The sequence below is a fragment of the Desulfolithobacter sp. genome, from assembly GCF_054025815.1.
Window position 1 is genome coordinate 1 of sequence record NZ_JBPMMS010000004.1, and the last position, 115343, is coordinate 115343.

102 protein-coding genes, 1 other RNA gene and 1 pseudogene (1 of these 104 running past the window's edge) are annotated in these 115343 nt (G+C 55.8%); 69 read left to right on the top strand and 35 right to left on the bottom strand.

Translation table 11 applies throughout. The features are described from left to right. Nucleotides 1–363, top strand: a 363-nt coding sequence (locus ACXJJY_RS00805) for an IS3 family transposase (protein WP_456384714.1), incomplete at its 5' end; no start/stop codon positions are given. A 9-nt stretch (nucleotides 364–372) separates the two neighbouring features. Here the strand turns inward: ACXJJY_RS00805 and mutT are convergent. Both mutT and ACXJJY_RS00815 read right to left on the bottom strand, forming a co-directional pair. Beyond that, nucleotides 373–810 (bottom strand): 8-oxo-dGTP diphosphatase MutT, encoded by a 438-nt coding sequence (gene mutT, locus ACXJJY_RS00810; RefSeq protein WP_456384716.1) that lies wholly within the window; start codon nucleotides 808–810, stop codon nucleotides 373–375. A 2-nt stretch (nucleotides 811–812) separates the two neighbouring features. After that, nucleotides 813–3809, bottom strand: a complete 2997-nt coding sequence (locus ACXJJY_RS00815) for a DEAD/DEAH box helicase (protein WP_456384718.1) — start codon at nucleotides 3807–3809, stop codon at nucleotides 813–815. A gap of 775 nt (nucleotides 3810–4584) precedes the next feature. Between ACXJJY_RS00815 and urtA the strand changes: the two genes are divergently transcribed. The 14 genes from urtA (at nucleotide 4585) to ACXJJY_RS00885 (ending at nucleotide 18626) form a co-directional block, all read left to right on the top strand. Then, nucleotides 4585–5832 carry an urea ABC transporter substrate-binding protein gene (gene urtA / locus ACXJJY_RS00820; RefSeq protein WP_456384914.1) on the top strand — a complete coding sequence of 416 codons (1248 nt, stop codon included), beginning with the start codon at nucleotides 4585–4587 and terminating at the stop codon, nucleotides 5830–5832. A 52-nt stretch (nucleotides 5833–5884) separates the two neighbouring features. Continuing rightward, nucleotides 5885–7519 (top strand): urea ABC transporter permease subunit UrtB, encoded by a 1635-nt coding sequence (gene urtB, locus ACXJJY_RS00825; protein WP_456384720.1) that lies wholly within the window; start codon nucleotides 5885–5887, stop codon nucleotides 7517–7519. An 18-nt stretch (nucleotides 7520–7537) separates the two neighbouring features. Then, nucleotides 7538–8602, top strand: coding sequence for an urea ABC transporter permease subunit UrtC (urtC, locus tag ACXJJY_RS00830; protein ID WP_456384722.1), 1065 nt, complete (start codon nucleotides 7538–7540; stop codon nucleotides 8600–8602). A 4-nt stretch (nucleotides 8603–8606) separates the two neighbouring features. Then, nucleotides 8607–9437 carry an urea ABC transporter ATP-binding protein UrtD gene (gene urtD, locus ACXJJY_RS00835; RefSeq protein ID WP_456384724.1) on the top strand — a complete coding sequence of 277 codons (831 nt, stop codon included), beginning with the start codon at nucleotides 8607–8609 and terminating at the stop codon, nucleotides 9435–9437. A gap of 2 nt (nucleotides 9438–9439) precedes the next feature. Next, the gene (urtE, locus tag ACXJJY_RS00840; protein WP_456384726.1) at nucleotides 9440–10135 is read left to right on the top strand and encodes an urea ABC transporter ATP-binding subunit UrtE; all 696 of its coding nucleotides are present in this window, start codon (nucleotides 9440–9442) and stop codon (nucleotides 10133–10135) included. Nucleotides 10136–10148: 13 nt separating this feature from the next. Further along, complete coding sequence (locus tag ACXJJY_RS00845) at nucleotides 10149–10982, top strand: urease accessory protein UreD (protein WP_456384728.1); 834 nt, start codon at nucleotides 10149–10151, stop codon at nucleotides 10980–10982. Between the two features lie 62 nt (nucleotides 10983–11044). After that, entirely contained in the window at nucleotides 11045–11347 is a 303-nt protein-coding gene (ureA, locus tag ACXJJY_RS00850; protein ID WP_456384730.1) for an urease subunit gamma, read from the top strand. A gap of 17 nt (nucleotides 11348–11364) precedes the next feature. Continuing rightward, entirely contained in the window at nucleotides 11365–11682 is a 318-nt protein-coding gene (locus ACXJJY_RS00855; protein ID WP_456384915.1) for an urease subunit beta, read from the top strand. Beyond that, a complete protein-coding gene (gene ureC / locus ACXJJY_RS00860) occupies nucleotides 11679–13382 on the top strand; it encodes an urease subunit alpha (protein WP_456384732.1) in 1704 nt (567 codons plus the stop codon). Before ACXJJY_RS00855 ends, ureC begins: the two co-directional genes overlap by 4 nt. 2 nt (nucleotides 13383–13384) lie before the next feature. Then, nucleotides 13385–13837: an urease accessory protein UreE gene (gene ureE, locus ACXJJY_RS00865; protein ID WP_456384734.1), complete on the top strand. Its 453-nt coding sequence runs from the start codon at nucleotides 13385–13387 to the stop codon at nucleotides 13835–13837. Continuing rightward, the gene (locus ACXJJY_RS00870; protein WP_456384736.1) at nucleotides 13803–14501 is read left to right on the top strand and encodes an urease accessory protein UreF; all 699 of its coding nucleotides are present in this window, start codon (nucleotides 13803–13805) and stop codon (nucleotides 14499–14501) included. The genes ureE and ACXJJY_RS00870 overlap by 35 nt, the downstream gene beginning before the upstream one ends. 12 nt (nucleotides 14502–14513) lie before the next feature. Then, the gene (ureG, locus tag ACXJJY_RS00875; RefSeq protein WP_456384916.1) at nucleotides 14514–15128 is read left to right on the top strand and encodes an urease accessory protein UreG; all 615 of its coding nucleotides are present in this window, start codon (nucleotides 14514–14516) and stop codon (nucleotides 15126–15128) included. A gap of 291 nt (nucleotides 15129–15419) precedes the next feature. Further along, nucleotides 15420–17411, top strand: coding sequence for an ASKHA domain-containing protein (locus tag ACXJJY_RS00880; protein ID WP_456384738.1), 1992 nt, complete (start codon nucleotides 15420–15422; stop codon nucleotides 17409–17411). A gap of 24 nt (nucleotides 17412–17435) precedes the next feature. Further along, nucleotides 17436–18626 (top strand): aldo/keto reductase, encoded by a 1191-nt coding sequence (locus ACXJJY_RS00885; RefSeq protein WP_456384740.1) that lies wholly within the window; start codon nucleotides 17436–17438, stop codon nucleotides 18624–18626. Here the strand turns inward: ACXJJY_RS00885 and ACXJJY_RS00890 are convergent. From ACXJJY_RS00890 to ACXJJY_RS00915, 6 genes are all read right to left on the bottom strand, one after another. After that, nucleotides 18559–19164, bottom strand: a complete 606-nt coding sequence (locus ACXJJY_RS00890) for a tetratricopeptide repeat protein (protein ID WP_456384742.1) — start codon at nucleotides 19162–19164, stop codon at nucleotides 18559–18561. The two genes, ACXJJY_RS00885 and ACXJJY_RS00890, sit on opposite strands and share 68 nt — an antisense overlap. Before the next feature lie 34 nt (nucleotides 19165–19198). Next, nucleotides 19199–20932, bottom strand: a complete 1734-nt coding sequence (locus ACXJJY_RS00895) for a ParB/RepB/Spo0J family partition protein (RefSeq protein WP_456384744.1) — start codon at nucleotides 20930–20932, stop codon at nucleotides 19199–19201. A gap of 99 nt (nucleotides 20933–21031) precedes the next feature. Continuing rightward, nucleotides 21032–23197: a response regulator gene (locus ACXJJY_RS00900; protein WP_456384746.1), complete on the bottom strand. Its 2166-nt coding sequence runs from the start codon at nucleotides 23195–23197 to the stop codon at nucleotides 21032–21034. 10 nt (nucleotides 23198–23207) lie between these two features. Then, nucleotides 23208–24053 carry an HDOD domain-containing protein gene (locus ACXJJY_RS00905; RefSeq protein WP_456384748.1) on the bottom strand — a complete coding sequence of 282 codons (846 nt, stop codon included), beginning with the start codon at nucleotides 24051–24053 and terminating at the stop codon, nucleotides 23208–23210. A gap of 109 nt (nucleotides 24054–24162) precedes the next feature. Next, nucleotides 24163–24525: a molybdenum cofactor biosynthesis protein MoaE gene (locus ACXJJY_RS00910; RefSeq protein WP_456384750.1), complete on the bottom strand. Its 363-nt coding sequence runs from the start codon at nucleotides 24523–24525 to the stop codon at nucleotides 24163–24165. A gap of 155 nt (nucleotides 24526–24680) precedes the next feature. Further along, the gene (locus ACXJJY_RS00915) at nucleotides 24681–26057 is read right to left on the bottom strand and encodes a lytic transglycosylase domain-containing protein (protein ID WP_456384752.1); all 1377 of its coding nucleotides are present in this window, start codon (nucleotides 26055–26057) and stop codon (nucleotides 24681–24683) included. A 187-nt stretch (nucleotides 26058–26244) separates the two neighbouring features. Between ACXJJY_RS00915 and ACXJJY_RS00920 the strand changes: the two genes are divergently transcribed. The 6 genes from ACXJJY_RS00920 (at nucleotide 26245) to tyrS (ending at nucleotide 31072) form a co-directional block, all read left to right on the top strand. After that, nucleotides 26245–26730 carry an NUDIX hydrolase gene (locus tag ACXJJY_RS00920; RefSeq protein ID WP_456384754.1) on the top strand — a complete coding sequence of 162 codons (486 nt, stop codon included), beginning with the start codon at nucleotides 26245–26247 and terminating at the stop codon, nucleotides 26728–26730. A 190-nt stretch (nucleotides 26731–26920) separates the two neighbouring features. Next, the gene (locus ACXJJY_RS00925; RefSeq protein ID WP_456384756.1) at nucleotides 26921–27253 is read left to right on the top strand and encodes a cell division protein ZapB; all 333 of its coding nucleotides are present in this window, start codon (nucleotides 26921–26923) and stop codon (nucleotides 27251–27253) included. A gap of 15 nt (nucleotides 27254–27268) precedes the next feature. Continuing rightward, the gene (locus ACXJJY_RS00930) at nucleotides 27269–27553 is read left to right on the top strand and encodes a cell division protein ZapA (RefSeq protein ID WP_456384758.1); all 285 of its coding nucleotides are present in this window, start codon (nucleotides 27269–27271) and stop codon (nucleotides 27551–27553) included. Between the two features lie 78 nt (nucleotides 27554–27631). Further along, a non-coding RNA gene (gene ssrS, locus ACXJJY_RS00935) (6S RNA) lies at nucleotides 27632–27804 on the top strand. A 431-nt stretch (nucleotides 27805–28235) separates the two neighbouring features. Then, entirely contained in the window at nucleotides 28236–29801 is a 1566-nt protein-coding gene (gene rny, locus ACXJJY_RS00940; RefSeq protein ID WP_456384760.1) for a ribonuclease Y, read from the top strand. Between the two features lie 56 nt (nucleotides 29802–29857). After that, complete coding sequence (tyrS, locus tag ACXJJY_RS00945; protein ID WP_456384762.1) at nucleotides 29858–31072, top strand: tyrosine--tRNA ligase; 1215 nt, start codon at nucleotides 29858–29860, stop codon at nucleotides 31070–31072. A gap of 124 nt (nucleotides 31073–31196) precedes the next feature. Here the strand turns inward: tyrS and ACXJJY_RS00950 are convergent, their stop codons facing one another. Then, entirely contained in the window at nucleotides 31197–32474 is a 1278-nt protein-coding gene (locus ACXJJY_RS00950) for a multiheme c-type cytochrome (protein WP_456384917.1), read from the bottom strand. 261 nt (nucleotides 32475–32735) lie between these two features. Continuing rightward, nucleotides 32736–33143: a Fur family transcriptional regulator gene (locus ACXJJY_RS00955; RefSeq protein WP_456384764.1), complete on the bottom strand. Its 408-nt coding sequence runs from the start codon at nucleotides 33141–33143 to the stop codon at nucleotides 32736–32738. Nucleotides 33144–33301: 158 nt separating this feature from the next. Here ACXJJY_RS00955 and ACXJJY_RS00960 point away from each other — a divergent pair, with 158 nt between their 5' ends. Next, a complete protein-coding gene (locus tag ACXJJY_RS00960; protein ID WP_456384766.1) occupies nucleotides 33302–34333 on the top strand; it encodes a tRNA dihydrouridine synthase in 1032 nt (343 codons plus the stop codon). Here ACXJJY_RS00960 and ACXJJY_RS00965 read toward each other — a convergent pair. The 3 genes from ACXJJY_RS00965 to glgP all read right to left on the bottom strand — a co-directional run bounded on the left by ACXJJY_RS00965 (nucleotide 34314) and on the right by glgP (nucleotide 38346). After that, nucleotides 34314–35603: a radical SAM family protein gene (locus ACXJJY_RS00965; protein WP_456384768.1), complete on the bottom strand. Its 1290-nt coding sequence runs from the start codon at nucleotides 35601–35603 to the stop codon at nucleotides 34314–34316. The two genes, ACXJJY_RS00960 and ACXJJY_RS00965, sit on opposite strands and share 20 nt — an antisense overlap. A 51-nt stretch (nucleotides 35604–35654) precedes the next feature. Next, entirely contained in the window at nucleotides 35655–36080 is a 426-nt protein-coding gene (locus ACXJJY_RS00970) for a hypothetical protein (protein ID WP_456384770.1), read from the bottom strand. 70 nt (nucleotides 36081–36150) lie between these two features. After that, entirely contained in the window at nucleotides 36151–38346 is a 2196-nt protein-coding gene (gene glgP / locus ACXJJY_RS00975) for an alpha-glucan family phosphorylase (protein WP_456384771.1), read from the bottom strand. 344 nt (nucleotides 38347–38690) lie between these two features. Here glgP and pal point away from each other — a divergent pair, with 344 nt between their 5' ends. From pal to rlmB, 7 genes are all read left to right on the top strand, one after another. Beyond that, a complete protein-coding gene (gene pal, locus ACXJJY_RS00980) occupies nucleotides 38691–39218 on the top strand; it encodes a peptidoglycan-associated lipoprotein Pal (protein WP_456384773.1) in 528 nt (175 codons plus the stop codon). Nucleotides 39219–39411: 193 nt separating this feature from the next. Next, nucleotides 39412–39951, top strand: a complete 540-nt coding sequence (locus ACXJJY_RS00985) for an OmpH/Skp family outer membrane protein (protein ID WP_456384775.1) — start codon at nucleotides 39412–39414, stop codon at nucleotides 39949–39951. Between the two features lie 13 nt (nucleotides 39952–39964). Next, on the top strand, nucleotides 39965–40813 hold the full coding sequence (locus ACXJJY_RS00990; protein WP_456384777.1) for a DUF3786 domain-containing protein: 849 nt from the start codon (nucleotides 39965–39967) through the stop codon (nucleotides 40811–40813). A gap of 307 nt (nucleotides 40814–41120) precedes the next feature. Beyond that, nucleotides 41121–42011 carry a YicC/YloC family endoribonuclease gene (locus ACXJJY_RS00995; RefSeq protein WP_456384779.1) on the top strand — a complete coding sequence of 297 codons (891 nt, stop codon included), beginning with the start codon at nucleotides 41121–41123 and terminating at the stop codon, nucleotides 42009–42011. A gap of 121 nt (nucleotides 42012–42132) precedes the next feature. Next, nucleotides 42133–42435, top strand: coding sequence for a DUF370 domain-containing protein (locus ACXJJY_RS01000; protein ID WP_267926594.1), 303 nt, complete (start codon nucleotides 42133–42135; stop codon nucleotides 42433–42435). Next, entirely contained in the window at nucleotides 42428–43036 is a 609-nt protein-coding gene (gmk, locus tag ACXJJY_RS01005) for a guanylate kinase (protein WP_456384781.1), read from the top strand. The genes ACXJJY_RS01000 and gmk overlap by 8 nt, the downstream gene beginning before the upstream one ends. 26 nt (nucleotides 43037–43062) lie before the next feature. Further along, the gene (rlmB, locus tag ACXJJY_RS01010; protein ID WP_456384783.1) at nucleotides 43063–43848 is read left to right on the top strand and encodes a 23S rRNA (guanosine(2251)-2'-O)-methyltransferase RlmB; all 786 of its coding nucleotides are present in this window, start codon (nucleotides 43063–43065) and stop codon (nucleotides 43846–43848) included. A 12-nt stretch (nucleotides 43849–43860) separates the two neighbouring features. Here the strand turns inward: rlmB and rpsA are convergent, their stop codons facing one another. From rpsA to ACXJJY_RS01040, 6 genes are all read right to left on the bottom strand, one after another. Further along, a complete protein-coding gene (rpsA, locus tag ACXJJY_RS01015; RefSeq protein WP_456384785.1) occupies nucleotides 43861–45030 on the bottom strand; it encodes a 30S ribosomal protein S1 in 1170 nt (389 codons plus the stop codon). 134 nt (nucleotides 45031–45164) lie between these two features. Beyond that, a complete protein-coding gene (locus tag ACXJJY_RS01020; RefSeq protein ID WP_456384787.1) occupies nucleotides 45165–45689 on the bottom strand; it encodes a YfcE family phosphodiesterase in 525 nt (174 codons plus the stop codon). After that, the gene (locus ACXJJY_RS01025) at nucleotides 45683–47515 is read right to left on the bottom strand and encodes a RiPP maturation radical SAM C-methyltransferase (RefSeq protein WP_456384789.1); all 1833 of its coding nucleotides are present in this window, start codon (nucleotides 47513–47515) and stop codon (nucleotides 45683–45685) included. The genes ACXJJY_RS01020 and ACXJJY_RS01025 overlap by 7 nt, the downstream gene beginning before the upstream one ends. A gap of 4 nt (nucleotides 47516–47519) precedes the next feature. After that, nucleotides 47520–48212, bottom strand: coding sequence for a LolA family protein (locus tag ACXJJY_RS01030; protein WP_456384791.1), 693 nt, complete (start codon nucleotides 48210–48212; stop codon nucleotides 47520–47522). Next, on the bottom strand, nucleotides 48205–48993 hold the full coding sequence (murI, locus tag ACXJJY_RS01035; protein WP_456384793.1) for a glutamate racemase: 789 nt from the start codon (nucleotides 48991–48993) through the stop codon (nucleotides 48205–48207). The genes ACXJJY_RS01030 and murI overlap by 8 nt, the downstream gene beginning before the upstream one ends. A gap of 144 nt (nucleotides 48994–49137) precedes the next feature. Beyond that, nucleotides 49138–49572 (bottom strand): Ros/MucR family transcriptional regulator, encoded by a 435-nt coding sequence (locus tag ACXJJY_RS01040; protein ID WP_456384795.1) that lies wholly within the window; start codon nucleotides 49570–49572, stop codon nucleotides 49138–49140. A 364-nt stretch (nucleotides 49573–49936) separates the two neighbouring features. Between ACXJJY_RS01040 and ACXJJY_RS01045 the strand changes: the two genes are divergently transcribed. Beyond that, on the top strand, nucleotides 49937–50236 hold the full coding sequence (locus tag ACXJJY_RS01045; RefSeq protein WP_456384797.1) for an FmdB family zinc ribbon protein: 300 nt from the start codon (nucleotides 49937–49939) through the stop codon (nucleotides 50234–50236). A gap of 256 nt (nucleotides 50237–50492) precedes the next feature. Here ACXJJY_RS01045 and queA read toward each other — a convergent pair whose 3' ends face one another. Beyond that, nucleotides 50493–51620: a tRNA preQ1(34) S-adenosylmethionine ribosyltransferase-isomerase QueA gene (gene queA, locus ACXJJY_RS01050; protein WP_456384799.1), complete on the bottom strand. Its 1128-nt coding sequence runs from the start codon at nucleotides 51618–51620 to the stop codon at nucleotides 50493–50495. A 161-nt stretch (nucleotides 51621–51781) separates the two neighbouring features. On the opposite strand from queA, the gene mqnB reads away from it, so the two are divergent. The 3 genes from mqnB (at nucleotide 51782) to mobB (ending at nucleotide 54516) form a co-directional block, all read left to right on the top strand. Continuing rightward, the gene (mqnB, locus tag ACXJJY_RS01055) at nucleotides 51782–52459 is read left to right on the top strand and encodes a futalosine hydrolase (protein WP_456384801.1); all 678 of its coding nucleotides are present in this window, start codon (nucleotides 51782–51784) and stop codon (nucleotides 52457–52459) included. A gap of 114 nt (nucleotides 52460–52573) precedes the next feature. After that, nucleotides 52574–53419 carry a 1,4-dihydroxy-6-naphtoate synthase gene (locus ACXJJY_RS01060; RefSeq protein ID WP_456384803.1) on the top strand — a complete coding sequence of 282 codons (846 nt, stop codon included), beginning with the start codon at nucleotides 52574–52576 and terminating at the stop codon, nucleotides 53417–53419. A gap of 26 nt (nucleotides 53420–53445) precedes the next feature. Next, nucleotides 53446–54516, top strand: a complete 1071-nt coding sequence (mobB, locus tag ACXJJY_RS01065; RefSeq protein WP_456384805.1) for a molybdopterin-guanine dinucleotide biosynthesis protein B — start codon at nucleotides 53446–53448, stop codon at nucleotides 54514–54516. A 52-nt stretch (nucleotides 54517–54568) separates the two neighbouring features. Here mobB and extKL read toward each other — a convergent pair whose 3' ends face one another. After that, a complete protein-coding gene (gene extKL / locus ACXJJY_RS01070) occupies nucleotides 54569–55759 on the bottom strand; it encodes a multiheme c-type cytochrome (seleno)protein ExtKL (RefSeq protein ID WP_456384918.1) in 1191 nt (396 codons plus the stop codon). Nucleotides 55760–56140: 381 nt separating this feature from the next. Here extKL and ACXJJY_RS01075 point away from each other — a divergent pair, with 381 nt between their 5' ends. The 3 genes from ACXJJY_RS01075 (at nucleotide 56141) to ACXJJY_RS01085 (ending at nucleotide 61347) form a co-directional block, all read left to right on the top strand. Then, nucleotides 56141–59140: a PEP/pyruvate-binding domain-containing protein gene (locus ACXJJY_RS01075; RefSeq protein ID WP_456384807.1), complete on the top strand. Its 3000-nt coding sequence runs from the start codon at nucleotides 56141–56143 to the stop codon at nucleotides 59138–59140. Continuing rightward, the gene (gene gdhA, locus ACXJJY_RS01080) at nucleotides 59133–60482 is read left to right on the top strand and encodes an NADP-specific glutamate dehydrogenase (protein WP_456384809.1); all 1350 of its coding nucleotides are present in this window, start codon (nucleotides 59133–59135) and stop codon (nucleotides 60480–60482) included. Before ACXJJY_RS01075 ends, gdhA begins: the two co-directional genes overlap by 8 nt. 118 nt (nucleotides 60483–60600) lie before the next feature. Further along, nucleotides 60601–61347 carry an arginyltransferase gene (locus tag ACXJJY_RS01085; RefSeq protein ID WP_456384811.1) on the top strand — a complete coding sequence of 249 codons (747 nt, stop codon included), beginning with the start codon at nucleotides 60601–60603 and terminating at the stop codon, nucleotides 61345–61347. A gap of 53 nt (nucleotides 61348–61400) precedes the next feature. On the opposite strand, the gene ACXJJY_RS01090 is transcribed toward ACXJJY_RS01085, so the two are convergent. Next, complete coding sequence (locus tag ACXJJY_RS01090; RefSeq protein WP_456384813.1) at nucleotides 61401–62177, bottom strand: ATP-binding protein; 777 nt, start codon at nucleotides 62175–62177, stop codon at nucleotides 61401–61403. A gap of 124 nt (nucleotides 62178–62301) precedes the next feature. On the opposite strand from ACXJJY_RS01090, the gene ACXJJY_RS01095 reads away from it, so the two are divergent. Next, complete coding sequence (locus ACXJJY_RS01095; protein ID WP_456384814.1) at nucleotides 62302–63021, top strand: Bax inhibitor-1/YccA family protein; 720 nt, start codon at nucleotides 62302–62304, stop codon at nucleotides 63019–63021. 179 nt (nucleotides 63022–63200) lie between these two features. Here ACXJJY_RS01095 and ACXJJY_RS01100 read toward each other — a convergent pair whose 3' ends face one another. Further along, complete coding sequence (locus ACXJJY_RS01100) at nucleotides 63201–64184, bottom strand: hypothetical protein (protein ID WP_456384815.1); 984 nt, start codon at nucleotides 64182–64184, stop codon at nucleotides 63201–63203. Nucleotides 64185–64620: 436 nt separating this feature from the next. On the opposite strand from ACXJJY_RS01100, the gene ACXJJY_RS01105 reads away from it, so the two are divergent. Next, a complete protein-coding gene (locus ACXJJY_RS01105; RefSeq protein WP_456384816.1) occupies nucleotides 64621–65544 on the top strand; it encodes a manganese-dependent inorganic pyrophosphatase in 924 nt (307 codons plus the stop codon). 67 nt (nucleotides 65545–65611) lie between these two features. Here ACXJJY_RS01105 and ACXJJY_RS01110 read toward each other — a convergent pair whose 3' ends face one another. The 3 genes from ACXJJY_RS01110 to ACXJJY_RS01120 are packed head-to-tail and all read right to left on the bottom strand — an operon-like array spanning nucleotide 65612 to nucleotide 68576. After that, entirely contained in the window at nucleotides 65612–67069 is a 1458-nt protein-coding gene (locus ACXJJY_RS01110; protein ID WP_456384919.1) for a UshA-like (seleno)protein, read from the bottom strand. Between the two features lie 12 nt (nucleotides 67070–67081). After that, on the bottom strand, nucleotides 67082–67240 hold the full coding sequence (locus tag ACXJJY_RS01115) for a hypothetical protein (RefSeq protein WP_456384817.1): 159 nt from the start codon (nucleotides 67238–67240) through the stop codon (nucleotides 67082–67084). Then, the gene (locus ACXJJY_RS01120) at nucleotides 67224–68576 is read right to left on the bottom strand and encodes a replication-associated recombination protein A (protein ID WP_456384920.1); all 1353 of its coding nucleotides are present in this window, start codon (nucleotides 68574–68576) and stop codon (nucleotides 67224–67226) included. The genes ACXJJY_RS01115 and ACXJJY_RS01120 overlap by 17 nt, the downstream gene beginning before the upstream one ends. Nucleotides 68577–68699: 123 nt before the next feature. On the opposite strand from ACXJJY_RS01120, the gene ACXJJY_RS01125 reads away from it, so the two are divergent. Beyond that, the gene (locus ACXJJY_RS01125) at nucleotides 68700–70253 is read left to right on the top strand and encodes an adenylate/guanylate cyclase domain-containing protein (protein WP_456384818.1); all 1554 of its coding nucleotides are present in this window, start codon (nucleotides 68700–68702) and stop codon (nucleotides 70251–70253) included. A gap of 14 nt (nucleotides 70254–70267) precedes the next feature. Here the strand turns inward: ACXJJY_RS01125 and ACXJJY_RS01130 are convergent, their stop codons facing one another. Continuing rightward, nucleotides 70268–70681: a PilZ domain-containing protein gene (locus ACXJJY_RS01130; RefSeq protein ID WP_456384819.1), complete on the bottom strand. Its 414-nt coding sequence runs from the start codon at nucleotides 70679–70681 to the stop codon at nucleotides 70268–70270. Between the two features lie 194 nt (nucleotides 70682–70875). Here ACXJJY_RS01130 and ACXJJY_RS01135 point away from each other — a divergent pair, with 194 nt between their 5' ends. Next, nucleotides 70876–72330, top strand: coding sequence for an NAD-dependent succinate-semialdehyde dehydrogenase (locus ACXJJY_RS01135; protein ID WP_456384820.1), 1455 nt, complete (start codon nucleotides 70876–70878; stop codon nucleotides 72328–72330). A 30-nt stretch (nucleotides 72331–72360) separates the two neighbouring features. Here the strand turns inward: ACXJJY_RS01135 and folE2 are convergent, their stop codons facing one another. Beyond that, entirely contained in the window at nucleotides 72361–73104 is a 744-nt protein-coding gene (folE2, locus tag ACXJJY_RS01140) for a GTP cyclohydrolase FolE2 (RefSeq protein ID WP_456384821.1), read from the bottom strand. Between the two features lie 184 nt (nucleotides 73105–73288). On the opposite strand from folE2, the gene ACXJJY_RS01145 reads away from it, so the two are divergent. The 12 genes and pseudogenes from ACXJJY_RS01145 (at nucleotide 73289) to ACXJJY_RS01200 (ending at nucleotide 86336) form a co-directional block, all read left to right on the top strand. Continuing rightward, nucleotides 73289–73687 carry an RNA-binding S4 domain-containing protein gene (locus ACXJJY_RS01145; RefSeq protein ID WP_456384822.1) on the top strand — a complete coding sequence of 133 codons (399 nt, stop codon included), beginning with the start codon at nucleotides 73289–73291 and terminating at the stop codon, nucleotides 73685–73687. 21 nt (nucleotides 73688–73708) lie between these two features. Next, a pseudogene (locus tag ACXJJY_RS01150) lies at nucleotides 73709–74284 on the top strand (IMP cyclohydrolase); the annotation flags it as partial. Between the two features lie 76 nt (nucleotides 74285–74360). Further along, nucleotides 74361–74942: a formyltransferase family protein gene (locus tag ACXJJY_RS01155; protein WP_456384823.1), complete on the top strand. Its 582-nt coding sequence runs from the start codon at nucleotides 74361–74363 to the stop codon at nucleotides 74940–74942. Further along, nucleotides 74939–75475 carry a bifunctional pyr operon transcriptional regulator/uracil phosphoribosyltransferase PyrR gene (pyrR, locus tag ACXJJY_RS01160; RefSeq protein ID WP_456384824.1) on the top strand — a complete coding sequence of 179 codons (537 nt, stop codon included), beginning with the start codon at nucleotides 74939–74941 and terminating at the stop codon, nucleotides 75473–75475. Before ACXJJY_RS01155 ends, pyrR begins: the two co-directional genes overlap by 4 nt. Nucleotides 75476–75484: 9 nt before the next feature. Beyond that, nucleotides 75485–76969 (top strand): sensor histidine kinase, encoded by a 1485-nt coding sequence (locus tag ACXJJY_RS01165; RefSeq protein WP_456384825.1) that lies wholly within the window; start codon nucleotides 75485–75487, stop codon nucleotides 76967–76969. A gap of 32 nt (nucleotides 76970–77001) precedes the next feature. Further along, nucleotides 77002–79224, top strand: coding sequence for a peptidase U32 family protein (locus ACXJJY_RS01170; protein ID WP_456384826.1), 2223 nt, complete (start codon nucleotides 77002–77004; stop codon nucleotides 79222–79224). Between the two features lie 66 nt (nucleotides 79225–79290). Then, entirely contained in the window at nucleotides 79291–81018 is a 1728-nt protein-coding gene (gene msbA, locus ACXJJY_RS01175) for a lipid A export permease/ATP-binding protein MsbA (protein ID WP_456384827.1), read from the top strand. Between the two features lie 62 nt (nucleotides 81019–81080). Further along, nucleotides 81081–81857, top strand: coding sequence for a glycosyltransferase family protein (locus tag ACXJJY_RS01180; protein ID WP_456384828.1), 777 nt, complete (start codon nucleotides 81081–81083; stop codon nucleotides 81855–81857). Nucleotides 81858–81922: 65 nt separating this feature from the next. Further along, nucleotides 81923–83164: an O-antigen ligase family protein gene (locus tag ACXJJY_RS01185; protein WP_456384830.1), complete on the top strand. Its 1242-nt coding sequence runs from the start codon at nucleotides 81923–81925 to the stop codon at nucleotides 83162–83164. Next, nucleotides 83161–84213 carry a glycosyltransferase gene (locus tag ACXJJY_RS01190; protein ID WP_456384831.1) on the top strand — a complete coding sequence of 351 codons (1053 nt, stop codon included), beginning with the start codon at nucleotides 83161–83163 and terminating at the stop codon, nucleotides 84211–84213. Before ACXJJY_RS01185 ends, ACXJJY_RS01190 begins: the two co-directional genes overlap by 4 nt. 27 nt (nucleotides 84214–84240) lie before the next feature. Continuing rightward, complete coding sequence (locus tag ACXJJY_RS01195; protein WP_456384833.1) at nucleotides 84241–85215, top strand: mitochondrial fission ELM1 family protein; 975 nt, start codon at nucleotides 84241–84243, stop codon at nucleotides 85213–85215. Beyond that, a complete protein-coding gene (locus ACXJJY_RS01200; RefSeq protein WP_456384835.1) occupies nucleotides 85191–86336 on the top strand; it encodes a glycosyltransferase family 4 protein in 1146 nt (381 codons plus the stop codon). Before ACXJJY_RS01195 ends, ACXJJY_RS01200 begins: the two co-directional genes overlap by 25 nt. A 104-nt stretch (nucleotides 86337–86440) precedes the next feature. Here ACXJJY_RS01200 and pilB read toward each other — a convergent pair whose 3' ends face one another. The 6 genes from pilB to ACXJJY_RS01230 form a co-directional block, all read right to left on the bottom strand. After that, nucleotides 86441–88681, bottom strand: a complete 2241-nt coding sequence (gene pilB / locus ACXJJY_RS01205; RefSeq protein WP_456384837.1) for a type IV-A pilus assembly ATPase PilB — start codon at nucleotides 88679–88681, stop codon at nucleotides 86441–86443. Between the two features lie 168 nt (nucleotides 88682–88849). Next, nucleotides 88850–90613 (bottom strand): formate--tetrahydrofolate ligase, encoded by a 1764-nt coding sequence (locus ACXJJY_RS01210; protein WP_456384839.1) that lies wholly within the window; start codon nucleotides 90611–90613, stop codon nucleotides 88850–88852. 217 nt (nucleotides 90614–90830) lie between these two features. Next, entirely contained in the window at nucleotides 90831–91772 is a 942-nt protein-coding gene (locus ACXJJY_RS01215; protein WP_456384841.1) for an FAD-dependent thymidylate synthase, read from the bottom strand. 87 nt (nucleotides 91773–91859) lie between these two features. Further along, on the bottom strand, nucleotides 91860–93065 hold the full coding sequence (gene nifS / locus ACXJJY_RS01220; RefSeq protein ID WP_456384843.1) for a cysteine desulfurase NifS: 1206 nt from the start codon (nucleotides 93063–93065) through the stop codon (nucleotides 91860–91862). After that, the gene (nifU, locus tag ACXJJY_RS01225; protein ID WP_456384845.1) at nucleotides 93065–93898 is read right to left on the bottom strand and encodes a Fe-S cluster assembly protein NifU; all 834 of its coding nucleotides are present in this window, start codon (nucleotides 93896–93898) and stop codon (nucleotides 93065–93067) included. Before nifU ends, nifS begins: the two co-directional genes overlap by 1 nt. Before the next feature lie 155 nt (nucleotides 93899–94053). Continuing rightward, entirely contained in the window at nucleotides 94054–95826 is a 1773-nt protein-coding gene (locus ACXJJY_RS01230) for a phosphohexomutase domain-containing protein (RefSeq protein WP_456384847.1), read from the bottom strand. A gap of 314 nt (nucleotides 95827–96140) precedes the next feature. On the opposite strand from ACXJJY_RS01230, the gene ppsA reads away from it, so the two are divergent. Beyond that, the gene (ppsA, locus tag ACXJJY_RS01235; RefSeq protein WP_456384849.1) at nucleotides 96141–98591 is read left to right on the top strand and encodes a phosphoenolpyruvate synthase; all 2451 of its coding nucleotides are present in this window, start codon (nucleotides 96141–96143) and stop codon (nucleotides 98589–98591) included. A gap of 120 nt (nucleotides 98592–98711) precedes the next feature. Here ppsA and ACXJJY_RS01240 read toward each other — a convergent pair whose 3' ends face one another. Continuing rightward, nucleotides 98712–98906, bottom strand: a complete 195-nt coding sequence (locus tag ACXJJY_RS01240) for a Trm112 family protein (RefSeq protein WP_456384851.1) — start codon at nucleotides 98904–98906, stop codon at nucleotides 98712–98714. 236 nt (nucleotides 98907–99142) lie between these two features. Here ACXJJY_RS01240 and ACXJJY_RS01245 point away from each other — a divergent pair, with 236 nt between their 5' ends. The 16 genes from ACXJJY_RS01245 to ACXJJY_RS01320 form a co-directional block, all read left to right on the top strand. Further along, on the top strand, nucleotides 99143–100174 hold the full coding sequence (locus ACXJJY_RS01245) for a molybdopterin-binding protein (RefSeq protein WP_456384852.1): 1032 nt from the start codon (nucleotides 99143–99145) through the stop codon (nucleotides 100172–100174). Nucleotides 100175–100194: 20 nt separating this feature from the next. Next, entirely contained in the window at nucleotides 100195–102000 is a 1806-nt protein-coding gene (locus ACXJJY_RS01250; RefSeq protein WP_456384854.1) for a delta-60 repeat domain-containing protein, read from the top strand. A gap of 200 nt (nucleotides 102001–102200) precedes the next feature. Continuing rightward, nucleotides 102201–102662: a type II secretion system major pseudopilin GspG gene (gene gspG, locus ACXJJY_RS01255; RefSeq protein ID WP_456384856.1), complete on the top strand. Its 462-nt coding sequence runs from the start codon at nucleotides 102201–102203 to the stop codon at nucleotides 102660–102662. 64 nt (nucleotides 102663–102726) lie between these two features. Next, the gene (locus tag ACXJJY_RS01260) at nucleotides 102727–103269 is read left to right on the top strand and encodes a pilus assembly FimT family protein (RefSeq protein ID WP_456384858.1); all 543 of its coding nucleotides are present in this window, start codon (nucleotides 102727–102729) and stop codon (nucleotides 103267–103269) included. Further along, nucleotides 103253–103687: a type IV pilus modification PilV family protein gene (locus ACXJJY_RS01265; protein WP_456384860.1), complete on the top strand. Its 435-nt coding sequence runs from the start codon at nucleotides 103253–103255 to the stop codon at nucleotides 103685–103687. Before ACXJJY_RS01260 ends, ACXJJY_RS01265 begins: the two co-directional genes overlap by 17 nt. Continuing rightward, complete coding sequence (locus ACXJJY_RS01270; protein WP_456384862.1) at nucleotides 103684–104403, top strand: PulJ/GspJ family protein; 720 nt, start codon at nucleotides 103684–103686, stop codon at nucleotides 104401–104403. Before ACXJJY_RS01265 ends, ACXJJY_RS01270 begins: the two co-directional genes overlap by 4 nt. Then, entirely contained in the window at nucleotides 104400–105362 is a 963-nt protein-coding gene (gene gspK / locus ACXJJY_RS01275; protein WP_456384864.1) for a type II secretion system minor pseudopilin GspK, read from the top strand. The genes ACXJJY_RS01270 and gspK overlap by 4 nt, the downstream gene beginning before the upstream one ends. Before the next feature lie 37 nt (nucleotides 105363–105399). Next, entirely contained in the window at nucleotides 105400–106959 is a 1560-nt protein-coding gene (gene gspL / locus ACXJJY_RS01280) for a type II secretion system protein GspL (RefSeq protein WP_456384866.1), read from the top strand. Then, nucleotides 106959–107495: a hypothetical protein gene (locus ACXJJY_RS01285; protein WP_456384868.1), complete on the top strand. Its 537-nt coding sequence runs from the start codon at nucleotides 106959–106961 to the stop codon at nucleotides 107493–107495. The genes gspL and ACXJJY_RS01285 overlap by 1 nt, the downstream gene beginning before the upstream one ends. A 5-nt stretch (nucleotides 107496–107500) precedes the next feature. Continuing rightward, a complete protein-coding gene (gene gspN / locus ACXJJY_RS01290; RefSeq protein ID WP_456384870.1) occupies nucleotides 107501–108430 on the top strand; it encodes a type II secretion system protein GspN in 930 nt (309 codons plus the stop codon). Between the two features lie 2 nt (nucleotides 108431–108432). Beyond that, nucleotides 108433–109179, top strand: a complete 747-nt coding sequence (locus ACXJJY_RS01295) for a type II secretion system protein N (protein ID WP_456384872.1) — start codon at nucleotides 108433–108435, stop codon at nucleotides 109177–109179. 217 nt (nucleotides 109180–109396) lie between these two features. Further along, nucleotides 109397–111523 (top strand): type II secretion system secretin GspD, encoded by a 2127-nt coding sequence (gspD, locus tag ACXJJY_RS01300; protein ID WP_456384874.1) that lies wholly within the window; start codon nucleotides 109397–109399, stop codon nucleotides 111521–111523. A 124-nt stretch (nucleotides 111524–111647) separates the two neighbouring features. Beyond that, a complete protein-coding gene (gene gspE / locus ACXJJY_RS01305) occupies nucleotides 111648–113336 on the top strand; it encodes a type II secretion system ATPase GspE (protein WP_456384876.1) in 1689 nt (562 codons plus the stop codon). A gap of 224 nt (nucleotides 113337–113560) precedes the next feature. Further along, nucleotides 113561–114235: a hypothetical protein gene (locus tag ACXJJY_RS01310; RefSeq protein WP_456384878.1), complete on the top strand. Its 675-nt coding sequence runs from the start codon at nucleotides 113561–113563 to the stop codon at nucleotides 114233–114235. 159 nt (nucleotides 114236–114394) lie between these two features. Beyond that, nucleotides 114395–114715: a hypothetical protein gene (locus tag ACXJJY_RS01315; RefSeq protein ID WP_456384880.1), complete on the top strand. Its 321-nt coding sequence runs from the start codon at nucleotides 114395–114397 to the stop codon at nucleotides 114713–114715. 487 nt (nucleotides 114716–115202) lie between these two features. Further along, nucleotides 115203–115343, top strand: partial view of an ABC transporter permease gene (locus ACXJJY_RS01320; RefSeq protein ID WP_456384882.1) — the 5' portion only. It continues 624 nt past the right edge of the window; only the first 141 of its 765 coding nucleotides appear in the window; it begins with the start codon at nucleotides 115203–115205; its stop codon lies beyond the right edge, outside the window.

Genomic DNA, 115343 nt, shown 5'->3' on the forward strand with positions numbered 1-115343 from the left:
GCAGTTCAGACTAAAAGACCATCGGCCGGGTTGATTCATCATTCGGACCGCGGCAGTCAATACTGTTCTCATGAGTATCAAAACCTGCTGAAACAATTTGATATGCGCCCTTCCATGAGTGCCAAGGGGAACTGTTACGACAACGCCCCCATGGAGAGTTTCTGGGGCACTTTGAAAACAGAGCTCGTATTTCATCGACAGTACTCAACCCGGCAGGAAGCTATACGAGATATAACCGAATACATAGAGATCTTTTACAACCGACAAAGGCGACAGAAAAAACTTGATTATCTTTCACCTGCTGCCTTTGAGCAAAGGTTTTACAGACAACAGCTTGTACAGGAAATTGGTGTCCAGTATTGACGACCGACCTCAGTAGAAATCAGGAGTGCTCTGCTGGTGCTTTGATATTTGTTCTTCCAGACGAGCTGCAATGGGAATGTCCGCCTCAGCCAGATTCATTTGCACAAGATTTTCAATTTCCACCCACTTGATCACGTCGTGGACCTTGAGGGTAAAATTTCGCGAAATCAAGGTGACGTAATAGGCCAGGAGTCGGATATTTTTGTCTGGATACTGGTGGATACTCTCGGTCACATATTCTCCAACCGCAACCGTCACATCGAACTCTTCTTTGAATTCGCGACACAGGCATTCTTCCGGTGTCTCCCCATGCTCTATCTTGCCACCGGGAAATTCCCATTTTCCCGCAAGGTGCTGTCCCCTGGCGCGGCGGGCAAGCAGCACCTGGTTGTTTTTTACAAGGATGCCGGCTGCAACATCTATTATCTCGGGTTTTGATGGTGTCATTATCAGGCCGCCGCCAGTCGTGCGGTTGTTCTGACAAGTTTACCCGGCATTGGATAATGCAGCTTCCAGATGATTGACATGGGTTTGCTGCCAATGTGGCTGTCATAGGTAGCCGGCCCTAAAAAGTAATAGGGGCAGGCCAGATTGTTTATCTTTTTGTGTTCCCTGACAAAAAGAAGAATATGGTTTCCCTGTTTCCGGTGGTTGATATACCGCTGGCCTGTAGGCGAGGTATCACTGGTCGTGCTTTGGGACTGCCAGTGAAAGGTGGTCTCATCCAGGGCAAAATCTTTATACATGGTAGTTGGGGAATAATCCTTTTCTGTCTTGTTGAGGGTGATGAAAAACACATCGGTTTTGATTTCAGGAAGATATTTTACTCCTTCCCGGACATTGACCCTGCGTTCAAAGGTAATGTGTCCAAGACCGGATAAAATTTCGTCCCTTGTATAACAGGCATGGACAGAAAGAGGGCAGGGGAACGGCAGGGAAGTTTCATGCACCAGGGTGTCTGCTTTCTTGAACAGGAATCGGATTAACTGGATGACTTCCGCAAAGAGCACCGGGTTTTTCTTCAAGGCAGTGGTGTTTTCTTCCAGGATCTTTCTCGGTGGTTTGTTGTTCCAGATTGAAAAGCAGAACATTGTCAGTAAGAGTCGGGTTTCATTGGGCAGGCTGGTCCATGTGGATTCGGTCTGGTCAGCCTGCAAAAGTGACAAGAGTTTGTTGAGTTGAGGTGCGCTGTTGTTGTGGCAGAAGCGGCGCAGGCCCTTGCTCAGGATTTTTTCATCCGGGTCGTGAAAATTCTTTCTTTTGCCGGCCAGGGCGCAAAGTCTTGCCCAGGAAGCTTTTTTGTAAATGTCATCAAGTTCCAGTCCGTGATATTCGAGAAAATTTTCAAGGGTGAGGAAAAGGCCTGTGTCCCTGGTAAAGGAGGCAATGCGGCTGACAAGCTGATTCTTGTTGGCATGGGTGAGTGCCTTTTTGATATTTTCCAGAATATAGCGTTGTGCCTCCTTTTCCATCTCAATAACACATCCGGACGGGAGTGATGGAAAGGCCGATTCCACCTCGTCTTCAATCCTCCGGGCAGTCTGGCCAAGCAGGGCCCGGAATCTGATTTCAAAGTTAAATTTTTGATGGGCCTGGCCAATGAAATCAAGGACCGTCAAACAGTCTTTTCCCTCGCAGAGTCGCAAGCCACGGCCTAACTGCTGCAGAAACACGGTAAGGCTTTCAGTGGGGCGCAGGAACATGACCGTGTCTATTTCCGGGATATCCACCCCTTCATTAAACAGATCAACAACACAGAGGAAGTTGACTTCCCTGTTTTTCAGTTGCCGGACTGCATGTTTTCGTTCGTGGTCCGGGGTGTCTGCGGTGAGCGCCAGGGCGGGAATGCGGTGCTTGTTAAATTGCCCGGCCATGTACTCTGCATGTTCTTTTGAGACGCAAAAGCAAAGTCCGCGCGCCTGGGACACGTCAAGGAGCAGTTCCCTGGCCTTGTTTATGATCAGTCTGGCCCGCATGTCATCTCCGGTGACAAGCAATTGCTCCAGCTCTTTTTTATCATAGCCACCCCGGCGCCAGGTTATCTGCGAATAATCAACCCGGTCGGTTATGCAGAAATATTGGAAAGGAGAGAGCAGTTTGCGGTTGATCGCATCGGGCAGTCTGATTTCGGCACTGATATGGCCGTCAAAATATTTGAGAATGTCCTTTCCGTCGGCCCGTTCAGGGGTCGCGGTCAGGCCAAGTAAAATTTTCGGTGAAAAGTAATCAGTCAGTTTTTCGTAGCTGGCGGCTTTGGTATGGTGGGATTCATCGATAATAATAAAATCGTAAAAATCAGGATCAAGCTGGTTCCAGGGTTCCTGGCGGTGAAAGGTCTGCACAGATACAAAAAGCTGCTCTTTGTGGCGCGGCGTATGGTTGCCCACCCACAACTCTCCAAAGTTTTCATCGCGTAAAATATTTCGGAATACAGCCCGTGCCTGGGTAAGGATTTCTTCCCGGTGGGCAACAAAAAGCAGGCGGGGAGAGTGGGTATTGGCGGAAAATCGTTTGAAATCAAACGCCGCGATCACGGTCTTGCCTGTCCCTGTTGCTGCCACAACAAGGTTCCTGGTTCGATTGTGCAGCTCTCTTTCTGCTTCTAGTTTATCAAGAATCTCTTGTTGAAAGGGGTAGGGGGTAATGTCAAAAAATGCCAGATGTTCTTCCGGGGCAGAGCACCCCTTTTTTTCACGGCTCAAGGCATCATCAAGCCGCGGCAGGTCTGCAAGGGAAATCAGGTCAAAATCTTTGGATAGCCGGTAGGTTTCAAAAGTCGCGTTGATTTTTTCCCAGAGATGTTCAGCCTCATACTGGCATATTTTCACATTCCATTCCAGGCCGTCTGTCATTGCTGGGTTGGAAATATTTGATGACCCGATATAGCTGGTGCCAAAGCCGCTCGCGCGGTGAAAAATATAGGCCTTGGCGTGGAGTCTGGTGCGTTTGGTGTCAAAGGATACCCTGACTTCAGTATTAGGAAGCTGGAGCAGATACCTGATGGCCTTCAGGTCTGTGGCGCCAAGGTATGATGTTGTGATGATGCGCAGTCTTCCCCGCTTGGTTAACTCTTCTAGCTCGTCCTTGATAATCCGGATTCCACTCCATTTTATAAAAGATACCAGTATGTCCACCTGGTCGGCGTGGAGGATCTCCTGCTTGAGCTGTGAAACCAGGGTCGGGTCGCCTGATGTAGCTGTGAGTAACGAGGAGACAGACAGGGGCGTTTCCGGTTTCGGGTGTCTGGCAAAAGCCGGGTCATGTATCTGCAGAAGACGTTTTCCACTTTGCCTGATCTGCGGCCAGCCGTCAGAAATATTTTCCAGTTCCCTGGCAGCCAGCCTGATGAGCTTATTGCATATTTCTATTTGCTCATTGATCCTGTTCGGCCCTTTTGCCTGGGAGAGAAGGCTTTCCAGGAATTTCTCCATGTATTGTGCTAACACAATGTGGCTTTCTCCTGCGTCAATCCGGGATTGTATAATCTCGTACCGGAAATGGAGCTGGTCTAATTCCTCCTGCACTGATTCGGTTATCAGTTGTTCGTATAATCCAGGTTTCAACATGACAGGGAAAAAATTATTGAGTGACATTATGCAGTGTACCGGATTTGCATCCGCTTGTTTTTTCATGATTATACCATAGAATAACAACTGAAAGTATAATTTTCCTTTGTCGTATTAATATTTGAAGGGACAGCTTGAAATACAGCAGTCTGCATGGTTGATTCCGGGTGAATTACCCTGAAATTGATATCATATCATTTGATATTATCTGATTTGATACGGTATGATTCTTTGCCCCGTTTAATCTCCCGTTCCTGCTGGTTCTCACGCTCAATTTTCCTGTTTTTCCTGGTCGTCCTGCTGCGCTTTTCCGGGGCCGTCTTTCTGCTTCCCGCCAGATAATCAGTCTCTGGAGATTCTCACAAAATTGTTATGTGATAAACGTTTTTGTCTGTGTTTTTCACGGAAATGTTCATCTGTGTGCGTGGATGTTCATTTTTGTTCAGGGAAAACAGGGATGATATTCTCTTCGTACAAACAGGCAAAAAGCGCCGCGCAATTTAAAGAATTACCTCCTGGCACATCTTTTGGAACCATTGGGGCAGAAGCACAATACCTGAAACCGGTTATCCGGAGCAGGGATGTCAACAAACCAGAGAAAGGAGGTACAAGAGTTATGAAGAACAAACTGCTTACCATTGCCGCCGGCTGTGCCATGCTGGCGGGAAGCCTTCTGGGCCCTGCTGCCCAGGCGGCTGAAACCATCAAGGTCGGGGTGCTCCATTCGCTGTCCGGTACCATGGCCATCAGTGAAACCACCCTCAAGGACACCATGCTCATGCTCATTGAGGAGCAGAATAAAAAAGGCGGGCTGCTGGGCAGGAAGCTGGAGGCTGTTGTGGTTGATCCAGCCTCCAACTGGCCGCTTTTTGCCGAAAAGGCGCGGGAGCTTCTGGAAAAAGAGAAGGTGGCTGCTGTTTTTGGCTGCTGGACTTCGGTATCGCGCAAGTCGGTGCTGCCGGTTTTTGAGGAACTCAATGGTCTGCTTTTCTATCCGGTCCAGTACGAGGGTGAGGAATCCTCGAAAAACGTCTTTTATACCGGCGCGGCGCCGAACCAGCAGGCTATTCCGGCGGTGGATTACCTGATGAACGAGCTGGGGGTTGAACGGTGGGTACTGGCCGGTACCGATTATGTCTATCCCCGGACCACCAACAAGATTCTTGAGGCATATCTCAAATCAAAAGGGGTGGCTGCAGAAGATATCATGATCAACTACACCCCGTTTGGTCATTCCGACTGGCAGTCCATTGTGGCCGAGATCAAGAAGTTTGGCTCCCAGGGCAAAAAAACAGCCGTTGTCTCCACCATCAACGGCGATGCCAATGTTCCTTTTTACAAGGAGCTGGGGAACCAGGGTGTAACAGCAGACAATATTCCGGTTGTGGCTTTCTCGGTCGGTGAAGAGGAGCTTTCCGGTATTGATACCAGGCCCCTGGTCGGACACCTGGCTGCCTGGAACTACTTCATGAGCGTGGACACCGAGATCAACGATGAATTTATCGAGAACTGGCAGAAGTTCATCAAGAGTGACAAACGGGTGACCAATGATCCCATGGAGGCCCATTATATCGGCTTCAACATGTGGGTCGAGGCGGTGAAAAAGGCAGGAACCACCGATCCTGAGGCTGTGCAGGAGGCCATCATCGGGGTAACGGTTCCCAACCTCTCCGGCGGATATGCGGCCATGATGCCCAACCATCACATCACCAAGCCGGTCCTGATCGGTGAGATCCAGAGTGACGGGCAGTTCGAGGTAGTCTGGCAGACTCCCGGCACCGTGGCGGGTGATGCCTGGTCAGATTACCTGGAAGGCTCCAGGGATATTATCTCTGACTGGCGCAAGCCCCTTGCCTGCGGCAACTACAACGTGAAAACCGGCAAATGTTCGGGGCAGAAATAATGGTATCCGGGGGCGGTCCTGTACCGTCCCCGTCGGTTACCCAGGGGACGAGATGAACTATTACCAGTTTCCATACAGCGGATACGCCTGCAGGCTGCTTGTTGCCGTGTTGCTGCTTGCAGCTTTTGCGGTTCCGCCATGTCTTGCCGCTTCCGGGGAAGCAGGCCTCGATGAAGCTGTTGCTCTGCTCAGGCAGCAGAGCTTCCAGGCGAAGGCCAAGGGCATTGAAAAGTTAGGGAAAAGCGGTCGTGACAAGGCGGAAAAGATCCTCAAGGTCCTGCTTGAGGGAAACCTCTTTTTCACCAAAAAAGATGGCGTTCTTGTCCAGGGGGAAAAGGATGGACGCAAATATCACATCACCGATGTGATCAGTGGCCGGCCCCTGGGCACGGTGAAGAAACGGGCGCTCAGGAAAGTTACCATTAACAACAGCCTGCGCAAACAGATCAAGTCGGTGCTGGCCAGTATGGATCTCACCCATCCGGATACGGACAGGCGTCTGGCCGCGGTAACCAGGATGCTGGCCAATCCGCAGCCGGCTCTGGCTGGAGTTTTGCGGGAGCGGCTGGCCAGGGAGTCGGACTCCAGGGTTCGCGAAGCCCTGACCGTGGTGGTGGCCCTGGTGGATCTGCAGGCAAAAGATCCGGCTGTCCAGCTCCGGGCCCTGGAACGACTGGGTTCCACGCTGCATCCTGCCGCCGCCAACGGGATCCGGCGGGTGATACAGTCAACAGATAATGAAGAACTCAGAAAAAAGGCTCAGGCGGTCCTGGATCGGATTGAGGCCAGGGTTTCATTTTTCCGGCTGCTTGAGACCATGTTCTTCGGGCTCAGTCTCGGGTCGGTCCTGGTGCTGGCCGCCATTGGCCTGGCCATCACCTTTGGGGTTATCGGGGTTATCAACATGGCGCATGGGGAACTGATCATGCTTGGTGCCTATACCACCTGGGTGATGCAGCAGATCATACCCCATTCCATTGGTCTGGCTGTCCTGCTTGCCATTCCGGCAGCCTTTGTTGTTTCGGGCCTGGTCGGCATTGTGATTGAAAAGAGCGTGATCCGTTTTCTGTATGGCCGGCCACTGGAAACCCTGCTCGCGACCTTTGGTATCAGTCTGATTCTGCAGCAGACCGTGCGCACCATTTTTTCACCCCTGAACCGTTCGGTGGAGACTCCGGCCTGGATGTCCGGCTCCCTGCAGATCAACAGCGTGCTGTCGCTGACCATGAACCGGGTGACCATTCTTGTCTTTTCCATGCTGGTCTTTGGTGTGCTCTTTCTCATCCTGAAAAAGACCTCGCTGGGGCTGCAGGTCAGGGCGGTGGCCCAGAACCGGGCCATGGCCAGGGCCATGGGAGTCCGGGCAGCCAGGGTGGACGCGCTCACCTTCGGACTGGGTTCCGGCATTGCCGGCATTGCCGGTGTGGCATTGAGCCAGCTCACCAATGTCGGTCCCAACCTGGGGCAGGCCTATATTATTGACTCGTTCATGGTGGTGGTCTTTGGCGGGGTGGGCAATCTCTGGGGGACCCTGCTGGGCGGACTCTCCCTCGGCGTGGCCAACAAGTTTCTGGAACCATGGGCCGGCGCTGTCCTGGCAAAGATTCTGATCCTGGTCTTCATTATTCTTTTCATCCAGAAGCGGCCCCAGGGATTGTTCCCGCAAAAGGGCCGTGCTGCGGGGTAAGTCATGCGGATACGCAGTATGTTACAAAAGGACCGGCCTGGAATGATTTTTTTCGGCCTTCTCCTGTCCACAGCCGTGCTGGTACCATTGCTTAATCTGGCTGTTGACAGTTCCAGTGGCCTGCATGTGTCCACCTATACCATGACGCTGCTTGGCAAGTATCTCTGCTACGGACTGCTGGCCATTGCCGTGGATCTGGTCTGGGGCTATCTTGGTATTCTCAGCCTGGGACACGGTGCCTTTTTTGCCCTGGGCGGGTATGCCATGGGCATGTACCTGATGCGTCAGATCGGTGATCGCGGCGTGTACGGTAATCCATTGCTGCCTGATTTCATGGTCTTTCTCAACTGGCAGGAGCTGCCCTGGTTCTGGCACGGTTTCAACTTGTTTCCCTTTGCCATGTTCATGGTGGTGCTGGTGCCGGGGCTGCTCGCGCTGGTTTTCGGCTACCTGGCGTTCCGCTCCAGGGTCACCGGGGTCTACCTGTCCATCATGACCCAGGCCCTCACCTATGCCCTGATGCTTGCCTTTTTCCGAAACGAGATGGGATTTGGCGGCAACAACGGCCTGACCGATTTCAAGGATATCCTGGGATTTCCCCTGCAGACCGACACCACCAGGGCGGCGCTTTTTGTTGCTTCGGCCATTGCCCTTGGTGCAGGCTACTTCAGCTGCCGCTGGATCGTTTCTTCCAGGCTGGGGCGGTTATGTACAGCCATTCGTGATGCAGAAGACCGGGCCCGATTCATCGGCTACCGGGTTGAGCATTTCAAGCTGGCGATTTTTGTCTTTTCCGCGGTGCTGGCCGGCATTGCCGGGGCCCTTTATGTCCCCCAGGTGGGCATTATCAATCCCGGTGAGTTTGCCCCGCTCTTTTCCATCGAGATAGTTATCTGGGTGGCAGTGGGCGGCCGGGCAACGCTGTATGGCGCCGTGGCTGGAGCCCTGCTGGTCAATTACGCCAAGACCTGGCTGACCGCTGCCATGCCCGATGCCTGGCTCTTTGCCCTGGGGGCGCTCTTTGTCCTGGTCACCCTGTTTCTGCCCCGGGGAATAACCGGCCTGGTCCGCAAAAAGAGGTGAACAGATGACTGTACTGGACGCGATGCGAAACTACATGCGCCGGGACCAGGTTTTTGAGTTCCTGCTCCCGGACATTCCGCCTGCCCTGGATCTGAGCCACGGTATTATCCTTTACCTGGAAAATATCTCGGTCAGTTTTGATGGGTTCAAGGCCATCAATGACCTGAATCTCTATATCGAGGCCGGGGAGCTGCGTTGCATCATCGGTCCCAACGGAGCCGGCAAAACCACCATGATGGACATCATTACCGGCAAGACCCGGCCGGATACGGGTTCAGCCTGGTTCGGCCAGCAGCTCAACCTGCTCAAGATGAGCGAGCCGGAGATAGCCAGCGCCGGCATAGGCCGCAAGTTTCAGAAACCAACAGTGTTTGAACAGCACACGGTCTATGAAAACCTTGAGCTGGCTGCAGCCGGGGAACGGACCATCTGGCCACTGCTTTGTACCGGACTCAGCGGAGAGCAGCGGGATCGTCTTGACGAGGTGCTTACCATTATCGGTCTCAGGGAGCAGGTCCGGCGCCGGGCCGGTTCCCTGTCCCATGGGCAGAAACAGTGGCTGGAGATCGGTATGCTGCTCATGCAGAATCCTCTTCTGCTGCTGGTGGACGAACCTGTGGCTGGCATGACCCAGCAGGAAATGGAGCGAACCGGTGAGCTGCTCACTTCCCTGGCCGGTACCCGGAGCGTGGTGGTGGTTGAGCATGATATGGATTTTATCCGCTCCATTGCCAGGAAAGTGACCGTGCTGCACCAGGGCAGCGTGCTTGCCGAAGGCACCATGGACGAGGTGCAGAACAATGAACGGGTTATTGAAGTCTATCTCGGAGAATAATCATGCTGGCTATTGAACAGCTCAACCAGTATTACGGGGAAAGCCATACCCTGTGGGATGTGGATCTGGACGTGGTTGCAGGCAAATGCACCTGTCTCATGGGCAGAAACGGTGTGGGAAAGACCACTACTCTTGGCTGTATCATGGGGCTTTTGCCGGTGCGCTCGGGCCGAATCATTTTTAAGGGGCATGATATCACCAGAATGGCGGCGGAACAGCGGGCCGGGCTGGGGATCGGTTATGTTCCTCAGGGGCGGCAGATCTTTCCCCTGCTCACGGTGGAGGAAAACCTGCGGATCGGTTTGAGCACTGGACGAAAAAAGAAGAAAAAAATTCCAGACCTGGTGTTTGAGCTTTTCCCGGTACTGGCGGAAATGCCGGGACGACGCGGCGGGGATCTTTCCGGAGGTCAGCAGCAGCAGCTGGCCATTGGCAGGGCCCTGGTTCTGGAACCGAGCCTGCTCATCCTTGATGAACCCACCGAGGGGATTCAGCCAAATATTGTCCATGAAATCGGTGAGATTATTATTCGGTTGCAACGCGAGGCCGGCATGACCGTGCTGCTTGTAGAACAGAAGCTCCATTTTGTGCGCCAGGCAGGGGATTGTTTTTTCATCATGGACCGGGGCCGGATCGTGGCTCGCGGTGATATGGAAGAACTCAGTGACGACCTGGTCCGCGACTACCTGACGGTGTGAGGTGAGCGTTCCTGTGCTGGCAGAAAAGAGAGTTGAAACGGGTTGGCAGGCCCGGCTTGAGCTGACCTGCGGGCCTGGCCTCGACCGTACCGTGCTGCTCCGAACCCACCGTCTCGGTCCCTTGACCGTGCAGAGGCCTTTTTATCCGGAAGATGGGGTCTGTCATACATATATTCTTCATCCGCCCGGCGGGGTGGTCGGGGGTGACGTTCTGGATCTTCGGGTCAAGGTGGAAAGTGGCGGTGCGGCCCTGCTCACCACGCCCGGGGCAACCAAGCTGTACCGGTCGGTCTTGAACACCGCCAGGGTCAGGCAGCGGTTCCAGGTGTCTGAGGGCGGTTGTCTGGAATGGATGCCCCAGGAAAATATTGTTTTTCCCGGAGCCAGGGCAGAGCTTCTGACACGGATAGATCTGCAGGGATCAGCGCAGTTTCTGGGCTGGGAGATTCTCTGCCTGGGGCGTCCGGTTATCGATGAGCAGTTTCACTCAGGAACCCTTTTGGCCGGACTTGAGCTGTATCGTGACGGAAAGCCACTTGTCCTGGAGAAACTCCGGGTTGCAGGAAAGGAAGATCTGCAGCGCAGGCCAGGGCTTCGTTCCCTGCCGGTCACGGCAACCATGCTGGCGGTCGGCGTGGGAGAGGAGTTGCTGGAATCCCTGCGGCAAAAGCAGGAAACAGTGGAAGGGGCCTTCACTGGCATGACCCTGCTCGACGGGGTGCTGGTTGCCAGGTATCTGGGGTCTTCCCCTGAAGAGGCGCGACGGTTTTTTATTGGAATATGGGAGGGGCTCCGGCCATCGCTTCTGGACCGGAATATCTGTCTGCCAAGGATCTGGGCAACGTAGTATCCCGGGGAGAGGGGCCGGGAGTGAGGGTTGAAAAAAACAAAAAATCAGGAATCACGATCATGGAACTGACACCGAGAGAGAAAGACAAGCTGTTGCTGTTTACCGCAGCGCTTCTGGCCGAGAGGCGCAAGGAGCGGGGACTCAAGCTGAACTACCCCGAGGCGGTCGCCTATATCAGCGGCGCCATCCTGGAGGGAGCCAGGGAGGGGCGTTCTGTGGCGGAGCTCATGGATTACGGCCGGACCCTGCTTGGCCGGGATGATGTCATGGAAGGGGTGGCCGAGATGATCGCCGAAGTGCAGGTGGAGGCCACCTTTGCCGATGGTACCAAGCTGGTTACTGTACATAATCCTATTATATGAAAGGAGACTGTTTCATGATGATCCCGGGAGAGTTAGTTACTCCGGACGGAGAAATAGAGATCAATGCAGGCAGGGAGACCATGCGGCTGTCTGTGGCCAATACCGGTGACCGACCCATCCAGGTGGGTTCCCATTATCATTTTTACGAGACCAATTACGCCCTTGTCTTTGAACGGGAGCAGACCCGAGGTTTCCGTCTCAATATTCCGGCCGGAACGGCGGTGCGGTTTGAGCCTGGGCAGAGCAGGGAGGTGGAACTTGTGGCCTATGGTGGTGACCGGTGTATATACGGTTTTCACGGACTTGTCATGGGACCTTTGGAGGAAGAGAAATGACTACTGTTTCACGCCGGGCCTATGCTGAGATGTTCGGACCGACCACTGGCGACCGGGTTCGCCTGGCTGATACCGATTTGTGGATCGAGGTGGAAGAGGATCTGACGCTGTATGGAGATGAGGTCAAGTTCGGCGGCGGCAAGGTGATCCGTGACGGCATGGGCCAGAGTCAGCGGGCCAGCAGCGAGGCCGTGGATGTGGTGATTACCAATGCGCTGATCCTTGATCACTGGGGTATTGTCAAGGCCGATATCGGGATAAAGAACGGCCGGATCAAAGGGATCGGCAAGGCGGGAAATCCGGATGTGCAGGACGGGGTGGATATCATCATCGGCCCGGGTACCGAGGCCATTGCGGCTGAGGGGTCTATCGTTACTGCCGGCGGCGTCGACGCCCACATTCACTTTATCTGTCCGCAGCAGGTGGAAGAGGCCCTTGTGTCAGGCATCACCACCATGCTGGGTGGTGGCACCGGGCCGGCAACCGGGACTAATGCCACCACCTGTACTCCCGGACCCTGGAATATCCACCGCATGCTGCAGGCCGCCGATGAGCTGCCCGTCAACCTGGGGTTTCTTGGCAAGGGCAATGCCAGCCAGGCCGCGCCCCTCGAGGAACAGGTGCGGGCCGGGGCCATGGGCCTGAAACTGCACGAGGACTGGGGCACCACTCCGGCAGCCATTGACACCTGTCTGGCTGTGGCCGAGGCCATGGACGTCCAGGTGGCCATCCATACCGATACCCTCAATGAATCGGGATTTGTGGAACAGACCATGGCCGCCTTCAAGGGCAGAACCATCCACACCTATCATACCGAGGGCGCCGGCGGGGGCCATGCGCCGGATATCATCCGGGCCTGCTCTCTGGCAAATGTTCTGCCCTCGTCCACCAACCCCACCCGGCCCTATACCGTGAATACCGTGGATGAACACCTGGACATGCTCATGGTCTGCCATCACCTGGATCCGGGTATTCCAGAGGACGTGGCCTTTGCCGAGTCCCGGATCCGGCGGGAGACCATTGCCGCGGAAGATATTCTCCACGATCTGGGCGCCTTTTCCATGATCGCCTCGGATTCCCAGGCCATGGGCCGGGTGGGCGAGGTGATTATCCGCACCTGGCAGACAGCCCACAAGATGAAAGTCCAGTTCGGCAGTCTGGATGGCGATCCAGCCCGGAATGACAACCAGCGGGCCAGGCGGTATGTGGCCAAGTACACGATCAATCCTGCCATTGCCCACGGAATGGCTCATGAGATCGGTTCGCTGGAGGTTGGCAAACTGGCCGATATTGTCCTCTGGCGTCCGGCCATGTTCGGGGTCAAGCCAAGCCTGGTTCTCAAGGGCGGCATGATTGCGGCCGCGCCCATGGGCGATCCCAACGCCTCCATTCCTTCACCCCAGCCGGTGCATTACCGGCCCATGTTCGGGACTCTGGGCGGGGCACGGGCAGCCACTTCGCTGACCTTTTTGTCCCAGGACGCTTTTAAGGATGGCATTCATGAGGAGTTGGGGCTGGCCAGCCGGATTGCGGTGGTTAAAAACTGCCGGCAGGTTTCCAAGGTTGACATGATTCACAATCAGTATCAGCCGGTCATCGAAGTGGATCCACAGACCTACGAGGTGCGTGCCGACGGCCGGCTGCTTACCTGTGAACCGGCTGCGGTCCTGCCCATGGCCCAGCGTTATTTTCTTTTCTGATCATGATTTGCCTGACTCGAAAAACAGACAGCGACCCGGGCGGGAAAGCCCTTACCCTGACTCTGCCCTGGGAAAAACGGATCAAGAGCAGGTTGCGGGTGCAGCTTGACAATGGTCTGGAGGCGGGACTTTTTCTGCCCCGGGGCACGGTGTTGCGTGGTGGTGATCTGCTCGTGGATGACAGCGCAGCCTGCGTGGTTCGTATCCTGGCCGCGGACGAGGAAGTATCCCGGGTTTTGTGTCACGATGGGCTGCAACTGGCCAGAGCCTGCTACCACCTGGGGAATCGCCATGTTGCCCTGCAGATAGATCGTCAATGGGTGCAATATCTTCACGATCATGTCCTGGATGCAATGGTGCGCGGCCTGGGACTTGCGGTCACCCGCGAGCTGGCGCCCTTTGAACCGGAACACGGAGCCTATGCTTCAGGCGGCCATGGACATCACCATGCATGATACCGCGTTGCTGCGTCTGTTTCAGCTGATCAGTCCTTCCCTTCCCACGGGCGGTTTTTCCTATTCCCAGGGGATCGAGTGGGCCGTGGAGGCGGGCTGGATCCAGAGCCGTGCGGACCTTCAGCACTGGCTTGAAGACCTGCTCGAACATGCCATGTCCCAGGTGGATATTCCCATTTTACGCCGTATGTACGCTGCCTGTGAACAGGGAGAGAAACAGGCGCTGGTTCACTGGAGTGAGCAGCTGCTTGCCTGGCGGGAAACCAGCGAGCTGCGGCTTGAAGAACAGAATCGCGGCCGGGCCCTGGCCATCCTGTTGCGTCAGATGGAGGTGGGCCGGGCAGCAGAGTGGTACCAGAGCATTGCCCTGTGTCAGCTGGCCGGATATGCCCTTGCGGCTGTTACCTGGAACATCCCGGTACGTCAGGCCGCAGCCGGATATGTATGGAGCTGGCTGGAAAACCAGGTCCTGGCGGGGATAAAGATCATTCCCCTGGGTCAGACCGCAGGCCAGCAGATTCTTTTTGACCTGGCCGGGCGTATTCCCGCTGTTGTGGGCCGGGGGCTGGAGCTTGAGGAGCAGGACATCGGCTCGGCCATGCCTGCCCTGGCCCTGTCCTGCTGTGGCCATGAGATGCAGTACACCAGACTTTACCGTTCCTGAAAGGAGAACATGATGAACAAGACACCTCTGCGGGTTGGTATCGGCGGTCCGGTTGGTTCCGGTAAGACCGCCCTGATTCAGGCCCTGTGCCTCAGAATGAGGGAGCGCTATGAAATTGCGGTAATCACCAATGATATCTATACCAGGGAGGATGCGCAGTTTCTGATTCGCAACCAGGCCCTGGAGTCCGAGCGGATCGTTGGCGTGGAAACCGGGGGCTGTCCCCATACAGCCATCCGTGAAGATGCCTCCATGAACCTGGCTGCCCTGGAAGACCTGAGCCTGCGTTTTCCCGACCTGGATGTGATCCTGGTGGAGTCGGGAGGTGACAACCTGAGTGCCACCTTCAGTCCGGAACTGGCCGATCTCACCATCTATGTGATAGATGTGGCTGCCGGAGACAAAATCCCGCGCAAGGGAGGTCCCGGGATCACCCGGTCTGATCTGCTGGTGATCAACAAGATCGACCTGGCTCCCATGGTCGGCGCGTCGCTTGCCGTAATGGAGGAGGATGCCGCCAGAATGAGGGGTGAGCGTCCTTTTTTCTTTTCCAATCTGAAAAACGGTGAGGGCGTGGACACCGTTCTGGCCTTTATCGAACGTGAAGGCATGCTTGCCGGTGCTTGATGTCGTTCCCTCTTGTCTTTCCTCCCGCGGTCCCTGTTTGCAAGTCTTTCCGTCCGGACTCCTTCTCTGGTCAATTCCTTTCCAGGTAACAGGTAAAATCCCGGCCCTGATGTGAAAACATGACTCAGGGCCAGAAATGTCTCCTGGCTGGTAGCGGAATGCAACCCGGTTTCAGTCTGCCGCGGCTGAAAAAAGATGATCGGAGTTGTCTCCGTTTAATTGCCACCAGAGTGCTAATGATGGTAGGATTATTTACGGAAATTCATCAGGAAGCAGGGAAGGAGAGGATGTATGGCAAGCAGGCCGATGCACACAGTGGAGTTTCTGCCCGCCGGGATGCAGGTGCAGGTTGAGGAGGGCACAACCCTTCTTGAAGCTGCTCAGAAGACAGGTCTTCATATCAATGCCTCCTGCGGTGGCAGCGGTGTCTGCGGTAAGTGCAGGGTGCTTGTCGAGTATGGTGAGATTCAGGGCGGGGTGTCGGAGAAGCTTTCTCCTGAGGAGCTTCAGTCCGGGATACGGCAGGCCTGCACCGCCATGGTTCGTGGAGATGTCCGGGTTCGGGTTGTGGTCACTTCCGGCCTTGGCCAGGGAGGGTTGACCACCACCGTGCCAAGGCGGCACCGGGCCACGGCGCGTTTTTTTGATATCGAGGAGCTGCGGGAAGCCGGAATTTTCAAGCCACCGGTGGAAAAATTTTTCCTCGAGCTGCCCAGGCCAAGTCCGGTGGACAACATGGCTGATGCCGGCCGGGTGGTCACCGGCATGAACCACCAGTACAATGAACGTCATCTGATGGTGACCCTGCCGGTTCTGCGCAAGCTGCGCCGGGTCCTGCGAGAAGACGACTTCCGGGTCACCGTGACCTTGGCCCGGCCGGTGTCCCCCGGGGGGCGAACCTTTATCGTTGATGTCCAGCCGGGCAACTGGGTCAAGCGGAATTTCGCCCTGGCTGTGGATATCGGCACCACCACGGTGTACGGTCAGCTGGTGGATCTCCACCAGGGCCGGGTCCTGGCCGAGACAGGTGATTACAACGGTCAGATCAGCTATGGCGAGGATGTGATTTCGCGCATCATATGCAGTGAAAAGGATGACGGCCTGGAAACCATGCGCCGGGCCGTGACCAAAACCATCAACGGTATCATTGACCGGATTCTGTCCCGGGCCGCGGTCAAGGCCGAAGAGATCACCTCCATCACCCTGGCCGGCAACACAGTAATGACCCATCTTTTCCTCGGCCTGGAGCCAAACAATATCAGGCGCTCTCCTTATATTCCTGTCTCTACGTTTTTTCCTCCGATCCGTTCCACGGATCTCGAACTCCATCTTCCAACTCACAGTGTAGCCCTGGTCTATCCGGCCATTTCCAGCTGGGTGGGCGGTGATATTGTTGCCGGGGTCATGGGTTCGGGCATGTACCGGACCGAAAAACTGACGCTTTATATCGATATCGGCACCAATGCCGAGATTGTTATCGGTAGCCGCGAGTGGCTGGTCTGTACCGCCTGCTCTGCCGGACCAGCCTTTGAAGGTGGAGGGATCAGCTGCGGCATGCGCGCCGCTGCCGGAGCCATAACCGACTGCAGTATCCATCCCGAGACCTGGGAGCCTATGAACACCACCCTGGAGCGCAGGCCGCCAATAGGAATATGCGGTTCCGGGCTGCTCAACATTATCGCGGTTTTTTTTGAGCGCGGGATCATCGATCAGCGGGGCAAGTATCGGCGAGATAGTGATTGTGAGCGTATCCGCAAGGGCAGAAGCGGGTATGAGTTCGTCCTGGCCTGGCAGGAAGAATCAGGGGCCGAACATGATATTGTCCTCACGGAAGTAGATATTGAGAACTTTATGCGGGCCAAGGGTGCCATTTTTGCAGGAGTCAAGACCTTACTCCAGGAGGTTGGTCTCGGGGTCGCTGACCTGGAGCAGGTGATACTGGCCGGAGCCTTTGGCAGTTTTATTGATATCGACTCGGCCATGACTGTTGGCCTGCTGCCTGAGATTGATATGGACAAAGTGGTTTACGTGGGCAATGGTTCCCTCATGGGCTGCAGGATGAGTGCACTTTCCAATCATATTCGCCGCGACGTGGTTGAAGTGGTGCGCAAGATGACCAGTTTCGAGCTCTCCGAGGTGCCCGGCTTCAAGGATGAATATGTGGCTGCCCTTTTTCTGCCCCATACCGATCTCTCGCTCTTTCCCTCATCCGGTTTCGCCAGGAAGAGGACTGGAAAGAGCATGGAAAATGGAGGAGAATCGTATGGTCGGGAAGATGGTTGATAACATGAGCGGAAGACTTGTCCCATGATCTATCGCTGTTTTGGCAGAACCGGATTACAGATGCCGGTGCTCTCCTGCGGCCTCATGCGCTCCATGCATTCCTGGAAGGATATGGATCCGGAGCGGATTCCTCTGGAAAGCCAGCACAGTCTTGAAGCCATTGTCCACCAGGCTTTGGAATCGGGAATAACACACCTGGAGACCGCCCGCGGCTATGGAACCGCGGAGCGTCAGCTTGGCAGGGTGCTGGCCGGGATAGATCGTGACAGCTATATACTTCAGACCAAGGTCCGACCCGAAGATGATCCGGAACTGTTCACCGCCAATGTGCTGGATTCCCTGGATCGACTCCAGGTGGAGCGGGTGGATCTGCTGGCCATCCATGGTCTCAATGACTACCACTCCCTGTGGCAGACCTGCAGGCCCGGGGGATGTCTGGCGGCGGCGAGGGAACTGCAGTCCCGGGGACGGGTTGGTTGGGTCGGGTTTTCCGGCCACGGCTCCACTGGGGTCCAGCTTGCTGCCGTGCGTCATGAAAAAGAAGGTGGCTTTGATTTCATCAATCTCCACTGGTACATGATCTTCCAGGTTCATTCCCCTGTGCTGCGCGCAGCTAGAAATCGGAATATGGGGGTCTTTATCATCAGCCCTTCGGATAAAGGCGGCATGCTTTACCGTCCACCGTCGTTGCTTGTCCGTCTGTCAGCCCCCCTTCATCCCATGCAGTTCAATGATGTTTTCTGCCTGAGCCGGCCGGAAATCCACACCATCAGTGTCGGGGCGGCCAGGCCGACGGATTTTGATCTCCACCTGGACGGTCTTGCCCGGCTGGACCAGACATCCATGATAAAACGCATCGCCGGGTGCTGGCACAGGGCCATGGAACATGCCACCGGCCAGCCGAAACCTGATGCCCTGTGGAATCAGTTTTCCTCCTGGGAGGAGACTCCCGGATATATCAATGTTTCCTTTATACTCTGGCTTTGGAACCTGGCCCGGGGCTGGGGGCTGGTGGATTTTGCCCGGACCAGGTACCGGAAGCTGGGCCGGGACATGCCCTGGGTGCCAGGAAACAACGCAGCCGGATGCAGGAGTTATGACTGGCGGGATATTGCCGCAGGGGCAGGTTGGGAGGTGGATGATCTTGTCAGGGCGCTGGAAGAGGCCCATCACCTGCTTGGTGGTTCCGGGGAAGTGGACCTTTTCTGTTCATAAGTCTGAGTATCCCTTCCAGTCGTCTGGAAACAACGTCCTGTTCCAGGGGATGGGTCTGGCGCAGTTCATTAAGTTGGGCCAGGGCTCCGGGATATCCTTTCTCGGCGGCAATCTGCAGCCAGACGGCTGCTTCTATGGGGCGGTTCTCTTCGAGGTACAGGCCGGCAAGGAGTGATTGGGCCATGGGCCAGCCGTGGAGGGCGGCCTTTTGCAGATACTGTTTGGCTTGGGATCGATCCTGTTTCACTCCATTGCCTGCAAGGTATTTCATTCCCAGGTAGAGCCAGGACCCGGTGATATTTTTCTTCCCGGCCAGGGAAAACCAGTACCAGGCCTCGCGGGGATCCCGCTTCACGCCATTTCCAAACTCATACCTGAGCCCGAGGGCAAAGGCGGCTTCACCGTCGCCTTTGGCGGCCATCTCCCTGAGGTTCTCCGTCAAGAGGTTGATGTTTTCTTCTCCCCATGAGAAACCTTCGCTGAACAGAAGGATGAAGATCAGGATGAGCGGTGCTGTTTTTCGCATGCGAAAATTCATGGCTTCAGGTCCTTTTGCTCAAAGAAGAGAGGGTCTATTTCCTGGTCATGTTGACCAGTTCTGTCAGCTTGTCCCGGTCCTCGAGCAGTTGGCGGAGCAGGGTCAGGGTTTCGTCGAGATGACCTTCCTTGAGGCGGATGTGGAGGGTGCATTCCCCTTTGTCCATTCTGGAGGGGACGGTGATGTTGAAATCCCTCTTGCCGGCCTTTTTGCCAAAGAGCTGTTTCCTGAGCCGGGCCACCTTCTGTTCAAACTGTTTTTTCTTCTTCTCCTCGCCCGACTGGTCCCTGGTCTGCAGAGCACGGATAAAGGCTGCCGCCTTCTGTTCGGTATTGGTGGCTCGTTCCAGGGCTTCGCGAATCTGGGGTGAGTGGATAGCCTCGTGCAGCCGCGGATTGATATCCTGGAGCAGCTTCATGATCTGCAGCAGCTGTGGTCTGGTGGGAGCCAGTGGTTTGATGATCTCCAGGTAGAGACTGTCACGATCAGCACTGTTTTGGATCGGGGCCAGGATCTCGGCTGCGATGGAAAACTGCAATCGTTCGTTGATCACATCCGAAATTATCTCCGGTGATTCTCCGCGGACCCTGATCTGATTCACTTTGCGATATTTATGTACCGTGGACTGGGAAACCTTCTGCCCTGGGCGGCCGATACCCAGAGTCTCACCAAACTGCTCGGCCAGCAGGGCGTTGTTCAGGCCCATTTCCTGGGCTGCAGATTCAAGAAAATTGCCAATTTCAATGGGGTTGAGGTTTCGCCGCTTTGTATTCTCCGCCAGTGAGATATTGAAGAAATCTTCGGTGGTGAAGTCTTCTTCGTGGTAGACCTTGGCCTCCACCCACTGCCAGTTGAGCCTTTTAATGGCCTGAAACCGGCGGAAGCCGCAGAGAATCTTGTAACGCCCATCCTGTTTCTGCAGCAGGACCAGGGGATGGAGAAGACCATTGCGGTGGATGGAGGTGGCCAGGTCTTCAATGTAGGATTCCCGCAGCAGGTCGTCATACTGGTCTGCCGGGCTGAGCCGGAAGATAAATCGCAGGTCCTGGCTGCTCATGGTGTCTATGTTGGCCAGCTCAATTTTCCGGACGAGCGACATGTGCTGGACCAGTTCGCCAAGGGCCATGGCCATGGCCTGGCCGGTTGTTTCAGCGGTCTCCGGACTGTCAAGCAAACCGGGCCTGAGGACGATTATCAGGGAGCGCACTTCTGGATCAAAAAAGCCCTCCAGGTAATTCTTCTGGCGAAACAGCTGGTTGAGACTGTGGGGTTCCCGTCCGCAGAAGGGTGAGTCCACAGGGGCGACTTCGGTGGAAAGGCCCTTGTCTTCCAGGGCCAGTCGGATTTTGCCCAGCTGGGAGGGCGACATGGTGGGTCGATGCGGACGCTGTCGGTTGCCACGCTCCCCCTGGCCATAGCCAAACAGCAGGTCCGCTCCCTGGTTGTCCTCTCCCTGCTGCAGGATGATGACCATGGGCAGCAGGCTGTTGCCACGTATTTCGTCCTTAAAGGTTTTGAGCTGACGCAAAAAGTCATTGGTGACTTTTTTCCTCTTCTTGATCTCCTCAACATTGGTGAGATCGATAATGCTTTTTTTGTACTTGGCGTTGATGATTCCGTAACAGTTCAGCTTTGAGGCCAGTTCCCGGGCAAGATGGTCCATATGGACCCTGTCCCCCTGTCGACCCGGGTGGGCATCAGGGGCTACGAGCACGAGGTTGTTGCTGCCCAGGATTTTTATGATTTCAGCTTTTGCAGGTTTCGGCATAGGTGTCTGGTGCTGTTGCATGTTATGCAGACCGTCTGCGTCAGGTGGCAATTTCGGGGCCTGATACCGTATCCATTGGTGCCATGAAAACACCATGTTTCATGATCTTCGCCCAATAAGTTTGCTCAGGAGCCATTTTTCGATGATTTCAAAGACGATTTCCCGCTTGATAGGCTTGGAAATATAATCGTTCATGCCTGACTCCAGGCATTTTTCCCTGTCCCCTTTCATGGCGTTGGCCGTCATGGCCACAATGGGCAGTTCCGTGAGTCCGCGCCGGCGAATTTCCCGGGTGGCCTCCAGGCCATCCATTTCCGGCATCTGCACATCCATGAGGACGAGATCGAACCGGTCCGGATCCCGGGTCACCATCTCCACCGCCTCCCTGCCGTTTGCTGCCGCTTCCACCTGGTAGCCAGCCTTGCCCAGGATCAGTGTGGCCAGCTTCTGGTTGACAGGGTTGTCCTCGGCGAGCAGGATCCGTACAGACTGTTTCAACTCTTCGCGGACTGAGTACTGGGTGATGAGCTTGTCCTTTCTCTTGTTGGCCTCGGGAGTGTCTTTCCGGGCCAGCAGTTTTTCAATGGTCCGGAAAAGTATCTCCCGCCGCACCGGTTTGGTGAGAAAGGCGTCAAAACCCGCTTCCCGGCACTGGTTGGCATTGCGTTCCGTGGAGGAGGTGTAGGCGAGCAGGGGCAGGGTGGCGGTTTCGCTGTGGTTCCGGAACCAGCGGGCCAGAGTGTATCCATCCGGCGCCGGCATCTGGATGTCGAGTATGGCAAGATCAAAGGGTGTTCCGTCCTCAATGGCCTGGGCGACAATATCCTTGACCCGGGAAGATTCGCTCAGGGCTGTGACATGGAGCCCGCCGGATTCCAGTATGTGGGAGACAATGCTCAGGTTGGTGCGGTTGTCATCGACAACCAGGATATGTTTGCTCTCCAGGGTGACCTTGCGGAAAATCTTGGCCTGCCGTTGGGCCGCTTTTTTGAAGACAGCGGTAAAGTGGAAGACAGATCCCCGGCCCGGCTCACTTTCCACCCAGACATGACCACCCATGAGTTGTGCGATCTTGCGGCAGATCGACAGTCCCAGGCCGGTGCCGCCGAATTTCCGGGTAGTGGAGCCGTCGGCCTGGCGGAAGGCCTCGAAGATGCTCTCCTGTTTATCGGGCGGAATACCGATACCGGTATCACGGATGGTGGTGTGGAGGGTGATGGTTTCTTTCTCCTCTTTTTCCACCGCAATGGCCAGTTCTATCTCGCCCTTTTCTGTGAACTTGGCTGCGTTTCCCATCAGGTTGATCAGAACCTGACGGAATCGTCCAGGGTCACCGACCACATTGGCCGGTAGATTGTTGTCGATTCGGCACAGTACTTCCACCTCTTTGTTCGCCACTCTGGGCCGAATAAGGTCGCAGACATCCTGGGCCGTTATCTCCGGATCAAATTCGATCCATTCAAGGTCCAGTTTGCCAGCCTCGATTTTCGAGAAATCCAGGATATCATTTATCAGGGAAAGGAGGGCCTCGGCACTGCGTTTTATGGTTCGGGCAAACTCTTCCTGCTCCGGATCCAGGTCGGTGTCGAGCAGCATGTCCGTGAAACCGATGACCCCGTTCATCGGGGTTCGGATTTCATGGCTCATGGCTGCCAGGAATTCGCTCTTGGCCACATTGGCAGCCTCTGCTGCAACCTTGGCCTTGCGCAGCTCTGCGGTTTGCCGCTGGATCTCCGATTGCAGGGTTTTGTTGTAGCTCTGTTGCTGTTCCTGGATCTTGAGATAGTTTTGTTCGTTTTCTGCCATGATGTCCTGGAATTTGTTTTCCAGCACAGCGAATTTACGCTCAAATTGTTTCTTTTGAACCCGCAGGCGGCTCAGTGTCTCCCTGGTTTCCAGCCGGGAGAGAAAAAGCTGGACCGCCAACCGGATACAGGTGGCCATCCACCTGTATTCGGGGTCTCTTTTTTCAGGTTGGGCCGGGGTCGCCAGCAGGGAGATATTCAGGTCAGGGATGGCAAGAAAGAAAAAAGGCCTCTCTCCGTGGGTAAAGGAAGACTCGGACGAGTACCTGGCCTGCTGTTTGATAAGGGATGCTGCAACGTCCGGCTCCAGAGGGAAGTCCCTGGTTGCGACATTGCTGTTGTCCAGGGCCTGGCAGAAAAAAAGGACTGTTTCTATCTCCTGTTCCAGGTGACGGCACAGTTCCGTGAGTTCGGTCGCAGGGCCGACGATGTCGTTAAACAGGGACTGGTGAGGAGGCATAGGCTTGTTCTCACAGGTTGTACATTTGCTGGATACGTTCGACTTCTTCGGGGAGGTCAGCAGCAAGGACCCGGTATTCTTCAATATTTTCCTGGATATGGGTGGTCAGGGAAGGAGGCAGGTGCATGGTTTCCCCTGGCTTGACCGTGAGATCGAGCTGGGAGAGGATGTATTGACTCATCTGCAGGATTCCCAGCAGGGACCTGGGTGGGATATCATCAGCCACACTGTGATGATTCCGCACTGCCTCGGCCAGCGGTTCAGGCAGTTGCCAGCTTCTGGTGAGCAGATAGCCGATGGTCCCGTGATCGGTGCCGAGCAATCGTTTTTCCTCCTTGACGAGACTGTCGGTTTCGGCGTCCCATGCTTCATAGGCCTTGAGAAACTCCTCGGTTGCCACCTGGCTTTCCACCAGCAGCCCTATGTCGTGAAGGATACCGCAGAGGTATGCGTCATCCCCGTTGATGGAGAAGATGCGTTCAGCGATCATTTTGCTGCAGATAGCTGTACCGACACAATGGAGCCAGAGCCGGGAAGGGGAAAAGCCGTCGACATCATCCAGGGTGAAGCTGAACATCGCATTTAAGGCATCAGTGACCGCGATATTGTGCAGGTTTTTCATTCCCAGCAGGGCCACGGCCCGGGAGATGGAGTCCACCTTACGCACCAGACCATAGTAGGAGCTGTTGACCAGGGTCAGTAATCTTGCTACCAGGGCCGGATCAGTCCGGATCACTTCTTCGAAATCATGCAGGGTGGAATCAGGATCGTTGATCAGTTCGGCAAGCCGGGTTACTATGTGTGGTAATGTTTTTATTTTTTTGAATTTGTTGATTAATTTCTCGGCGGTGTCCATGGGCGATTCCTCCCGGTTCCGGGACATGGGCCATATTGCCAGGCCGTGATTTCATTCGCCTGGCAGACCGTTGGCAAGACGCTCTATTCATGGTTTTTTCAACAGGCGGTTATGCCGGGATTTCCTTTTTGCTCACTGCTTCTGCTTTGATTCGGTCGAGCAGTTCTGACAGCACCGGCTTGATATGCTCGCGCAGGTCTCCGGCCACTATAATGTAGAGCAGGTCGTCACCAGGCTGAAACCTCCCTGATCTGGCCTGGATAATTATCTCGTATATGCCTGGACTCTTTAGGTATTGATGGCGTAACTCCTCAACCAGATCCTGGTTGACGTTGACTTCCAGGGCCTGGACCCGACGGTGGTCCTGGCGCGACCAGTTGCGCACTACACCGTTGTGGATCAGGATCATGCCGACTTTTTCGGTAAAATCAGGACGTTTTTTCAGCTCGGCAATGGTTTTTGAAATATCCATGACAAGGCTCCTGCTATGGGATATTGAGACTCTGCTGACAGAGGTTACATTTTCACATACTGATTGTACGCCGGGGACCGGGAGAAAGGCAAGCAGGATATTGCGCCATCCTGCTCAAGAGCATCGTTTTGCCGGGGATTGGTTCCCGGTTGGCATCAGGGTTTTCGCTTGGCGCGGTCTTTGAGGATGACGATTTTTTTCCGTCGTTGATGGGGATCCGGAATTTTGAGAATCTGGCCGACCCGGATTGTGGCGTTTTTGTCCAGGTTGTTGGTCCGGATGAGTTCCCGGAGGCTGATCCGGTAGCGCTTGGCGATCCCGCTGGCCGTGTCTCCTCGCCGGACCCGGTAGGTGGTATCACGAATCTGCCGGCTGTGGAACAACCTGTCCGGCATGGAGGCTGCCAGTTTACGGATTCTTTTGGTCGCCGGTAGCCGGAGCAGGTATTTTGCGGGTACGTACTTTCTGCCTTCGAGCACAGGGCGGCGAAGGGCAGGGTTGAGCCGCTTGAAGTCCTGCCTGGAGATGTTGAAATAGCGTTGCAGTTCACTTGCCAGTGCGTATCCCGGCAGCCTTTTGGTTATGGTGGCCTCGGGTCGGTCGACGATGATGCGCGGGTCTTTTTCGAGCTTCCTGGCAACCCGCATGGCGGCCAGAAACTCGGAGTAGAAGTTGCGGGAGGCGAACTTGAACCGGCCGGCTTTGTGGTTGAAAAAGATTTTTTCATAGCTGCCATAGAGTTTTTTTGCCCGGGCCATTCCGGCAGGTCCATAGTTGTAGGCTGTCAGTGCCAGGGGCCAGTCCTCCAGGTCCGCATAGATTTTTTTAAGAAACCTTGCTGCTGCCACTGTGGAGAGAACGGGGTCGTAGCGCTCGTCCAGGACGTTGTTGATGGTGAGATACCTTTTACCTGTGGCCCGGGTGAATTGCCAGAGTCCGGCGGCGCCGACTTTGCTGTGGGCCTTGGGGTTGAAGGAAGACTCCACATGTGGCAGATAGGCGATTTCCAGGGGCAGGCCGTGGGCGCGAAGGATTTTTCTGATCATCCCCATGTAGGTCCCGGAGCGGATAACCCCTTCGAGGAAACGGTCCTTCTGACCGATCTGCAGCCGGATGTTGTTGCGGGCCCGGCGGAAAGCTTTGTGAGTTGTCCTGTCCGGGAACAGGGCCCGGACCCGTTTGGCCTCCCTGGTGAGCGGTTTTTTTCCAGCTGCCAGGTCGGCAAGGATGGCCTTATAGCGCTTGCGGGCCATTTTGATCATCTGCCGGTTGATTCGAGCAGCTCCAGGCGTCTGCCAGTCGACCAGCTCGATAATATCGTATATTCGGGTCAGGTCCTCCTTATCGTGGAGGATTCCCTGGCGGGTGGAGTACTTGCTGTACACTTTTTCCCAGAATCGGACGTTGTCCCTGATTGCCGGGTAGACAGGAAAGGGTTTTGCCGCCGCGGCAGTGGATACGAGGACACTGGTCAGGGCGCAGAAGAGACAGAGAACGGCTGTGAGAAGTCGTTGCAGGAGCACGGTGCGCATTTGTCCAGTGAAAAAGAGGGCGAGTGATTCAGGGCAAGAGGGATGTTGCCTCTGAAGTAGATGCTTATGCTATTGTAGCATATTGTCCCGTCATTGTGACAACAAAGATGCGCGGTTTGGGGGTGCAGGGCCCGCGGGGGAGGGATCTGCATACGTAACCTGATAAGAAAAAACAAAAAATGAAGTTATGTATAGACCTGTAGTTGGAACCCTTGGTTATATACTCTCGCCTGATGGTAACAAAACCCTGCTGGTACATCGAAACGCCCGCAGTGATGACCACCATCTCGGCAAATACAACGGTCTGGGCGGCAAGCTGGAACCAGGGGAGGACGTCTTTTCCTGCCTGGCGCGGGAGATTCGGGAGGAGGCGGGAATTGCCGTGACAGAAGCGATTCTTCGTGGCACGGTTAACTGGCCGGGGTTTGGTCCGGACAGCCAGGACTGGCTGGGATTTATCTTTCTGGTCACCGGTTTTACCGGCCAGCCGGTGAGTTACAACGAGGAGGGTGACCTCGCCTGGCATCCAGTGGATTCACTGCTTTCACTGCCCATGTGGGAGGGGGACCGCTATTTCATTCCCCTGGTTTTCGATGGGGATCCACGGATTTTCCATGGTCATATGCCTTATGAGAACGGGCGCCCGCTCTCCTGGAGCTACAGCCGGATGTAAGGGACGTGTACCGGGTGATGTTCAAGGACATCTGTTGAAAATCCAGACCAATCGTCTGGTTGTGTCCTAAAAAACTTGCCATTGCACTCTACCCTCTGTATAGTTACATGTTTGAACATGTTTTACTATAAAATCAGCTGGTTGTCTGGTGTGTTCCGGGCGGCTGGCAGTACGCACAGGAGCATATGTCATGGAGAATAATGCGGAACTTATTCGCCTGGAACAGTTTGTTGATAAACTGCTCAATAAATACAACGACCTGAAAGAGCGTTTTTTCCGGCTCGAGGATACCCTGCGCGACCGTGACGCTGAAATCGTCGAGTTGAAGGGCACCATTGAGGAGCTGCAGGCCGAGAGGTCCGAGGTCGGTCAACGGGTCAGCGGCCTCATCGACCGGATTGCCCGTTGGGAGTCCGAGCAGGACGAGGAACCGGTCGGCGATGACGTGGAGGCTGGGAACGAATCCGGCTCCGAGGATCAGGCCGGGGTGCAGGGCTCTCTTTTTCGAGCCGAGGAACAGTAGGCATAGATCTGCTCCATGGAACGACTTGTCAGTTTCACGCTCTTTGGCCAGGAATTCACTTTCTACAGTGACGCCTCGCCCGAAGAAGTGGACAGGGTCGTGGAGATGGTCCGGGAAGAGTTGGAATCCGTCGACGGGGCTTCCCGCAGCACGGTGCCGTCAAGTAAAATGCTGGTACTTGGCTGCCTGCAGATAGCGGCACGCTACGTGCAACTGGAAAAAGAATTCGAAACCTTTCGGCGCTGTCAGGAAGATTCCATCGATAAACTCATAAACAAGGTCTCTTCCGGAATTGAATGACAACGACAACCTGTAAATAACTCTTTGCTTTTGCCCGAATTCTGCTTATAATACAGGCAAACAGCAAGCTAGGTTAAAGTTTCCCTGCGCTGTTGGTGATCAGCAAAGTATTGAGCCAAACACTCATTGATAGGGCAGCCTCACTGCCTTGTAATGGGAGCCTTCATTGATTCCCAGCGCAAGGTATGGCATTGCCCACCTAATTGCCATTAGGTTTAATCATTTTGTTGACACGGCAGGGCGGGGATTTTTACATACGGTCAGCAGCGGGGCTGCTGTAACTATATACGACCATCGCTGGTATTTTATGAAACAGGGTGGTTGCGAGTGACTCAGGCGGACGCAGGTCCGGTAACTGTACGATAATTCTGATACGATCAGGTTTTCCATATATGCGTAACCCGTCCAGTGGGCTTATTCGTCCGTGGGTATATTCCGGGTGCAGGCCCAGATAAAGTTTTTGCCCGTCTCCTGAACAGGTTTGTATGATGAGCAGTATGGTACGGCTTTTGACCTGCCTCCGGGGCACCGTCTGAGACGGCCCCTTCCTGTCCGGTTCTTATTCGCGCCGGTTCTCACTCCTTCCTCTCTATCCTTTTTCTTTTATTGTCCGCAGCCGATCGAGCAGGCCAGGTTCTGGGTGGGTTCGGTCCATCCGCTGCATAACATAATGGTGTAACACATGGGACTGAGTGGCTCAATACTGCTTTTTCTTGGGGGTGGCCTGGCTGCAGGTGCGGTTATCGGTTTTCTGCTGCGCAAGAAACTGATCGAGGGAAATCAGGCCAATGTCGAGGCGCAGGGTCGGCAGATCATCGAAAATGCCATTGGTGAAGCTGAGCGAATCAAGAAGGAGGCCGTCCTCCAGGCCAAAGAAGAGGCTCTGCATATCAAGCAGGAGGTCGAGCGTGAGATCAAAGTCAGCCGGGGGGAGATCAAGGATGAACAGCGGCGGCTCAATCGCAAGCTCGACGAGGTCCAGGAGGAGCTGCGCTCCCTGGAACGAAGGGAATCCAAGCTGCAGGATCAGGAAAATAAATGCCGGCAGCGGGAAAAAGAGCTGGTTGACCGGCAGAAAGAGCTGGACGAATTGATCGATACCCAGCGCTACAAGCTGGAAAAAATCGCTGGAATTGACCGGGAAGAGGCCAAAAAACTGCTGATGGAGTCCATTGAAAGCGAGGCCCGGATGGATGCGGCCAAGCGGCTGGTGCGTATTGAAAACGAAATGAAGATGGAAGCCGACCGGCGGGCCAAGAATATCCTCGCCCTGGCCATATCCCGCTACGCCGGTGACTATGTTGCTGATAAGACCGTTTCCATGGTCCCGCTGCCAAACGATGAGATGAAGGGACGCATTATCGGCCGGGAGGGCAGAAACATCCGCGCCATTGAAGCGGCCACGGGAATTGATATTATCATTGACGATACACCAGAGGCTGTTATCCTGTCCGGTTTTAATCCCATCCGGAGAGAGATTGCCCGTCTGGCCCTGGAGCAGCTGATATCCGATGGTCGGATTCATCCGGCCCGTATCGAAGAGGTGGTGGCCAAGGTCACCAAGGAGCTGGAAGTCTCCATCCGGGAAGCAGGTGAACAGGCAACCTTTGATGTCGGGGCGCACGGGATGCATGTGGACCTGATCAACCTGATCGGGCGCCTCAAGTATCGGACCAGCTACGGGCAGAATATCCTGCAGCATTCTCTTGAGGTAGCCTTTCTCTGCGGAGTTATGGCCGCCGAGCTTGGCCTTGATGTGAAGAAGGCCAAACGGGCTGGACTGCTGCACGATATCGGCAAGGCCGTGGACCATGAGGTGGAGGGCTCGCACGCGATCATCGGTCGCGACCTGGCCAGAAAATATGGCGAGGCGGATGATGTTGTCTATGCCATCGGTGCTCACCATGAGGACCTGCCGCCGAAAAGTGTGCTCGATGTGCTGGTTCAGTCGGCGGATGCCCTTTCCGGCGCCCGGCCCGGGGCTCGAAAGGAGATGCTGCAGTCCTACGTCAAACGGCTCGAAGACCTGGAGGCCATAGCCAACGCTTTTGACGGAGTGGAGAAATCCTACGCCATTCAGGCTGGTCGTGACCTGCGCATAATTGTCGACAGCAACAAGATTCGCGACGAGGAGGCAACGCTCATGAGTCGTGATATCGCCAAATCGATTGAGGAACAGTTGACTTATCCCGGTCAGATCAGGGTGACGGTCATTCGGGAAACCCGGGCTGTTGAATACGCAAAATAAACACCGGGCTCCGCACGGGCTCGGAGTGGTGGAGAATCCACGCTGGATTGAATGTTATGAAATCCGTTGAAGAACAGATAGCGCTCATCGAGCGGGGTGTGGTGGACCTGATATCGAGGGAGGATCTGGTCAAGAAACTGACCAGGTCTGTGGAGACAGGTCAGCCGCTCAAGATCAAAGCCGGTTTTGATCCTACGGCCCCTGATCTGCATCTTGGGCATACTGTGCTTTTACATAAGCTGCGCCATTTTCAGCAGCTTGGCCACCAGGTTTATTTTCTGATCGGTGATTTCACCGGCCTGATCGGCGATCCCACCGGCAAGTCCGACACCAGGCCGCCGCTGACCAGGGAAGATGTAGAGCGAAATGCCGAAACGTACAAGGAACAGGTGTTCAAGATTCTTGATCCGACCCGGACCAAGGTAGTCTTCAATTCCACCTGGCTTGGCGAGCTCTCTTCCTATGACATGATCCGCCTGGCCTCCCATCTTACCGTGGCCAGGATGCTGGAGCGGGATGATTTCAAGAAACGGTTTGAAAACGGCCGGCCCATTTCCATTCATGAATTTCTCTATCCCCTTATTCAGGGTTATGACTCCGTGGCCCTTGAAGCGGACGTGGAACTGGGTGGTACGGATCAGCTCTTCAATCTGCTCATGGGCAGGGATTTGCAGCGGAGCCGAGGTCAGGAACCCCAGGTGGTGCTGACCATGCCGCTGCTTGAAGGGCTCGACGGTGTCAACAAGATGAGCAAGTCGCTTGGCAACTACATCGGCATCACCGATAACCCGGATGATATCTTTGGCAAGATCATGTCCATCAGTGACGAGCTGATGTTTCGCTACTACGAGTTGCTTTCCGATCTGACCAGCGAAGAGATCCAGGTCCTGAAAGAGGATATGGAGGCTGGCCGCATCCATCCCAAGGCCGTCAAAATGCGGCTGGCCCGTGAATTGACTGCCCGTTTTCATGATTCCGAAGCAGCGGCTGCAGCGGAAAAGAATTTTGAACAGGTCTTCAAGAAGCATGAGCTTCCAGACGAGATTCCTGAATGCAGGTTGCAGGTGGATGGAGAGGAGATCTGGTTGCCCAGGCTGCTGCTTGAGGCAGGACTTGTCAAATCATCTTCAGACGGGCGGCGGATGATCAAGCAGAATGCTGTTTCTGTGGATGGTATCAAGGTTACATCCGTTGATACCAATATTCCTGTTCAGGGAACGGTCTTGCTTAAAGTTGGAAAACGGAAGTTCTGCCAGGTGGTTTTCAACTGATCAGCCATGCGGTCGTCGGCTAGTGGAAATTCAAAATTTCACAACATGAACAAACAAAAAAGGCGGCAGCTCCGGGGCTGCCGCCTTTAACGTTTCAACGTTCTGGTCAGGAGATCACAACCCGTTATTTTCCATGGGTTGCCCGCATGGTTCTGGCCAGTTCCTTGATCTCGCCCAGGTCCTTGGTCAGCTCGTTCCAGCCGTACCAGTAGGCGTAGTCAGGATTGACATGAAAAAATCCCTGGTAGGCCCGCATGCGATGCTTCATGTACATCTGGCACAGTACCTGGTCAATGTAGGACAGCTTGTCCAGGTCCTTATCCCAGGCAGCGCCGTTGGTATGCATGAAGGTCAGCAGGAACGGGTAGTTATGGGGATAGCCGGCCGGCTTCTTGATGATGCCGTCCCTGTACAGGGCTGCCACGGTCTCGATGGCCTCGGCCATGAGCCGGTCGGACTTGGTCATGATGGAGTCACCCATCTCCAGCTGCTCGCGGGCGTAGCTCTCGGAATGACACTGGGCACAGATCTTAAGCATCTTGTCCCGCTCTTTCTGCCAGGCTTCCTGAGAGAGCCGGGCCATATCCAGGGCCTTGACCGCATCAAGGATCGGAGTCGGCTTGCCGGTTTCCGGATCCAGGACACCAAGGGCCTTGAGGATTGTCACCCGGTCTGCGGCAGCCTGCGGATCATCGGGCAGTGGCAGGCGGACGCCGAGAAAGCCCCAGGCTGTGCGGTTTTCATGGTTACCGTCAGGCATGTGGCAGGTCTGGCAGGTTGGGGCGGCGGCCCCTTCTGGCAGGTATCCGGACTCTTTGGCAAAATAGCGCGCACCATGCTTTGAGCTGGACCACATCTCCCACTGGGGATGGTCATAACCCATGTGGCACTGCTGGCAGGCACGGGGATTCTGGGCCTCTTTCTTGGAGAAGGTATGACGGGTGTGGCACTCGTCGCAGGAGTTGTTCTGGTAACGGTATCCTTTTTTGCGCTGTTCTTCCTTCTGGGCCTCGGTCTTGATGCCCATGTTGTGGCAGCCGCCGCAGCCGCGTCCACCCTCGATCAGCTCATCGGGCGCCATGTGAGTCGCCGGAATGGCATTGAGAGAGGACCAGCCATGGTTGTGCTTGCCCCTGGCAAACTGGTCGTACTGCTCCTGATGGCACTCGGCGCAGACTTTTTCGTCCGGCAGTTTGGCCAGTTTGTAGTCGGCAGCCGATTTGTGATCCTCACCGTGACAGGTGGAACAGGTGACATCGTTGTCAGCATGCATGCTGACCTTCCAGTCCTGAACCATCCCGGGGGATACTTTGGTGTGACAGTCGATACAGCTGTCACCGGCCAGTGCTGACCCGGACAGCAGCAGCGCTCCTGCTGCCGCACCAAGGATCGCATAGGTCATTTTGTTCATGGTACACCTCCTTTTTTCTGTGGATGGAAATGATTCGTAAAACTCCATCGTTTCCAGGGAAAAACGGGGATTATGTATCCAAAAAAAGGCTATCCCTTCCTTGACCTGAGTCAAGAAAAGGATAGCCTTTCTGGTTTATCATGAAAAAAACAGATACACATGTCCAGTTCCACGTCTCCACCATGATAGTGCTGGAAAAGACAGAGATTGGGAAAAGGTACCTGTTTTCAGCGGATATTTTCTCTATCTTTTTCAGTCGTTACCGGTCTTCTGGCAGGTTGGACAGATCCCGGTGAACTCCACGTGGTGACCGAGGATCCGGTAGGAAGACGAGGCGCAGGCCGCATCCACCAGATCCCTGATAACAGGCACATCGATGTCATCCACCTTGCCACAGGAGGAGCACCGTATATGGTAATGCGGCTCTGTAGTGGCGTCAAACCGTTTCTGGGTGCCACCGACCTCAAGCTTGAGGATCATGCCGTTTTCAGCCATCAATTCCAGGTTACGGTAGACCGTACCCAGGCCAATTCTCGGCAGCCGTTTGCGAACCATATCGTAGAGTTCGCTTGCCGTTGGATGGCTTGTGACTTTGGAGAGTTCTTCAAGAATTATCTGTCGCTGGGTGGTAAGGCGAATCATGCCTGCTGGTGCATTCATTGGCTCTCAGGTGTATGATATATTGAGGGTTTACTGATAGATGACTCTAAAAAGGATAATTTAAATAATTATTCTCAATCGTGTATTATACGATGGACTGAGAGAATGTCAATGAATATGAATTCTGATTCAGATTTTTTCCTTCCAGGACAACACTTATGTTCGAAATACGTGACCTGAAATTTGAGCCGCCGCTTCTTCTTGCTCCCATGGCCGGGTTGACACACAGTGCTCTTCGTACCCTGTTGTGTGAGTGTGGCGGGGTTGGACTGCTGTATACGGAAATGCTCTCTGCAAGGCGGCTGCCGGTGGAAAATCCCACGGTTTCTCCCTGGCTTGTTCGCACCGGGCAGGAAAAACCGCTCTGCTACCAGTTGTTCATCACAAGGCCGGAGGATGCAGGCCCTGCCCTGGAATCCCTCCACCGTTTCGGGGCCGACGCGGTGGACATCAACCTCGGTTGTCCGGCGCCTCGGGTCAGGCAGGCAGGAGGCGGCAGTTCGCTCATGGCCTCACCAGACAGGGTGCGGGCTTTGATTCGTGAGGTTCGGCGCCATACCGAGCTGGTCTTGTCGGCCAAGATCCGTCTTGGCGAGACCCTGGATGAACAAAAGCTGCGGGATTTCTGTCTGATGCTTGCCGGGGAAGGGATAGATTACCTGACCGTCCATGGGAGGCTCCGGGGTGAGCAGTTCTGTCGCAAACCACGTTGGGACTGGATCGGTCGGGTCAAGGAGTGGCTGGACATCCCGGTGATAGCCAACGGTGGTATTTTTTCGGTGGAGGACGCCCGGGCCTGCCTGGAGCAGAGCGGGGCCGACGGGTTGATGATCGGCCGGGCTGCGCCGCAGAAGCCGTGGCTGTTTGCCGATCTGGCCCGGGAGATATATGGTATGGATCTCCCACGACCGGCCATGACCCTGCCGGCCATGTACAGCCATTTCGTGATTGCACTCCTGGAGCGGTTTCGACCGGAGCGGCGCCTGGGTCGGCTCAAGGAGTTTACCCATTATTTCGCGCTCAACTACAGTTTCGGCCATCTGCTGGCCACCTCGGTGCAGGCCAGTGCGTCCTTTGCCGAGGCGATTTCCCAGGCCGGGCAGTTTTTGCGGCAGAACGATCCCCGGGGTATGGCGGAGATCGGGGAGCGGCTGATCAGTCCGGAACTGCTCAGCGAAGCGGCGGGTTGAAGTAGCCCAGGTGCAGCCAGGGAAAACGGCTCCTCAACTCGTCGCGCCAGTGCCGGATGCCCAGTGGTGGTCCCGAAGGGGTGAAGCCGATGCTTTTCAGGTAATACTCAGGATCCATGTTGAGATTGCGCAGTTGAATAAGATCAGGCCGCCTCTTTTCGATCAATTCGCACAGGGCTTTGAACTCGTCGGGATCGTCGGTGAAACCGGGGAGGATGAAATAGTTGAGAGACACGTACCGGCCACGTGATTTCATTTCCGTGATGGAGTTGCAGACGTCGCGGAAATCGAATCCTCTGGGGCGATAATAGCGGCTATGGTATTCCCCCCGGGCCGAGTTCATGGACACGCGGATAGAATCGAGTCCGGCCTCGGCCAGCCTGGCCACGGCGTCCGGCAGGCTGGCATTGGTGTTTAGGTTGATGGTCCCCCGGTCGGTACGGGCACGGATCTTTCGAATGGCCTTTTCCATGGTGACGTCCTGGAGCAGCGGTTCTCCTTCGCAGCCCTGGCCGAAGCTGACCACGGGTCTGGATGCCTTGTTCAGGTGTGCAGTCGCGATTTCAGCAAGCTCGGCCGGCGAGGGAGTGAACTTGATTCGATCCTGGGTTGCCGGGCAACAGCCCGAGGGTTGCAGAGAAATGCAGCCCAGGCAGGCGGCATTGCATGCCGGAGAACAGGGCAGGGGCGCCTCCCAGCGGCCGAGAAAATAGTTGCGTGCCGCCGGACAGCCATAGGTCAGGCAGCATTTGCCAAGATGCTGAACCAGGCGGTTGTCCGGATGGGCACTGAGCAGCTTTCTGGTTTTGCGATCAATGGTTTTCTGGTCAAACTGATCCGCGTCCTGCCGCCGGTCCCGGTCGCTGCGAAAAGCCGCAACCCAGAACTGTCCGTTCCACCAGCCCACGGCTGTGTAGGCAAAGAGCGGTAAAAGCGGAGCCTTGTCCGTGCTCTGGTAGGCCGCGGTGTAGATGGCTGTGTGGGCCGGGGCCATGAAAGCGGCCACGGCCTGGACGGTCTCTCCCGGCTCATAGGGGTTGGTGTCGAGCAGGGCTGGTTCGCCGGTATCCGGTTCGATGCCAACTGGTTTTCGGCCCGGCAGGACAAAGAGCTCGCTTCCTTCGGGCAGCGGGATCAGATCTTCCGGTTCCGGGGTGTAAAAGCTGGTTGCGGCGGCCCCGGCCATCCGCAGGCCGTCATAATCGAGGATTTCACCCCGGCTGTTGGCAAAGACAACAGAGGGATATGTGTTCCGGGAGGTACTGGGCATGAGGAGTTGAAAACAACGGGACAGGTTAAGGTCTCCGGTCCGCCGACCGGATCAGCGGGGGCGGATTCTCGACAGGATGGAGTCCACGGCCCGGTAGACATCGAGATCATCGCCGAAGATATCCTGGATATGGGGATGATCGATCAGGTCCTCAATGATGTACTGGGTGATGCAGAGGGTGACGAAATTAGGATCCCGGGTCAGGGTCCGGATGGGCGCTACCTTGAACTGCAGGTCAAATTCGTCCATGTCCATCAGCGACTGGAGCTGTTTCTCCATGGATTCCCGGATGGCCCGGTCCGAGTTGGTCTCGATGATGTGCTCTTCTATGAGCCGCTGGACCAGGGCCGTCGCCAGCTCCTGGGCGTTGTCCCGGGCTTTGCGCAACATGTACCGCTTTTCCTTTTCCCGTTTCCGGTCAATGGCGTCAATGGTTTTGTTGGCCGCGTTACTGGGGCTTATATGGGCTTTTGCCATGATGTGTTCTCCTTCTGGGTAACAGTTGCCGGCTTGTCTGGCCACAGTGTACTGTGGTCTGGTTGGCTGCTCAACCGTTTTCCGGATCACTGTGGTACAGCTTGGCGAAGTGATCAATGCGATCCGCGGTCTCGTCGGTGAGTCTGAGGTTATATTTTTTCACGTATTCAGCGGCCATCCTGTGGGTATTGAAGATGGGCACATTTCTTTTCAGGTTCTGGATGGCCCGGTCCAGGTACTCGTCTGGACGGTTGTAGAACATGTCGAGTATTTCCGGCAGGAGCCGGTAGAAGGCCAGGGAGTCCTCTCGGTAGAGCAGGGCATCGGGGCTCTCGCTCAGGCTTTGCTCGTCGATGGGTCCTTCATGGCCGAATTTCCAGCCCGTGGCGCCTCCGTGGTATCCCTCTACCCACCAGCCGTCCATGACCGAGATGTTGGGTACACCGTTCATGGCCGCCTTCATACCGCTGGTGCCACTGGCTTCCAGGGGCCGTTTGGGATTGTTGAGCCAGGCATGGACCCCTGAAACCATCATCTTGGCGACGTGCATGTCGTAGCCGGGAATGAAAACCAGCCGGGCCAGGCCCTGGCTGCGGATAAAGAGATCTTTCTGGTTGTCGAGGATCACCTTGAGTACGGTCTTGCCCGGCTCATCCTGCGGATGGGCTTTGCCGGCAAAGACGAAGTTGATCCGGAACCGGCCTTTGACGAGAATATCCACCAGGGTGGACAGGTCATCAAAGATCAGGTTGGCCCGCTTGTAGGTGGAAAACCGTCGCGCAAAGCCAATGGTGAACACCCCAGGCTCCAGGACACCTTCTTCATGCAGGTATGAGAGATAGTTGGGTGGATCGATCCAGGTGGTGGTCATCTGGATCCGGTGTTCGGCCAGCATGTTGTTGATATGGCCCACCAGGGTCTGGTTATCTCTTTCCCAGGCCCGGGCAAGGTTGTTTCGGAACCCGGAATCATCTTCCAGTGCGGCCCTGGCAAAACAGCCAGGATCATCGCGCCACTCCTCCAGGCCTTTCTGGGCATCGAAGACCCGGGCCCGTTCCCCGGAAATCCAGGTCAGGTGGTGGACACCGTTGGTGATGGCTGTGATCTTGTCGGCAAAGTCTGGAAACTGTCGACGGGTCACATCACGGTGCAGCCGGCTGACGCTGTTGACCGCCCGGTTTACCCGCATGGCCATGGCCGTGAAGTTGTACTCGTCTGGTGACTGCTCATCCCGGGCCAGCAGGTCAAGGATCCGCTGGCAGGTGGAATGGCTGATTCCGGCGTAGAGTTCGCGGGAGAACCGGTCGTGGCCGGCCTTTACCGGGGTGTGAATGGTGTAGACCAGCCGCCTGGCTACCTGGTCGGCGGCGGCCAGGATGTTGTCGTCGGTCATTTTTTTCTGGTAGTCAGGGCCCAACCGTTTTTCCAACTCCCTGAGGATAAGGTGGAGGGTCACTGCCACACCGTGCTGTTCGTTCAGGTGCAGGGTCCGGGCGGTGAAGCCTAACCGTTCCATGAGCGGCAGGATGCCGGAGCCCAGGAGTCGGCGCTGGTTGGCTTTCATGATGGTGGATTTGGCGTTGTAGAGCCGTTTTGCCGCCTCCTGAACCCAGGGGGGCGAAGAGGGTATCGCGTAATCGAGTAGGAATTCCGGTACGAAATAGTCGAGCTCCTCTCCGGCCTCCAGTTTCATCCACACCTGGGCCCGAGCCATGGTCGGATGGTCATACTCGTTGTAGAAGGGGACTTCGATCTCCAGGTGTTTTTGCGGATCGTCCGGGTCCCGCAGGAGAAACAGGGTTGGTGTTTCTTCGGGTGACCAGTGGGTCGCCTGGTCGATCTGGCCGACATTAAAGTCGACGATTTGGGAAAAGTATCCTTCCCGGTAGAGCAGGCTTACAGCTAAGACCGGTACCTTGAGATCGGCAAAGCTCTTCAGGGTATCGCCGGCCAGGACACCGAGTCCGCCGCTGTAGTTGGGAATCTTGCGCGGGCCGTGGAGATATCTGTTGATAAAATGCCGGGTCTGGTCGTCGCCGCTGGTGGTGAAGTCGTTTTCCAGAAGAAAATCAAGCACTGGATGGAAGGTGTCTGGATCGGCTCCAATTTCCATGGAAATATAGACCACGGAGTTGCCGTCCGGCCCGCAGAGATTGTTCCATACCCGGTCAAACACTTCCTGGGGAACCCCGAAGAAGGTGCCGAACCGATTTTTGCAGACCAGTTCTTCGACCGAATGAATTGTGATGGCTTTTTCTGGAGTCACTGTTTTCGCTTGGGTGAGTAGTTTTTTGAAATGTCAATGTATACGGAACAGTCAAATTTAGATGGGCTGATATGGATTTGCAAGCGATTTCATTGTCCGGAAAAAAAATGTTGAATTTATGGGGTTTTCAGGCGGTAATTATCCTTGACAAAAAAAGGTGGTGACAGTTCATTATAGGGAAGTTCAACAGGTTTGGGAGGTTGCCCTCCTGGATCGCGTCCCGGGTCCCTTCGGGGAGATTTTTTCCGGTTGGGGCAGCAGGCCTGTGCCGGACTCTGCCATGGAGCCGGACCGGCCCCCGGAAGTATTCCCGTGCAGAGAAAAGAATGGCGGAGGGCCATGTCATGCGTATCGGTAAAACGTTTTTCCTGACAATACTTTTCCTGATATCCACCGCCTTAGTCCTGAATGGATGCGGCAGTAAAAGTCAGAAAGGTCCTGAAGTGACCGCAACAATGGATGGCGAAGCCATGGGGCCGGCAGAGCCCCTGGAGACTGGGGCGACACCGGAAGATACCATTCTGGAGGCACGGACATCGGCTCCCATGCTGCCGATTTATTTCGATTTTGACTCATCTACCATTCGCAGTGACCAGGTGGAGCGGATCGAAAAGAATGCGGATTTTCTCAAGAACAATCCCGAAGTCAGGATCCGCATCGAAGGAAACTGTGACCCGCGCGGAACCAGGGAGTACAACCTGGCCCTGGGTGAAAGAAGGGCTCAGAGCGCCAAGAAATATCTGGAAAATCTCGGGGTCTCCCCGGACAGGATGACCACTGTCAGCTGGGGAGAGGAAAAACTGCTTCTCTACGGCCACGACGAACTGTCCTGGGCCCAGAACCGGCGGGACGACTTTGTTATTGTCGACTGATCGGTCGATTGTGCCAGAGTTCGTGATGTTTACCTTGATGAAATAGTTTGGAAAAATGTGAGCGTGCCTGCAGGTGTGTGGAATGGTGCAGGTGCGGGAATTCACGAGTCTGCGGGAAAGGGCCCTGCTCTTTCCCGGTTTTATTTGGGCCGCTGGTACTGAATGGCGGTCAATGTTTCTTACAGGAGTATAGATGAAGATTCAAATGAAGTTTTACGGTGTTGCGATTGCAGTGGTATGTGGCATGGCCATGGTCATGTTGGCCGGGCAACCGGTTCAGGCAGCCGCGCCAAAGATTGGAGTGGTCAACGTCCAGAAGGCGCTCCAGTCTTCCGACGCAGGTAAGGAAGCGCAGAGTGCCATGGAAAAGAAGCTCAAGGAGCTGCAGGAGCAGTTCAGGCAGGAGGAGGATGCTCTCCTTGCTCTGCAAAAGGAGATCGAAAAGAAATCTTCGGTCTGGAGCGATGATACCAGGCGGGAAAAGGTCATCGAACTGAACAAGAAGCGGCGCGACCTTCAGCTCAAACAAGACGACGCCAACATGGAACTCAAACGGCTGCGGGAGAAAAAATATGGTCCCATCCTCAAGACTCTGGAACAGGTGGTCGAGGAAGTGGCCAAGGAGAATGGTTATACGGTTGTTCTGCCCAGGAACGCCGTGCTCTACTATTCGGAAACCATCGATATGACGAAAGATACGATCCAGGCACTGGACAGGAAGATGAAAAAATAACAGCCGTTTCGGTATGACCCCGCACGAGTTTCTCAAGTATATCCCGGGCACCAACTGTGGCGAGTGCGGTCATCCTGCCTGCCTGGCCTTTGCGGTCGCTGTCACCATGGGTGGGCTGGACCCTGCTTCCTGTCCCTATCTGGATTCGTCTTTTCTGTCGGAGAAGCCCATGGCTGCTGGCGGGGACCATGAAGGGGGGCTGGAGCGGGTAGAGAAGGGACAGGAGGAACGGGACATGGCCCTCGTCGCCCATCTCAAGTCCAAGGTCCGCAATCTGGATTTTGCCACTCTGGCCGAAAGACTGGGAGCATTCCGGGATGTGGCCCGGCCCGAGGTGCTGGTTTTTGATTACCTTGGCAGGCGGGTGGAACTGTCTGTGGATCAGGTTTTGATGGACGGTGATGAACTGGTCGATCCCAGGGATCAGATTTTACTCTATAACTACGTTGCCTATGGTGGAGGCAGAAAGCCGGACAATACCTGGGTTGGCCTGGAAAGCCTGCCCAACACCATTTCCAAGGTTCGGACCCTGGCAACGTATTGCGAGGATCGCCTGGCCAGGCGATTTTCCGGCAGGCCCGTGGATCTGGTCCGGATCTGCACCCGGCTGGGTGCCCGGTCCGACCAGGGGGAACAGAGCGGTTCGGTCAGCATGGTTATTCCGGTGCTGCCTTTTGTGCCCCTGTATCTTCTGTTCTGGGACGAGGAGCCTGAAGACGGCTTTGAGGCCAGAGTCAAAGTACTTTTCGACCATCATGTGCTGGATTTCCTTGATGTGGAATCCCTGGTTTTTGCGGCTGAACGACTGGCGGACAAGATTGCCGAGCTGGACAGTGGTCCGGACCAGGCGGCATCCGGATGAGCGGAGCAGTGATTTCAGTGCCGGATGCAGCTCTCTTTCGTCCGGGTTGTTCCGGTAGCCGGTGAGGCAACCGGACAGGTTCTTCCCAACACTACCTCCGGCCTTCCGGGCCGCCCTTACGGGAGGCCCTTTTTTATACCCACGTTTATTCCGCACTATCATATCGTCCGGAGGCGCGTTCTCTATAGATGCCACAATTGGGCACGTGTTTGCCGAGGACCTGAGATTCGACCTCCGGGCAGGATCTGGAGACGGTGGGAGACAACACGTCAGACATCCCAATAATCCAAAACGTAAGGAACAGATTATGCGGCCACGAAGCATGACCGGTTTCGGACGCGGTGAGATCACTGCGGACGACCGGACCTGGATCGCCGAGGTCCGGACTGTCAACCATCGCTATCTGGACCAGCGGGTTCAACTACCCCGGCCCTTTACCGGCCTCGAAGAACGGGTCAAAAAGCTCGTGGCCCGTCACCAGGACAGGGGGCGGGTGGAGGTAAGTCTCCAGATTCGGGGAGAAGCCCTGAGCGAGACAATACTCAATGTGAACATGGACCTGGCCCGCCAGTATTATGACTGCCTCACCCGCCTCGGTGAGGCATTTGAGCTCGGTAACGGCAGGACTCCAGTTGGTCTTGGTCACATGCTGACCCTGCGGGACCTGATCACCCAGGAAGAGCAGAATCCGGATTTGGACCGGGAATGGCCGCTGGTCAGTAAGGCCCTCTCAAGGGCCCTTGCCGAGTGTGATCAGATGCGCTCCGTCGAGGGGCAGGCCCTCAGGAAGGAGCTTCTCGGACGTCTGGAGCGGTTTGCCCGTATCCTGGAGATCATTGAAGGGAAGATTCCTGAAATTTTGATCCAGCGCCAAAACGAACTTCGACAACGGATAGAAAAGCTCCTTGGAAGCATGGATGTCGATCCCATGCGTCTGGCTCAGGAAACAGCCATCCTGGCCGACAAGTGCGATGTGACCGAAGAAACAGTCCGACTGCACAGTCACATCGACCAGTTCCGCCATTTTCTTGACATCGATGAACCGGTGGGCAGGCGGCTGGATTTCCTCCTCCAGGAGTTCCTGCGCGAAGTCAATACCCTTGGTTCCAAGATAAGCAACAGCGCAATAGCCCATTTCTGCGTGGAGATGAAGAACGAAATCGAGAAACTGCGCGAACAGATCCAGAACATCGAGTAGCAGGATGTAAACGGTTGACAATTTTTTGTATCTGTTCAATTTTGCATTTAAATAGGATGTCAACAATGATTGTTGAGGAAGACGGTGTGTCAACTTTTCTCTGTCAACTTTGAACTGTGTCATGGATGGAAGACTCATAAATGTCGGTTTTGGCAATGCGGTCAAGATAAGCCGTATCCTGGCGGTGGTGAACCCGGGATCCTCGCCCATACGCAAGCTCAAGGAAGAGGCCCGGCGGGAAAAAAAACTCATTGATGTCACCGAAGGAAGGCGGACCCGGGCCATCATCATTCTCGATTCCGGCCACCTGGTGCTCTCTTCGGTGCAGCCGGAAACCATTAATCAGCGCTTTGCCGCCCTGGCCGCCGAACAACAGAACCCGGTTCGGATCCTTGGCCGGTTTCAGGAGAACAACGATGAGTAAGGGGTTCATTCTTGTTCTTTCTGCGCCCTCCGGTTGCGGTAAAACCACCATTTTGAGGAAGGTCATGGATAACCTGCCCGGACTGGTTTTTTCGGTTTCCCATACCACCAGACCGCCCCGGCCCGGGGAAGAAAGCGGACGGGACTACCATTTCGTTACCCGGGCGCAGTTTGTCGCCATCCGGGACCGGGAACCGTCGGGTTTTCTGGAATGGGCCGAGGTGCATGGTAATTTTTACGGAACCGGCAGGGATGAGGTCATGGCCAGGCTGGAGCAGGGGCTGGACGTGGTTTTGGATATCGATGTCCAGGGGGCCCGGCAGATTCGCCGGTCCGCAAAGCCGGTGACAGTGTTTATAGCGCCGCCGTCTCTGGATGAACTGGCATGCAGGCTTCGTGGTCGGGGCACGGAAACCGGGGAGACAATCAGTCTGCGGCTCAGGAATGCAGAGATAGAGATGAAGGCGGCGCCGGAGTATGATTACCTGATCATAAACGATCGGTTGGATGAGGCGGTGGAAAGCCTGCGGGCCATCATCATTGCCGAGCGGAGCCGCCGCCGGCGCCGGATAGACGGGAGCCAGGTTCCCGGTATCATCTGATGGTAAAAGGAAAAACGGCAAAGAAGATGCGCGGACTCGGTCAGACCGGTGGTAAGCAGCGATTCCAGGAGATAGACCAGGAGCGTATCTGGGGGCTCAATGCGGTCCAGGAAGCCCTGCGTTCACCTGGCAATATCGAGGAGATTTTGATTGTCAAGGGCAAGGGCGGGCCGAAGATCCAGGTCATCATCGAGACGGCCCGCAGCCAGGGGGTTCGGCTCCGTTTTGTCGAGCAGAGCCGGCTGGGGGTTGCCCCGTCCTGCCGCCACCAGGGCGTGGTGGCCCGGCAGACCCGGGCGACCCTGGTACCGCTGGAGAGATTGCTGGCATCCCTTGAGGAGCAGAGTTCGCCCCGTCTCCTGGTGCTTGACTCCATCCAGGACCCGAGAAATCTGGGTTCCATCCTCCGTTCCGCTCTGGCAGCCGGATTCGGTTCGGTTATCCTGACCCGGGACCGGTCCGCACCCCTTTCCGGCACCGTGGCCCGAACCTCGGCTGGTGCAGTTGGCCATCTGCAGATAACCCAGGTGGGCAACCTGCGCGATACCCTGGTCCTGCTCAAGGAGCGCGGGCTGTGGATTTACGGTGCAGTGGTCGGGTCTGAGGCCAGCTCCATCTATGAAATCGATTGCACGGGCCCGGTCGCCCTGGTGATCGGCAGCGAGGGCAAGGGAATCCGGCCCCTGGTCCAGAAGGAGTGTGATCACCTGATCACCATCCCCATGGCCGGCGACTTCGATTCTCTCAACGCCTCGGTAGCCGCCGGGATCATCATGTTCGAAATCAAGCGGCAGCAGGAGGGTGCCTGTTGATTGAGCGTACTGCTACTTTTTCAGCTGTGCCTTGAGCAGGTCGCCCAGCGTCCCCATGGAGCCAGGGGACTGTGGCCGGAAAGACGGTTCCCGGTCGGACTCTTTTTCTTTTTTTTCAGTGCCGGCTGAGTCGGTAAAGTCCTCCGGAACCAGGGATATCCGCTGTTTTTCCCGTTCCACCCCGTCGATTTTGACCGTGATTTCCTGACCGGTTTCCAGGACCTCCCGCGGATGGTTGATTCGCCGCCCGGCTCCCAGTTTGGAGATGTGCAGCAGACCGTCTACCCCCGGTTCCAGGGCAATAAAGGCGCCGAAATTGGCCAATCTGGAAACCCGACCACTGTGTACCGAGCCGACGGGATATTTTTCTTCCACCCTCTCCCAGGGATTTTCCAGAGTTTCCTTGAGGCTGAGCGAGATCCGGTCGCGCTCCCAGTCCAGCTTCTTGACGACCACCTGCACTTTTTGTCCCTGCTGCAGGATATCCTCGACCCGTTCCACCTGTCCCCATGCGAGTTCAGAAATCGGGATCAGGCCGTCTACTCCACCGATATCGACAAAGGCACCGAATTCGCGGATGGACGACACCGTCCCTTCAACCTGCATCCCCTCTTCCAGGATTTGCTCAAGGGCTTCACGCTGCCGGGCCCGCTCCTCTTCCATGACTGCCCGGGCCGAGAGTATGATATTGCGGCCCCGGTTGCCGAACTCAATGATCTTGAAAGAGAACGTCTTGCCCACGTATTCGTCCGGATTCTCGATCCGCCGGATATCCATCTGCGAATAGGGGCAGAAGCCACGCTGGCCCGCCACCGTAATCTGGAAGCCGCCCTTGATCTCGTCGGCGACTCTGCCTTCCACAGGGATCCCGGAATGAAAGGCATCTTCCAGCTCCTGGATCGAGGCCTGGCCGGAACCGATCCGGGTGGTAAAAACCATTTCGCCGTTCCGCACCGCAAGGAGAAAGACTGTCAGGGTGTCTCCGGGTTTGACTGTAAGCTCGCCATCCTTGTCGCGTAACTCGGTGGCACTTATCACTCCTTCACTCTTGGCACCAACATCGAGAAAGACATTTTCTCCGCTGGTACCGGCAACCACGGCCTCAATCTTGTCACCGGGAAGGATTTTCTGCCGGGTGACAGTCTTTTCCTGAAAGAGTTCCTCAAAACGTTCGTCGCTCATGATGTGTTCCAAATCAGTAATGATGGCGTTTGGCCTGGCTTTCCTGCCTTTTTTCTGAATTCTCGAAGCCCACTCTGTCTGTGCCTGGCCATTTCTTCAGCAAGCCAGTTCCCGGCGGGACCTGGAGGACCACTCTACAGCAGGTCGTCGTCAAAAACAAGCTGCTCGCCGGCCTGGATCCTCCGGGTTTCCAGTGTGACGGTGTCCAGGAGGACAAATCCGGGAACATCGTCTTTGCCGAGCAGGTCGCCAGGGTTGACCAGGAGGCAGTTGCCGACCGACTCTACCCTGTATTCATGGTCGTGTCCGCAGCAGACCACGTCGTACTTTCCGGTACAGGCCAGGCCCCTGGCTGTTTCCGGATAGTGGATAAAGCCGATCCGTAAGCCGTCGACCTCTATCTCGCCCTGGACACCGTGGTGGCGGATATTTTCGAACATGGTCTGGCACCGCGAGGAGATGAGGTGCTGATCGCCGGTGTTGTTGCCGTAAATGAGATGAACCTGTCCCTGGAATCTGCGCAGCCGGGGAAGCATGAATGGCGAAATCAGGTCGCCGCAATGGATCATGATTTCAGCTCCCTCGCGGTTGGCAAGGGAGACCGCCCGGTGCAGGTTTGGAATCATGTCGTGGGAGTCAGATACAATTGCTATCAGCATGGTCTGTTTGTGGGTTGGAATTGGCCGCTGGCCGCCCGTTCTCTCAAGGCAAGGGCCAGGACGGTGTCATCTTCCCGGAAGAGCAGCAGTTTTTTTTCAAGATCGTCCAGGAATCCTGAGAGTTGCTCTTTTGTAACCTGCTGGAAACGGTGCAGCAACTCCTTTCTCGTCACCGGTTGCTCGCAGGCCAGGTAAATCTGCCGTGAAAGGCCTCGTAACCGATGATGATAGGTCTTTTGCTTCTGTTTTTCTTCTGGATCCGGTCGTTCCTGACGGATGATCAGAAAATTGCCTCCGTCACGCCAGCTGAGCGGAGGACGGCTGGGATTCCGGTTTTCATGGAAGTCGTTCCATTGGGCTATTTTGTCTCGTACCGGCTGCCACTGTTTTCTCTGGGTCTGCCGGTCACCGCGGTAGGACTTGATCAGCATCTCCAGGCGGTTGAGGATGTTGTCAGGATAGAGGAGCCGGTTTTTCGGGTGCCTGGTGATGGCTTTGATTCCGTAATCGGCCGGTTTGCTCCACACCGGGCTGCCAAGGCCTAGAAAAAAACCGGCACCCTGCAGAGGACGGTAGGGCAGGACCGCGTCGAGTACCTGCAGGGTTTCCTGAACTTCGGCCACGGTAGAGCCGGGAAATTCCAGGATCAGGTTGCCCTCCAGCTTCATTCCGGCCGTGGCGGCATATTTCATCGCTGCCACGTTATCCATCACCGTGACTCCCTTTTTCATCCGCTTGAGAAGTCGGGAGGACAGGGCCTCAATACCCACCTGCACGCTTTCCAGTCCACCGCGACGATAGATGTGATAGGTTTCCTGTTTCTGAATGGCCCGGATCTCGGCAAAAAAACGCAGGTCGTTTTCATCGTCGGACATGGACTCGAAAAACCGGTCTGCTTCGTGCACCGGCAGGGCATTGTCGGTGAAGCTGAAGTCCAGACACTGGTACCTGGTTTTGAGGTGCTGGATTTCTGTTTTCATGCGGCCTGCCGATTTGCGACGATAGCTGCACCACTGCAGGTTCAGGTTGCAGAACGTACATTTGTTCCACCAGCATCCGCGGGAAAATTCCACCGGCAGGGTGGGGATGAAGACCATGCGGGATTGACGCAGGTCCTGGAAGTAGTCGTCAAAATCAGGGACAGGCAGCTGGTCAAGCTCCCTGACCTCCAGATTTTCAAGTTCTGAAACACCTTCTAAAGCATCGCGGCCCGGGTTCCTGCTTATAATATTGGCGCCATCCACCTCTTTTTCTCCGGCCAGCAGTCGGCAGAGATTTTCCAGGGGACGCTCTCCCTCGCCGGTGATAACATGGTCCACCTGGGGGAAGACTTCAAGCAGTGTGGTGCCGATGGCCGGGGTGCAGGTGGAGCCCCCGAAAACAATGGGGATATCGGGGTGGATTTTTTTTATACGGGTCGCCCCGTACAGGCTGGGCGGTAACTGGGCAAAGCAGACCGTGAAACCGATCAGGTCAAAGCTTTCCAGTTCCTTGGTTTCGATCCAGGTGGTGAACTGGTGCTCAAGCATCCGGATGATGGCCTGGAAATCGGCCTGGAGCGAGCCGCGCATTTCCTGCTCAAAGAGTTTTTCAGCCTGGCCGCTGTGTTCGGGAAAGAGCAGGCCGGAGTAGAGCGCTTCCCCGGCCCAGGAATTTTCAGCGATGCGGTGGTAGCTGTCGGTGCCGATAAGTCTGGCGACATCCAGGAATGGGTGGCTGGTAACGCATTTGATTCCCCGGGACTGGAGGTAACTCTTGAGGGTGCCAAGCTGGATGGATGGGCGGTTGAAAATCGCCCACGGCATGGAGACAAGCAGTACGCGCATGGGGTTACTGGGTAATTATTTCCGTGTCAGGCGGGATCGACAGGTGCGTGATCTTTTGCAGAGCATCTGAGTCGTCCGGCCGCAGTTCGTCGGTCCTGATGTTGACAAAGGTCAGTTCGGTAACCGTGTCAAAATGATCCTCGATGAGGACCCGATGGATCAGGTAATCCCTGTCGAACCATATCAGTACTTCCTTTACCTGGGGATGGGGCTGGCGGGGTACCAGGCGGATGGAGCGCAGTGCTGAGCCGGAGACACTGAACAGGTAGCGGGTATCAGGTGGCAGGGCGTTGAAGTCGTCGAGCAGGTTTCGGGTTCCGGAGAAAAAACCATAGGTGATGTCGGACTCGAGGGCACTGGCAGGAGTGACGATCATCTGTTTATCCTTTTCTGTATAGATGGAGAGGGTCTGGCCGTCACTGACAATGATCTGGCGCTCCGGCTGGAGGTAGTCCCAGCGCATGACACTCTTGTGGCCGGTCGGGCGCAGGAAGACGGCCTCACCCTGTCCAGACCTCTCCCGGCCGCCGGCCCGGGTGATCTGGGTGAAATCAAAACGCAGGCTTGTCAACCGCTGATAGCGCTCCTGCAGGGCCAGGGCGTCACGGACAACATCGTTTTCTGCGGGGAGGGCACCCAGCACGGTGGTGGAGAAGAAAAGGAGGACAGGAAGCAGAAGCAAAGAAATTCTATACATGGATTTTTTCCAGTTCTATGGTGCGGCCGAAGATCTTCCCGGCCAGCTGCCGGATTGGTTCAGTACAGTCGGAGACCAGAAACCGGCTCTGTTGCCTGCTTCGGCGCATCCTTTCAGCCAGTTTCGGATGGTCCTGGAGATAATGATGCAAATGTTGGGCAACTGCAAGGGAAGAGTCGATGAGTTGAACCCGCCGACCGATACGCGGCCCGATCAGGTGCCTCAACAGCGGGTAATGGGTACAGCCCAGAACCAGGGTATCGATTTGTCGGAGACGCAGAGGGTAGAGGTAACGGCGGAGAATCATTTTGGTCTCCCGTCTTGAAAGCCAGCCTTCTTCGACCAGCGGTACCAATAGCGGGCAGGGCTGGCTCAGGACGGTGGCCGAAGGGAGCTGGTCCTTGATGGACTGTTCGTAGATCCCGCTTCTGATCGTAGCCCGGGTGCCGATAATACCGATCCTGCCGTTTCTGCTGACCTGAACGGCCTGGTCCACCGCCGGACCAACGACGTCCAGGACCGGTACCGGGTACTGATCCCGGAGAACACCGGTGGCCACGCTGGCCGCCGAGTTGCAGGCGATGACAATGATGCTGGCCCCGTTTTCCAGGAGCAGTTCGGTGTTATGACGTGAATAGTCAATGATGGTGCTCCGGCTCTTTGAACCATAGGGGGTTCGGGCGATATCACCAAAGTAGATAAGGGGCAGGCCTGGACAGTGCTGCTCGATGGCCCGGGCCACTGTCATTCCGCCGATACCGGAGTCAAATATACCAATCATGGAGGAAAAGATGCTGGAATTCTGTCCCGATAAACAGATGCGGACCTGTTATGTGACAGAACAATGGGGGTTGATACAGTAACGTAAAAAGGTCAGAACAGGTCTGACCTTTTTACGTCAAGACGGTATTGCTGGAGAACTTCTTTATTTTTTCTTTTTAGTCCGGGCAGCTATCGACTTTTTCAAGTTCTCCGGCAGGCCGCGTTCTTTACCTGATTTGGAACGCTGCTCGGAAAGGGACTTCGAGCAGAGGGGCTGGCGGGCGGAAAATCCATATTTTTTTCTGTACTCCTTGGAGTTGAGGCCATGGGATTTGAGATGCTTGGGCGAAAGCATTTTGAATTCCTGGCCGCACTCAAGGCAGACAATCTTGTTGCGCTGGATAGATTTCCGCGGATCCATGACCGGCTTGCTCTCGTCGTCCCCTGTGTCTTGGCCAGAGATCTCCGCTTCCTGTAACCCCTTCAAAGTCTGGAAGGTTTCGTTCAGAGCCACCTTGATTTCGTCGGTGCTCATCTCCCGGGTGCTGATTTGAGACTGAATGATTTCAGCAGTCATTTCCACTAGTGTTTTGCTCATTTATCTGTCCTCTCTGGGTGAATACTTGAGGTGCTGACGCATCCTCTGTAAACTTCTGCGGGATAATATAGTAAAAAATCAGGTAATGCAAATATTTTATTAGAGATTAAAAAATATTTGCACAGTGATTGTAATACAGAGGGTGCTTTATGGGTAAGCGGCGCATGTCGCTGGATTATGAGATAAAATGTACGGCGATGAAAAGCATGTTATCGGCGGGGGATGTTGCCGGAGCTTCGGGAGAACAGGGCAGGGGGTTGACAGGGTGAGGTGGCAGGATTATTGTTCTTGCCAGTGTTTGGGGAAAACAAGGGTCCAGGGTGTATCCTGTTGAAAATAATATTGTTATCGAGAGGTGTTGCCAATGCCTATCTATGAGTATGAATGTTCTGCCTGCGACAAGGTGTTTGAGGTCAAGCAGCGTATCAGTGACGATCCGCTTTCCGAGTGCCCGGACTGTGGCGGCAGTGTGAAAAAATTGGTCTCCATGAGCGCATTCCATCTGAAAGGCGGTGGCTGGTACAAGGATGGCTATTCCGGTCCGTCCAATGGTAACGGCAAAAACGGTGGTTCATCCGAGAAAAAGGAGAGCTCTGTGCCGGCCTGCGCCAAAGAGGGTGGCGGAGGATGCAAGAACTGTCCGGCGTCAGCCGCCTCTGCCTGAGCTGGTTTTGCAACAGGTTGCAGAAAAACCGTTGAGAGCGAAGATAACACTGGGAAAAGGGACAAATTCTCATGCAGTAGCATCGATTGCACTGTTTTTCAACGATCTGTCAAGAATTCCGCTTTGTTCAAAAACCTGGCTTTGGCCAGGTTTTTTTCTTTGTGCGAAAGATGGCTTTGCAAAAGCTCCGATCTATGCCTTGTAGCGGGTACGGCCAGTGCTGGTTTGTTTCTGTCGAAAAAAAACGGTGGATCCCTCAGTGCTGGGCTCTGGTTATGATGGCCATGGCATCGCCGTAGCTGAAAAAGCGATAGTCTTTTTCCACTGCCTCGTTATAGGCTTCAAGTATCTGTTCCCTTCCGGCCAGAGCAGATACCAGGAAAAGGAGTGATGAACGGGGCAGGTGAAAATTGGTGATCAGATTGTCGACCACCTGGAAACGGAAGCCGGGATAGATATAGAGCCGGCACAATCCCTGGACTGGCTCGACCCGGCCGCTGGCTGCGGCGGCAAACTCCAGGGTCCGCACACTGGTTGTTCCCACCGCCCATATCCTTCCTCCCTTATCCCTGGTCCGGTTCACCGCCGCCGCGGCGTCCGCGGAGACCTCAACGTATTCGGCGTGGATTTCGTGTTCACGGATGTCTTCACTTCGTACCGGCGCAAAAGTACCGTATCCCACATGAAGAGTGACAGTGGCCATGGAGATTCCATTTTCCAGGATTTTTTCTAAAAGCGTGTCGCTGAAGTGCAGCCCGGCCGTGGGAGCGGCCACCGAGCCGGTGTGCCTGGCATATCTCGTCTGGTAACGGTGGATGTCTTCAGGGGTGGCTCCCCGGGGGCGGTGGATATATGGTGGCAGAGGTATCTGGCCGCAGGAGGACAGCACACCCTCCGGATTTTGTCCTGCTTCAAGATGAAAACGCAGACAGACCCTGACCTTGCCGTTGTCGTGCAGGGAGAGGACCCGTGCCTGGAGTTGGTCGCCAAAGATGAGAAGAGAGTCCGGTCGGGGACGCCGCGAGCTCTTGACCAGCGCCAATGCCTCTGCCTCGATGATGGCCGGTTGCGCTGACGTATCGCAATCCGGAAAGCACGGATAGTGAAGAAGAAGCATCTCTACCTTGCCACCGCTTTCCTTGTGACCCAGGAGTCGGGCAGGAAAAACTTTTGTGTTGTTGACGACCAGCAGGTCGCCCGGTCGCAGGTAGTTGCCGATGGCTTCGAACCGGGTGTGTTCCGTCCTGCCGTCCGGGCAGTGCAGGACAAGAAGCCGGGACTGATCCCGCCGGGCGGCCGGATGCTGGGCTATACGCTCGGGCGGCAGGAAGTAGTCATAAGAACTGAGACGAAACTGGGGCAGCATTTTTTCTCTTGGTTTCATGAACGAACAGGCTGATTTTCTTGCAAAGGCGTGTAAGCTACTTTACACTGGCCGAAATTGCATGGAGAAAATTTTATTCCAGTCTCCGGGAAAATGGCGATGTTCACTCCCGGCCTGGCCATTTGCTGAATTTTGATGGTAACCACAAAACACTTTAATCAATGTATCTGGTCTGTGCTGCCACCTCTTTTGAAATGGATGCTTTTTCCGCCGCCTGGCAGGAAAAATTTCCAGTGGCTCGCCTGGTCAGTGGCATCGGGGTGATGGAGACCGCTCTCCGTCTTACCTCCTTTTTCCACCACCAGGGAGATGTCCAGGGAGTGGTCAATTTCGGGGTGGCCGGGGCCTATAAGGGGCGGCCGAAAGGGGCACAGCCCGAACTTCTTGATCTCTGCCTGGCCAGGAAAGAGGTTGTCGGTGATTTTGGAATCTGCCTGGAGGACCGGGTCGAACGGTTCGGGGCGGCCGGGATGGTGGTGGCCGACAGCTTCCGGCTCGATCCGGACCTGCGCGCAAAGGCCGAAAATATTTTGGAGCTTGGCGGCCGGTCGTGGTATACGGGAACCTTTGTCACGGTCTGCTGTGCCAGTGGCACTGCCGCCCGCGGTTCTCTCCTGGCCCGGCAGTATGACGGTCTGTGCGAAAACATGGAAGGGGCGGCCGTGGCCCGGGTCTGTGAGGAATTCAACCTGCCCTGTCTGGAAATCCGCTGCATCAGCAACATGGTGGAGGACCGGAATCGCGATAACTGGAAGCTGGCCGAGGCCTGTCAGAGGGCCGGACGGACAACAGCTGATATCGTGGCCGCGTTGTGCGCCCCACCGTCTGGAGGCAAGTGACAAGACAGTCGTATGCGTTCCGTACAGGTCAGAGGGCAGTACAGGCTGTAGTAACGTGAACATTGTTTCCTCAACTGGCAACACCAGCTGGGGACAACCCGGTGAACCGCATCCGTGAGTTCTCATACCCTGTCCATTGGTTATTCTCCCTGTCCCAACGACACCTATATATTTTATGGCCTGATCCATGGACTTGTTCCACACGGCGGCTATCGGTTTTCACAACCCCGGCTGGAAGACGTGGAAACCCTGAATCGTTGGGCCATGGAGGCCAAACTGGATGTGACCAAGCTTTCATTCCATGCCCTGGGCCATGTGCTTGATGACTATGTTATTCTCGATTCCGGAGCCGCCCTGGGACGCGGCTGCGGACCGCTGCTGGTCACCTCCCGGCCCGGTTCCACCAGGCCGGGGAAAGAGTGGCGTATCGGTATCCCCGGCGAGTATACCACTGCGGCTCTTTTCCTTCGTTTTTTTGCTCCTGAGTGCCACCGGTTCGAGGTCTTGCGGTTTGACAGGATTATGGAGCAGGTCAGTCAGGGTCGACTGGATGCCGGGGTGATCATCCATGAAAGTCGGTTCACCTATGTTGAGCACGGTCTCTTTTGTATGCAGGATCTCGGAGCCTGGTGGGAAGAGGAAACCGGGCTCCCTGTGCCCCTTGGCTGTATCGCTGCTCGCAGGAGTCTGTCTGAAGATGTGCTTGCTGCGGTGGAGGGCGGGATCCGGGGGAGTGTTCTCTGGGCCCGGGCCCATGGGGACCAGTGCCGTGATTATATAAAGGAACATGCCCGGGAGCTCGATGGTCAGGTGATCGAGAACCATATTGGGCTTTATGTCAATGATTTTACGGTTGAGATGGGAGAAGAGGGCAGGAAAGCCGTCGAGGAGTTGCTCCGGCGGGGACGTATGGTCGGCCTGTTTCCAGATACCAGTGTTTCTCCCTGGAGGAGCCGATGAGGGTGTTGCTGTCAGGCGGAAGTTGTATGCACAACGACTTCGAGACAGCTCTGGAGCGGTTGCCGGTGCTGGGGATATGCGGCAGTTCCGGTTCAGGAAAGACCACCCTGATCGAGACCCTGATTCCACAGTTGCTGGCTCGGGGCCTGCAGTTGGTCGTGCTCAAGCACGATGCCATCAAGGTCCGGGTGGACAGGCCAGGCAAGGACAGTGACCGGTTTTTCCAGGCCGGGGCTGATGTCTGGGTTCTGGGGGATCTCAATTTCAGCCGGTTTCATTTGGCCGGTGATCTTCAAGGATTGCTCCGGAGACTGTGCCTGCGCTATGATCTTGTTCTGGTGGAGGGGCACGGGACCACCGACGTCCCGAAACTGTGGCTTTCCGGCGAGGCCGGGGTTCTTCCACCGGCCGGGAACAGAGGCCCTGTCCTGCAAATCCTTGACCGGGAACAGGCAACAGTTGACTGGGTGCTGGAGTGGATCGACGGCTGGCTGGCGAACCAGTGGCGACGACCGCAGGTCTGGGGCTGCGTTCTGATCGGCGGGCGCAGCACTCGCATGGGACGCCCCAAACATCTCATTGAAAGTGATGGCACGACCTGGGTGGAAAGGACGGTCCGTCTTTTGGAGCAGTGTGTTGACCAGGTGGTTATCTCGGGCCGGGGCGATCTGCCGGACTCCCTTGCTCATCTTCCTCGGGTTCCGGACGCCCCGGGACTGGCCGGACCCCTGGCGGGGATCCTGTCGGTGTTGCGCTGGCAGCCGGCCGTATCCTGGCTTGTGACAGCCTGCGACCAACCAGGTATCCGGGCCGGGGCCCTGCGGTGGCTGCTTGATCAGCGCTCCCCGGGTATCCGGGCCGTCCTGCCGGATCTCGAACAGGATGGGCGGGTGGAGCCGCTGTTGGCTCTCTATGATTTCCGCTGTCGACCACTTCTTGAGGAGCTCGCCCTGGTAGGATCACCGCGGATCAGCAGGCTTGCCGGAACGCCCGGGATTGTCACCCCCGCGCCGCCGCCAGACCTGCATTCCTGCTGGCGCAACGTCAACACTCCGGACGAGCTCAAGGACCTTTCTTCGCAGAATCCGTCCTGGTAAAAGAAAAGCGGGCCCGCAGGCCCGCTCCGGTTGTTGTTTCTCTTTTCTCTAATCAGTCAAAGACCAGTTTTCTGGTCTGAGAATGGACTATGTCTCCCTTGCCGCCACTAATATAGTACCAGAGGCGGGCTTCCAGGAGCACTTCCTCGGTATCAGTGTCAAAGTGGATGAGGTATCGTTCCTTCTGGGTTTCCATGGGTGGCAGGGTCAAGTCGATTATCTCCTTGATTTGCCATGCGCCGTAACGCATGTCGCGATCCAGGTCCACGCCGATTTCAAACCAGGTTTTGTCAGCCTTGAACAGTTCCTTACCCTCTGTATCCTTTGCGATCACTTCCAGGACCACTTTTCCGGACCAGAGTCAGCCATCCGGAACACGATGTCCGGTGTTGTTGGTAATCTTCGCAGTGACCACCACGCTGGGTACCCAGGCCTTGTTGTCCTTGACGCCCTTGATCTTGCCGGGCAGATGCCGGTAGGGGGTCACCTCAACATCAAAAGAGAGTCCTTCTTTGACGGTGTCGAGGTCATGGCCGCCCGGGAAGGTGTGCCCGTTTTTCATGTGGCAGTCCTGACAGCTGCGGCTGCCGCCCTGGCTGATGTAGGCGTTCTGGTAACTGCCGGAAAGGGTATTGCACTGTATGGTTTCGCCGTCCGGCGCCTTGTATCGGCCGTGACACTGCATGCAGAATGCCGATCTGGTCATGTCTACTGTCTCGATGGAATCATGTCCGTCGTCGTCCTCGGCCATAATACCCTCGGGCCCGTAAATAGCGCCTTTGATCGGCGGTCCGTGCAGACCACGGGTCACGGCGGTGGCCTTGATGTTGTGACAGGAAAGGCATCCGACCTTGAGTTTGGCCAGCTCGGTCCGGGCCTTTTTACCGGCCGGGCTGTCTTTCTTGTCAAAGGCGGTTACGATGAGCTGACCGATTTCCAGCGCCAGTTTTTCCGAGGCATAGTTCACAGCCGGGGCATGGCAGTCAAGACACTTGAGAAGCTGGGCTTTGCTGGGTTTGGTTTTCCACTCCTTGGCCAGGCCGATGACGATGAAGTTGCGCATGCCCTTGAGCGAAGAAACCACGGCCTGCGCATGCCAGGAAGACTGCCATTGGTCATAGATCTCTTCATGGCATTGAGCGCAGGTTGAATCATCGAACATGGCGACCAGCTCGTCAATGGTTTGTGCTTCTTTTGCCGGTGCATTATGGGCCCAGGTCACGAAGCAGGCACAAAAAAGCATTGGCAGGATCCGTTGCAGTGCATTTCGCATATCTCTCCTCCTGAATTTTCAATATTTGTCTTTTTTCAGGCTCCCGCGATACGACAGTTTCTCACCTCCTTTGGGTCGTCAGGGATGGTTTATGGGACATGCTGATAATGCAAAATATGTCAACGGACAGGATCCGTGGAGATTCTGAGAATAATTTATAATAATCATTCTCTAATTTGCGCCAATGATCAAGTAAAAAATCTTATTCTCACCTGGATCTGGTGTCCCAGGCTGGGAAAACCATGTACATGGAAGAAAAAAGTTCGACAGATATAAAAGGTCTGTAGTAAGACAAAGTTATGAGGGTCGTCAGGCCGGGTACTGGCTGTTTTTCCCGGAGGTGAAGGGATAGTGGTGTCAGGTGGGCAGTATATCAGCGGCTTTGATCCGCATTTCAAGATCTACCATGAACTGATGGCGTTCAAGGTACGGGAGATCATGCTGGTTTCCAGTCCCTATGATGCCTATATCATGGAAGAGGACGGCAGCCTGGCTTCGCGGATCATAAACGAATACCATGGGCTTAACCTGAGCGAGCCGCCTCGTATTACCAGGGTTCCCACAGGTGAACAGGCCCTGGAGCTGCTTGATTCCGGTCGTTTTGACCTGGTGGTGACCATGCCCCATCTCGGCGGCATGGATGGTTACAGTTTCGGTGACCGGGTTAAGCAGCACCATCCCGAGTTACCGGTTATCCTCCTGGCCCATTCGGTCCGCGATACCCTGCCCGGCGGCATGAATGGCAATGGTTCCGGCATCGACAATACGTATGTCTGGTGCTGTGATTCCGATCTGCTGCTGGCCATCATCAAGAATACCGAGGACCGGGTCAACGTGGATTATGACACCAGGAGGGCTATGGTCCGTATCATTCTCCTGGTCGAAGATTCCCCGCTGCACCGTTCCACCATTCTGCCCATTCTCTATAATGAGGTGGTCCTTCAGACCCAGTCGGTCCTGGCCGAGGGCCTCAACGAACAGCACCGGCTCCTGAAAATGAGGGCCCGGCCCAAGATCCTGTGTGCCTCCACGTTCGAAGAGGCCCTGGAGCTCTTTGTTCGTTACCATCCCTACATATTTGCCGTTATTTCCGATGTCCGTTTTCCCATGGGTGGGAAGCTGACCGACGGAGCCGGGTTTGAGCTGGTACGGATCTTCCGGAGGGAGATGAAGGATCTGGCTCTCCTCATGCTCAGTACCGAGGAGAAAAACAGTGCCCTGGCCCGGATGATTCCGGCCGGCTTTATCAGCAAGAGTTCCAGTAATCTTCGAGAGGAAATCCATAACTTTTTTCTCACCTACCTGGGGTTTGGCGATTTTGTCTTCCGTATGCCCGACGGGACCGAGCTGGGCCGGGCTTCCTCCCTGCGCCAGTTTGAACATATGCTCCGCACGGTACCTGAAGCCTCCCTGCGCTACCATGCGGCCCACAACCATTTCTCCAACTGGGTCATGGCCCGGGCCGAGATCGCTCTGGCTTCCAGGTTGCATAAACACCATTTTTCCGGGATCGAGAAAGGGGAAGATCTGCGCGAGGATCTGGTCTCCAAGGTCCATGCCTTGCGTAAACTGCGCCAGAAAGGAGTGGTGGCCCAGTTCTCCCGCAACGGTTTTGATCCCGATATCACCGATTTCGTCCGCATCGGTCACGGTTCCATGGGCGGCAAGGCCCGGGGAATCGCCTTTGTCGCCTCAGAGCTCCAGCAGGCCATTCACCAGAAATCGGCCCTGGCCGCCATGCCGGTGACCATTCCCCAGACCTGCGTGATAACCAATGACGGCTTTGACGATTTCGTTCGGATCAACCGCCTCTCACCACCCGACGAACCCGATGATTCGCTGGTGGCTGAGCAGTTTCTCCAGGCCAGGTTACCCGATTGGCTCGAGGAAGACCTGCGGGCCTGGCTTGCCCGGATTCACTATCCCCTGTCTGTCCGTTCATCAAGCATGCTTGAAGATGCGCAGTTTCGCCCCTATGCCGGGCTCTACAACACTTTCATGCTGATCAACGACAGTGAGGATTTCGAAGAGCGGCTGCGTCAGTTGGTGCGGGCGGTCAAGCTGGTCTACGCCTCCACCTGGTTTGAAGGACCGCGGGCCTTCTCCCGTTCCATCGGCCAGACCCGCAAGGATTCCATGGCCGTTATTATCCAGCAGGTGGCTGGTCGCCGTTATGGTGAGTACCACTACCCCGCCATTTCCGGCGTGGCTCAGTCCTTCAACTACTATCCGGTAGCGCCCATGCGTTCTGAGGACGGTATCGTCCACGTGGCGCTCGGGTTCGGCAAGACCGTTGTCGAAGGCGAACGGTGTCTGCGCTTTTCTCCAGCCTGGCCCGAACACCTGCCGCAGTTTTCCACGGTAGACGACATGCTGCAAAACAGTCAGGCCTGGTTCTACAGCCTGGACTGCTCCCGTAATGCTCTGTTTTCTCTGCGTAAAAACAACCTGGTTCGTCGCAGTGTCGATGAGGCTGCCGATGAGTATCCGGTCCGCATTCTTTCGTCCACATATTTTCCGGACGAACACCGTATCCGCGACGCCGACCTTCCGGGCCCCAAGGTCTTGACCTTTGCCTCCATCCTCAAGTACGGTCATTACCCGCTGCCGAAAATTCTCAGGGAACTGCTCGCTTTTGGCCGCGAGGGCATGGGTTGTGAGGTGGAAATTGAATTTGCCGTGGACCTGGACGAGGATCCGGCCAGAAGCGTGTTCTATTTCCTTCAGATCCGTCCCATAGTCACCACCGGCGAAAGCCGTCGGGTGCAGATATCCGGCCGGGAATGGAAAGAGGCCGTTCTTCGCTCCTCTCAAGCCCTGGGGCATGGTCTTTACACCGGGATTTCGGATATCGTCTACGTGATACCCGACAAATTCGATGCCGCCGCCACCAGGGAGATCGCATCTGAAGTCGGCCGTATCAACCGGGAACTGCACCGGGAGCAGCGCCCTTACCTGCTGATGGGGCCCGGGCGATGGGGCACAGCCGATCCCTGGCTGGGCATACCGGTTCTCTGGGGGGATATATCCGGGGTAGGGGCCATTGTCGAACTCCAGGGCTGCGGACTCCAGGCCGAACCGTCCCAGGGGTCTCATTTTTTTCAGAACATCACGTCCCTTGGTATTCCTTATCTGATGGTGGAGAGCAATGACTGCGCCAGGGGGAAGGGGGGAGAACGGGGAGGTATCGACTGGGGTTGGGTCCATCAACTTGAGACTGTCCGGGAAACCGGCCATGTACGCCACGTTCGTTCCGCCACGCCTTTTGAATTGAAAGTTGACGGGCGGAGCGCCAGAGCGGTGGCACTTGCTGCAAGCGATAATATGACTAAAGGAGAAAACAATGGATGAGGTGAAACCGCGGGTCTACCAGTGCGATGTCCATGAGCTTGAATTTCACCAGGCGGTACAGGAGGTGCTGGAAAGTGTTCGTCCCGTGCTGGAACGAAACCCGGAATATCGCAAACAGGCGGTGGTCGACCGGATCACCGAGCCGGAGCGGGTTATCATGTTCCGGGTCCCCTGGATGGATGATCAGGGGCAGGTCCATGTCAACCGGGGATTTAGAGTGGAGATGAACAGTGCCATCGGCCCTTACAAAGGCGGGCTCCGTTTTCATCCCTCCGTGACCTTGTCCATCATCAAGTTTCTTGCCTTTGAGCAGGTTTTTAAAAATTCGCTCACCACCCTCAACATGGGGGGCGGCAAAGGAGGGTCAGACTTTAATCCCAAGGGGCGTTCGGACGGTGAGGTCATGCGTTTTTGCCAGTCGTTCATGGCCGAGTTGTTCCGTCATATTGGCCCCAATACCGATATTCCGGCCGGTGATATCGGGGTCGGGGCCCGGGAGATTGGCTACCTTTTTGGAATGTATAAAAAACTTTCCAACGAGTTTACCGGGGTTTTGACCGGAAAGAGCCTGGCCTGGGGCGGCAGCCTGATCCGACCCGAGGCCACTGGCTACGGGGTGGTCTACTTTGCTGCGGAGATGCTCCAGGAACGGGGTCAGACCCTTGAGGGCAAGACCTGTCTGGTTTCAGGATCAGGCAATGTGGCCCAGTTTACCACGGAAAAGATCCTGGAGATGGGGGGCAGGGTGGTGACCATGTCCGATTCTTCGGGGTATATCTATGATGAAGAAGGGATCGATGCGGACAAGCTGGCCTTTGTCAAGCAGCTCAAAAACATCCGCCGGGGCCGGATTCGTGAATACGTGGAGAAATATTCCAGTGCTGTGTATACTGAACATGATCCCTCCCTTGATCATAATCCGCTCTGGAACCACAAGGCTGACTGCGCCATGCCCTGTGCAACGGAAAACGAACTGTGCGAGAAAGATGCCCGAAACCTGGTCAACAATGGGGTGACCCTGGTCAGCGAGGGGGCCAACATGCCGTCCACTCCCGGGGCCATCGACGTCTTTCTCGACAGCAACGTGATGTACGGTCCGGGCAAGGCGGCCAATGCCGGCGGTGTCGCGGTGTCCGGGCTGGAGATGGCCCAGAACTCCATGCGGCTGGGTTGGCCCAGGGAAGAGGTGGATAGCCGGCTGCGGCAGATCATGCACTCCATTCACCGGACCTGTCTCCATGCGTCCGAGGAATACGGCATGAAGGAGAACTACCTGGCCGGAGCCAATATCGCAGGCTTCACCAAGGTGGTCAATGCCATGTTGGACCAGGGATTGGTTTAGGCTGGCCCAGGCGATGGTGTTGCCCTTGAGCGGGATCATCGCCTGAAACATTTTCAACGCACATCACATTTTCTCTCCGGGCCGGTCAGGTGTTGCCCCGGGAGATGGAATACGAGGCATGACGGTTCGGGAAAACGCAGGCAGCCGCAACAGGGGAATCGGTGCTGAACTGGAGAGGTATTTTGTCGATATCTCCACACGCTGCCCGTACGGCCTTAAGTACCAGGCGGTCTATCATCAGGCCCTGTTCGGTCCCCTGGACGATGCAACCATGGGCCGTTTCCTGGAAAACGGTTTCCGGCGCAACGGTAACTGCATGTACTGCATGCGTTGTCCTGATTGCAAAAGCTGCGTGCCTATCCGTCTGGACCCTTTTCTGTTCCGGCCCAACCGGAACCAGAAGCGGGCGTGGAAAAAGAACAGGGATGTGACCGCAGGGGTGGCGCCGCTGACTATGAGCCCGGAAAACCTGGCCCTGCTGGACCGTTTTCTCCAGGTCCGTTTTCCCGATGGCAGCAGTGACGCGCAGAGTTATTATTCCGGCTTTTTCCTCACCTCGCTGACCCGTTGTTTCGAGATCCGCTACCGGATCGGAGACCGTCTCCTTGGGGTTGCTGTTGTCGACGCCTCGGATCAGTGGCTCAATGCAGTCTATTTCTATTTTGATCCCGAAGAAAGCCGGCGCAGTCCGGGCACCTTCAATATTCTCTACCTGATCGACTTCTGTCGCAGTCACCGAATCCCCATCCTCTATCTCGGCTATTGGATAGAACAGGTCCAGGCCATGCGCTACAAGGCTTCCTTCAAACCGTACCAGATTTTAAGAGACGGCATCTGGCAGGAGAACGATCCTCGTAAAGACTGATCGCGGAGCTGGAATTCCGGTTATCCGCAACAGCAGGAGGAGATCGGGATGTGTCACCTGATGCCAGGTTCTCCGTAACCCTTAAGGATGGCCTTAAGCAGCTGCTGCGGGGCCTTGTCCAGCCCGTCTTCGATATCGACTATCGGTTCCTCGGCCCGTTCCGCCCGGCGGATGGCGGCGGCATCGGGGAAAAAGGCCACCGGTTCCTCGCCAAGCCCCTGGCGCAGGAAGGTTTTATCTTCTTCGTCCCGTATCAGGTTGCCAATAAAGGAGATTCGTGGAATCTCGACGTCTTTGGCCAGCTTGCGGATTTTCAGGGCAGTGCGGATGCTGGAGCGGGAAGGGATAACGACGATGAGCAAATGGTCAGCTCCTGCCACCGTGCCCCGGCCCAGGTGCTCTATCCCGGCCTCCATGTCCAGGAGTACAGCCTGGTTGGCGGTCAGCAGCAGCTTCTTGAGCATCTTGCGCAGAACATGATTCTCCGGGCAGGCACAGCCTCCTTCGGCGGTCTGCACGGCGCCAAGCACCATGAGCTTGAATCCGTCCTGTTCGATCATGAAATCCTTGAGCAGGTCGTCCACCTGGGGATTGAGCTGGTAGAAAGGAGATCCCGGCGTCTTGCCAGCCCGTTCGGCCAGCAGTTTTGTCATGTCGGCAATGGGCCGGGCCCGCTCAATGTCCCTGATGCCGAGGGTTTCCGCCATATGCGGGCTCGGATCGGCATCGATGATCAGAACCTCCCGCCCTGTCCGGCGGAATTCCCGGGCCAGCAGGGCCATGATGGTCGTTTTTCCGACTCCTCCCTTACCGCTGATAGCTATCTTCATGCGTCACCTGAAACTGTTTGTTGCCTTTCGTGCAGGAGTGATTAAAATAGTCCCGCAAGGCGTGAATACTTCTGTAGCAAAAAACACAAAAAACACAATATGTGAATTCAAGGAGCTTGTTATCATGCAAACGAATACGCAGTACGGTACCAGCACAATAACTGTTGCGCAAGCGCGGCAGGAGGCCTCGACCATATTTTTGGCCAAGGTCTTCAACTGGATGGCCATTGGCCTTGGACTGACCGGCGTGGTGGCTTTTTTCACTGCCCAGACCGGGCTGGCCATGGCCATTATCGGCACCCCTCTGTTCATGATCCTGCTGATCGCGGAACTGGGCCTGGTCTTCTTTCTCTCCGCCCGGATCGACAAGATCCAGGCTGCGACAGCCACCGGACTCTTTCTGGGCTATTCGGTGCTCAACGGCCTGACCCTGTCCACCGTTTTCCTCGCCTACACCAAGGCCTCCATCGGCGGGACTTTTTTGATCACCGCCGGCATGTTCGGGGCCATGGCCGTTTATGGTATGGTCACCAAACGTGATCTGTCCGGCATGGGCTCGTTTCTGTTCATGGGGTTGATCGGTATCATCCTGGCGTCCATCGTCAATATTTTCCTGAACAGCTCCAGCCTCTACTGGACCATTTCAGTTATCGGGGTTCTGGTTTTTGTCGGTTTGACGGCCTGGGATGTTCAGAAGATAAAGATGATAGGCGAACAGGGCATTATGGATCAGGGCGAGTCTGCCATTCGCAAGGGGGCTATCATCGGTGCTCTGGCTTTGTATCTTGACTTCATCAATCTCTTTCTCATGCTGCTTCGGTTTTTTGGCAGCAGCAGGGACTGAGACTGGTTCCAGGCACGTATTCACCCTGACGGATCGGCGTGCTGACCTGGGGGTGGCAGTCAGCAATGGTATAAAAAAGGCCGGGAGTCCCGGCCTTTTTTATTTTCTCCTCACATCTGCGTCCGACTCACCGGCTTCTCTGGCTGCCGGTAATCTCCCCGGGTTCCTCCCATCCTCTTTTACTGGTACTGTTCCCTGAGCTCATAGAGCTTGTCTAGGTACGTCTCCTTGTACACCAGCTGGTTACTGGTTTCGATTTCCCGGATCAGCTGGGGGAGGACCTGCCGGATGTCGATGCCGTAACGGTTGGCATCTTCCCGGTTGGCCCAGTCGATGATCAGGGTGGAGTAGTAGTTCACCAGCAGTCGCAGCTGTGAGTCGCGTCGGAAGAGGTAGGAGCGTCCGCCGATGGTATTGAGGAAAAAACCGGCATATTCATAGAGTTTGTCCAGGGGCAGAACAAAGGAGAACCGGTTGTTTTTGCACTCAAGGGTTGCAAAGCGGTAGATGTCCGCTGCCACGTCTTCCACCCGGTCTCCTTCACGGTCAAAGATGGCCTTGAGAAGGAGAATGTTGTTCTTGCCGATGATTCGGAAGAAGTGGGCCATATTCTTGAGCATTGTGTAGAGGTCATCATATTCCCTGGACACCACCGGCGGGTTATCGAGCAGCTTGGCTGCCAGATCGCGGAAATAATCCTGGGAAGGTTTGCCAAGCTGGAATTCCCTGATGTACTCCTTTTTGTCCAGGCTGGTGAAAAAATCGCGCAGCCTCAGGGCAAGTTCGTTGCACTCCTGCTGCTCTCTGGTCAGAACAGGGCGTGGCGCCGGGAGCTCGTCGGCTGGAGGTGGCTGGTTCTGTATTTTTTCTTCCCTGGTCCGGGGTGGTTGTGGCTGGACCCCGGATTCAAGGTCAGGTACCGGAGGTTCCGGCGCTGTCAGAGGCTCCTGGAAAGGTGGCTCTGGTGTCTGTTGTACAGGAGGTGTTTCCAGAGGTTCTTCGAGTCGCGAAACCAGGGAGGCGGTTTTCTGATCTCTAATCAGGTACATGCCAAGAGCGACAGCAAGTCCGGCCAGGAAAAGGCAGCCAAGCCAGATTATCGGCCACCGGGTGGATTTTTTCCGGCGGGAGACCTTTTGTTTTCTTCGTTCGTTTTCGCTCATGGGGTGCCTGAAACGATGGGGGTCCTGAACGGAGGATCAGGAAAAGTGTACAAAATACCACTTTATTATGCCCTAATGTAGCAAATCCCGGCCAAGAAGGGAAAAGGAAAAAATCCCTTTGGCTGCTGCAGGTACAAACCGCTGTAAGCTGGCAAAGCTCGACAACCATATCACCTGGAGAGCGGGGAAATCGGTCCCGGGGTTTACGGAGAAATGATTTCTCTGGTTCATGATTGATTATATGTCTGTTTGACAGGGTTTATCTTAACGGGATTCTAACCTTTTTACCCTTGACGCTGCACCTGGAAAGGACTAAGATTCACCTGTTTTATGTTGTCATATAATGAATTCTCATTCAGAGAAGTGGCAGCATGTCTGGAGGTCTTTTAGACGTTTTGCGTACATACCAATTCATCGAACGAAGGAGGAATTTACCATGTCTGTCTATGTCGTAGGTCACAAAAACCCGGATACGGACTCAGTCACCGCTGCCATTGCCTATGCCGAGCTGATGAAGGCCAAGGGTGAGGATTTTATTCCCGTTGTTCAGGGCGACCTGAACCCCGAAACCGTGGTCGTGCTCGAACGTTTCGGCGTTTCCGTTCCCGAGACCATGACCGATGCCACCGGCAAGAAGATCGCTCTGGTTGATCACAGTGACCTGGCTCAGGCCCCGGACAATCTCGGCGATGGAGAGGTTGTTGCCATTGTTGATCATCATAAGATCGGTGATGTAACCACCAATAATCCGATTTTCTGCTGCGTCAAGCCCGTGGGCTGCACCGGCACTGTTCTGACCCAGCTCTACAACATCGAAGGGGTCGCCATTGATCCCAAGGTTGCCGGCCTGATGCTGGCCGCCATCCTGTCCGATACGGTGAACTTCAAGTCGCCCACCTGCACCGATGAAGACAAGCAGGCTGTGGAGGAGCTCAAAAAAATTGCCGGAGTCGAGGATACCGACGGCCTGTTCATGGATATGCTGAAAGCCAAGAGCGGTGTTGAGGGCGTTCCGGCCAAGGATCTGCTCAACCGTGATTACAAAGACTTTGACATGAATGGTAACAAGGTGGGTTGTGGTCAGCTTGAGCTTGCCACCCTGGACCAGGTAGCTGATATTCGCGATGACCTCCTCAATGCCATGAAAGAGCAGAAGGCAGCCGGCGGACATCATACCATCCTGCTGATGCTTACAGATGTCGTTAAGGAAGGGACTGATCTGATGGTTGTTTCCGACGATCCGGCCCTGATCGAAAAGGCATTCGGCACCAAGCTGGAAGGCGATTCCATGTGGATCGAAGGCATGATGAGCCGCAAGAAGCAGACCATCCCGAATCTGCAGAAGGCTTTTGGCTGCTAAGTAACAGGATAAGCAGTGGAATAAAAAGGGGGATGGCCCGGGCCATCCCCCTTTTTGTTTGTTCGGTCTACGGATTTTTTGTTGCCGGGCAGCGAATACGCATGACCTTGTCGGCAAAGATAAAAGTGTCGTCGTGGTCGCCTTGGTGACACTGCCGGCATGTGGCCTCCGTCGGCAGGTTGGGATTGAACTTGTCCGGTGCGTCGGCGTGGCCTCGTGATGGGCCGTGGCACGCTTCGCAGCCCACGGTTTTCAACTCGGTATCCATCCGGACAAGGATTTCCCTGGTCAGGTCAGGATTCAGGGCGTAAGAGGGCAGAGTAACGTGGCATTTCTGGCAGGATGGATTATGCTCCTGGTTCTTTTTTTGCAGGGTCTGCCAGGCAGTGGCATGTCCGGTCTGCTGCCAGAATGATGTCTGCAGCCGATGGCAGGTCCGACAGGTCTTCCAGCCGGAGAGGGAGCGCAGGGCCTGGGCCTGGGGTGAAAGGTTTTTTTTCTCTTTCAGGCGGCGTCGTTCGGAGCGGGCGATCTCCAGGTTCAACCGGTTGGCTTCCCGACGAGCTTGATCCACGATCTCCTGGATACCCGGATCAGGTGGAATTTCCGGCTTAAGGGCGATGAACCTGTTGGTGAAGCTGCATGGTTCCTGCCCCCCTTGAGTCATTTTTTGCTTCAGTTCCCGCAGTTTTTCCTCTGTTTTTCTGAGCTGTCCTGTCAGCTCCTGGTAGCGCCTGTTTGTCGTCAGGGTCTCGGCCGGATAGCGCTTTTTCATTCGCCCGATATACCAGGAGATCCGGTCTTGCTGGCGAGTGGTTTCGCGGATCTGCTCATTCAGGCTGCGGCCCCATTTTTTGCTGCTGTTCCAGTTGATTTCCAGCATGCCCAGATACTTGCCCCGGCTTCCGGTCCGGAGTATCAGGGTATTGTTTATTTTTTTCGGCCGCATGTTGGAGGTACCATGTCCGGCCTGGAGCAGGATATGGATGGTGTCGAAACTCCGGGCGATCTTTTCATTTTCCCCGGGCGGATAGCTGGAGAGCAATATGATCATGTCTGTCTCTTCTTCCAGGGTTTGTATCAGAGACGGCAGAATTTTGCGCCAGTCGGCAACCTTCCATGAACCTGACGGTTCGACTCTTGCCGGGGGAGGACCGCTGAGCCCTGCAACCCCGATCCGCAGTGTCCCGATTTCGGTGATCAGGAATGGGGTAAAGATCGGTTTCCCGTTCCCTGGTTCGACCAGGTTGGCCGACAGCCAGCGCAGTCCGGTTTCTTTTTCCAGGATGCGGAGAAAGTCTGTTCCGGCGGCCAGGTCATGTGGTGCTATGCCTGCAGCCCGGCATCCCATGAGTACTTCTGCCCTGGCAATGGCCCTGGCCGTGATTTTTTCCGGTTCCAGCAGCCTGCCTGGTATCAGAACCCGGTTGAAGAGCAGGGCGCCGCCTTCCAGGTACAGCGAGGGTCGGTTTTTCTGCCTGGTCAGAGCCTGCAGCTGAGAGCTTTTTCTGGACAGCCCGCCCAGTTGCTTGGACTTTCAGCCGCAGGGTTCGGTTTCGCCCCGGATGTCGTTGCTGTAAAAGAAAAGGAATTGCTCCCCGGTATCCTGCCGGGTATGGCCGGCCGCCGGGAGGAGGCTGGCCACAAGCAGGAAAAACAGCAGGAGCAGGAAAAGACGGTTATTTTTTCTTTGCATGGAGTTGTGCCCGTTGTTTGAGGATTTTGCGCCATTTCAGGAGGCGGTCCCGGATGACAGCCTCGTAGCCCCGGTTGCTGGGTTCATAGAACACCTTACCCTGCAGCCGGTCCGGCAGGTGTTGCTGATCCACCAGTCCGTCTGGCCGGTCATGGGCATACTGGTAGTCCCTGCCGTATCCGAGATCACGCATCAGTTTGGTTGGCGCGTTGCGAAGATGGATGGGAACAGGGAGGGATCCGGTTTTTCTGATCTCTTGTTTGAGCAGTTTCTCGGCTCGGTAGATGGCGTTGCTCTTGGGTGCTGTGGCCAGGTAAGCCACGGCTTGGAGCAGGGCAAGTTCCCCTTCCGGGGTGCCGAGCATGTGGTAGGCCTCCCGGCTGTTGAGTGCCACCTGTAGAGCCTGCGGGTCAGCGTTACCAATATCCTCCGAAGCAAAACGGATGAGACGCCTGGTTATGTAGAGAGGGTCCTCCCCGGATTCGAGCATCCGCGCTGTCCAATACATGGCCCCGTCAGGATCGGAGTCTCGCATGCTTTTGTGCAGAGCCGAAATCAGATTGTAGTGTTCCTCGCCCCCGGTATCATAACGCAGGGTGCGGTTCTGCAGGGCTTCCTGCACCAGTGCCAGAGAAAGGGTACCCGATTTTTGGGCGGCAGAGTTTTTTGGGTCGTCCCGGCGCACCAGGGTGGCTGCGGTCTCGAGACAGTTCAGGGCCCGGCGGCAGTCGCCGTCCGCGGCCCGGGCCAGCAGGTCCAGAGCTTTGTCCTCTATGGTGAGCTTGTGGCGTCCCAGACCCCGCGGGTCCTTGAGTGCCCGCTGAACAATAACTTTGATGTGCTGCGGTTCCAGGGGGTTGAGCACAAGGACCTGGCACCGGGAGAGAAGGGGGGCAATGACATGAAAAGAAGGGTTTTCGGTGGTTGCCCCGATGAGGACCAGGAGCCCGCTTTCCACATGGGGCAGAAAAGCATCCTGTTGGCTTTTGTTGAAGCGGTGGATTTCGTCGACAAAAAGAATGGTGCTCTGTTGTATTTCCCGGCGTTTTTTGGCCTCCTCGACAATTTTCCGGATTTCCTTGACCCCGGAGAGAACGGCGGAGAAAAAGACGAATTTTGCCGTGGCCCGCGAGGCGAGGATGGATGCCAGGGTTGTCTTGCCTGAACCGGGCGGGCCCCAGAGGAGCAGGGAGGGGACCACGCCCTGGTCGAAGAGCTGCTGGAGGAGGCGACCCGGACCAACCAGGTGTTCCTGGCCGACGAATTCCTCCAGGGTGCCGGGGCGCATGCGTTCTGCAAGCGGTATGTTTGTCAGGGTCGATTCCACCATGGCCATATTATGGGCGGGATTGGAATAGGCGTCAAGCAGGGAAATCTCCAGCCCATGTAGCTTGCCTTGCTTCCAGCGCGGTGTTAAGATGACATAATATACCATGTTTACGTGTTCACGAGTGTATTTATGCAATCAGATATTCTGCTGCTGACCGCAGGTGGCACCGATACCGGTCATTTCCTCGAATTCCTGGATGGATATGCGGTGACCCGGTGCCATGATGTCCGGAAGGCCGCGCTGCTCTGTGAGCAGAAAGAGATCTATCTGGCCCTTGTCGAGGCGGAACTTGATGCAACTTCAGGGATCGACTGGTTCGGATCGATCCGGGTCAGGCATCCGCATCTCAGCGGGTTGCTGATAGGCAACCCGGCGGACGCCGGATTGCTGCGCCGGGCTCTGGATGTCGGTTTTTCTGGGATCATTGAGACTCCGGTACACGGTGAGCAGCTGCGGGCCCAGGTCGAACGGGCCATGGCGCTGGTGCGCCTGCAGGAGGAAAACACCCGGCTGCGGACCCTGGTGCCCCTGTACAGCCTCGGGGAGCAGTTTCTTAGTTCGGCCAGTGAAGATGAGGTGCTGGATTCCCTGCTCAACGTGGTGGAGGAGCAGACCGGCGCTGTCCGAATCTCGGTGATGCTCTTTGACGAGGAAGAGTCCTGTCTGAAGATTGTCGCCTGCCGGGGCATGGACGAAGAACTGGCCCGCTCCATTCGTATCCGGTCGGGAGATCAGATCTCCGGATGGGTATATGCCCGGGACCGGCCAGTGCTGCTTAACCGGGAGGATCAGGAAGAGTCTGTTTTCGCTCCCCTCCTTAAGCGGCCGGATATCTCCACCGCTATTTCTTTTCCTCTCAAGGTGCGGGACCGGGTACTGGGCGTACTCAATATCAGTCGAACCGGGAGCGGTGCCCCTTACACCGAAGCCGATATCGAGATGCTGGCCGTTATCTGCAGTCAGGCTGCCATGGCCCTTGACAGTGTTCGGGCTTCCAGGATCATGGCCGAAAAGGTCAGGGTGCGCACCCTGTTTGAACAGTATGTGGCTCCGGAAGTGGCCGAACTTCTCATTGCCAGCGATTCCAACCTGCTTGATCTGGGCGAGATTCGTGACGTCACGGTGCTGTTCGCCGATATCAGGAATTTTACAGGCCTGGTACAGCACCTGGATCTGACCGAGTTGCGTACCTTTCTCAATGCTTTTTTCCAGATTTTCACCGATGCTATTTTTCAGTACCGGGGAACTGTTGACAAGTTCATGGGCGATGCGGTCCTGGCGATATTTGGCGCCCCGATCCTGCTGGAGAACGCATCCCTGAATGCGATACGGACCGCACTGGCCATCAAGCGTCGTTTTGGTGCGTTGCGGGCAAGATGGGCCTGCCGCTGCTCGGAGTTCGAAAATGTGGATCTGGGGATCGGCATCACCAGGGGTGAGATGTTTCTGGGCAACGTCGGCTCGTCCCGCCGCCTGGACTACACTGTTATCGGCAGTCAGGTAAACATAGCCCAGCGGCTGGCTGCCGAATCAACGGCCTGCCAGATCTATGTCACCGACAGCGTGCGTCGGGAAATCAAGCAGCAGGTGGCAGTGGAACAGGCCGGATTTATCCGGTTGCGGGGAGTGGACGAGGAGATTGGTGTTTACGCGGTTAAGGGAGACCCTGTTGCTGCCCGCTGACAGGCCGGCAGTGGCTACAGCATTTCTTTACTCCTCCGGTACTGCCGCATGAGCCGCTGGAGCCGCTTCATCTGTTCTCCATCCGGGCTTGTCAGAAATTCGACTCCCATCTTGAAGGCCCGAATCTGGTCCTGATGGTAGATGTCGAGCCATACGGGCCGGGCAGGCAGGGCCAGGTTGACGATTTCGGGCGGGATATCGATATGAAGCAGCAGGAGGGAGGAATCATTTTCCCGGGTGGTGTGGAAGATGTGGTATGAGCCACACATAACCTGGGTCATAAGCAGACAGGCACCGTGGAGAGAAATGTCTATAATCCGGCTGGAAAACGGCCCGGCCAGGCGCTCGCCGCTGATACCGTCCTGTGCAGAGACAGAGATGGGAAGGTAGACCCTGTCCCTTTTTGATCGGCGCAGGTCTGTGTTCATAAAAGGATGAATCTCCGGGTTGTTCTGTTTGCCTGGTTACGCAAACCTTGAAAAGGTATCCAGAGATGGTACCATGGGTGGTTTGTGTGTTTTTCGTTGCGGCAACCGGATCTCCTCAGGAGCCGGATTGACGGCATATTTTCTTAAAGAGTACCACATTTTCCTGCGGTGTGGGAAGAGTAATGGGTTTACCGATGAATTTACAAAAACCGGAACTTTTCAGGCAGCAATGTTATGTCGGTGGAAAGTGGATTGATGCCGAGGGTGGCAGCGTCATCGATGTGCATAATCCCGCCACAGGTGAGTGTGTCGGCCAGGTTCCGGCTCTGGGCCGGAAAGAAACATCCCTGGCCATTGACCTGGCTGAGGAGGCCTGGCAATCATGGCGTCGACAGACCGCGAAAGAACGGGCGCACATACTTCGTCGCTGGTATGACCTGATCGTTGAGAGCCAGGATGACCTGGCGATCATAATGACCACGGAACAAGGCAAGCCGCTGGCCGAAGCAAAGGGCGAGGTTTTGTACGGTGCTTCCTATGTGGAGTGGTTCGCTGAAGAGGCCAAGCGAATCTACGGTGATACGATTCCCATGGCTCAGCGGGACAAGCGGATCATTGTTCTCAAAGAGCCTGTGGGTGTCTGTGCGGCTATCACGCCGTGGAATTTTCCTTCGGCCATGATCACCCGCAAGGTAGCGCCGGCTCTGGCGTCCGGTTGCACCGTGGTGGTCAAGCCTGCCGCCGAAACTCCCTTCTCCGCCCTTGCCCTGGCAAGGCTGGCCGAAGAGGCCGGCATCCCGGCGGGAGTGTTCAATGTCCTCACTGGTCCGGCCCGGGAGATCGGGGCCGAGTTGACGGAAAATTCCAAGGTCCGCAAACTGAGTTTCACCGGCTCCACCGAGGTGGGCAAGATGCTGATGCGGGCCTGTGCCTCCACGGTCAAGAAGATATCGCTTGAGCTTGGCGGTCATGCCCCGTTTTTGGTTTTTGACGACGCCAATCTTGATGCGGCCGTGGAAGGAGCCGTGTCCTCGAAATACCGCAACTCTGGTCAGACCTGTGTATGTGCCAACCGTCTGCTTGTTCAGCGCGGCGTTTATGAATCTTTTGCCGAAAAACTGGTCACCGCGGTCCAGGAGCAGCTCCGGGTGGGCAATGGCTTTGACGAGCAGGTCAACCAGGGGCCGCTTATTGATCTGAACGCGGTGATAAAAGTCGAGGAACAGATTCGCGACGCGGTGGACAAGGGCGCCAGGATTGCCTGCGGCGGCAAACGGATCCAGGGCAATGGTTTTTTCTTTGAGCCCACCATTCTCCTTGATGTGACGCCGGAAATGCTGATCGCCCGCGAGGAGACCTTTGGGCCGGTCGCGCCGCTGTTTGCCTTTGATACTGAAGAGGAAGCCGTGGCCATGGCCAACGATACCCCCTATGGCCTGGCGTCCTATTTCTACAGTCAGGACGTGAGCCGGGTCTGGCGCGTGGCCGAGGCCCTGGAGTATGGGATGGTGGGGATCAATACCGGCATCATGTCCAGCGAGGCGGCCCCCTTTGGCGGTATCAAGGAGTCAGGTATCGGCCGGGAAGGTTCAAGGTACGGAATCGATGAGTACCTGGAAATCAAGTATCTCTGCCTGGGAGGGCTTTAGAAAGACGAACGGCCGGTCGGCGGCAGCCTGCTACTCCAGGTCATCGGAATCCACGTGGGCATAGGCGCTGTGTTTGTGGATGGATTCGAAACTCTCCACCTCGACGGAAAACCAGTCGATACCGTCCAGTTTCATGGTTTCCTGGGAGACCATCCGGACCACATCCTCGACAAACATTGGGTTTTGGTAGGCCGCTTCGGTTACATATTTTTCATCCGGTCGTTTGAGCAGGGCGTAGAGCTCGCAGGAGCCGCATCGTTCCACCAGCTCGATCAATTCTTCCAACCAGATGAATTTTTTCGGGCGCACGGTCAGGGTTACCTCGGCCCGCTGGTTGTGGGCCCCGGCTTCGCTGATTTCCTTGGAGCAGGGGCAGAGCGTGGTCACAGGCACCCGGACCGTGAGCAGCAGCTCGTCCTCTCTTTTTTCACTGGTGCGGCCGGTGAAGGCGCAGTCATACTCCATGAGAGAACTTGTCGCGGTGACCGGCGCTTGCTTGGCGATGAAAAAGGGGAAATCCATGCGCATTTCCGCGGTCTGGGCCTGGAGCTGATCGCGTACTTCGCAAAGGAGCTGCGGAAAGATACTCGCGTGCATATCCTTGCGGTACCTGGCCAGGGCCGCGGTGAACACGCTGACACAGGATTGCCTGAACCGGTGCGGCATGGCCGCCTGGAGGCTGATGGCGGCCACGGTCTGCTGCCTGGCCCCATTTTTTTCCCGGATTCGGACAGGGCAGGTGAAGTCTTTTATGCCTACATTGTGAAGTTTCATAACTGGAGCCTGACTTACCGCATTTTTTCTTTTACGACAACCTGAATCCACAACCATCCCCTCTCTGCTTCTGCCTGTCCGTATGACAGTGGGCCTGATTTAAGACTGAACCCGTCCGGTATGTTTGATACCACGGAAAAAATATGGTACCTTGCTGTTTCTGGAACCTTACAGAGGATTATGTGTGAACAGGGAAGCAGATAAAGACAAGGTACGGATCGACAAGTGGCTCTGGGCCGCCCGTTTTTTCAAGACCAGGTCGCTGGCTGCAAAGGCTGTGAGCGGCGGCCATGTCCATCTCAACGGTCAGCGGGTCAAGCCGTCCCGCCTGGTGGCCATTGGTGACCGGATGGTGATCCGCCGGGGTGAGCTTGAATTCACGGTGGACATCCTTGGTTTAAGCGATCGCCGGGGACCGGCCAGTGTCGCCCGAACCCTGTACGAGGAAACACCGGAATCTCTCAAGCGCCGGGAACAGGAGCGCGAAGAGCGCCGACTCATCCGGGCGCCCGCTGCCAGGCCTGCCAAACGTCCCGACAAACGGGAAAGGCGGCGGATTCGGCAATTTCTACGAAAGGATTAGGAGAACAGGAGTTAGACAACCATGAAGAAGGTAGAACGCGCGCTGATCAGCCTGACAGACAAGTCAGGTATCGAGGACTTTGCCAGGGAACTGACCGAGCTGGGTGTGGAGATACTTTCCACAGGTGGCACAGCCAGAAAGATGCGGGACAGTGGCATTTCGGTGACAGATGTCTCGGAATTCACCGGTTTCCCCGAGATGCTGGACGGCCGGGTCAAAACCCTTCATCCCCTGGTGCATGGCGGAATTCTTTATCAGCGGGACAATCCGGAACACCAAAGTCAGTGCGCCGAGCATGGGATCAAACCCATTGATATCGTTGCCGTGAACCTCTACGCCTTTGAAAAGACCGTGGCCGATCCCGACTGCACCCTGGCCGATGCCATTGAAAATATCGACATCGGCGGTCCGACCCTGCTGCGCGCCTCGGCCAAGAACTTCCGGGATGTGACCGTGATCGTCGATCCCGCCGACTATGCCCAGGTACTCTCCGAGATCAGAACCACCGGCAACACCACCTTGAAGACCCGCTTCAAACTGGCGGTCAAGGTGTTCCAGATGACCTCCAGTTACGACACGGCCATCGCCCGCTGGCTGGAGCAGGTTGATGTTGAGACGAATCCCTATTTTTCAGGGGAGTAGCAGGCTTTCAAGATAGGAGATATTTACGAATATGCAGAAAATGGCAGTGCTGCTCTCCGGCAGCGGCAGGACCCTGGATAATTTCCATGAGAGGATTCAGGATGGGGCTCTGCGGGCCGAAATCCAGGTTGTTGTCTCCAATGTGGCCGATGCGCTTGGGCTGGAAAAGGCCAGGAAGTATGGTTATCCAGCCTTTCATGCACCGGACAACGAGGCGATCAACAAAATCCTGGTCCGCTATGACATCGACTTGATCGTTCTGGCCGGCTACCTGAAGCTCTATACCCCTCCGGACCATCTCAGGAAAAATGTGCTCAATATCCATCCCTCGCTCATTCCTTCATTCTGTGGCGACGGATTTTACGGTCACCATGTCCACGAGGCGGTCAAAGCCCGGGGATGCAAGGTCAGTGGCTGCACCGTTCATTTCGCCAACGAGGTCTACGACGAGGGACCCATCGTGGTCCAGAAATGCGTATCGCTTGATGACGACGACAGCCCGGACGATATTGCGGCCAAAGTGTTTGCCAGGGAATGCGAAGCATTTCCCGAGGCCATCAACCTGGTCGACGAAAAAGGAGTGGATTATTTTTGGAACAGGGTGCAGCGATGAACACCACACGTTCCATCATGATGGCCCGGGATATTGACCGGAGCCTGGACCGGATTTCCATGGAAATTCTGGAACGCAATCACGGTCTGGAGCAGTTGGCAATCATTGGAATCCACACCGGTGGTGTGTTTTTGGCCCGGAGAATCCATGAAAAGATCACTGCCATGGAAGAAGGGGAACTGCCGCTGGGGAGCCTTGATATCACCCTGTATCGGGATGACTGGAGTCTGATTTCGCAAAATCCCATTGTCCGCAAGACCGATATCGATTTTCTGGTGGACAATCGACGAGTTATCCTGGTGGACGATGTTATTTTCACCGGCCGGACCATCCGTGCGGCCATGGACGCGATCATGGACTATGGCCGGCCGGATACGATTCAGCTGGCCGTGCTGGTGGATCGCGGTGGACGGGAGCTGCCCATCCAGCCCGATTACGTGGGCATGGAGGTTCGGGTGGAACCTGGCGAGCGGGTGGATGTGCTGCTCAGAGAAAAAGCGGATCGTGACGAAGTGGTTGTTCACGGAGTGTGAGATATATTTGTGGCTGCCGGAAAGAAATCATCCTCCCAGCGTGAGTTTGAGCGTATTTGTCGTCGGGTAGAGGAGAAATCCGCCAGCTACGACAGGTACAACTTCAGCAGCCGTTATAATGACTTTCTCAAGGCCTTTTTCGACCTGGCCCAGGAATTCGATTCTCTGGATGACTTCTACAGGATCTGTGTCGCGGTTCCGCTGAAGATGACCGGTTTTGCCAATCGGCTGTACCTGATAAACGAGACCAGTTCCCGGTTGGAACTGGTCTGTGATTCCCGGCACGGTGTTCTCAAGCCGCCCGAACCGGCCCGGGAGCCGATCCATCTCTCATCCATCCCGTATGAAACCAGTGATTCATATCTGATCCCAATCTATGCCAAAATGCCTGTGGGACGTTCGGAAGAGGTCGTGGATGTCAATGGCGGCAATGGTCAGCGCCAGACATCGCTCTGGGGCGATTCAGGCGGGGCCGGCGGCTGGAGCCGGATTCTTGGCATGTATGAGGTGAAGCCACTGGCACGCATGGACGAGTCAGACCGGTTCTTTTTTCAGAAATATACCAACAGGATCGGGTTCAACCTTCATAACCGGCTGATCGCCTTGCAGAATATCGATCATCTCAAGTTTATCAACACCCTGGTTATGGATATCGAGCACAATGTCATTGTGCCCAATATGTATTTCCGTCACCTGTTCAATCAGCTGCGCAAGAGGATCGATGAACTGGACGATCTCAGGGATGAGGGCCGTCGGCTGGCCTGTGATGGGACCGGCAACAAGGCGGTGGACGAGGAGGCATGTGAGCGGTGGCTTGCGCACTGTGACCGGGTGAAACGAGATTTTTTTTCCTGCCAGCAGGAACTGGTGAAGCATCATGCCAACATCAGCCTGTTCCTTGAAAGCCTGTTTCGTCGCGAGCATTTTGAACGTGGACACCTGGTGCTGCGGCCCCGGCGCTGTTTTGTGGAAAAGGAGATCATTTATCCGCAGCTGGAGCATTATGCCTCCCGGTTGAAGGCGGCCAGAGTGACGGTGGAAAAACCGCGCAACATGCTTGAGGAAGAATTTCAGGTCCTGGTGGATGTGGGGCTCCTGGCCCAGGTCTATGCCAATCTTTTTTCCAACGCGGCGAAGTATACCCGGGAGGTGGTGAACCACCAGGGACAGCCGAGGAAGGCCATGGCCTATGGCCGGGAACTGGTCGATGATTTTCCTGAACCGGGCAAGAAGGGTATTAAATTCAATGTTTTTACCACAGGGCCCCACCTGCCCGAGGACGAACAGAAGAGACTGTTCCAGGATGGCATGCGCGGCCGCGACAGCAAGGGTATTCCCGGTACCGGCCACGGACTTTCCTTTATCCGTCATGTCATTGAGCTGCATGGCGGTGCCGTGGGTTATGAACCCACTCCCGAGGGAAACAATTTTTATTTTATCCTGCCTGTCCCATCCACTGTCCCGCCAACGGACCTTGTTGACGCTGTCCGTTGATTTTCCAACCATAATCAGTGAGTCAAACACCATTGAAAAAAATAGAGCTGCTGGCTCCGGCCGGCAGTATTGCAAGTTTTGAGGCTGCCCTGGAAGAGGGCGCTGATGCTGTTTATGTTGGCGCACCAGGCTTGAACGCCCGGGCCCTGGCAAAGGATTTCTCCTTTGCAGAACTCCGCGGTATGATCCAGGCCGCCCATGACCGCGGACGCAATGTTCATATTGCTATGAACAGCCTGGTTCGAGAGGATGAATTGCTGAGAGCTGTCGAGGCCCTGTCACTTTTTTCCCAGTTGCGGCCGGATGCGCTTATTGTCCAGGATCTCGGGCTTGCCTGGCTTGCTCAGCGGTTTTTTCCTCATATTCCACTGCATGCCTCGACTCTCATGTCGGTACATAACTCCATGACCGCAGGCTACCTGCGTGATCTCGGTTTTTCCCGGGTGGTTCTGGCCCGGGAGCTTACCCTGGACGAGATCAGGCGGATCGGGGAGGAGAGCGGAGCAGAGCTTGAAATCTTTATCCACGGGGCCATGTGTTTTTCTTTTTCCGGGCTCTGTCTTTTTTCCAGCCTCCATGGCGGAAAATCCAGTTTGCGCGGCCAGTGCGTCCAGCCTTGCCGTCGGCGCTACGGCTGGCAGGAGGGGCGTAGGAAGAAAAAAGGGGGCGGTTATCTCTTTTCCATGAACGATCTCTGTGGTATCGATCTGCTGCCGCAGATGTGCCGGGCCGGCGTGGCCAGCCTGAAAATCGAGGGGCGGATGAAATCGGCCGAATACGTGCGCAAGACCGTGCGGGCCTATCGCCTGGTCATCGACAGTCTGGATCAGGCCGAGTCTGAGCGCCGGCGGGTGCTCAAAGAGGCCCATGGACTGCTCGACGAAGCCATGGGCCGGCGTCGCTCTCCCGGATTTTTTCTTGCCGCCAAACCGAAGCAGGCTGTCACCCCGGCCCTGTCAGGCAATACCGGCAAACTGGTCGCCAGGGTTCAGCGGCTGGAGGCGCTGCGCCACGGTCGTCAGGGCACCATTCTGACGGCCCGGCTCCTGGAGCCGGTTCGGGTCGGTGAACGACTGCGATTGCACCATGAACAGTCCGGGGAACGAAAGAGTTTCACGGTCCGGACTATGCGTCTGGGCCGGAAAACCGTGCGACGGGCCGGCTCGGGCCAGCTGGTTCGTTTTGTTCTCGACCAGGATCTGGGAATGCAGAGCGACAGCGGTTTTCGGGCCAGCCTCTTCCGGGTGGATGTGGAACGACGCTTGCAAACCTCCAGGTCTGCGGACAGGTACCGGGTGGCCGGAGGTGCTGGGCCCAGACCGGACAGAGCACTGGTGGAGAAAATAGTGGAAGTGCTTGAGTGGGCTGAGGAGAAAAACAAAAAACCTGCTCAGGGAAGCCGCAACCGGGTGCACTGGGAAAAGCGGCGAAAAAAGAATATGAGAAAAGGTCAGGTCTGGTGGGTCCGGGTGGCCCATCTGCGGGATGCGGGACAGAGGTTCCCGGTCCGGCCGGTGCGGATCCTGGTGCCAATGACCAGGGAAAATATTGACTTTCTGAATAAAACTACCCGGTTGCGTAAGCCACAGAGTCGGATTGTCTGGGAGTTGCCGCCCCTCATCATGGAAGATGCACTGGGGTGGTTTGGGGATAGTATCCAGCATCTGCTGCGGGAGGGGTTTACCCGTTTTCAGCTTGGTCACGTGGCCCAGTTGGGCCTGTTTCCGGAGGAGATCCGCGGGCAGCTCAAATTTTCGGGTTCCTACACGCTGAACATTCTCAACTCGGCTGCTCTCCAGGCCCTGGTCGAGCTGGGATTGCGGAATATTCTGTTTTCCCTGGAAACCGATCATGCCAACATGGCTGCAGCCCTGGTCCATTTTCGTCGGACCCTGGCAGCGAGGAAGCTTGGGCCCGGAAGCGTCCGTATAGGTATGGAGGTGTATGGCCGCCCTCCGCTTTTCACCGCCCGGCTGGATGGTGATCATTTCCGCTATGGCCAGCAATGCCTAAGTCCCATGGACGAGCGGTTCCGGGTTGAACAGCAGGACGGCCTCACCGTGACCCGTTCGGTTTGGCCCTTTTCCCTGCTGCCCTGGCTGGGCGAGCTGCGGGAAGCCGGGGTGGACTACCTCCTGGCCGACTTGTCCGGCGGCGCCATCAGCCGGGAAATAACCGGTTTTGCCACCCTCCTGCGGGGCAATGGACGAATGGAGCCGACCCTGAGCGGCAATTTTGCCGGCCATTTACTGTAGGGGCACGCACCCCTGTGCTTCCCCCTGCACGGGGTTTAACCAGAGCAGACAACACACGTTCAACAGATGACAAATAAAGAAATTCTCAGACGTCTCTACGACGTTATCAAGCCCTATAAAAACAAGCTTTTTGTCGCCATGATCGCCATGATCATGGTGGCGGTCTTCACCGGCTCCCAGGCCTACCTTGTGCGCGACCTGCTGGACAAGATTTTCATTGAGCGCAATCAGGTCTACCTGGACCTGCTCCCCTTTGCCGTGGTCGCGATTTTTTTCCTTAAAGGAGGGTTTTACTACCTCTACAATTTTCTCCTGGAGCAGGTGGGGCAGTCCATAATCCGCGATCTGCGGATTAGAATTTTTGATCACGTCCACACCCAACCCCTCTCTTTTTTCCAGTCCATGCCCACCGGTACCCTCATTTCCCGGGTCATCTCGGACGTTAATCTTATGCAGGGTGCGGTGTCCAACGCCATGGTCAGCATCCTGCGGGATTTTTTTCAGGTGATAATCCTGCTCGGGGTTATCTTTTACATGAATTGGAAACTTGCACTTTTTTCTCTGCTGATCCTGCCGCTGGCCTTTTCCTCGGTGGTCTTCTTTGGCCGTCTTTTTCGTCGGCTGTCCATCCGCTCCCAGGAAGAGACCGCCCGGATGTCCAATATCCTCCACGAGACCATCACCGGTAACCGGATTGTCAAGGCCTTCGGCATGGAAGAGTACGAGGGCAAGCGGTTTCGCGACCAGGTGTACCGTCTGTTCAATGTCATTATCCAGGACGCCAAGCTGCGCAGCCTGCAGCACCCGCTCATGGAGTTTATCGGCGGGATCGCCATTGCGCTCATCATCTGGTTTGGCGGCAGCGAGGTGATCAGCGGCAATGCCACCCCCGGTGCGTTTTTCTCCTTTCTCACCGCCCTGATTATGGCGTACGATCCGGTCAAAGGTGTGAGCAAGATCAATTCTACCATCCAGCAGGGCATGGCGGCCGCCTCCCGGGTCTTTTCTCTTCTGGATGTCAGGCCGGAAATCGCCGACAAAAAGGGAGCAATGGTGCTGCCGGAGTTCCGCAGGGCCATTACCTTTGATCACGTCTGCTTTGAATATGACCCGGAAAACAAGGTTCTCCACGACATCGACCTGGAGATAAAAAAAGGCGAGGTGCTGGCCATTGTCGGCCCAAGCGGCAGCGGCAAGACCACGCTTACCAACCTGATTCCCCGCTTCTTCGAGGTTACGGAGGGAAGAATTCTCATCGACGGGCTTGATATCCGTGATGTGACCATCCAGTCGCTTAGAAACCAGATATCCATGGTCACCCAGCAGACTATCCTGTTTAACGATACCATTCGCAACAATATTGCCTATGGGGATCTGAACCGAAGCGATGAGGAGATCCGGGAGGCCGCAAGAGCAGCTCATGCCCTGGAATTTATAGAAAATTTTCCCGATGGGTTTGATACCGTGATCGGCGAAAGCGGCATGCGGCTCTCCGGCGGCGAGCGTCAGCGCATCTCCATTGCCCGCGCCATTTTGAAGAATGCCCCCATCCTCATCCTGGACGAGGCCACATCGGCCCTGGACACGGAATCGGAGCGCGATGTTCAGCGGGCCCTGGAAAACCTGATGAAGAACCGGACCACGGTGGTCATTGCCCATCGCCTCTCGACCATTGTCAATGCCAATCGCATCGTTGTCATCAAGGACGGTCGGATCGTCGAGGAGGGGACCCATGAAGACCTGCTGGAGCTTCGGGGTGAGTATGAGCTGCTCCACCGGATGCAATACTCTTAAGCAGATTCAGGCCTGAACAGGACGGGATAGAAAAAAAGACCGTTTACGATGAGATACCGATTATGAGTGACCGGAAATCGATGAACAGCGTCAATATTATCTGCATGAAGTGGGGAACCAAGTATGGCCCTGAATACGTCAATATCCTCCATCACATGGTGCAGCGAAATATCACCCTGCCGTATCGCTTCATTTGTTTCACCGATGATTCGGGTGGGATCGAGGAGGGTATCGATGTTTTTCCCTTGCCCGACTTCAAGGAACCGGAACCAAAGTATCTGAAAACCTGCCTGGCCTGGCGCAAGATCGCCGTGTTTGACCGGGACCTATATGATATTCGGGGAAAAATCCTGTTTCTTGATCTGGATGTGGTCATTGTCGACAATATAGACTGTTTTTTCAGTTATTCGGACAAACTTGCCATCATCGAAAACTGGTCCCAGCCCGGCAGACTGATCGGGCAGGCTTCGGTTTTCTGTTTTGATCAGGGAAAATATCATCACCTGCTGGAAAAATACCGGACAGCGCAGCACGAGGTCCTGGAAAACAATGTGACCGAGCAGTTCTATATCACTAGAGAGCTGGGCAGGGGTAATTTCGATTATTTCCCCGATCCCTGGTGCCGCAGCTTCAAAATGCACTGCATGCCCGGAGGGATCCTGAACAGTTTCGTGACTCCGACGAATATACCGGAGGGCGCGAAGATAATCGTCTTCCATGGCAGTCCGAACCCACCGGATGCCATCCAGGGAGTATGGGGCCAGCAGTACGTGCCCTGGTACAAGAAATTTTATAAAACCGTAAAACCAACCAGGTGGATAGCTGAATACTGGAAATGACTTATCGGACGCATGTTCACTGGAGCACGGCGTCGGCAGGACATCTTCCAGATCTGGGACAGGACATGGAAAAACCAATAATAGATAGTAGCCGCAGTACGTCCCTTTCCGATCGTGTCGATCTCCTTTGCGTTTCTCTTGGTGCTTTTCTGCCCGTGGCCATATTCCTGGGTTCGGCTGTGTTCGAGCCGGTGGTGGCCCTGGTTGGTCTGCTCTGGCTTGGCCGGTTGCTTGCAGAACGTAAACGACCACTGTTTCCTGTTACCGGGCGATCGCTCATGGTTCCCTGGTTCGCCTGGTACGTGGTGATCGTTGCCAGTCTTTTCTGGAATGGTCCCGGCGGCAAGGGATGGGCACATGATATCGCAATGATACGTTTTCCGCTCTTTGCCCTGGCCATGCTCGATGTTTCCGGGCGAAGAGAGATTGCCCGGCCCCTGATATATGGAATTGGAGCCTGTGTCCTCGTTGCTCTGTTAAACGTGGTCATGGCTCGGTACCTCGGCCACGATCTGCTGGGCAACGGCTGGACCCGATATGCGGGCAAGCTCAAGGAAGGCTACAGGGCGGCGGCACTTCTGCAGTATATTGTCCCGTTTTTTTTCTGCTGGTCCCTGCTCGATCGGACTCTGTCCTGGAAAAACAGGCTTTTGCTCCTGCTGTTAGTGTCTGCCGGGTGCTGGATGTTGTGGGAAGTGGGAATGAGAACCGCACTTGGCGCCACTCTGGGAGCACTCTATGCCGCAATGCTTTATGCGTTTCGTCGTCGCACTCCGGTATTGACCATGCTGCTGGCCCTGGGTGGGCTGGGGTTTGTCTTCCTGCTTCAGTTTTTACTGGGAAATGACCCGCAACTGGGACAAAAGCTCAGTTCCCTCTACCACCGGTTTGATATATGGAAAGTATGTATCCAGGTATGGCACCGCTATCCTTTTCTGGGAAGCGGGATATCCGGATTCCAGGAAACATACACCGAAGTGGCAGCTGCCAGCGGGGTTCTGGCCGACCACAGGTTTCTGGGCCGTCTTGTCGCCAACGAGGCCACTCATGCACACAACCTGATACTGATGCTTCTGGCCGCCACCGGCCTGGCTGGTTTTTTAGCTTTTTGGTGGCTCTTCAGTAGTTGTGTACGTCATATTGATGATCATCGCAACGGTTGGCAGTCCGGACTCCTGACCTGGCCGGTGGTACTCCTCATTTCCGGACTGACCGGATTCAATATTTTTGGTTCTTCTTATCAGGCGGTGCTGGCCCTGTTTATTGTTCTCATCGGTATCCCTGTCAGGAGATCGGAGATGATATGAAGACCGTACTTGTCTGGGGCAGGGCAGACCAGGACTATTCCCGCAACCGGATTGTTGTCCGGCTTTTCAGCGGGCTTGGCTGGCAGGTCCGTTTTTTCCGGCCATTTTCCAGCCAGCTCGGCCTCCTGCATTCCCTGTGGACCAGGCCCCAACGTCCGGATTTGATATGGGTACCCTGTTTCCGACATGACGATATCGGTTCCGCCTCGTTCTGGTCCCGAAAATGGCAGGTTCCCCTGATTGTTGATCCCTTCATCTCCTCTTTTGCCAAGGTGGTCCTGGAGCGGCGAAAATATCCGACTGGTTCCAGAGCAGCGGAAAAATTGCGCAAACGGGAGTCAGCCCTCCTCAATCGGGCGGATCTTGTCTTTGCCGATACTCACTGTCATGCTGATTTTTTTGTCCAGCATCTGGATGTGCAGACAGAGAAGACTGCAGTGCTGCCCGTGGGTGCGGACGAGGAGTTGTTTTCTCCCCTGGGATGGCCCGAAGACCAGGAAAAAATCGATATCCTGTTTTATGGCAGTTTTCTGCGTCTTCATGGTATCGAAACCATAATTCGGGCCGCGGCCCTGTGTCGGGATCTTCCTGCCCGGTGGACCATTCTTGGCGATGGCGACCTGCGGTCCGGCTTGCTCCAGCAGGCGGCCGGGCTTTCTAATGTCGCTTTCGAACCATGGATACCTTATGCAGAGCTCCCGAAACGGATGGCCAGAGCGCATATTCTGCTGGGAATTTTCGGAGATACCCCCCAGGCCGCGCGGGTGATTCCCAACAAGGTATTTCAGGCCATGGCCAGCGCCAGGCCGGTTATCACCAGGACGTCGGCGGCTTATGAAGGGACCATTGGTGACACGGAAGAGATCGGATGGGTGGAGGCTGATGATCACCAGGGATTGGCGGCAACGGTTTGCAACTTGCTTCAGGATCCGCATCGGTTGCCAGAAATAGGACATAGAACCAGGTGCCTTTATGAAAAATATTTCAGTCAGGAACGGTTGCAATCTATCCTGGCCCGAAGCCTCGACCGGGTCCTGCTCCGGGACTGAACCTGCCTGGTGTTTAACGGCCATACCATGAGACAAGAAACAAAGAACAAACCCCTGCGAATCACTGCCTTTGTCGATGGCCGCCCGGGCCACGAAAAACAGACCCGGGGTATTGTCAACGCCCTGGCCCGGTCCACCGAGGTGGCGGTGGAATATGTACCTGTGGACCGTCGAGGGGTTGGCCGCGAAATTGGCAACTGGCTGCGGTTGCTGCACGTTCCCCTGCCTGATCCGTATCGATCTGCCGGCACGGGATGTGATCTGATCATCGGCACAGGTTCGGCCACCCATATTCCCATGGTTCTTCTCAAGCGAAGGTCCGGGGCCCGGGCCGTGACCTGTATGGCGCCGGATCTTGTGTTGCGCCGGGCCATGGATCTTTGTTTTGTTCCCCGTCATGACGGTCTGACCGGAAAAGGAAATATTTTCCTGACTACAGGTCCACCCGGCACTGCCATTGCCACTCATCGCCACGATTCCCGTCGTGGATTGATCCTTATTGGCGGAGTGGATGAGAAGAGTCATTACTGGGACAGTTTCGATATCATCCAGATGGTGGAAACCATTATCCAGAGATACCGTTCTTATTCCTGGACCATATCCTCATCTCCGCGAACCGACCCTCAGACCGTGGATTTTCTGGCCCGGATTGCCGAGAATCATGACAACGTGTTTTTTTACCGGGTCGAGGATACAGCGCCCGGCTGGGTCGAGGAGGCGTATCAGCAGCACGGGACCGTGTGGGTCACGGCCGATTCCATGTCCATGGTCCATGAGGCTCTTTCTGCCGGATGCCGGGTGGGTATCCTGCCGGTGCGCTGGAAGAAAAGGCAGTCAAAGTTCGGAAAGTCCATCGACTATCTGGTTGGCGAGCGGTTGGTGGTGACCTATGAGGATATGCTCGCGGAAAAGGAATCGGCTGTGCGGACCGTTCATCTTGACGAAGCATCGCGATGTGCAAGGGAGATTTTGCGCCGATGGTGGCCAGACCGCTTACCATAGTACAGATGCTGCCTGAACTTAAAGGAGGCGGCGTGGAAAGGGGAACTTTGGAACTTGGCCGGTTTCTGGTCCGGGCCGGACATAAATCCCTGGTCATCTCCCAGGGAGGCAGACTGGTGGGACTCCTCAAGCGCCAGGGGAGCATTCATCTGCGATATCCTTTTGTGGGCGAGAAAAGTCCCAGGGCACTGTTGTCTATCCTGCGGTTGCGCAGGGATATTCTTCGGCACCGTGTAGATATTCTTCATCTCCGTTCCCGGATTCCGGCCTGGGTCGGGTATCTGGCCTGGAAATCTTTGCCGGCAAAGAAACGGCCGGTCCTGGTGACGACTTTCCATGGTTTTTATTCGGTCAACAGGTACAGTGCGGTGATGACCCGGGGAGAAAAGGTGATCGCTGTTTCCCGTACTATCGGCGAGCATATACGGTCAGCGTACAATATAGACCGGGAAAAAATCGTCGTCATTTATCGCGGGGTGGATATCGGCGAGTTTGACCCCCGAAAGGTGGAAGAAAATCGGGTTGCCGAGTTGCGCTCTGCCTGGGATATCAGACCGGACGCTGGTCCGGTCATCCTGCTGCCGGCCCGGATGACCCGGCTCAAGGGCCACGATGTGTTTTTCAGTGCTCTGGCCATGCTCCGGGACCAGGACTGGCAGGCGGTGTGTGTGGGACAGATCGATGAAAATTCTTATTATGTCAATGAGTTGCGAAGGGGTTTGGTCGAGGCGGGGCTTGCAGAACGTGTAAGGATGGTGGATCATTGTCAGGATATGGCCGCGGCCATGACGCTGGCTGATATCGTGGTCTCTGCTTCCCGTGAGCCGGAGTCCTTTGGCAGGACTGTGGTGGAGGCCCAGGCCATGGAACGGCCGGTGATCGCCACTGCCCACGGCGGCAGCATGGAAACAGTTGAGCCGGGAGAAACAGGCCTGCTGGCCCGGCCCGGGGACGCCACTTCCCTCGCCAGGAGTCTACATGCCCTGCTTGCTGACCGCACCCTCAGACAGCTGCTGGGCCGGGCCGGACGGGAGCAGGTCCTGAAAAATTTTACAGTGGAACGGATGTGCAGCCAGACCCTTGCCCTGTACGATTCCCTGCTGGAGCAAAAGGCCTGCTGATCCTTTTCAGCTACCTGTTGATAAAGCCACTGCTTCGCGGTGTCCAACGGCTTCTCTGCTGAGCCCGGCCGCATTGTTCACTGTCCTTGTGGTGCATGTCCTGTTCAGGCTCTGCGAATGACCTTTGGGCGCTGACGGTCTCCACCTGCGAGTTTGACCACGATTCGGTCGGTTTTCTGCAGTCGACTGACAATGGTTTTGAAGAGATGGCGGGCCACCTCGGGATATTTTTCGATAAGCTCCTGCAGTTTTTCGCCGGGATAACGCTTGATGACGCAGCGGCCCGCCGCGACAATGGTGGCAAAGCGGGGTTCGCCCGAGATGGCGGACATCTCGCCAAAGTATTCTCCCGGCTCGGTGATCTCGGCAATCTTCTTGCCTCCACGCAGTACCGCCACCTTGCCCCGGACAAGCTTGAAAAAATCCTTGTCCCGGTTGCCCTCCTGGATGATCACATCCCCATCTTCGTACTCTTCCACGTCCGGATTGACCAGGTAAGCCGGCAGGCTCTCTTCGTGGACCACGGTCCGCCGCAGGACTTCGTGGAGACTGGTTACTCCCTCCCGTACCTTTTGCAGGCCGGCCTCGCGCAGAGGTACCATGCCCTCCTGGATGGCGATTTTGCGCAGCTGCTCTTCCGGCACCTCGGCATTGATGGCCTTGGCCACCTCGTCGGTCACCTCCATAAGCTCGAACAGGCCTACCCGGCCCTTGTATCCCAGGCCGTTGCATTCCGGGCAACCCTTGGGGCCGTACAGGACCAGGTCTTCCAGCTCTTCTTCCCGGAATCCGGCACTGAGCAGTTCCTGCCGGTCGTGTTCCTCCCTGACTTTACAGTTGCTGCACAGCCGTCTGGCGAGCCTCTGGGAAAGGATCATGGTTAGCGACGAGGCCAGCAGGTAGGGCGGAATGCCGATGTCCACCATCCGGCCGACCGTGGCCGGTGAATCGTTGGTATGGAGAGTAGAAAACACCAGGTGACCGGTCATGGCGGCTTTCATGGCGATTTCAGCGGTCTCTATATCCCGGATTTCACCAACCATAATAATGTCGGGATCCTGGCGCAGAAAGGCTTTGAGGGCGGCGGCAAAGGTCATGCCCACCTCGGTGTTGACGTTGACCTGGTTGATGCCCTTGAAGTTGAACTCCACCGGATCCTCGGCGGTCAGGATTTTGATATCTTCCCGGTTCAGAGAGTTGAGGGCCGAATAGAGGGTAACTGTCTTGCCGGAACCGGTCGGCCCGGTGACCAGCAGCAACCCCTGGGGCCGATTCAGACAGCGTTTGAGGGCGTCAAAGGTTTTCTGTTCGAATCCGAGCTGGGTCAGGTCCACGTTGAGAGAACTTTTGTCCAGGATACGCAGGACAATCCCTTCACCATGGAGCAGGGGCAGGGTGGAAACCCGGAAATCCACCGCCTTGTTGCGGCCCATTCGCATTCTGATCCGGCCGTCCTGCGGCACCCTCCGTTCGGTGATATTGAGATCGGCGAGAATCTTGATTCGGGCTATGAGGGCATTCTTGATGGTGAGGGGCAGGTTCATGGACTTGAACAGGGAACCGTCCTTGCGGTAGCGGACATGCATGGACTTTTCGAACGGCTCGATGTGAATGTCGCTGACCCCTTCCTTGACCGCCCGGATCAGGATACCGTTGACCAGCTTGATGATCGGAGCGTCCGAGGCGGAGAACTGGTCAAATTCAGATTCGTCTTCCGGGTCACTTTCTATTTCGAAATCTTCCGCCGCATCGGCAACCAGGGCACCGAAGTCGTCGATTTCTGTAACCTGCTCTTCCTCTTCCTGCTCCTCTTCCTGCAAGCCAACAAGTTCCTGGTACTCTTCGTCGCTGATTTTGTAATACTTGCGATAGGCTTCGATAATATCCCGTTCTGTGGAAACACAGACGTTCAGTCCCATCTGCACAGCGTCCTGGAGTGCTTCCACCGCCGATGTATCGGTGGGCTCAGCCATGGTGACCTGCAGAGTATTGCCGGCCATGCGCAGCGGAAAGGCCATGAAGCGGCGTGCTGTTTCGTAGGGTACGAGATCGATAACTTCCGGAGAGGGCGGTTCGCGGGATATGTCCACCGCCGGATAGTTGTGCAGGCGGCTGAGAAAACTGACAACCGTGTCCTCCTCGATATAGCCGTGTTCAATGAGGATACGGCTCAGGAGTTTGCCGGTTTTTTTCTGCTGGGCCTTGGCCTGTTCGAACTGGGTGGCGGTGATGTAGCCCGCCTTGCTGAGAAGCTCGCCTATTTTCAGCTTTCCGGCGCCTGACTGGTCTTTGACCGTTCGCTTAAGGGAGCTCTTTTTTGTTGGATTGGTTTTTTCCGGCGCCATGAGCGGACCTGATCGAAAGGATAAATTTTGTTTCAGGTATTTATTTCTTGTTCCGACTCCTTTCGATGGTACTACAAAAACAGGAACGGGTCAAAAGAGACACGCTCTTCTGACCCGTTTTTTTACAAACAGAAATAGAAATTTTACTTGCCGTATAAGGCGATCCGCTTAGAACAACCCTTTGACCTTGCCGGTATCCACATCCACATCGATGCGGCGATAGGCCGGGTCTGATGCTGTGCCCGGCATCAGGCTGATGGCGCCGGCCACCGGGACCACAAAGCCCGCACCCTTGTAGGTGAGGATGTCGCGGATCGGCAGGGTCCATCCTTTGGGCACACCCTTGAGGTTCGGATCGTGGGACAGGGAGAGGTGGGTCTTGACCATGCAGGTCCCCATCTCCTTCATATCCGGATCGGCCTCGATGCGTTTGAGCTTGGCAGCAGCTTCCGGCGAATAGGAAACACCGTCACCACCGTACACCTCCTTGACGATCAGCTCGATTCGCTTGGAAAGCGGGGTGTCGAGGTCATAGAGGAACTTGAAGTCATTGGGTTCCTCGCAGGCATCGACAACCGCGTCGGCAAATTCCAGTGCACCCTCGCCACCGTGCTCCCAGTGCCGCGACAGGGCGACCCGGGCTCCGGCCGCCTCGCACAGACGGCGGACAGCCTTGATCTCGTTGTCGGTGTCGGTGTAGAAGGCGTTGATGCACACAACCGGGTTGATACCGGCTTTCTTGACGGTCTCGATATGATGCAGGAGGTTCTTGCAGCCCTCTTCAACCCAGCCGACATTTTCCCTGGTGTACTCTTCGGGCATGGGTTTGCCGGGGACCGGAATCGGGGCGCCACCATGGCACTTGAGGGCCCGGATGGTGGCCACGACCACGGCACAGTTGGGCTTGAGGCCGGAATAGCGGCACTTGAGGTTCCAGAACTTCTCGAACCCGATATCCGCACCGAAACCGGATTCGGTGACATTGTAGTCAGCCAGTTTCAGTCCCACACGGTCAGCGATGACAGACGATTGACCAATGGCGATGTTGGCAAAAGGACCGGCATGGACCAGCACCGGCTGACCCTCCAGGGTCTGCATCAGGTTGGGGTTGATGGCGTCCACCATCCAGGCGGTCATGGCACCGTCCACTTCAAGATCAGCGGTGGTGATGGGCCGATCCTGCTTGTCGTAGGCGACCACGATCTTGCCGATCCGCTCCCGCATGTCCTTGAGATCGGTGGCAATGGAGAGGATGGCCATGATCTCGGAAGAAACGGCAATGGCGAATTTTGACTGCATGGTGAACCCGTCCATCTTGCCGCCAAGACCGATGGTGATGTTGCGCAGCGCCTGGGCGCAGAAGTCGATGATCCAGCCGAATTCAACTTTTTTCGGGTGGATATCAAGGCGCTTGAGGCCGCGCTTGGCCAGGATCTCGTCGGTGTAGTTGGCCTCGTGCTGCATTCTCGAGGTGAGAGCCACCATACCCAGGTTATGGGCGTTCATGATGGCGTTGATGTCACCGGTCAGGCCCAGGGAAAAGGGGGTCAGCGGAATGCACTGGGCAAGGCCGCCGCCGGCAGCGGAGCCCTTGATGTTCATGGTCGGGCCACCGGAAGGCTGGCGGATGGCACCGATGACGGATTTGCCGCGTTTGCCCAGGCCCTGGACCAGGCCCATGGCACAGGTGGATTTGCCCTCACCAAGTGGTGTCGGTGAAATGGCGGTCACATCCACATATTTTCCGTCCGGTTTGTCTTTGAGCCGGTCGAGAATCTTCCGGTAATCCAGCTTGGCGACATAATGGCCATGGGGCAGCAGTTCCTCTTTTTCCATGCCCAGTTCTTCCGCCAGCTGGTACACGGTTTTCATGCGGCTTTCCGCCTCTTCCGCGATTTCCCAGTCAGCGTGCTTGGTGGGATCCAATACCATAGGGTCCTCCTTCAATCATATTTAGGGTGGGTAGAAAAGATGGCACAGACAGCAGGAATGATGCCTGTGCAAAAACGTGATAATCACGCTAATTTAACAGGTTTGTGGATTCGTGTCAATGATAGATGGAGAGGTGATCCTGGGGGATGGGGTGTCACGCTGAAGGGGTGGTCCCGGTTGAAGTCCAGATACTGCAGCCTTCAACCGGGATTATTATTTATGAGCGTGGAGCAAAAACCGCCGGAAAACGATGCTGGAAATCCTCGGCCAGCGGAATCATGACTTCGCGCATGGATGGCTCGGCCGCCTTGCTGGTCCGCAGTGTGAAAATGTGGTGCCATTCCCGAAGGTTGGCATAGACGATGAGCTCGGTTTTGCAGGAATTGGGCAGTACTGTCCGGGCAGCCTGGGGGGTGGAGGTCTCCAGCAGCTTGAGATAGAGTTGTTCCGTCTCCAGCATGGCCTTTTCCCACAGGCCGTATTCAGGGGTTCCGGCTTCATAGAACATGGGGGCGATAAAGGTCACCTCGTTGCCGAACCTGGCGTCGCCGTAGCGGCAGTAGCGTTGGGATTCCTGGAGAAAGGAGCAGGGGCGGTGGCGAACGATTTCATGGGTCACGGCCCGGTTGACGATAAACTTGACTGCGATGTGCCGGTGGCGGGCCAGTTTCCCGGGCTCAAGCTGATCCACCCTCTGCAGTTCCACTTTGGCCACCGTGATCCCGGGTACCGGCTCGAGACCGTCTTCCGGGATAATGGTGCTGAAAAAATAGGGATGCCGTTTCGCAAGAAAAGAGGCCATGGCCCGGACTACCCTGCAATCGGGGTGGAACATGAGCATCTCCCGGAAGGCCCGGACACTGCCGGTGACCAGGAGCCGGGTATCGTCCCGGTCGATCTGCAGGTATCGTGGCTGGGTCAGAAAGAGTTCCACCACCTGTTCCTGGTCTGCGCACTGCACATCCAGGGTGACCACTCCCATTTCCAGGACTGAATTGTGGCCATGTTCGGCCATCTTCGAGACAAAGGGAATGGCCGAGTTCCGGTCGATCCTGTCTTCGCTCTTGTAGCAGATGCGGCCACAGAATTCGATGCGTACGGCCAGGCTTTCCCAGTCCAGATGATCAAGGACCTCAAAGGAAGGCGGGATAACTTTCATGGGCTGGTACCAGTTTTATTTTGTGATTACCATTAAAACTCAGAAAATGGCTCCTCCGGGAGATATCATCGTCTTTCTACAAGGACCCTATGAAGAAAAGTTTTCCTTTTCCGCACCGTTCCAGAACGGCGACATCTGCCGCAGGTTTTCTATGATTCCCGGCATTTTGTCCAGAACAAAATCCACTTCTTTCTCGGTATTATAGATGGAGAGGCTGAAACGGATGGAACCGTGGGCTGCGGTGAACGGGACGCCCATGGCCCGGAGCACATGGGAAGGCTCCAGAGAGCCGGAGGTGCAGGCCGAGCCGGACGAGGCGCAGATGTTATAGCGGTTCATGTGCAGAAGGATCGCCTCACCCTCGACAAATTCGAAGCTGATGTTGGTGGTGTTGGGCAGCCGCAGGATCGGATGGCCGTTCAGGAGTGCTTTGGGGATGGAGCTCAGCAACCCTTTCTCCAGCTTGTCGCGCAGGGATCGGACCCGGTTGTTTTCCTCGTCCATCATTTCCGCAGCCAGCTTGCAGGCCCGGCCAAGGCCGATGATGGAGGCCACATTTTCGGTGCCGCCCCGACGGCCCCGCTCCTGGTGACCGCCGTTTAAAAAAGGTATGAACGGGGTGCCCTTGCGGATATAGAGAACACCTACACCCTTGGGTGCGTGCAGTTTGTGGCCGGACAGGGACAGGAAGTCCACAGCATTGGTGGCCAGGTTGATCGGGATCTTTCCTGCGGCCTGGACCGCATCGGTATGAAAGAGTATTCCCCGTTCCCGGGCCATGGCCGCCATTTCCTCCACCGGAAAGATGACCCCGGTTTCATTGTTGGCCCACATGACAGAGACAATGGCCGTGTCGTCGCTCAAAGCCTCTTCGTAGCGCTTCAGATCCAGGGTGCCGTCCGACTCCACCGGCAGCCTGGTGATCCGGTGTTTGTGGCCGGTGAGGTTGTCCAGGTTTTCGCAGAGATTTTTCACCGCCGGATGTTCCACCCGGGTGGTCACCACGTGCCGCTTGTCGGGAAAGGTCTGCAGGGCCGAGAGGATGGCGCTGGAGTCGCTTTCCGTGCCACAGCTGGTGAAGACGATCTCCTCGGGCTCGGCTCCGATGAGGTCGGCCACCGACTGGCGTGCCTCTTCGATGTAGCGCCCGATCTGGCCGCCAAAGGTGTGCATGGACGAGGGGTTGCCGTAACAGTCGGTGAGAAACGGCATCATGGCATCCACCACTTCCGGAGCTATTCTGGTGGTGGCGTTGTTATCCATGTAGATGACTTTATCACTGCCGCAATCCATTATTTTTCCTCCTCGACAATCAGGGTATCCACGACCTGTTCACGCAGTTTTTTCTCGACATATTCTTTCAGGGTGGTACGGGAGGACTGGCAACCGGCACAGGCACCGCGCAGCGAGACCGTGACAAAGTCTCCGTCCACATCCACCAGTTCGATGTCGCCGCCATCCTTGCGCAGAGTCGGCCTGATCTCCCGTTCCAGCACCTGTTCGATCTTCTTGATTTTCTGGAGTACGGTCATTTTCTTTTTTTCTCTGGGCTTGTCTTCGCTTCGGGGCAGGTCCTTGACCGTCTCCTCAAGTATTTCCCGCAGCCGGTCCTCGCATTTTCCGCAGCCGCCGCCAGCCTTGGTGAAGTTGGTGATCTCCTCCACGCTCCGCAGGTTCGACTCCTGGATGGCCCGGCGTATTTCAATGTCCGTGACCCCGAAACATTCGCAGACGACCTCCCCTTCGGCCATCGGCAGCAGAACACCTCGGTAGTTGGCAATGGCTGCCTCCAGGGCTTCCCGGCCCATGACCGAGCAGTGCATTTTTTCCTTGGGCAGTCCGCCTAAAAACTCGGCGATATCTTCGTTGGTGATCTTTTCAGCCTCTTCAACGGTCATGCCCTTGACCATTTCAGTCAGAGCCGACGAAGAGGCGATGGCTGACGCACAGCCAAAGGTTTTGAACTTTGCGTCGACAATTCTGCCGTCTTCAACCTTGATTGTAAGTTTCAGGGCGTCGCCACAGGCCAGGGAACCGACCTCGCCGACACCGTCCGCATTTTCTATTTCCCCGACATTGCGGGGGTTCATGAAATGTTCCTGTACTTTATCCGTGTATTCCCACATGTTCCATGTCCAGTGTGTAAAATTTGAGAGTTACGTTTCTGTTTGATAATCGTTCCTGGCAGAATGCCGCCAGATGGCACTTTGCGCTACTATGTTTTTGCCGTTGCCGGTGTGACCGATTTGTAAGGGGCCTCTATACCGGCAGATTTGAGACTCTATGACAACAGACCGATTTCGGCAAGCATGGATTTTGCCGCTTCAACAAGAAGTGGCGTTTCTTCCCTGTTCCTGGCTTCCACGTAGAAGCGGACTTTGGGCTCTGTACCTGAAGGCCGGATCATGATCCAGGAATTGTCTTCAAAGATCATCTTGCGTCCGTCGATGGTGATGACTTCCCTGATTTTCTTTTCTTTCCCGCCAACCCGGATGGTCGCTCCGACGCCATATTTTTTCAACTGGTCCAGGGCCCGGGTCAATTCGTCGCCCTGCAGGCTCACTTTCACTCCGTCCCGGGCCGGAAAATAGGAGCCGAACCGTGTTTCTATTTCCCGAAGATAGGCGCCCAGGCTCTGCTTCCTGGTTTGAACCATGTCCAGGGCCAGGAGCAGGCCGATGAAGGCGTCTTTTTCCGGGGTGTGACCAATGATGGAAATGCCGTCCGATTCTTCAAAGAACACCAGGGCCTGGCCGATCACAGGCTTGAACTCCTTGAAACCAACCCGCGGCTCAAAGACATCTTCGCCAAAGGACTTTGCCAGGGCGTTGGCCAGGTTGCTGGTGGCCACGGTCTTGGCGACCATTCCCTGCTTTCCTTTGATTTCATGGAGAAAGTGATAAGCCATGGCTCCAAACTGGTTCATGGAGATCTCGACCTCTCCGTCGGTGAACCGGATCCGGTCTCCGTCCGGATCAATGACCGCTCCCACCTTGAACGGTTCTGGCCGCTGGCCAAGGGCTTTCATGGTGGGCTGCATGTTTTCCGACGACGGTTCCGGGGCGATGCCGCCAAAGGTGACGTCGGCGTTGTCGCGCAGGACTGCAAGCCGGTCGTCCTCCTCTGTAAGACTGGCGCCGGAATTGCCGAGAAGCGGGCGGATATAGCTGCGAGCTGCCCCGTGGACAGGATCGATCACCACTGCCACATCCCGGTTCCGGGCAAAGGTGCGGAGGATGGCATCGTAATCAAGACCGTGGCGGTCCCGGTTTTTTCGCACCAGGTTCTGCCAGCTGGCCAGGGCGTCTTCCCGAACGACCCCGGGTATCCGATCCAGCGGCCGTTGCAGGTCCAGGTCAGCGGGGATGAACTCGCTCTCTCCCGCCTCGATAATCCGCCGGGCCTGCTCGGTGATCCGATTGGTCAGAATCGGTGCGGCCGGCCCGGCATCGGCCCCGTTATACTTGAATCCGCCATACTCCATGGGGTTATGGCTCGGCGTCAGGTTGATGGAAAAGGCCGCCCGGCGCTCAAGGACCGAGGCGGAAAGGATGCCGGTCGTGGCCTCGCCGGCATACAGGATGCGGACGTTTTCGGCCGCCAGCACGTTTATGGCTGCCAGGGCCAGGAGCTTGCCGCCGAATCGGTTGTCAAACCCCACTACACAGCCTCGCTCCTGCATCTCGGCAAAGTCTGTCACCCCGAGAGCCTCGCGCAGCGCAACGCTGGTTTCGGCCTCCCGGTACAGCCCCAGGATGGCGGCGGTGACAAAGGCCACGGAACGGATGGTAAGGTCCTTGCCCAGGATGCCTCGCCAGCCGGAGGTGCCGAAGGTGACCGGGTTGCGAGGTCTGTCCATGCTGGTCAGGATTTCGTCGCGCAGAAACCCGTAGACGCGGTCGACGGCTGCCTGCCACCGGGCCCGTTCCTCCGCATCCTGTGCCCGGTTACGTCCGGCCACCAGTTCTCTGATGGCGGCAAAATAGTCGCTTTCGCGGTGCTCCGGTTTGACATGGGTGGCGATGATCCGGTCTATTGTCTGCTGAATATCCATTTGCTTCTCCCGGCTGTGGTGGCTGATGTCTGGTGCGGGAATCGGGTGTGAGTCAGGCATCTGCTTCATGTTCAGGCCGCTGCCCGCGCCGGGTAATATAGCCTTTTGATATTCGGATAGCAAATAAATGAGCGGAGAATCGCGATTTGAAGACAGTCTTTCAGGGCTGTGCAACCACGTGATTTATGACGTTTTGGTTGACCTGAAAGTAAAAATTTTATAATTAAGAAAGGATATAGAAAAAAGACAGGCTGTTTGGCCGTTTTTTTGAAGCAACAATCTTTGTATCTATAATCTGAGAGGGAGAGAAACACATGGGAGCACCGAATAAAAAACTTATCCTCTGGTTCGAAGAGATCGGCATCGAGGATGTGCCGATAGTTGGCGGAAAGAATGCATCGCTTGGCGAGATGTACCAGCATCTCACTTCAAAGGGTGTCAAGGTGCCCCACGGATTCGCCATCACCGCCTATGCCTACCAGTACCTGCTCAAGGAAGCCGGGGTGGAGCAGGCCATCAGGGATGCCCTCGAAGGCCTTGACACTCACGATCTGCGCAATCTGCAGGAGCGGGGTAAAAAGGTCCGGGAGATCATCCTCAATGCCGAGTTTCCGGAAGATCTCCGTCAGGTTATTGTCGATAATTATCGCAAGATGGAAGAGGAATACGGTGAGGGCGTCGATGTGGCGGTCCGTTCGTCGGCGACGGCCGAGGACCTGCCCGACGCCTCCTTTGCCGGCCAGCAGGAGACGTACCTCAACATCCGGGGTCCCGAAGCCCTGATCGACGCCTGCAAGCGCTGTTTTTCCAGCCTTTTTACCGACCGGGCCATTTCTTACCGACATGACAGGGGGTTTGGACAGTTCGATGTGTACCTCTCCATCGTGGTTCAGAAGATGGCCCGCTCCGATGCGGCCAGTTCGGGAGTTATGTTCTCCATCGATACCGAATCAGGCTTCGAGGATGCCATCTTCATCACCGGAGCCTGGGGCCTGGGTGAGAACGTGGTTCAGGGTGCGGTCAATCCGGACGAGTACTATGTGTTCAAGCCAACTCTCAAAGAGGGAAAGCGGCCCATAGTCGGCAAGCGGGTGGGGACCAAGGAAATCAAGATGATCTACGACAACGATCCCAATACCGACGAACCGGTCAAGAATGTGCCGACTACCCCGGAAGAGCGTGGCATGTACGTGATCACCGACGATGAGATCATCCAACTCGCCAAGTGGGCCTGTATCATCGAGGACCATTACGGCAAAGGCATGGACATCGAGTGGGCCAAGGATGGTGACGGTGTCAATGTGGGCACCGGTGAACTCTTTATTGTGCAGGCCCGGCCCGAGACCGTTCACTCTCAGGCCAATAAGAACATGATGGAGACTTATGTTCTCAAGGAAACCGGCAAGGTGCTCGTCCAGGGCCAGGCCGTCGGCGCCAAGATCGGCCAGGGTGTGGCCCGGGTTCTCGAGGACGTCAGCGATATTCATGATTTCAAGGCCGGGGAGGTCCTGGTCACCGACATGACCGATCCCGACTGGGAGCCGATCATGAAGATTGCCGGTGCCATCGTCACCAACCGCGGCGGCCGAACCTGCCATGCTGCCATCATCTCCCGCGAGCTTGGCATCCCCTGCGTCATCGGCACCGAGAACGGTTCCAAGGCCATCCAGACCGGCCAGGAAGTCACGGTCAGCTGTGCCGAGGGCGAGACCGGCAATGTCTACGAGGGGCTGCTCAAGTATGAGGTCGAGCGGCTTGATCTTGACAATATTCCCGAGACCCGGACCAAGATCATGATGAACGTCGGCATCCCGGAGAAGGCTTTCACCGAGGGCCAGATTCCCAACGACGGCGTCGGCCTGGCCCGCGAGGAGTTCATCATCAACTCTCATATCGGCATCCATCCTCTGGCTCTCTACAACTTCGAGGAGCTCAAGGCCAAGGCCGCTTCGGACCCGGAAATCGCCGCCATCGTCGAACAGATCGAGGCCAAGACCACGGCCTATCCGAACGACAAGAAACAGTTCTTTATCGATAAGCTGGCCGAGGGTGTGGGCCGGATCGGGGCTGGCTTTTATCCCAAGGACGTCATTGTCCGCCTGTCTGATTTCAAATCAAACGAGTACGCCAACCTGATCGGTGGTCAGCTCTATGAGCCTGAGGAGTCAAACCCGATGATTGGCTGGCGTGGTGCTTCCCGGTATTACGACGACAAGTACAAGCCTGCCTTTGAGCTTGAGTGCATGGCCCTGCTCAAGGCCAGAAACGACATGGGGCTCACCAACATCAAGCTGATGGTCCCCTTCTGCCGGACCCCGGAAGAAGGAAAGAGAGTCATCGAGGTGATGCGTGAGTTCGGTCTGGTCCAGGGAGAGAACGACCTGGAGGTTTACGTCATGTGCGAGATTCCCTCCAATGTCATCTCGGCCGACGCCTTTGCCGATGTCTTTGATGGCTTTTCCATCGGTTCCAACGACCTGACCCAGCTCACGCTCGGTCTTGATCGGGATTCCGACCTGGTGGCTCACATTTACGACGAGCGCAACGAGGCTGTGAAAACCATGATCCGCATGGTGATCGATACTGCCAAAAAACGTGGTCGGAAAATCGGTATCTGCGGCCAGGCGCCGTCGGACTTCCCGGATTTCGCCACTTTCCTGGTTGAGTGCGGTATAGACTCCATGAGCCTGATCTCCGACACCATTGTCAAGACCAGGCTGTTGGTGGCTGAAAAGGAAAAAGAGCTTGGAATTTCCCCAAGTTAAGAGATGACAGGCATAGCGGTAACAAAAAAGCGGGGCTCTGGGCCCCGCTTTTTTTGTGATAGCCTTCCCGAGCCCCACCGTGTTTATCTGCTTGGCAGGTATCGTGCCCCGTGGCTGGGGTCAGTGACTTCCCGCCGAGGCATCTTTTTTTTTCAGGGACCTGGCTTCGTCGATCAGCATGATGGGGATTTCGTCACGGATGGGATAGATCAGGCTGCATTGGCTGCAGATCAGGCCATCTTTTTTTTCTGTCAGGGAGACAGGGCCCTTACATTTGGGACAGGCGAGGATGTCGAGCAGTTCTTTTTGTATCATGACAATACCTTAGTTCCTTGTGTTGACGGCTTTCCTGAAAGATCGTATAAACCAGCATGCCTTGGCGGTGTTCGCCTCTGTGTAATCAGTAATAATTGTCGTTGTGATGCAGGTGGTTTTCGGTTTTAACTCCCACCACTTGCTGATTTTACCCGGCTGAGGTCAAACCTGCGGCAGACTGCATATTAAGCTGTTTTTTTTTCAAATTGCAATGATAACGATAGAGCGGCTCGTTCATGATCACCAAAAAAACCATACCTGTTGATCAGGCCGTGGGCATGGTTTTGCCCCACGATATTACCGAAATTGTCAAGGATGAATTCAAGGGACGGGCCTTTAAAAAAGGACATATCATCCAGCCCCGGGATGTGGAGCACCTTCGGCGTCTGGGCAAGGAACATATCTACGTTCTGGAATTGGGTCCGGGTGAGATCCATGAAAACGAGGCCGCGTTCCGGCTGGCCGAAGCCCTGGCAGGAGAGGGTACGCAGTTCAGTGATGAAGTGGTGGAGGGTAAGATCACAATCAAGGCGGCCTGCGACGGACTGCTCAAGGTCAACCGGCAAACGCTCCTGGAACTTAACCTTTTGGGTGAGGTCATGTGTGCCACCCTCCATGACAACACTCCGGTCAAGAGGGGTGAGCAGGTGGCAGCGACCCGGCTTATCCCCCTGGTGGGCGAGCGGACACTCGTCGATCGGGCTGTGTGTATTGCTGGAAGCGGAGAAAAAATCATCCGGGTGCTGCCCCTGAAAAAGGTCCGGGCCGGCTTGGTGATCACGGGCTCTGAAGTCTTTTACGGTCGGATCGACGACAAGTTCGAGAAGGTCCTGCGGACTAAGCTCGCCAAACTGGGCTCCGAGGTCGGCATCGTTCGTTTTGCTCCGGATGATCCGCAGCAGATTGCGGCCGAGATCCAGGCTTGCCTGGACAGTGGGGCCGAGTTGATCGTCACCTCCGGCGGCATGTCCGTTGACCCCGATGATGTGACCCGGCTGGGTATTCGTGAGGCCGGGGCGGAAGACATGGTGTACGGTTCGCCTGTCCTGCCCGGGGCCATGTTTCTGGTTTCCCGCATTGGTCAGGTGCCGGTGCTTGGCCTGCCCGCATGTGGCATGTTCCACAGTATCACCGTGCTCGACCTTCTTCTCCCGCGTATTCTGGCCGGGGAAACCATTGGCCGGCGGGAACTGGCCGATATGGGTCACGGGGGTCTTTGCCGTAACTGCAAAAAATGCCAGTATCCTGTCTGTCCCTTTGGTAAGTGAGGATATTCCTGGAAAACGTGATGCTCCGTGGCCGTCTTTTTTGCCTTTGTCTCCTGATATCGCTCTTGGTCTTCATCGCTCATGCCGCCCGGGCCGGGTCGGGTTATCGGCTCGATTCCAGCTTTGGAGCCGACGGGAGAATCGCGGTCCAGCTGGGGATGCACGGCGCCAGGGCCCATGCGGTGGTGGTTCAGCCAGATGGAAAAATTCTGCTCGGCGGATTTTCCGCCAACGCCAACCGGCGCGATTTTGCCCTGGTCCGCTTCAACCCGGACGGGACCCTGGACCGGGAATTTAACCGCGATGGTATGGTGCTTGTGCCGGTGGCCGGCGGCGGTGCGGTCCAGGCTCTGGCCCTGCATGCCGATGGCAGCATCGTTGCAGGTGGTTATGCCGAAAACGGACCGGATCGGGATTTTGCCCTTATTTGTTTGCGGCCAGATGGCAGCCTGGATCCCGGGTTTGGAAACCAGGGGTTGGTGATAAACCCGGTGGGCAATGGCGACGATGAAATCGGCGCCCTGGCTGTGGACCGGAAGGGCTCTGTACTGGTGGCCGGGACAGTCTCCGGCACCGCAGGTAATGTGTTGGCAATGGCCCGGTATCGTCCGGACGGCCGGCTCGATCCCGAATTCGGTACCCAGGGCATGATCCTCGCGGGTGCGGGGCGGGATGCCCTGGTCCAGGACCTGCTGGTCCGGCAAGATGGTCGTCTGCTGGTGGTGGGTTCGTTCCGGGACGGAAATCGGACCGGCGTCCTGCTGGCAGGTTTTCTCCCTGATGGCCGTCCAGATCTTGAATTCGGCGATCAGGGGAAGGTCATGTTTGCTCCTCATGGGGAGGTTTTCGAAGGGTACGGGGCGGACTTGCTCGGGGACGGTTCCATCCTTGTAGCCGGTTCCACGGGCAGCCCGGGTGAGCGTGACGCGGCCCTGTTTCATTTTCTCGCTGATGGCCGGCCCGATCCACTGTTTGGCCGGAACGGGGTCTATGTCATCCGGGCCTCTGTTGGAGACGACGTGCTCTGCGACCTCGCAGTGGACACCGACAGAATCGCCGCCAGTGGCTGGCTGGGTGTTGGATCCGGACGGGATTTTCTTCTGCTCACCTCCACGCTGCAGGAACTTGTTTCCAGGTCGCCGAAAAAGACCGGTCAATACGATAAAAAAAACCGCCCATGGCTCCGCATACGCGAGCTGGTGGTGCAGAAATCCCTTCCTCCAGCCTTTGTTCCCGCCGCTCCCGAGGGCACACCCTTTCAGATCGCGACCACCTCTTTCGGGAACGGCGAGGATATCGGTTATGGTGTGGCCGTGCAGCCGGACGGGAAGCTGGTTGTTGCCGGCGGCATGGGAACAGGTGAGAACACGGAATTTGCCCTGGCCCGCTACGAACAGGCTTCCATCATCCTGAAACCTGCGGACAGGGATGAGCTCCCGGCCGCAGGAGCGCAAAACCAGGCTCCCGTAACAGGAAAAGACCCGTCCCCGGATTCCAACTCTATGGATTACTGTTTCATCGCCACTGCTGCGTACGGTTCCCTGTGGCATCCGTATGTGTCGATCCTGCGCACCTTCCGCGACAGGTACCTGTTGCCCAATGCCCCTGGACGCTGGCTGGTTCAGGCCTACTACCACCATTCGCCTGCCCTGGCCCGGGTGATCGCCGCCAATCCTCTCCTGCGTCAGCTCACCTGTGTCCTGCTCCTGCCCCTGGTTGGCTTTGCCTGGCTTCTTATCCATCTTGGAACAAAAGCTTTTTTTGTTTTTCTCCTTCTGCTTGCCGTCCGGCTGACCCGCATTCCTTTCCGTCGTCAGGCCATGTGACTCCAGCCGGAACAAGTTCTCGTTTAGCAGTTGTCGCGGTGAAGTTCCCTTCCCCAAGGCTGATACAACACCCTGATAACATCCATGCCCGGTAAAAATGTCTGCAAATCCTCAATGGTGTGGTAAGATAAGATGATAATATGATAATGGGAATTGATTTGCCCCCATGGGGCACAATGAGAATCGTTCAATGTGGAATCATGTATTTTTTCAGAAAACAAAAACATGTTTTGCTGTCTTCCCGGGGATTCACCCTGATCGAGCTGATGGTGGTCATGGTTATTCTCGGCATTCTGGCTGGCCTTATAGTGCCGCGGATAATGGATCGCCCGGAGGAGGCCCGTCGGACCAAGGCTGCCATCCAGATCCAGTCTATCGAGCAGGCGCTCAAGCTCTATAAGCTCGACAATGGCCAGTATCCCACCACCGAGCAGGGACTCCAGGCCCTGGTGGAGCCGCCGGCCGTTGGCCGGCTGGCCAAAAACTGGCGCCAGGGCGGCTACCTTGACAAGGGCAGGGTCCCCAAAGATCCATGGGGCAATGATTTCATCTACATAAGCCCTGGTCTGCACGGTGATTTCGACCTGATGTCTTATGGCGCGGACGGTGAACCGGGTGGCGAAGGAAAGGACGCTGATGTCAATAACTGGGAACTGGAATAATCTTCTGACATGGCCGGGATTCTGTTCCGGGACCATGCGTGCATTTGTCTGCGGATATAACAGGATGTTGAAAAACGCAGCGAGAGGATTGGTTTTTCAGCGGCCTGTCAGCGGTTTTACCCTGCTTGAGCTTTTGCTGGTGATGGTGTTTCTCGCTATCATGACCGTCTTTGCCGTTCCCAGGTTGTACACGACTATGTTAACCGATCCCCTGAAGTCCTCGGCCCGCAGACTGGTCGGGTTGGTGGCGGAAACCAGCCAGAAGGCGGTTCGTTCCTCTCAGGGGCTCTATCTCCACCTGGACCTGGGAGAAGGGCGCGTCTGGGCGTCTGTGGACAAGGAAGGAAAAAACATCCCCGGGAACAGGGATACTCTGATCCAGCTTCCGGGCCAGGTGCGGATCCAGGACGTAGTTTCGGTGCATGGTGGCCGGCGCAGCGTGGGGAGCACGGCAATCTGGTTCAGCCGTAAAGGATATGTGGACAAAACTCTCATCCACCTGCAGGACCAGGATGGTGACCAGATGACAATTATGCTCTCCCCTTTTTTGTCCGTCACCAGGGTATTTGTCGGCTATCTTGATCTGGACGATGAACAGGTACGGTAACAGGCGGTGGCCCCATCTCTCCCCGGGCTTTACCCTGCTCGAGGTCATGGTGGCGGTTGCCATCATCTCCATTGCCCTGATAACCCTGATCGGCTCCCAGTCCCAGAGCGTGTCCATGGCTGGTGTTTCACGGGTCACGCTGACGGCCTCGCGACTGGCCCGGGAAAAACTTGCCGAACTTGTCCTGGCCGAAGCTGAGGACCTGGGGGCAGGGTCCGGTCGTTTTGACGAACCTTTTGCCGACTATGGCTGGCAGGTGGACGTGCAACGACTGGAGGCGGAAAAACTTGGGTTCGAAGATCCGGATAACATGCTGCAGACCGTGGATCTCCAGATAACCCGGGGCGACCCGGCCAGGGTCGTGTACCAGGCCAAAGCGGTGCTGCTCCAGGAACCGCAAACCGGGGCCCTTCCATGAGCATACGGCGCATGAGTTTCAGTCTGCCGGCAACCCGTGGTGGCATGACCCTGCTGGAGATCCTCCTGGCCATGGCTGTCCTGGCCATGGTGGTTGCCATGGTCTCCCTCTCCCTTTCCGGCAGCCTTGATGCCATTGAAAAAACTCGCACTGAAGGGAAACTCTATTACCGGGCCCAGATAACGCTTGAGCGAATCAGCGAGGATCTTGGTTCGGCTTTTTTGACTGATGATATCGATTTTGTCGGCACGGCCGGGGAAGGGGGCGGGGAACCGGTCGAGCTTTTGCGTTTTGGTTCCATGGCCCATATTGTCTTTGACCCGGCCAGGGAGCTCCCGGGACTGGGGCGGATAACCTATACCCTGGCCCCGGATAACGAGGGGACCGGCTTTATCCTCTACCGCCGGGACACCCTGTTTCGTCCCGGAGAGCAGGAGAACACGGATCAGGCAACGGACCACGGATTCCGACTCTGCGATCGGGTGCGGAGCCTTACATTTGAATATGTGGACCGGGAGGGTGGGATACACGACTCCTGGAATGGGGGTGAAGTAACAGATACGGAGAATCGTACATCCGGGCTGCCGGCAGCGGTGAACTGTGTTCTTGAACTGTGGCTTGACAGGGAAAAGGAACGTTTTCTGACTTTTTCTACCCGTATCCTGCTGCCGACCGGACTGCTGCAGGGCCAACAGGTCGACGAAGGAGAAGGATGATGCGCTTGCGGGACCGTTCGGGTATGGCCCTGTTGCTGGCCCTGTTTACCATCACTTTCCTGGTGGCTGTGACCCTGCAGTTCAACCGTGGCGTGACTTTTCGTCTTCAGGGTGCGGTTCATTTCCAGGAGACAACGCGGCTCGATACCATGCTGCTTGGCGGGCTCAATATCGCCAGGGCAGCGCTGCTTGCCGATCTCAAGCAAAACGATTTTGATTCCTTTCACGATGGGTGGGCCAGTCTGGATCAGGATGAGTTGACTACCCTGTTCTCTGCAGACCTGTTTGAGCTGCAGATCCAGGATCTTTCCGGCCGCCTGCAGGTGAACAGTCTGGCTCGGAGCGAGGAGCAGCGCCAGATCTGGATCCGTTTCCTCAGTTCAGGGAAATTTGGTATCGACTCCGTGGATGAGGCTGCGGCCCTGGTGGATGCCCTGGCTGACTGGGTGGATCCGGACAGCGAAACCCGTGATCAGGGGGCGGAAAACAGCTACTATGCAGGCCTTTCTCCGTCCTATGGCTGCCGCAACGGACCGGTGCGATACCCGGAAGAATTGCTCCTGGTCCGGGGCATGACAGCGGAGATTTTGTATGGTAACGATGAACATTCCGGGATTATTGATTATTTGACCATTACCGGCCAGGAGGGTACAATCAATATCAATACGGCTGCCGACCTGGTCTTAAGAGCCTTGCATCCAGAGATGAACGAGGAGACCGTGGCCGGACTGATCGAATTCCGCCAGGATCCGGATAACCGTGAGCTGCTGGCAGATCCGGCCTGGTACACCAGTGTTCCGGGAATGGCGGGGATAACCCTGCTGGAAAACATGGTCACCATCCGCAGTTCCTGGTTCCGGATCGGTATCCGGGCCCGTTCCGGCGAGATCGAGCGTCTGGGGAGCGGCATCCTCCACCGTCAGGAGAATTTGAGTCTGGTGTACTGGAAGGTCGAGTGATGATTTTTTTTCGTTTTCTGCCGAGACTGGGGCAATAATGGCAAAGCACGTACTTGGCCTCGATGTCCATGATGATATGGTGCATGTTGCCGTCATGGAACAACGGGGTGGGAAGATACGTATCCTCCAGGCGGCGGCCGTCTCGCTGCAGGGAGATGACCTGGCTGGTGCGCTGAACCAGGTTGGTCTTGCAAAAGCCCGGTCCCGGTGCGCGGTGGTCAGCGCTGTATCACCTGGCAGCTGCAGTTTACGCAATCTCTTTCTTCCTTTTCAGGAGCGGGCCAAAATCGCCCAGGTGTTGCCCCTGGAACTTGAAGAACATCTGCTGCTTCCGCCGGAGAGTCAGATCATCGATTTTCTGCAGACCGGCCAGCGTGATTCAGGCTCTGAACTCCTGGTTGCCGCGCTGGAAAAGCATCTCCTGCAGACCCACCTCGAAGCGCTCCAGGTCCAGGGCCTTGATCCGCACACCGTAACCCTGCACGGCTTTGCCCTGGCCCATCAGCTTTGCCAGGCCGGCCTGGATGAGGATTTTCTTCTCCTGGACGTGGGCCTTTACTCCACGGTCATGGTCCTCTGCTGTGGAGGTCAGGTCGTCTTTCTCCGTCATATTCCCTCTGGTAACAAACTGTTCTCCGGCGCTGTGACGGCCGGCGGGGGCGCAGGGGTTGAGGTCGAGGATGAACAGGAAGTCCGGGCCTGTATTGAGCAGATGTGTGCCGGAGTCGAACGCAGTCTGGCCTGGTACGGAATGGAAAATCAGGCAACCTGCATCCCCGGGCGTATCCTGCTGAGCGGTCGCCTGGCAGCCGTGGACTGCGTGGTCGAGTCGGTCGAGTCCTGTTTTGCCCTCCCGACACAGCGGTGCGATCTTGCCGCACTGACCGGGACAGAGTTGAGCAAGGATGTGGAGGAGTGCTGGCGGCCCGGCAGCCACGATCACGTCCTGGCCCTGTTTGCCGGGGCCCAAAAAAAATATCCTCTCAATTTCCGCCGCCAGGAGTTCGCCCTCAGACGACAGCTGCTTGGTTCGCGGTCACAGAAGATAACGGCCGGCCTGGTTGCGCTTGCCCTGATCGGGGGCGCCGGTTTCATGTACCTGGCGGAGTACCGGAAGCTCCAGGAGACCTATGAGCGGCTGGACCGGGAAATGAAAAATATCTACCACCAGACCTTTCCCGAAGACACCCGCATCGTCGATCCCTACCTCCAGATGCAGGCAAAACTGCGTGAGGTCCAGAGTCCGGCCACGGTTCCCGCCTTTTCTGTCGAGAAACGGGTGCTGCGGATCCTGGCCGATATTTCCGGCCGTATTCCGGAGGAGATTACCTTCCATGTCTCCCGGATGGTGATCGACCAGGAAACCGTGCGGATCAAGGGGGTGACCAACGCCTTTAACAATGTGGACGCTATAAAGAACCGTCTTGGTAGCTCTCCGCTGTACGAGAAGGTGGAAATCCTGGCGGCCACCGTCGAGAAAGACAGCGGTATGGTTCGGTTTGATATCCGCCTGACCCTCAGGGCCACCTTTTCGTCCGCTTCACTTGTGACGCTGAATCCGGGGTGGTCTGGAAGTGCCACAGGGAGGGTTGGTTGATGGCCCTTGGCAAAAGGGACAGAACAGCCCTGATGATCGGGGCGCTGGCCGTGGGGGGCTTTGTCCTGCTGCAGTTTGTCGTCTTTCCGCTGGCCGAGAAGAAGAGACGGCTGGAGCGTGGTATCACGGTACGGGAAAAGGCAGTGCGGGAGATGCGGGATATGCAGCAGCGCTACCGGCAGCTCCACGCCCGTGCCAACAGCCTCAATAGCCGGCTGGAAAAACGGTCCCCGGATTTCAGCCTCTTTTCCTTCCTGGAAAAAATGGCCGCCCTGACTGGAGTCAAGGAAGGTATCGTCTATATGAAACCCTCCATCATCCAGGGTGACGGTCCTTTCAGGCAGAACATGGTCGAGATGAAACTGCAGGGAATCACCCTGCAGCAGCTTGTGGACCTGCTCAAGTTGGTTGAGGCACCGGAAAACATCGTTGCCGTCAAACGGATCACCATCCAGGAAAACAAAAACGAGCAGGGTATGCTGGATGTGATCATGCAGGTGGTCACTGTCGAGCGGACTGCCGAGGCAGGAGGGTGATCGGGATGCGAATTGTTTACCGGATACTTGTCGTGGCAGGATATCTTCTCTATGGGGTGGTTGTCCTTGTGCTGCTGCTCTGGTGGCTGTTTCCTGCCGAGAGAGCCCGAACCAGTCTCGAGTATCGTCTGCAGGAGGCATGGCCGTCTCTCTCCTGGGATGTGGGAGCGGTTGGTCTGCAATTACCCGACAGGCTCGTTGTCCAGGGTGTCAGTGTGAAAGATCGTGAAAGCGATAAGATAGAGTGGCTCAGGGTTGAAGGGGTGCAGGTTCGGCCAGCGTATGTCTCTTCCCTGCGACGCCAGCGTCCGGTTTTTTTTTACCGACTTGAGCTTCTCGGGGGTACTGTAACGGGCGAGGTTATCCTGGGTTCCTCCGGCGGTCTTGCCTGGAGCGGCAAGCTCTCCAGGCTGCAGGTCGACGGCCTTAAGCAGCTCCAGGAGCTTCTTGGTCGCCAGGTCAGCGGCCTTCTGTCCGGGCAGTACAACTGTCAGATGCGGCCAACAGAGAAGCGTTTGTCACGGCTTCGGGGGCATTTTTATTTTTTTCTGGAAGATGGCTCTGTCTCCATGCGTGAGCCGGTGCTCGGGCACAAGGCTTTCCCGTTCCAGAGGATGGAGGTCTCTCTGGAGCAGCGGGGCAGGGATCTTGTTGTCAGGGATGGAAAGGTCCTGTCCCGGTTGCTGAGGGCGACCTTTTCCGGAACGGTTCAGCTCAGGCCGCAACTGGCTGCATCGACTTTGAAGCTGCACGGCATAATCATCCCGTTGCCGGAACTGTTGGCCGGACTCCGCGATGATGCCGCCACCGCTTCGGTGAGGGAGCGTCTGCAGCAGGGCGAGTTTCCCTTTGGAGTCAAGGGAACCCTGCTTGAGCCGGCAATACGCTTTCCCGCAAGTCCGAATCCGCCAAAGACCCTGGAGGTACAGCGCTGACCATGTTCCGCCTGGCGATCAAATTGCTGGTAATTGCCGCTTTGCTCTACTGCGCGGTGTTGTTTTTCTATTCCCGGCTGGAGCAGAGAATGGTGGTGCGGGAAGCGGTTCTGGATCAGGAGAAAAAGCAGGCATCCATCTCTGCCGAGGCTGATGCGGGGCCAGTTCGGGATATGGATTACCAGCGTATTGTCCAGCGAAATATTTTCCAGGCTGCGGTCAGCGAGCCGTTGCCCCGGAAGGAAAAAGAAAGAGAAAAGCCCCTGGAGACCACCTCTTTGAAACTGGAGTTGCTGGGCACTGTTTCCGGCAATGAGCGGGACGCCCGGGCGATAATTGTTGACGAAAAGGAAAAACGACAGGATATTTACCATGTTGGTGATTCTGTCCAGGGCGCGATCATCGAAGGCATCGAGAGGGGCAAGGTGATTCTGCGGGTGGGCAACCGCAAGGAGGTCCTGTTGCTCAAGGACCGTGAGAGCAAAAAGGTTGCGGACCGGCCCGATATTTTCGACCTGCCCATGCCGCCGCCTTCGCTGACACGACCGTCCGTCCGCCCCAGGGTTTCCGTGCCGAGAACGGCTGGCAGCAGGTCGTTTCGTTTCCGGCAGGAGACTGATCGGGAAGTGGAGCAAGAAGTTGTTCCGGATTCGGTTTTTAGAGCCGAAGAGGAGGCGCCGTCGGAAACAGTGAATGGCGCTGACCTGGAGGATCCGGAGGTGCCGCCGGTGTTTATTGAAGTTCGCTGAGGAAAGACGGGTGCTCATCAGCCTGCTTCCCTGTCGCAGGACAGGGCCTGACGAATTACACGGGAGTATTGGATTGGCTTTTTTTAAAAATCATTGGTCCGCTGACTGCAGAAAACGGTGCATAAGTGACTCGTCTTGGGTTATTATTCTGCTTTTTTGCGTTGTTTTTCCTGGGTTCATTTCGGCAGCCTCCTCCCATGGCGCCGAGCCGGCAAAGATGGAAAAAAATGGCCGGTTTATCGCTCTTGATTTCAATGATGTCGATATCAATCTCTTTATCAAGTATATCAGCGAGCTGACCGGCAGGAACTTTGTGGTGGACCGCGGGGTCCGGGGCAAGGTGACCATCATTTCTCCGACCAGAATCTCTGAATCCGACGCCTACCGTGTGTTCGAGTCGGTTCTGGAGGTGAACGGTTATACCACCGTGGAAAGTGGCTCGATTATCAAGATCATTCCTTCCGCCCAGGCACGGACCAAGAGCATTGCCACCCTTCTCAAGGATCAAGCCACCTATCCTGAAGATAAGGTGGTAACCCAGATCATCCCCCTGACCCATGCCAGCCCCAATGATGTGAAAAAGATTCTGGCTCCGCTGGTCTCCAAGACCAGCGTGGTTATCCCCCATACCGAGTCCGGGGTGCTCATCATCACCGATGTACTCTCGAATATCCATCGGTTACAGGAAATCATCCGGGCCATCGATGTGCCTTCCATCGGCGACGACCTTGTTATCATGCCGCTGCAGAACGCCAGCGCCACCACTGTGGCCAGAACCCTGGGCAAGCTCTTTCTGCGCCCGGTCAAGAAAGGCGGCCGGCGGGAGATTGTCAAGATTATTCCCTACGAGAGGACCAACTCCCTCATCGTCCTGGCTTCCAAGGTCAATGTCCGGAAAATACGCAATCTCCTGGTTCAGCTTGATTCCAGGGTACCCCGGGGCGGGGGTAAGATCCAGGTCTACTACCTGCAGCACGCCAACGCCGAGGAGCTGGTAAAGGTGCTGACCAATCTGCCGGATAGTAAAACCAGTGGCAAGGCGGCCGGTAAGGCTCCTCCAATTTCCCGTGATGTCAAGATCATGGCCGATGCCGAGACCAATTCGCTCATCATCCAGGCCCCCAGGGATGAATATCTGGTCCTCGAAGATGTGATCAAGAAACTCGATATTCCGCGGCGCATGGTCTACATGGAGGCCCTTATCATGGAGGTCCAGGTCAGTAAATCTTTCGAGCTGGGCGTGCAGTGGAGCGGAGAGGCATCTTTCAGCAGTGGCTCCGGGGCCATCCTTTCCGGCTTTTCCGGCAACCAGGACGCGCCATACGATGCGCTTGCCGGCATAAACAGCAGCCCCCCGGTTCTGCCTTCCGGTTTCAGTTTCGGGATCATGAAGCAGGGCGTGCGGATTGGCAATATGTATTTCCCAAACCTCAGCGCGGTGGTGCGGGCCTACAAGGACGATTCGGATATCAATATCATCGCCACCCCTCAGATCCTGACCACCGACAACAAGAAAGCAGAGATCAAGGTGGGGGAAAACGTACCGTATATTGTCAGCAAGAACACGACCGACGCCCAGCAGGATTACACAAACTACGAGTACAAGGATGTGGCCACCTCGCTTTCCATAACTCCCCAGATCAACCAGTCCGACCTTGTACGGCTCGATATCGGGGTCGAGGTGATCAAACTCAAAAACCTCAACGATGGCCGTCCCACCACCTACACCAGGAGCGCCAGTACCACTGTGGTGGTTCGCAACGAGGAGACCGTGGTCATTGGCGGGATTATCGGTCAGGATACTTCCAGTGGTGAATACAAGGTTCCGCTGCTGGGAGATATTCCAATCCTGGGCTGGTTGTTCAAAACCAGGGTTGAATCGCAGGAAAAAACCAACCTGTTTATCTTCATAACTCCCCATATTGTCGAAAATCCGGCCGAGCTGGCAGACCTTTATTACCGGAAACGTGACATTATGGAGTCGGTTCAGCCTGGTTCGAGCGATATTCCGGACAACTTCTTCTACAACAAGACCAACCCGGCCCATGCGGCGGCGCTTGCCGATATAGGCTTTGCTAAACTGCAGAAAAAAGAATATGGTGCAGCAAAACAGTATCTTGAGCAGGCCCTGAAAAGAGACCCGGAAAATATCTCTGCCCTGGTGAACCTGGGAGTTATCCTGGAGCATGAAGGCAAAAAGGAACAGGCCAGGATCCTGTATGAGAAAGCATTGAATATCCCGTCATCTTCAGGGGATGGCGCAGATTTGGAGGAGAGTCGAAAAGCCATGATTCCGGACCCGCTCAGAGAGATGGCGAGAAAAAATCTCGAACAGCTGCAGTAGAAGCAGGGTGTGGTGAACCAGGCGGACGAGATCGGAAAATGTCCTGGTCTGATCGAGCATATTCTTTCGTTCCTCTGTTTAGCGCTACTCGAACCAAGAGGCAGATGCACAAAATCCGCTGTCAATGAAATCCCTTGGCGAAATTCTTACACAGGAGTTCCATATTTCTCCTGAGGCTTTGGAGCTGGCCCTGCAGCAACAGCGGGAAAAGGGTGGCAAGGTCGGCGAGATTCTTGTGCAGCATAAAAAGATCAGTGAACATGATCTGTTGCTGGCCCGCAGTTACCAAAGTGGCCTGGAAATTAAACAGACTCTCCCCCAGGATATTGATCATTTCTTTGTCGACCGGGTCCCGATTCACTTTCTCAAAAAGTACAAGATGATCCCGGTGGCAACCAGGGAAGAATCCTTTCTTGCCATCGGCGAGCCGTCGTATTTTCAGCAGCTTGATGATCTTCAGCGAATTCTGGAGTGGGAAGGGGTGCCCACCTTTCTTGCCCCTCAGGAGGAGATCTTCGTTGCCATCAACAGGGCATATGATCTGGGCCGGGACAACGCCGACCAGGTGATGCAGGACATGGACGACGAAGATCCCGAGGCCATCCTCTCTGAAATCGAGGAAACGGCTGACCTGCTCGATGACACCAGCGATGCCCCGGTCATCAAGCTGGTCAACCTCATGCTTTCCCAGGCGGTTCGCGACAGTGCCAGTGACATCCATATCGAGCCGTTCAAGGACCGGGTCAAGATCCGCAAACGGGTGGACGGGATCCTTTACGACATGTTTACCCCGCCCAAACATGTCCAGGCCAAGCTGATCTCGCGCATCAAAATCATGGCCCGGATGGATATTGCCGAACGTCGATTACCACAGGATGGCAGGATTGAAATTCGAATTGCAGACAGAAACATCGACCTCCGGGTCTCCACCCTGCCAACAGCCTTTGGCGAACGGGTTGTCATGCGGCTGCTGGACAAGTCCAACACTCTGCTTTCACTGGAAGAATTGGGCATGTCCAAGCGCGACATGGATACCTTCATGGAGCTTATCAAGGCGCCACATGGTATTCTTCTTGTAACCGGTCCTACGGGCAGTGGTAAAACCACCACCCTCTACTCGGCCCTGGGCATCCTGAATAAGCCGGATGTCAATATTATTACAGTGGAAGATCCCATTGAATACCAGATAAACGGGATCAGTCAGATGCAGGTCAATCCCAAGATTGATTTGACCTTTGCCAATGGGCTGCGCACAATTGTCCGGCAGGATCCGGATATTATCCTGGTCGGAGAAATCCGCGATCTGGAGACCGCCGAAATCGCCATCCAGGCAGCCCTGACAGGTCATCTCGTGTTCTCCACCCTGCATACCAACGATGCCGCCAGCGCCGTAACCCGGCTGATCGACATGGGCCTGGAACCCTTCCTGGTTTCCTCCTCGGTCAATGCCATCCTGGCCCAGCGACTGGTCCGTAAAATCTGCCCCAACTGCAAAGAAGCCTATAGCCCGTCACCCGAGTACCTGGACCGGGCCGGACTGACGTCCGAAAAATTCAGCGACCAGGTCCTCTACCGCGGCAGGGGATGCCCTGAATGCCTCAATACCGGCTACCAGGGGCGAATAGGTATCTTTGAGCTGATGGTTTTGACCGACACCCTCAAAAGCCTGATCCTGACCACGTCCGATGCGGGCCAGATACGTAACCAGGCCATTGCCTCCCAGGCCACCGGTATGCACACCCTGCGCCAGGATGGACTCCGCAAGGTCCTGGAGGGCATAACCACCCTTGAAGAGGTCTTCCGGGTGACGTGAAATAAAGAAACAGGCATTAGAATTGCAGCTATAAGGCAGGGCGGTCGCTTTCATAAGAACGGAGCGGGTGTCATAACAGACTGTTGAAAAATGTAGCGAGCGAAGATGAGACAAAGAAGATGGGGCCGAATTTTGACGCAGTATCATCGAACGCAGTAAATTTTCGACGACCTGTTAACTGCTTTTTGGGAAGACAACCTTCAGGTAAAAAGTGACGGTCCATTATGTATTATAAATTGTTGTTCGTGTTCCTGGCACTGGTCTTCTTTTCATCTATTGCTCCTCTATCTATCGAGGCAGCGCCGCAGAACAGCGGTTTTCTCGTCCATGTTGAAGGTACAGGCCAGCCGTTAAGAGATGTTATTACGTCCCTGGCGGAAAAAAATGGGTACAAAATCGTAATACCAAAGGATTGGAGTTTCATTCCGGTTTATGGGATCTATTCCAGTGTAACCATAGATTCTTTCCTGCGTCGGGTGGTCAGGGATAAAAATTTCTCCATCGATATTGACGAGGGTGGAAAAGAGATCGTTGTGCATGATTTTGGCGGCAAATCGTCTTCCAGGACAGACAGTTCTGCGGAAGACAGGCACCTCGTTACCACCCCGCAACAAAGATACGATCCCGGGCCGGTGGATCCAGAGACAGGCATTCCAAAGGCAGAGCTTGAAAAATTGCATGCCCGGCAGTTGGAGGAATTACGCAGGCAGGAAGAAGATCCGGACGCCATTGATCCTTTGACAGGTCTACCCATGGCCATTCTCCTGAAGTTGCAGGCGGAGCAGCTGGAGAAGCTGAACGAGTATGAAAGCGATCCGGAAGCCATCAATCCCGAAACCGGTCAGAACGCTGCGGATCTTAAAAAGTTACATGCTGAACAGATGAAAAAAATAAAGTGATTGTAAATAATTGTCGAAAATATGCTGCACTTTCTTTTTTGCAGAAAGGTTTGGGAATGTGGCCTGGAATTTATCCAGGATGATGGTACTATTTTATAGTTTTATATGGTTCAATATGGTACACGATGAACATGCTATTGTTTTCTTAAGGAGGAAAAAATGATAAAAAAACATCTGATTATTCTGTTCGTTGTTGCTGCGGCCATTACATTTGTTTCTCAGAAAAGTTTCGCCTGGACCTGTGCGGAAATGGAAATCGTTCAGGTCAGTCAGAACAGTACCTGGCTTAAAAATGTGAGCGGGGCGGACTGTGGTAATATCGCAAATGGGCAACAGCAGTATTTTATTTTGAAGCCATTTCTGGCAGATAAACTCCTGGCCATTCTTCTTACGGCCACCAGCCTGGACAAAACTGTCTGGGTGCATGCTGCCGACGATGTCCAGGGTTCTATTATCGACATAATCTCAATCAAGAAATAATATTGGCACCAGTAGTGCCATTGTTTCCAGCACGGCCGCAGGAAGACGGATAACAGCCTGGTAACCGTCGGCCTGCGGTCTCTTTCAATTGCAATACGCTGTGTGGTTGTAACGACTGGACAGGCTGGCTTCGAATTTTGCCTTTTCGATGATCTGTAGTGTTCAGATTTTCTCGCCTATTTCATCTGGCAGTGTCCCTGAAAGGTTTTTCAGGTAACCGCTATTTTCTTGTGCCATTTCCTTCTGTCCTTCCATGCATGGCAACGCCTGGCTACTTCAGTTCGCCTGCAAGGTGATCACGATGGTATTCCTGATAAACATGAATCGTGTATTCCTTTCGTGATCCTGCTTCCCGATACCGGGACACTCTTTTCACTTGGCATTCTTGATTATGGCATCTATATTTTCCTGATTTGCCAGGACGAGTGGTGCCGGACTATCAGCTTCTGAGTTTACTACATATGAAAAAAAACGGAATTACATCTGTATGAAATTGCTTGTAAACAGCCTGCTGATGATCAAGCAAAAATCCTCCGCCGACCTGATTTCAGAAGCCCGACGGGGCTATATCGGCATTCTCTGGTGGGTTATTGAGCCTGTTCTATATATGTCCGTGTTCTATCTGATT

Bases quoted from the DNA above. Each gene is read 5' to 3' on its own strand.
- ACXJJY_RS01155 (WP_456384823.1), top strand. From the start codon at position 74,361: ATGCAGAAAATGGCAGTGCTGCTCTCCGGCAGCGGCAGGACCCTGGAT.
- mutT (WP_456384716.1), bottom strand. From the start codon at position 810: ATGACACCATCAAAACCCGAGATAATAGATGTTGCAGCCGGCATCCTT.
- ACXJJY_RS01295 (WP_456384872.1), top strand. From the start codon at position 108,433: ATGTTCCGCCTGGCGATCAAATTGCTGGTAATTGCCGCTTTGCTCTAC.
- rlmB (WP_456384783.1), top strand. From the start codon at position 43,063: ATGCGCGGACTCGGTCAGACCGGTGGTAAGCAGCGATTCCAGGAGATA.
- ureA (WP_456384730.1), top strand. From the start codon at position 11,045: ATGGAACTGACACCGAGAGAGAAAGACAAGCTGTTGCTGTTTACCGCA.
- nifU (WP_456384845.1), bottom strand. From the start codon at position 93,898: ATGTGGGAATACACGGATAAAGTACAGGAACATTTCATGAACCCCCGC.
- ACXJJY_RS01195 (WP_456384833.1), top strand. From the start codon at position 84,241: ATGAGACAAGAAACAAAGAACAAACCCCTGCGAATCACTGCCTTTGTC.
- ACXJJY_RS00870 (WP_456384736.1), top strand. From the start codon at position 13,803: ATGCTTCAGGCGGCCATGGACATCACCATGCATGATACCGCGTTGCTG.
- gspE (WP_456384876.1), top strand. From the start codon at position 111,648: ATGAAATCCCTTGGCGAAATTCTTACACAGGAGTTCCATATTTCTCCT.
- ACXJJY_RS00910 (WP_456384750.1), bottom strand. From the start codon at position 24,525: ATGGATATTTCAAAAACCATTGCCGAGCTGAAAAAACGTCCTGATTTT.
- ACXJJY_RS01270 (WP_456384862.1), top strand. From the start codon at position 103,684: ATGAGCATACGGCGCATGAGTTTCAGTCTGCCGGCAACCCGTGGTGGC.
- ACXJJY_RS00970 (WP_456384770.1), bottom strand. From the start codon at position 36,080: ATGGCAAAAGCCCATATAAGCCCCAGTAACGCGGCCAACAAAACCATT.
- gdhA (WP_456384809.1), top strand. From the start codon at position 59,133: ATGGATGAGGTGAAACCGCGGGTCTACCAGTGCGATGTCCATGAGCTT.
- pilB (WP_456384837.1), bottom strand. From the start codon at position 88,681: ATGGCGCCGGAAAAAACCAATCCAACAAAAAAGAGCTCCCTTAAGCGA.
- ACXJJY_RS01200 (WP_456384835.1), top strand. From the start codon at position 85,191: ATGGTGGCCAGACCGCTTACCATAGTACAGATGCTGCCTGAACTTAAA.
- mobB (WP_456384805.1), top strand. From the start codon at position 53,446: ATGCACAACGACTTCGAGACAGCTCTGGAGCGGTTGCCGGTGCTGGGG.
- mqnB (WP_456384801.1), top strand. From the start codon at position 51,782: ATGTATCTGGTCTGTGCTGCCACCTCTTTTGAAATGGATGCTTTTTCC.
- ACXJJY_RS00855 (WP_456384915.1), top strand. From the start codon at position 11,365: ATGATCCCGGGAGAGTTAGTTACTCCGGACGGAGAAATAGAGATCAAT.
- ACXJJY_RS01230 (WP_456384847.1), bottom strand. From the start codon at position 95,826: ATGGATATTCAGCAGACAATAGACCGGATCATCGCCACCCATGTCAAA.
- ureG (WP_456384916.1), top strand. From the start codon at position 14,514: ATGAACAAGACACCTCTGCGGGTTGGTATCGGCGGTCCGGTTGGTTCC.
- urtD (WP_456384724.1), top strand. From the start codon at position 8,607: ATGACTGTACTGGACGCGATGCGAAACTACATGCGCCGGGACCAGGTT.
- ACXJJY_RS01100 (WP_456384815.1), bottom strand. From the start codon at position 64,184: ATGAGCGAAAACGAACGAAGAAAACAAAAGGTCTCCCGCCGGAAAAAA.
- gmk (WP_456384781.1), top strand. From the start codon at position 42,428: ATGAGTAAGGGGTTCATTCTTGTTCTTTCTGCGCCCTCCGGTTGCGGT.
- ACXJJY_RS00885 (WP_456384740.1), top strand. From the start codon at position 17,436: ATGATCTATCGCTGTTTTGGCAGAACCGGATTACAGATGCCGGTGCTC.
- pyrR (WP_456384824.1), top strand. From the start codon at position 74,939: ATGAACACCACACGTTCCATCATGATGGCCCGGGATATTGACCGGAGC.
- ACXJJY_RS01000 (WP_267926594.1), top strand. From the start codon at position 42,133: ATGGATGGAAGACTCATAAATGTCGGTTTTGGCAATGCGGTCAAGATA.
- ACXJJY_RS00995 (WP_456384779.1), top strand. From the start codon at position 41,121: ATGCGGCCACGAAGCATGACCGGTTTCGGACGCGGTGAGATCACTGCG.
- ACXJJY_RS01125 (WP_456384818.1), top strand. From the start codon at position 68,700: ATGCAATCAGATATTCTGCTGCTGACCGCAGGTGGCACCGATACCGGT.
- ACXJJY_RS01285 (WP_456384868.1), top strand. From the start codon at position 106,959: ATGGCCCTTGGCAAAAGGGACAGAACAGCCCTGATGATCGGGGCGCTG.
- ureC (WP_456384732.1), top strand. From the start codon at position 11,679: ATGACTACTGTTTCACGCCGGGCCTATGCTGAGATGTTCGGACCGACC.
- gspG (WP_456384856.1), top strand. From the start codon at position 102,201: ATGTATTTTTTCAGAAAACAAAAACATGTTTTGCTGTCTTCCCGGGGA.
- gspK (WP_456384864.1), top strand. From the start codon at position 104,400: ATGATGCGCTTGCGGGACCGTTCGGGTATGGCCCTGTTGCTGGCCCTG.
- ACXJJY_RS01310 (WP_456384878.1), top strand. From the start codon at position 113,561: ATGTATTATAAATTGTTGTTCGTGTTCCTGGCACTGGTCTTCTTTTCA.
- rny (WP_456384760.1), top strand. From the start codon at position 28,236: ATGGGACTGAGTGGCTCAATACTGCTTTTTCTTGGGGGTGGCCTGGCT.
- ACXJJY_RS01135 (WP_456384820.1), top strand. From the start codon at position 70,876: ATGAATTTACAAAAACCGGAACTTTTCAGGCAGCAATGTTATGTCGGT.
- ACXJJY_RS01105 (WP_456384816.1), top strand. From the start codon at position 64,621: ATGTCTGTCTATGTCGTAGGTCACAAAAACCCGGATACGGACTCAGTC.
- ACXJJY_RS01250 (WP_456384854.1), top strand. From the start codon at position 100,195: ATGCTCCGTGGCCGTCTTTTTTGCCTTTGTCTCCTGATATCGCTCTTG.
- urtB (WP_456384720.1), top strand. From the start codon at position 5,885: ATGAACTATTACCAGTTTCCATACAGCGGATACGCCTGCAGGCTGCTT.
- ACXJJY_RS01115 (WP_456384817.1), bottom strand. From the start codon at position 67,240: ATGCAAAGAAAAAATAACCGTCTTTTCCTGCTCCTGCTGTTTTTCCTG.
- ACXJJY_RS01040 (WP_456384795.1), bottom strand. From the start codon at position 49,572: ATGAGCAAAACACTAGTGGAAATGACTGCTGAAATCATTCAGTCTCAA.
- ureE (WP_456384734.1), top strand. From the start codon at position 13,385: ATGATTTGCCTGACTCGAAAAACAGACAGCGACCCGGGCGGGAAAGCC.
- ACXJJY_RS00965 (WP_456384768.1), bottom strand. From the start codon at position 35,603: ATGCCCAGTACCTCCCGGAACACATATCCCTCTGTTGTCTTTGCCAAC.
- ACXJJY_RS01025 (WP_456384789.1), bottom strand. From the start codon at position 47,515: ATGCGCGTACTGCTTGTCTCCATGCCGTGGGCGATTTTCAACCGCCCA.
- ACXJJY_RS01260 (WP_456384858.1), top strand. From the start codon at position 102,727: ATGTTGAAAAACGCAGCGAGAGGATTGGTTTTTCAGCGGCCTGTCAGC.
- ACXJJY_RS00880 (WP_456384738.1), top strand. From the start codon at position 15,420: ATGGCAAGCAGGCCGATGCACACAGTGGAGTTTCTGCCCGCCGGGATG.
- ACXJJY_RS00990 (WP_456384777.1), top strand. From the start codon at position 39,965: ATGACCCCGCACGAGTTTCTCAAGTATATCCCGGGCACCAACTGTGGC.
- ACXJJY_RS00920 (WP_456384754.1), top strand. From the start codon at position 26,245: ATGTATAGACCTGTAGTTGGAACCCTTGGTTATATACTCTCGCCTGAT.
- ACXJJY_RS01020 (WP_456384787.1), bottom strand. From the start codon at position 45,689: ATGCTGATAGCAATTGTATCTGACTCCCACGACATGATTCCAAACCTG.
- ACXJJY_RS01215 (WP_456384841.1), bottom strand. From the start codon at position 91,772: ATGAAAGTTATCCCGCCTTCCTTTGAGGTCCTTGATCATCTGGACTGG.
- urtC (WP_456384722.1), top strand. From the start codon at position 7,538: ATGTTACAAAAGGACCGGCCTGGAATGATTTTTTTCGGCCTTCTCCTG.
- msbA (WP_456384827.1), top strand. From the start codon at position 79,291: ATGACAAATAAAGAAATTCTCAGACGTCTCTACGACGTTATCAAGCCC.
- ppsA (WP_456384849.1), top strand. From the start codon at position 96,141: ATGGGAGCACCGAATAAAAAACTTATCCTCTGGTTCGAAGAGATCGGC.
- ACXJJY_RS00925 (WP_456384756.1), top strand. From the start codon at position 26,921: ATGGAGAATAATGCGGAACTTATTCGCCTGGAACAGTTTGTTGATAAA.
- murI (WP_456384793.1), bottom strand. From the start codon at position 48,993: ATGATTGGTATATTTGACTCCGGTATCGGCGGAATGACAGTGGCCCGG.
- ACXJJY_RS00950 (WP_456384917.1), bottom strand. From the start codon at position 32,474: ATGACCTATGCGATCCTTGGTGCGGCAGCAGGAGCGCTGCTGCTGTCC.
- ACXJJY_RS01090 (WP_456384813.1), bottom strand. From the start codon at position 62,177: ATGAAGATAGCTATCAGCGGTAAGGGAGGAGTCGGAAAAACGACCATC.
- queA (WP_456384799.1), bottom strand. From the start codon at position 51,620: ATGAAACCAAGAGAAAAAATGCTGCCCCAGTTTCGTCTCAGTTCTTAT.
- ACXJJY_RS01210 (WP_456384839.1), bottom strand. From the start codon at position 90,613: ATGGTATTGGATCCCACCAAGCACGCTGACTGGGAAATCGCGGAAGAG.
- ACXJJY_RS00895 (WP_456384744.1), bottom strand. From the start codon at position 20,932: ATGCCGAAACCTGCAAAAGCTGAAATCATAAAAATCCTGGGCAGCAAC.
- ACXJJY_RS00905 (WP_456384748.1), bottom strand. From the start codon at position 24,053: ATGGACACCGCCGAGAAATTAATCAACAAATTCAAAAAAATAAAAACA.
- ACXJJY_RS01045 (WP_456384797.1), top strand. From the start codon at position 49,937: ATGCCTATCTATGAGTATGAATGTTCTGCCTGCGACAAGGTGTTTGAG.
- folE2 (WP_456384821.1), bottom strand. From the start codon at position 73,104: ATGAAACTTCACAATGTAGGCATAAAAGACTTCACCTGCCCTGTCCGA.
- ACXJJY_RS01315 (WP_456384880.1), top strand. From the start codon at position 114,395: ATGATAAAAAAACATCTGATTATTCTGTTCGTTGTTGCTGCGGCCATT.
- ACXJJY_RS01130 (WP_456384819.1), bottom strand. From the start codon at position 70,681: ATGAACACAGACCTGCGCCGATCAAAAAGGGACAGGGTCTACCTTCCC.
- ACXJJY_RS01190 (WP_456384831.1), top strand. From the start codon at position 83,161: ATGAAGACCGTACTTGTCTGGGGCAGGGCAGACCAGGACTATTCCCGC.
- gspL (WP_456384866.1), top strand. From the start codon at position 105,400: ATGGCAAAGCACGTACTTGGCCTCGATGTCCATGATGATATGGTGCAT.
- ACXJJY_RS00960 (WP_456384766.1), top strand. From the start codon at position 33,302: ATGTTCGAAATACGTGACCTGAAATTTGAGCCGCCGCTTCTTCTTGCT.
- ACXJJY_RS00985 (WP_456384775.1), top strand. From the start codon at position 39,412: ATGAAGATTCAAATGAAGTTTTACGGTGTTGCGATTGCAGTGGTATGT.
- ACXJJY_RS00900 (WP_456384746.1), bottom strand. From the start codon at position 23,197: ATGCCTCCTCACCAGTCCCTGTTTAACGACATCGTCGGCCCTGCGACC.
- nifS (WP_456384843.1), bottom strand. From the start codon at position 93,065: ATGGATTGCGGCAGTGATAAAGTCATCTACATGGATAACAACGCCACC.
- ACXJJY_RS01245 (WP_456384852.1), top strand. From the start codon at position 99,143: ATGATCACCAAAAAAACCATACCTGTTGATCAGGCCGTGGGCATGGTT.
- ACXJJY_RS00930 (WP_456384758.1), top strand. From the start codon at position 27,269: ATGGAACGACTTGTCAGTTTCACGCTCTTTGGCCAGGAATTCACTTTC.
- ACXJJY_RS01265 (WP_456384860.1), top strand. From the start codon at position 103,253: ATGAACAGGTACGGTAACAGGCGGTGGCCCCATCTCTCCCCGGGCTTT.
- tyrS (WP_456384762.1), top strand. From the start codon at position 29,858: ATGAAATCCGTTGAAGAACAGATAGCGCTCATCGAGCGGGGTGTGGTG.
- ACXJJY_RS01095 (WP_456384814.1), top strand. From the start codon at position 62,302: ATGCAAACGAATACGCAGTACGGTACCAGCACAATAACTGTTGCGCAA.
- ACXJJY_RS01030 (WP_456384791.1), bottom strand. From the start codon at position 48,212: ATGTATAGAATTTCTTTGCTTCTGCTTCCTGTCCTCCTTTTCTTCTCC.
- ACXJJY_RS01120 (WP_456384920.1), bottom strand. From the start codon at position 68,576: ATGGCCATGGTGGAATCGACCCTGACAAACATACCGCTTGCAGAACGC.
- ACXJJY_RS00890 (WP_456384742.1), bottom strand. From the start codon at position 19,164: ATGAATTTTCGCATGCGAAAAACAGCACCGCTCATCCTGATCTTCATC.
- ACXJJY_RS01185 (WP_456384830.1), top strand. From the start codon at position 81,923: ATGGAAAAACCAATAATAGATAGTAGCCGCAGTACGTCCCTTTCCGAT.
- ACXJJY_RS01180 (WP_456384828.1), top strand. From the start codon at position 81,081: ATGAGTGACCGGAAATCGATGAACAGCGTCAATATTATCTGCATGAAG.
- pal (WP_456384773.1), top strand. From the start codon at position 38,691: ATGCGTATCGGTAAAACGTTTTTCCTGACAATACTTTTCCTGATATCC.
- gspN (WP_456384870.1), top strand. From the start codon at position 107,501: ATGCGAATTGTTTACCGGATACTTGTCGTGGCAGGATATCTTCTCTAT.
- urtE (WP_456384726.1), top strand. From the start codon at position 9,440: ATGCTGGCTATTGAACAGCTCAACCAGTATTACGGGGAAAGCCATACC.
- ACXJJY_RS01240 (WP_456384851.1), bottom strand. From the start codon at position 98,906: ATGATACAAAAAGAACTGCTCGACATCCTCGCCTGTCCCAAATGTAAG.
- gspD (WP_456384874.1), top strand. From the start codon at position 109,397: ATGGAAAAAAATGGCCGGTTTATCGCTCTTGATTTCAATGATGTCGAT.
- ACXJJY_RS00955 (WP_456384764.1), bottom strand. From the start codon at position 33,143: ATGAATGCACCAGCAGGCATGATTCGCCTTACCACCCAGCGACAGATA.
- ACXJJY_RS00915 (WP_456384752.1), bottom strand. From the start codon at position 26,057: ATGCGCACCGTGCTCCTGCAACGACTTCTCACAGCCGTTCTCTGTCTC.
- rpsA (WP_456384785.1), bottom strand. From the start codon at position 45,030: ATGAGCGACGAACGTTTTGAGGAACTCTTTCAGGAAAAGACTGTCACC.
- ACXJJY_RS01085 (WP_456384811.1), top strand. From the start codon at position 60,601: ATGACGGTTCGGGAAAACGCAGGCAGCCGCAACAGGGGAATCGGTGCT.
- urtA (WP_456384914.1), top strand. From the start codon at position 4,585: ATGCTGGCGGGAAGCCTTCTGGGCCCTGCTGCCCAGGCGGCTGAAACC.